This is a genomic window from Streptomyces sp. NPDC059743, from assembly GCF_042732975.1.
In the GTDB taxonomy this organism is placed as follows: domain Bacteria; phylum Actinomycetota; class Actinomycetes; order Streptomycetales; family Streptomycetaceae; genus Streptomyces.
On record NZ_JBHWGS010000003.1, the window covers coordinates 335,922 to 450,897 of the forward strand.

The 114,976-nt window shown below is 69.6% G+C and carries 94 protein-coding genes and 1 riboswitch (1 of these 95 running past the window's edge); of the genes, 40 read left to right on the forward strand and 54 right to left on the reverse strand.

Annotation, left to right across the window (positions count from 1 at the left end):
* The 3 genes from ACFV6H_RS07265 to ACFV6H_RS07275 all read right to left on the reverse strand — a co-directional run.
* Positions 1-311, reverse strand: the 5' portion of a protein-coding gene (locus ACFV6H_RS07265) for a roadblock/LC7 domain-containing protein (RefSeq protein ID WP_093596032.1). Its footprint begins 127 nt before the window's first position; 311 of the gene's 438 nt are visible here — the first part of the coding sequence; it begins with the start codon at positions 309-311; its stop codon lies off the left edge, out of view.
* Positions 312-318: 7 nt separating this feature from the next.
* Positions 319-2,193 carry an ATP-binding protein gene (locus tag ACFV6H_RS07270; protein WP_385539439.1) on the reverse strand — a complete coding sequence of 625 codons (1,875 nt, stop codon included), beginning with the start codon at positions 2,191-2,193 and terminating at the stop codon, positions 319-321.
* Positions 2,194-2,382: 189 nt separating this feature from the next.
* Positions 2,383-3,270: an SIS domain-containing protein gene (locus ACFV6H_RS07275; protein ID WP_385539441.1), complete on the reverse strand. Its 888-nt coding sequence runs from the start codon at positions 3,268-3,270 to the stop codon at positions 2,383-2,385.
* Between the two features lie 138 nt (positions 3,271-3,408).
* Between ACFV6H_RS07275 and ACFV6H_RS07280 the strand changes: the two genes are divergently transcribed.
* A complete protein-coding gene (locus ACFV6H_RS07280) occupies positions 3,409-4,191 on the forward strand; it encodes a DeoR/GlpR family DNA-binding transcription regulator (protein ID WP_385539443.1) in 783 nt (260 codons plus the stop codon).
* Positions 4,192-4,265: 74 nt separating this feature from the next.
* Here the strand turns inward: ACFV6H_RS07280 and ACFV6H_RS07285 are convergent, their stop codons facing one another.
* Positions 4,266-5,492, reverse strand: coding sequence for an MBL fold metallo-hydrolase (locus tag ACFV6H_RS07285; RefSeq protein ID WP_385539445.1), 1,227 nt, complete (start codon positions 5,490-5,492; stop codon positions 4,266-4,268).
* A gap of 327 nt (positions 5,493-5,819) precedes the next feature.
* Here ACFV6H_RS07285 and ACFV6H_RS07290 point away from each other — a divergent pair, with 327 nt between their 5' ends.
* Positions 5,820-6,458: a TetR/AcrR family transcriptional regulator gene (locus ACFV6H_RS07290; RefSeq protein ID WP_385539446.1), complete on the forward strand. Its 639-nt coding sequence runs from the start codon at positions 5,820-5,822 to the stop codon at positions 6,456-6,458.
* Between the two features lie 106 nt (positions 6,459-6,564).
* Entirely contained in the window at positions 6,565-7,458 is an 894-nt protein-coding gene (locus tag ACFV6H_RS07295) for a carbohydrate kinase family protein (RefSeq protein WP_385539797.1), read from the forward strand.
* Between the two features lie 106 nt (positions 7,459-7,564).
* Here ACFV6H_RS07295 and ACFV6H_RS07300 read toward each other — a convergent pair whose 3' ends face one another.
* Positions 7,565-8,566, reverse strand: a complete 1,002-nt coding sequence (locus tag ACFV6H_RS07300; RefSeq protein ID WP_385539448.1) for a DUF6745 domain-containing protein — start codon at positions 8,564-8,566, stop codon at positions 7,565-7,567.
* A 113-nt stretch (positions 8,567-8,679) separates the two neighbouring features.
* Positions 8,680-9,018, reverse strand: coding sequence for a hypothetical protein (locus ACFV6H_RS07305; RefSeq protein WP_385539450.1), 339 nt, complete (start codon positions 9,016-9,018; stop codon positions 8,680-8,682).
* Positions 9,019-9,196: 178 nt separating this feature from the next.
* Between ACFV6H_RS07305 and ACFV6H_RS07310 the strand changes: the two genes are divergently transcribed.
* The 5 genes from ACFV6H_RS07310 to ACFV6H_RS07330 are packed head-to-tail and all read left to right on the forward strand — an operon-like array spanning position 9,197 to position 14,527.
* Positions 9,197-10,144: an STM4015 family protein gene (locus tag ACFV6H_RS07310; RefSeq protein WP_385539452.1), complete on the forward strand. Its 948-nt coding sequence runs from the start codon at positions 9,197-9,199 to the stop codon at positions 10,142-10,144.
* Positions 10,145-10,148: 4 nt separating this feature from the next.
* Positions 10,149-11,303: an STM4014 family protein gene (locus tag ACFV6H_RS07315; RefSeq protein ID WP_385539454.1), complete on the forward strand. Its 1,155-nt coding sequence runs from the start codon at positions 10,149-10,151 to the stop codon at positions 11,301-11,303.
* Between the two features lie 31 nt (positions 11,304-11,334).
* A complete protein-coding gene (locus ACFV6H_RS07320; protein WP_385539799.1) occupies positions 11,335-12,147 on the forward strand; it encodes an STM4013/SEN3800 family hydrolase in 813 nt (270 codons plus the stop codon).
* Positions 12,144-13,544 carry an STM4012 family radical SAM protein gene (locus tag ACFV6H_RS07325; protein ID WP_385539456.1) on the forward strand — a complete coding sequence of 467 codons (1,401 nt, stop codon included), beginning with the start codon at positions 12,144-12,146 and terminating at the stop codon, positions 13,542-13,544. The genes ACFV6H_RS07320 and ACFV6H_RS07325 overlap by 4 nt, the downstream gene beginning before the upstream one ends.
* Positions 13,545-13,549: 5 nt before the next feature.
* Positions 13,550-14,527 carry an STM4011 family radical SAM protein gene (locus tag ACFV6H_RS07330; protein ID WP_385539458.1) on the forward strand — a complete coding sequence of 326 codons (978 nt, stop codon included), beginning with the start codon at positions 13,550-13,552 and terminating at the stop codon, positions 14,525-14,527.
* On the opposite strand, the gene ACFV6H_RS07335 is transcribed toward ACFV6H_RS07330, so the two are convergent.
* The 3 genes from ACFV6H_RS07335 to ACFV6H_RS07345 all read right to left on the reverse strand — a co-directional run bounded on the left by ACFV6H_RS07335 (position 14,411) and on the right by ACFV6H_RS07345 (position 17,033).
* Complete coding sequence (locus ACFV6H_RS07335) at positions 14,411-14,806, reverse strand: hypothetical protein (protein WP_384782212.1); 396 nt, start codon at positions 14,804-14,806, stop codon at positions 14,411-14,413. The genes ACFV6H_RS07330 and ACFV6H_RS07335 overlap by 117 nt on opposite strands.
* Before the next feature lie 207 nt (positions 14,807-15,013).
* Positions 15,014-15,871: an SGNH/GDSL hydrolase family protein gene (locus tag ACFV6H_RS07340; RefSeq protein ID WP_385539460.1), complete on the reverse strand. Its 858-nt coding sequence runs from the start codon at positions 15,869-15,871 to the stop codon at positions 15,014-15,016.
* Between the two features lie 205 nt (positions 15,872-16,076).
* Positions 16,077-17,033 (reverse strand): peptidoglycan DD-metalloendopeptidase family protein, encoded by a 957-nt coding sequence (locus ACFV6H_RS07345; protein ID WP_385539462.1) that lies wholly within the window; start codon positions 17,031-17,033, stop codon positions 16,077-16,079.
* A 4-nt stretch (positions 17,034-17,037) separates the two neighbouring features.
* Positions 17,038-17,230, reverse strand: a riboswitch (cyclic di-AMP (ydaO/yuaA leader).
* Positions 17,231-17,635: 405 nt separating this feature from the next.
* On the opposite strand from ACFV6H_RS07345, the gene ACFV6H_RS07350 reads away from it, so the two are divergent.
* The 3 genes from ACFV6H_RS07350 to ACFV6H_RS07360 all read left to right on the forward strand — a co-directional run bounded on the left by ACFV6H_RS07350 (position 17,636) and on the right by ACFV6H_RS07360 (position 23,930).
* Complete coding sequence (locus ACFV6H_RS07350) at positions 17,636-18,433, forward strand: tyrosine-protein phosphatase (RefSeq protein ID WP_384975174.1); 798 nt, start codon at positions 17,636-17,638, stop codon at positions 18,431-18,433.
* 192 nt (positions 18,434-18,625) lie between these two features.
* Positions 18,626-22,528, forward strand: a complete 3,903-nt coding sequence (locus tag ACFV6H_RS07355) for a S8 family serine peptidase (RefSeq protein WP_385539464.1) — start codon at positions 18,626-18,628, stop codon at positions 22,526-22,528.
* Positions 22,529-22,928: 400 nt separating this feature from the next.
* Positions 22,929-23,930, forward strand: coding sequence for a LuxR family transcriptional regulator (locus ACFV6H_RS07360; RefSeq protein ID WP_093593952.1), 1,002 nt, complete (start codon positions 22,929-22,931; stop codon positions 23,928-23,930).
* A gap of 24 nt (positions 23,931-23,954) precedes the next feature.
* Here the strand turns inward: ACFV6H_RS07360 and ACFV6H_RS07365 are convergent, their stop codons facing one another.
* From ACFV6H_RS07365 to ACFV6H_RS07450, 18 genes are all read right to left on the reverse strand, one after another.
* Positions 23,955-24,167: a DUF6126 family protein gene (locus ACFV6H_RS07365; protein WP_385539466.1), complete on the reverse strand. Its 213-nt coding sequence runs from the start codon at positions 24,165-24,167 to the stop codon at positions 23,955-23,957.
* A gap of 68 nt (positions 24,168-24,235) precedes the next feature.
* Entirely contained in the window at positions 24,236-24,859 is a 624-nt protein-coding gene (locus tag ACFV6H_RS07370; RefSeq protein ID WP_384782200.1) for a helix-turn-helix domain-containing protein, read from the reverse strand.
* A gap of 117 nt (positions 24,860-24,976) precedes the next feature.
* Positions 24,977-26,368, reverse strand: coding sequence for an aspartate aminotransferase family protein (locus ACFV6H_RS07375; RefSeq protein WP_384975178.1), 1,392 nt, complete (start codon positions 26,366-26,368; stop codon positions 24,977-24,979).
* Positions 26,365-28,311, reverse strand: coding sequence for a 1-deoxy-D-xylulose-5-phosphate synthase (gene dxs, locus ACFV6H_RS07380; protein ID WP_385539469.1), 1,947 nt, complete (start codon positions 28,309-28,311; stop codon positions 26,365-26,367). Before dxs ends, ACFV6H_RS07375 begins: the two co-directional genes overlap by 4 nt.
* Before the next feature lie 23 nt (positions 28,312-28,334).
* The gene (gene ispG / locus ACFV6H_RS07385) at positions 28,335-29,501 is read right to left on the reverse strand and encodes a flavodoxin-dependent (E)-4-hydroxy-3-methylbut-2-enyl-diphosphate synthase (RefSeq protein WP_385539471.1); all 1,167 of its coding nucleotides are present in this window, start codon (positions 29,499-29,501) and stop codon (positions 28,335-28,337) included.
* Between the two features lie 7 nt (positions 29,502-29,508).
* Positions 29,509-30,528 (reverse strand): adenosyl-hopene transferase HpnH, encoded by a 1,020-nt coding sequence (gene hpnH / locus ACFV6H_RS07390; protein WP_384782194.1) that lies wholly within the window; start codon positions 30,526-30,528, stop codon positions 29,509-29,511.
* A gap of 5 nt (positions 30,529-30,533) precedes the next feature.
* On the reverse strand, positions 30,534-31,184 hold the full coding sequence (locus ACFV6H_RS07395) for a 1-hydroxy-2-methyl-2-butenyl 4-diphosphate reductase (RefSeq protein WP_385539474.1): 651 nt from the start codon (positions 31,182-31,184) through the stop codon (positions 30,534-30,536).
* Positions 31,184-33,187, reverse strand: a complete 2,004-nt coding sequence (gene shc, locus ACFV6H_RS07400; protein WP_385539476.1) for a squalene--hopene cyclase — start codon at positions 33,185-33,187, stop codon at positions 31,184-31,186. The genes ACFV6H_RS07395 and shc overlap by 1 nt, the downstream gene beginning before the upstream one ends.
* A gap of 103 nt (positions 33,188-33,290) precedes the next feature.
* Positions 33,291-34,349 carry a polyprenyl synthetase family protein gene (locus ACFV6H_RS07405; RefSeq protein ID WP_384782527.1) on the reverse strand — a complete coding sequence of 353 codons (1,059 nt, stop codon included), beginning with the start codon at positions 34,347-34,349 and terminating at the stop codon, positions 33,291-33,293.
* A gap of 53 nt (positions 34,350-34,402) precedes the next feature.
* Positions 34,403-35,791 carry a hydroxysqualene dehydroxylase HpnE gene (gene hpnE / locus ACFV6H_RS07410; RefSeq protein WP_385539478.1) on the reverse strand — a complete coding sequence of 463 codons (1,389 nt, stop codon included), beginning with the start codon at positions 35,789-35,791 and terminating at the stop codon, positions 34,403-34,405.
* A gap of 109 nt (positions 35,792-35,900) precedes the next feature.
* Entirely contained in the window at positions 35,901-36,851 is a 951-nt protein-coding gene (gene hpnD, locus ACFV6H_RS07415; protein ID WP_385539480.1) for a presqualene diphosphate synthase HpnD, read from the reverse strand.
* The gene (gene hpnC, locus ACFV6H_RS07420) at positions 36,848-37,765 is read right to left on the reverse strand and encodes a squalene synthase HpnC (RefSeq protein WP_385539482.1); all 918 of its coding nucleotides are present in this window, start codon (positions 37,763-37,765) and stop codon (positions 36,848-36,850) included. The genes hpnD and hpnC overlap by 4 nt, the downstream gene beginning before the upstream one ends.
* A gap of 468 nt (positions 37,766-38,233) precedes the next feature.
* Complete coding sequence (locus ACFV6H_RS07425; RefSeq protein WP_066948520.1) at positions 38,234-39,019, reverse strand: ABC transporter ATP-binding protein; 786 nt, start codon at positions 39,017-39,019, stop codon at positions 38,234-38,236.
* Positions 39,012-39,941: an ABC transporter permease gene (locus tag ACFV6H_RS07430; protein ID WP_093592577.1), complete on the reverse strand. Its 930-nt coding sequence runs from the start codon at positions 39,939-39,941 to the stop codon at positions 39,012-39,014. Before ACFV6H_RS07430 ends, ACFV6H_RS07425 begins: the two co-directional genes overlap by 8 nt.
* Before the next feature lie 173 nt (positions 39,942-40,114).
* A complete protein-coding gene (locus ACFV6H_RS07435; RefSeq protein ID WP_384782180.1) occupies positions 40,115-40,900 on the reverse strand; it encodes a CDP-alcohol phosphatidyltransferase family protein in 786 nt (261 codons plus the stop codon).
* A complete protein-coding gene (locus tag ACFV6H_RS07440; RefSeq protein WP_384975185.1) occupies positions 40,878-41,939 on the reverse strand; it encodes an iron-containing alcohol dehydrogenase family protein in 1,062 nt (353 codons plus the stop codon). Before ACFV6H_RS07440 ends, ACFV6H_RS07435 begins: the two co-directional genes overlap by 23 nt.
* Positions 41,927-42,676: a sugar phosphate nucleotidyltransferase gene (locus ACFV6H_RS07445; protein WP_385539486.1), complete on the reverse strand. Its 750-nt coding sequence runs from the start codon at positions 42,674-42,676 to the stop codon at positions 41,927-41,929. The genes ACFV6H_RS07440 and ACFV6H_RS07445 overlap by 13 nt, the downstream gene beginning before the upstream one ends.
* Complete coding sequence (locus tag ACFV6H_RS07450) at positions 42,673-44,592, reverse strand: DUF5941 domain-containing protein (RefSeq protein WP_385539801.1); 1,920 nt, start codon at positions 44,590-44,592, stop codon at positions 42,673-42,675. The genes ACFV6H_RS07445 and ACFV6H_RS07450 overlap by 4 nt, the downstream gene beginning before the upstream one ends.
* 241 nt (positions 44,593-44,833) lie before the next feature.
* Here ACFV6H_RS07450 and galE point away from each other — a divergent pair, with 241 nt between their 5' ends.
* The 3 genes from galE to idi all read left to right on the forward strand — a co-directional run bounded on the left by galE (position 44,834) and on the right by idi (position 47,647).
* On the forward strand, positions 44,834-45,817 hold the full coding sequence (gene galE, locus ACFV6H_RS07455) for a UDP-glucose 4-epimerase GalE (RefSeq protein ID WP_385539488.1): 984 nt from the start codon (positions 44,834-44,836) through the stop codon (positions 45,815-45,817).
* Positions 45,818-45,959: 142 nt separating this feature from the next.
* Positions 45,960-46,898 (forward strand): cation diffusion facilitator family transporter, encoded by a 939-nt coding sequence (locus tag ACFV6H_RS07460; protein WP_384975187.1) that lies wholly within the window; start codon positions 45,960-45,962, stop codon positions 46,896-46,898.
* A 155-nt stretch (positions 46,899-47,053) separates the two neighbouring features.
* A complete protein-coding gene (gene idi, locus ACFV6H_RS07465) occupies positions 47,054-47,647 on the forward strand; it encodes an isopentenyl-diphosphate Delta-isomerase (protein ID WP_384975188.1) in 594 nt (197 codons plus the stop codon).
* Here idi and ACFV6H_RS07470 read toward each other — a convergent pair.
* A complete protein-coding gene (locus tag ACFV6H_RS07470) occupies positions 47,622-48,125 on the reverse strand; it encodes an ATP-binding protein (RefSeq protein WP_384782171.1) in 504 nt (167 codons plus the stop codon). The genes idi and ACFV6H_RS07470 overlap by 26 nt on opposite strands.
* Positions 48,126-48,422: 297 nt before the next feature.
* Between ACFV6H_RS07470 and ACFV6H_RS07475 the strand changes: the two genes are divergently transcribed.
* Positions 48,423-49,259: an enoyl-CoA hydratase/isomerase family protein gene (locus ACFV6H_RS07475; RefSeq protein ID WP_385539492.1), complete on the forward strand. Its 837-nt coding sequence runs from the start codon at positions 48,423-48,425 to the stop codon at positions 49,257-49,259.
* Between the two features lie 194 nt (positions 49,260-49,453).
* The gene (locus ACFV6H_RS07480) at positions 49,454-51,862 is read left to right on the forward strand and encodes a Tex family protein (RefSeq protein ID WP_385539494.1); all 2,409 of its coding nucleotides are present in this window, start codon (positions 49,454-49,456) and stop codon (positions 51,860-51,862) included.
* A gap of 448 nt (positions 51,863-52,310) precedes the next feature.
* On the opposite strand, the gene ACFV6H_RS07485 is transcribed toward ACFV6H_RS07480, so the two are convergent.
* On the reverse strand, positions 52,311-53,948 hold the full coding sequence (locus tag ACFV6H_RS07485; RefSeq protein WP_385539496.1) for an ABC-F family ATP-binding cassette domain-containing protein: 1,638 nt from the start codon (positions 53,946-53,948) through the stop codon (positions 52,311-52,313).
* A gap of 96 nt (positions 53,949-54,044) precedes the next feature.
* On the opposite strand from ACFV6H_RS07485, the gene ACFV6H_RS07490 reads away from it, so the two are divergent.
* Positions 54,045-55,007: an FAD-dependent oxidoreductase gene (locus ACFV6H_RS07490; RefSeq protein ID WP_385539498.1), complete on the forward strand. Its 963-nt coding sequence runs from the start codon at positions 54,045-54,047 to the stop codon at positions 55,005-55,007.
* 7 nt (positions 55,008-55,014) lie between these two features.
* Here ACFV6H_RS07490 and ACFV6H_RS07495 read toward each other — a convergent pair whose 3' ends face one another.
* Positions 55,015-56,319, reverse strand: a complete 1,305-nt coding sequence (locus ACFV6H_RS07495) for a M14 family metallocarboxypeptidase (protein ID WP_385539500.1) — start codon at positions 56,317-56,319, stop codon at positions 55,015-55,017.
* Positions 56,316-58,322 carry a Xaa-Pro dipeptidyl-peptidase gene (locus tag ACFV6H_RS07500; RefSeq protein ID WP_385539502.1) on the reverse strand — a complete coding sequence of 669 codons (2,007 nt, stop codon included), beginning with the start codon at positions 58,320-58,322 and terminating at the stop codon, positions 56,316-56,318. Before ACFV6H_RS07500 ends, ACFV6H_RS07495 begins: the two co-directional genes overlap by 4 nt.
* Before the next feature lie 398 nt (positions 58,323-58,720).
* Between ACFV6H_RS07500 and ACFV6H_RS07505 the strand changes: the two genes are divergently transcribed.
* Positions 58,721-59,761, forward strand: coding sequence for a LacI family DNA-binding transcriptional regulator (locus ACFV6H_RS07505; RefSeq protein WP_385539504.1), 1,041 nt, complete (start codon positions 58,721-58,723; stop codon positions 59,759-59,761).
* 101 nt (positions 59,762-59,862) lie between these two features.
* Here the strand turns inward: ACFV6H_RS07505 and ACFV6H_RS07510 are convergent, their stop codons facing one another.
* On the reverse strand, positions 59,863-62,118 hold the full coding sequence (locus tag ACFV6H_RS07510; protein WP_385539506.1) for a glycosyl hydrolase: 2,256 nt from the start codon (positions 62,116-62,118) through the stop codon (positions 59,863-59,865).
* Positions 62,119-62,546: 428 nt separating this feature from the next.
* Between ACFV6H_RS07510 and ACFV6H_RS07515 the strand changes: the two genes are divergently transcribed.
* Together ACFV6H_RS07515 and ACFV6H_RS07520 are read left to right on the forward strand one after the other, a co-directional pair.
* Complete coding sequence (locus ACFV6H_RS07515) at positions 62,547-63,728, forward strand: DUF3103 family protein (RefSeq protein ID WP_385539508.1); 1,182 nt, start codon at positions 62,547-62,549, stop codon at positions 63,726-63,728.
* Between the two features lie 206 nt (positions 63,729-63,934).
* Positions 63,935-64,684 (forward strand): MerR family transcriptional regulator, encoded by a 750-nt coding sequence (locus tag ACFV6H_RS07520; protein WP_385539510.1) that lies wholly within the window; start codon positions 63,935-63,937, stop codon positions 64,682-64,684.
* A gap of 86 nt (positions 64,685-64,770) precedes the next feature.
* Here the strand turns inward: ACFV6H_RS07520 and ACFV6H_RS07525 are convergent, their stop codons facing one another.
* From ACFV6H_RS07525 to ACFV6H_RS07550, 6 genes are all read right to left on the reverse strand, one after another.
* A complete protein-coding gene (locus ACFV6H_RS07525; RefSeq protein ID WP_385539512.1) occupies positions 64,771-66,960 on the reverse strand; it encodes a 3-hydroxyacyl-CoA dehydrogenase NAD-binding domain-containing protein in 2,190 nt (729 codons plus the stop codon).
* Between the two features lie 117 nt (positions 66,961-67,077).
* Positions 67,078-68,292, reverse strand: a complete 1,215-nt coding sequence (locus tag ACFV6H_RS07530) for an acetyl-CoA C-acetyltransferase (RefSeq protein WP_384975199.1) — start codon at positions 68,290-68,292, stop codon at positions 67,078-67,080.
* A gap of 64 nt (positions 68,293-68,356) precedes the next feature.
* A complete protein-coding gene (locus tag ACFV6H_RS07535) occupies positions 68,357-69,556 on the reverse strand; it encodes a CaiB/BaiF CoA transferase family protein (RefSeq protein WP_384975200.1) in 1,200 nt (399 codons plus the stop codon).
* A 172-nt stretch (positions 69,557-69,728) separates the two neighbouring features.
* Positions 69,729-70,409 (reverse strand): endonuclease V, encoded by a 681-nt coding sequence (locus ACFV6H_RS07540; protein WP_385539515.1) that lies wholly within the window; start codon positions 70,407-70,409, stop codon positions 69,729-69,731.
* A gap of 95 nt (positions 70,410-70,504) precedes the next feature.
* Positions 70,505-71,539 carry a DUF4331 family protein gene (locus tag ACFV6H_RS07545; protein WP_385539517.1) on the reverse strand — a complete coding sequence of 345 codons (1,035 nt, stop codon included), beginning with the start codon at positions 71,537-71,539 and terminating at the stop codon, positions 70,505-70,507.
* A 175-nt stretch (positions 71,540-71,714) separates the two neighbouring features.
* Complete coding sequence (locus ACFV6H_RS07550) at positions 71,715-72,494, reverse strand: SDR family NAD(P)-dependent oxidoreductase (RefSeq protein ID WP_385539519.1); 780 nt, start codon at positions 72,492-72,494, stop codon at positions 71,715-71,717.
* Positions 72,495-72,818: 324 nt separating this feature from the next.
* Here ACFV6H_RS07550 and ACFV6H_RS07555 point away from each other — a divergent pair, with 324 nt between their 5' ends.
* From ACFV6H_RS07555 to ACFV6H_RS07570, 4 genes are all read left to right on the forward strand, one after another.
* Entirely contained in the window at positions 72,819-73,235 is a 417-nt protein-coding gene (locus ACFV6H_RS07555; protein ID WP_385539521.1) for an SsgA family sporulation/cell division regulator, read from the forward strand.
* Positions 73,236-73,540: 305 nt separating this feature from the next.
* The gene (locus tag ACFV6H_RS07560; protein WP_385539523.1) at positions 73,541-75,184 is read left to right on the forward strand and encodes an ABC-F family ATP-binding cassette domain-containing protein; all 1,644 of its coding nucleotides are present in this window, start codon (positions 73,541-73,543) and stop codon (positions 75,182-75,184) included.
* Positions 75,185-75,449: 265 nt separating this feature from the next.
* The gene (locus ACFV6H_RS07565) at positions 75,450-76,424 is read left to right on the forward strand and encodes an acyl-ACP desaturase (RefSeq protein WP_093592638.1); all 975 of its coding nucleotides are present in this window, start codon (positions 75,450-75,452) and stop codon (positions 76,422-76,424) included.
* A 116-nt stretch (positions 76,425-76,540) separates the two neighbouring features.
* Entirely contained in the window at positions 76,541-77,461 is a 921-nt protein-coding gene (locus ACFV6H_RS07570) for a chitosanase (RefSeq protein ID WP_384975206.1), read from the forward strand.
* Positions 77,462-77,567: 106 nt separating this feature from the next.
* On the opposite strand, the gene ACFV6H_RS07575 is transcribed toward ACFV6H_RS07570, so the two are convergent.
* Together ACFV6H_RS07575 and ACFV6H_RS07580 are read right to left on the reverse strand one after the other, a co-directional pair.
* Positions 77,568-77,852: a WhiB family transcriptional regulator gene (locus ACFV6H_RS07575; RefSeq protein ID WP_384975207.1), complete on the reverse strand. Its 285-nt coding sequence runs from the start codon at positions 77,850-77,852 to the stop codon at positions 77,568-77,570.
* A gap of 104 nt (positions 77,853-77,956) precedes the next feature.
* Positions 77,957-78,754: a VOC family protein gene (locus tag ACFV6H_RS07580; RefSeq protein WP_384975208.1), complete on the reverse strand. Its 798-nt coding sequence runs from the start codon at positions 78,752-78,754 to the stop codon at positions 77,957-77,959.
* Positions 78,755-78,905: 151 nt separating this feature from the next.
* Between ACFV6H_RS07580 and ACFV6H_RS07585 the strand changes: the two genes are divergently transcribed.
* On the forward strand, positions 78,906-79,673 hold the full coding sequence (locus ACFV6H_RS07585) for a TetR/AcrR family transcriptional regulator (RefSeq protein ID WP_385539527.1): 768 nt from the start codon (positions 78,906-78,908) through the stop codon (positions 79,671-79,673).
* On the opposite strand, the gene ACFV6H_RS07590 is transcribed toward ACFV6H_RS07585, so the two are convergent.
* Positions 79,659-80,618, reverse strand: coding sequence for an alpha/beta fold hydrolase (locus tag ACFV6H_RS07590; RefSeq protein ID WP_385539529.1), 960 nt, complete (start codon positions 80,616-80,618; stop codon positions 79,659-79,661). The genes ACFV6H_RS07585 and ACFV6H_RS07590 overlap by 15 nt on opposite strands.
* Before the next feature lie 197 nt (positions 80,619-80,815).
* Here ACFV6H_RS07590 and ACFV6H_RS07595 point away from each other — a divergent pair, with 197 nt between their 5' ends.
* Positions 80,816-83,077: a DEAD/DEAH box helicase gene (locus tag ACFV6H_RS07595; RefSeq protein ID WP_385539531.1), complete on the forward strand. Its 2,262-nt coding sequence runs from the start codon at positions 80,816-80,818 to the stop codon at positions 83,075-83,077.
* 33 nt (positions 83,078-83,110) lie between these two features.
* Here ACFV6H_RS07595 and ACFV6H_RS07600 read toward each other — a convergent pair whose 3' ends face one another.
* Both ACFV6H_RS07600 and ACFV6H_RS07605 read right to left on the reverse strand, forming a co-directional pair.
* Entirely contained in the window at positions 83,111-83,893 is a 783-nt protein-coding gene (locus ACFV6H_RS07600; RefSeq protein ID WP_385539533.1) for an aminotransferase class IV family protein, read from the reverse strand.
* Positions 83,894-84,004: 111 nt separating this feature from the next.
* Entirely contained in the window at positions 84,005-85,072 is a 1,068-nt protein-coding gene (locus ACFV6H_RS07605; protein WP_385539803.1) for a multicopper oxidase domain-containing protein, read from the reverse strand.
* Positions 85,073-85,273: 201 nt separating this feature from the next.
* Here ACFV6H_RS07605 and ACFV6H_RS07610 point away from each other — a divergent pair, with 201 nt between their 5' ends.
* Both ACFV6H_RS07610 and ACFV6H_RS07615 read left to right on the forward strand, forming a co-directional pair.
* A complete protein-coding gene (locus tag ACFV6H_RS07610) occupies positions 85,274-87,754 on the forward strand; it encodes a ThuA domain-containing protein (RefSeq protein ID WP_385539535.1) in 2,481 nt (826 codons plus the stop codon).
* A 74-nt stretch (positions 87,755-87,828) separates the two neighbouring features.
* Positions 87,829-89,994 (forward strand): OmpL47-type beta-barrel domain-containing protein, encoded by a 2,166-nt coding sequence (locus tag ACFV6H_RS07615; RefSeq protein WP_385539805.1) that lies wholly within the window; start codon positions 87,829-87,831, stop codon positions 89,992-89,994.
* A 75-nt stretch (positions 89,995-90,069) separates the two neighbouring features.
* On the opposite strand, the gene ligD is transcribed toward ACFV6H_RS07615, so the two are convergent.
* A complete protein-coding gene (gene ligD, locus ACFV6H_RS07620) occupies positions 90,070-91,086 on the reverse strand; it encodes a non-homologous end-joining DNA ligase (protein WP_385539537.1) in 1,017 nt (338 codons plus the stop codon).
* Positions 91,087-91,208: 122 nt separating this feature from the next.
* Between ligD and ACFV6H_RS07625 the strand changes: the two genes are divergently transcribed.
* Complete coding sequence (locus ACFV6H_RS07625; RefSeq protein ID WP_384791466.1) at positions 91,209-92,273, forward strand: ATP-dependent DNA ligase; 1,065 nt, start codon at positions 91,209-91,211, stop codon at positions 92,271-92,273.
* 33 nt (positions 92,274-92,306) lie between these two features.
* Here the strand turns inward: ACFV6H_RS07625 and ACFV6H_RS07630 are convergent, their stop codons facing one another.
* From ACFV6H_RS07630 to ACFV6H_RS07640, 3 genes are read right to left on the reverse strand one after another with little or no spacing between them, the layout of a single operon-like run.
* A complete protein-coding gene (locus ACFV6H_RS07630; protein ID WP_385539539.1) occupies positions 92,307-92,762 on the reverse strand; it encodes a YchJ family protein in 456 nt (151 codons plus the stop codon).
* Between the two features lie 41 nt (positions 92,763-92,803).
* Positions 92,804-93,676 (reverse strand): SMP-30/gluconolactonase/LRE family protein, encoded by an 873-nt coding sequence (locus tag ACFV6H_RS07635; RefSeq protein ID WP_385539541.1) that lies wholly within the window; start codon positions 93,674-93,676, stop codon positions 92,804-92,806.
* Positions 93,673-94,443: an IclR family transcriptional regulator gene (locus tag ACFV6H_RS07640; RefSeq protein WP_384975216.1), complete on the reverse strand. Its 771-nt coding sequence runs from the start codon at positions 94,441-94,443 to the stop codon at positions 93,673-93,675. Before ACFV6H_RS07640 ends, ACFV6H_RS07635 begins: the two co-directional genes overlap by 4 nt.
* 187 nt (positions 94,444-94,630) lie before the next feature.
* Here ACFV6H_RS07640 and ACFV6H_RS07645 point away from each other — a divergent pair, with 187 nt between their 5' ends.
* From ACFV6H_RS07645 to mmsB, 6 genes are all read left to right on the forward strand, one after another.
* Entirely contained in the window at positions 94,631-95,794 is a 1,164-nt protein-coding gene (locus tag ACFV6H_RS07645) for a mandelate racemase/muconate lactonizing enzyme family protein (RefSeq protein WP_385539544.1), read from the forward strand.
* Positions 95,791-96,831: a zinc-binding dehydrogenase gene (locus ACFV6H_RS07650; protein WP_385539546.1), complete on the forward strand. Its 1,041-nt coding sequence runs from the start codon at positions 95,791-95,793 to the stop codon at positions 96,829-96,831. Before ACFV6H_RS07645 ends, ACFV6H_RS07650 begins: the two co-directional genes overlap by 4 nt.
* 173 nt (positions 96,832-97,004) lie before the next feature.
* Positions 97,005-97,982: a hypothetical protein gene (locus ACFV6H_RS07655; RefSeq protein WP_385539548.1), complete on the forward strand. Its 978-nt coding sequence runs from the start codon at positions 97,005-97,007 to the stop codon at positions 97,980-97,982.
* Between the two features lie 7 nt (positions 97,983-97,989).
* Positions 97,990-99,105 (forward strand): multiple monosaccharide ABC transporter substrate-binding protein, encoded by a 1,116-nt coding sequence (gene chvE, locus ACFV6H_RS07660; protein WP_384975220.1) that lies wholly within the window; start codon positions 97,990-97,992, stop codon positions 99,103-99,105.
* Entirely contained in the window at positions 99,102-100,667 is a 1,566-nt protein-coding gene (gene mmsA, locus ACFV6H_RS07665; RefSeq protein ID WP_385539551.1) for a multiple monosaccharide ABC transporter ATP-binding protein, read from the forward strand. The genes chvE and mmsA overlap by 4 nt, the downstream gene beginning before the upstream one ends.
* 5 nt (positions 100,668-100,672) lie before the next feature.
* Positions 100,673-101,854, forward strand: a complete 1,182-nt coding sequence (gene mmsB / locus ACFV6H_RS07670) for a multiple monosaccharide ABC transporter permease (RefSeq protein WP_384975222.1) — start codon at positions 100,673-100,675, stop codon at positions 101,852-101,854.
* Between the two features lie 80 nt (positions 101,855-101,934).
* Here the strand turns inward: mmsB and ACFV6H_RS07675 are convergent, their stop codons facing one another.
* The 3 genes from ACFV6H_RS07675 to ACFV6H_RS07685 form a co-directional block, all read right to left on the reverse strand.
* Entirely contained in the window at positions 101,935-102,735 is an 801-nt protein-coding gene (locus tag ACFV6H_RS07675) for an SAM-dependent methyltransferase (RefSeq protein ID WP_385539553.1), read from the reverse strand.
* A gap of 134 nt (positions 102,736-102,869) precedes the next feature.
* Positions 102,870-103,106: a DUF397 domain-containing protein gene (locus ACFV6H_RS07680; protein ID WP_066954884.1), complete on the reverse strand. Its 237-nt coding sequence runs from the start codon at positions 103,104-103,106 to the stop codon at positions 102,870-102,872.
* Entirely contained in the window at positions 103,107-103,970 is an 864-nt protein-coding gene (locus ACFV6H_RS07685) for a helix-turn-helix domain-containing protein (RefSeq protein WP_384975224.1), read from the reverse strand.
* Positions 103,971-104,176: 206 nt separating this feature from the next.
* Between ACFV6H_RS07685 and ACFV6H_RS07690 the strand changes: the two genes are divergently transcribed.
* The 3 genes from ACFV6H_RS07690 (at position 104,177) to ACFV6H_RS07700 (ending at position 106,595) form a co-directional block, all read left to right on the forward strand.
* Positions 104,177-104,713 (forward strand): ATP-binding protein, encoded by a 537-nt coding sequence (locus ACFV6H_RS07690; protein ID WP_385539556.1) that lies wholly within the window; start codon positions 104,177-104,179, stop codon positions 104,711-104,713.
* Positions 104,707-105,141 carry a hypothetical protein gene (locus ACFV6H_RS07695; protein WP_384975226.1) on the forward strand — a complete coding sequence of 145 codons (435 nt, stop codon included), beginning with the start codon at positions 104,707-104,709 and terminating at the stop codon, positions 105,139-105,141. Before ACFV6H_RS07690 ends, ACFV6H_RS07695 begins: the two co-directional genes overlap by 7 nt.
* Before the next feature lie 212 nt (positions 105,142-105,353).
* Positions 105,354-106,595 (forward strand): ROK family protein, encoded by a 1,242-nt coding sequence (locus ACFV6H_RS07700; RefSeq protein ID WP_385539559.1) that lies wholly within the window; start codon positions 105,354-105,356, stop codon positions 106,593-106,595.
* 360 nt (positions 106,596-106,955) lie between these two features.
* On the opposite strand, the gene xylA is transcribed toward ACFV6H_RS07700, so the two are convergent.
* Positions 106,956-108,125 carry a xylose isomerase gene (gene xylA / locus ACFV6H_RS07705; protein ID WP_384975228.1) on the reverse strand — a complete coding sequence of 390 codons (1,170 nt, stop codon included), beginning with the start codon at positions 108,123-108,125 and terminating at the stop codon, positions 106,956-106,958.
* 294 nt (positions 108,126-108,419) lie between these two features.
* Between xylA and xylB the strand changes: the two genes are divergently transcribed.
* Both xylB and ACFV6H_RS07715 read left to right on the forward strand, forming a co-directional pair.
* Positions 108,420-109,907: a xylulokinase gene (gene xylB / locus ACFV6H_RS07710; protein ID WP_385539561.1), complete on the forward strand. Its 1,488-nt coding sequence runs from the start codon at positions 108,420-108,422 to the stop codon at positions 109,905-109,907.
* 896 nt (positions 109,908-110,803) lie between these two features.
* On the forward strand, positions 110,804-111,316 hold the full coding sequence (locus ACFV6H_RS07715) for a hypothetical protein (RefSeq protein WP_385539563.1): 513 nt from the start codon (positions 110,804-110,806) through the stop codon (positions 111,314-111,316).
* 74 nt (positions 111,317-111,390) lie between these two features.
* On the opposite strand, the gene ACFV6H_RS07720 is transcribed toward ACFV6H_RS07715, so the two are convergent.
* From ACFV6H_RS07720 to tdh, 3 genes are all read right to left on the reverse strand, one after another.
* Positions 111,391-112,305 carry a LysR family transcriptional regulator gene (locus tag ACFV6H_RS07720; protein WP_385539565.1) on the reverse strand — a complete coding sequence of 305 codons (915 nt, stop codon included), beginning with the start codon at positions 112,303-112,305 and terminating at the stop codon, positions 111,391-111,393.
* 120 nt (positions 112,306-112,425) lie between these two features.
* A complete protein-coding gene (locus ACFV6H_RS07725) occupies positions 112,426-113,625 on the reverse strand; it encodes a glycine C-acetyltransferase (protein WP_384791416.1) in 1,200 nt (399 codons plus the stop codon).
* A 225-nt stretch (positions 113,626-113,850) separates the two neighbouring features.
* Positions 113,851-114,882: an L-threonine 3-dehydrogenase gene (tdh, locus tag ACFV6H_RS07730; RefSeq protein WP_385539568.1), complete on the reverse strand. Its 1,032-nt coding sequence runs from the start codon at positions 114,880-114,882 to the stop codon at positions 113,851-113,853.
* Positions 114,883-114,976: the final 94 nt, after the last annotated feature.

Genomic DNA, 114,976 nt, shown 5'->3' on the forward strand with positions numbered 1-114,976 from the left:
GCCAGTACGGCGAGACAGGTGCCCGAGCCCGCCGTGGAGACGAAGAGCAGAGTCGAGTCCAGTTCCACCACGACCTGACGGACCTCGCCGCCGTCCCCGAAACGCACTCCGGCGCTACGGCCCAGGGAGTACAGACCGGAGGCGAGGGCGGCCATGTGGTCGGCGCTGTCGGTGTCCATACCGTGCATGGATCTCACCAGGCCGTCGGCGGAGAGCAGCACCGCGCTGCGGGTGTACGGGACACGCTGGACCAGACCGCTCAACAGCCAGTCGAGGTCCGAGACATGGCCGGTCGGCACATCGCTCGCCATGGTGCATCTACTCCTTGGATGTGGTGTCGTGGCGCTGCGGTTCCGGCTGTTCGGACTGCTCCGGGGAGTGCGCCACGGGCTGGGACTCGGCGAGACCGATGCCTCGCCGGAAGGCGGCCATCAGCCCGGGATCATGGAGCGCGGGCTCGGCGGCGGGCGGTGGCGGAGGCCCGTCCCGCAGCTGTGGGACAAGGTGCTCCTGGCCACGGCGCTTGGGCAGTTGGGGCCTGCTCCTGGTGGCGCGGATCGTGCCGTCGTCGGCGGGCTCGGCCAGCGGGACGACGGGCGAGGTGGTCGGCTCCACCGGAGTGACAGGACGTCTGCGGTGGCCGTGGCGGGCGCCGGGACGCGCGGCGGCGGGCGTGGGCCGGTCGGTCTGCGCGCCGCGTACGGGCAGCGGGACCGGCCCTGTGGGCGCGGGAGGCACGGCTGGGGCGGCCGGGGCTGCTGGTACGGCGGCGGGCCCAGGTGCCTCGTACGCCTGCGGCCGAGGCGGCGCCGACGCGTGCTGCCTCGGTACGGGCACCACCGTGGGCGCGGGCGCAGGCGCGGGCATGGACGTGGGCGTGGTCATCGGCTCAGGCACGGGCGGGGACGCCGGCGGATGACCGTCCGGTTCCGTGTCCTCCGGGCCGAGGAGCGCCTGCGGCAGCACCAGCACCGCCTGGACACCACCGTAGATATTGGACTGGAGCCGCACCGCGATCCCATGTCTGCGCGCCAGCGCCGAGACCACGAAGAGCCCGATCCGCCCGTCCTGGAGCAGATGTGCCACATTCACCTGGTCGGGACGGGCGAGCAGGGCGTTCATCTTCTGCTGCTCGCCGGGCGGCATGCCGAGGCCGCGGTCCTCCACCTCGATGGCCAGCCCGGCCGTCACACGCTGAGCCCGCAGCAGCACTTGGGTGTGCGGGGACGAGAACAGCGTGGCGTTCTCGACCAGTTCGGCGAGCAGATGGATGACATCGGCGACGGCATGGCCGCGCAGAGCGCCGTCGATCGGCGGCACCAGCTTGATCCGCGGATACTGCTCCACCTCGGCGATGGCCGAGCGCAGCACCTCGGTCATGATGACCGGCTTGGTCCACTGGCGCCGGGAGACGGCTCCGCCGAGGACGGCGAGATTCTCGGCGTGGCGGCGGATCCGGGTGGCGAGATGGTCGACGTGGAAGATGCCTTTCAGCAGCTCCGGATCCTCGACCTGGTTCTCCAGCTCATCGATGATCTGGATCTCGCGATGGACCAGCGACTGGAGCCGACGGGCCAGATTGACGAAGACCTCGACCTTCTGTTCGTTGCCGACGCTGCTGGAGAGCCTGGACGCCTGGACGACGGCGGTGACGGCCGCTTCGTGCGAGCGGCCCAACTCCTCCGCCAGCAGATCGAGTTCGTCTCCGCCGGGCGCCTCGGCCGAGGACGGGGACGAGGCCTGGGACGAGGACGGCGTACGACGCGCGGGAAGGCGCTCGCCGCGTCTGAGCTGCTCGATGACCGTATGGAGATCGGCCTGTCCGCGCACGCTGGACCGGCGCAGCGCCTCGCAGCGGTCGACGATGGACTTGGCCGTACGCTCCGCTCCCAGCGCCGCCGCGCCGATGGCGGCGAAGGCGAGCAGCGCCGTGCCGACCAGGGCCGTCCAGATCTCGGCGGTCGGTTCGGCCGCTGCCGAGCGGAGGACGACCACCACGGCGGCGGCGCCGCTCAGCGCGGCGACTATCGCCGGAAGGACGGCGGTACGCAGAAGCTGAGGGCGCATACGGACATCGGGCGGCAGCGGCGGGTTGCGTCTGGCCGCAGCGGACAGCGAGCGGGCGCCCGGCCTGCCGTGCCGCCCGCCCTCGCGACGCTCCGGCCGCGCGATGGGTGCGCGAAGTTGAGACATCAGTGCCCTCCGTTGATCACCGAGCACACACGGTAGTCGCCGAACGTTCATCCACGGTGGACAGTTGACGAACTTGCCCACAGAGCATCCCGCTCCGGTATGAGCCCTCGTACATCAGCGCGAAATACAGCATTCGGCCCGGCGCGGAACGCCGGGCCGAACTCCCGATGAGGACAGATGGTCAGCGACTCACGACGCGGAGGGAAGGATCACGGAACGGGTGAGATGGCGCGGGCTGTCCGGGTCGAGGCCGCGCCGGTCCGCGAGGGCGAGGGCCAGCCGCTGGATCCGTACCAGTTCGGCCAGCGGATCGAGCCGGCCCGCCACCCACAGCCCACCGGTCGCCCGTACCTGTTCCGCCAGCCCTTCCGGAGCGGGACCGAGCGCCCAGGTCGCCGTTCCGGTGGTGGTGATGCTGATCGGACCGTGGCGGTACTCCATCGCCGGATACGCCTCGGTCCAGGCGAGGGACGCCTCCCGCATCTTGAGCGCGCCCTCCTCCGCGAGCCCGACCGACCAGCCGCGGCCGAGGAAGGTGAACTGTGTGCACTCGGTGATGCCTTCGGGAAGCGGATCCTTGAGGGCCGTCTCCGCGTCCGCGACCACGGCGTCGGAGTGCAGACCGAGATGGGCGCGGAGGAGGGTGAGGGCCGTGGTGGCGAACCGCGTCTGGACGACGGACCGTTCATCGGCGAAGTCCAGTACGACCAGATCGTCGGCCGCCGAGCGCACCGGAGTGGCGGCATCCGCCGTGATCGCGGTCGTACGGGCCGTACCGCGCACCTCCGCGAGCAGCCGCAGCACCTCGGTCGTGGTGCCGGAGCGCGTCAGCGCGACGATCCGGTCGTAACGACGGCGGGCCGGGAACTCGGAGGCGGCGAAGGCGTCGGTCTCGCCCAGTCCGGCGTCCTCGCGGAGCGAGGCGTAGGCACGGGCCATGAAGAGCGAGGTGCCGCAGCCGACCACGGCCGTACGTTCACCGGGCTCGGGCAGTCGCTCGCGCACCTCGTCCACCAGCGCCGCGGCCCGGCGCCAGCACTCGGGCTGGGTGGCCAGTTCCGTCTGCACATGCGTCATGCGCGTCTCCACTCCCTGCGTCGGATCACCGCGTCGGACACTCTGATCTATTCTGCATGCTAGGAGATACTTACGAGCAGTAACAAACATGCATCGCGCAAGATACGATCAGTACGATCCGGAATCGAAGGGAACGCGGTGAATCGCCACGAGCGGCACACGACCTTGCTGGAGCTGCTGACCGAACGGCATCAGCTGGAGGTCGACGCCATCGCCGCCGAGCTCGGCGTGTCCGTGGCCACCGTCCGCCGCGATTTCGACCGTCTCGCCGAGCAGCGGCTGCTGACGCGGACACGAGGCGGAGCGATCGCACACTCCGTCTCGTACGACCTGCCTCTGCGGTACAAGGCGGTACGGCACGCCTCGGAGAAGGAGCGCATCGCGCGTGCGGCGGCGGCGATGGCCGAGCGCGGCATGGTGATCGGGCTGAACGGCGGCACCACGACCTCGGAGGTGGCCAGGGCCATCGCCACCCGTGCGGATCTTCAGGGCACTCCGGACGATCCCGCGATCACGATCGTCACCAACGCGCTGAACATCGCCCATGAGCTGGCGGTACGCCCTCATATCAAGATCGTCACCACGGGCGGGGTCGCGATGCCCCAGTCGTATGAACTGGTCGGGCCGCTGGCTCGGCACATTCTGGGCGAGATCAGTCTGGATATCGCCTTCCTCGGAGTGGACGCCCTCGACGCGGAATCGGGCGCCGGCGCGCACAACGAGCACGAAGCGAGCATCAACGCGCTGCTCGCCGAGCGCGCGGAGCGGCTTGTCGTCGTGGCGGACAGCTCGAAGCTGGGCGCCCGAGCCTTCGCCCGGATCTGTCCGGTGGAGGACATCGGGACACTGATCACGGACACGGGCGCACCGGAGCTGACCGCACGCTTCGAGGAGCGCGGCGTGCCTGTGGTCCAGGTCTGACGATCCGGACCACAGGACGACCGGGCCGCAGGACGACCCGGACCACAGCACGCGATACGCGGCGGGAGACGGCGTTACGCGGAGGGCGCCTTCTCGGCCGTCCCGCCCGTCTTTCCCGTGCCTGCCACGGTGGTGGTGTCCTGTCCCGCGACTTCGGTGGAGAGCACGGGCCAGCCGTCCTCGGGAACCATCGCCACGGGCCGCCACCACGGCGCGGTGGGAATGTCCTCACCGGTGGGCTCGAAGGGCTCGCCGGGACGCGGCAGCGCGATTCCCGCGCCTGCCTCGGCAGCCGCCGCGATCGTGCCCTCACCGGGCTCGGCCCACGGGTGCGGCGCGAGATTGAACGTACCCCAGTGGATCGGGAGCATGACGCCGGTGGGCCGACCGCCCTGGAGATCGAGATGGGCGCGCATTCCCTCGGCCGGCGTCATATGGATGTCCGGCCAGTAGTCGCTGTAGGCACCGATCTGGATCATGGTGGCGTCGAACGGGCCGTGCTCGGCGCCGATGTCCTGGAAACCGGCGAAGTAGCCGGTGTCCCCGCTGTGGTAGACGCGGTGCTCCGGCCCGGCCACGGCCCAGGACGCCCAGAGCGTGTGCTGCTGATTACGCAGGCCACGACCGCAGAAGTGGCGCGCCGGAGTGGCGGTGAGCCGGATACCGGCCACCTCCGTGGACTCGTTCCAGTCGAGTTCGCGCAGCCGGGACGCGGGCACTCCCCAGCGCTCCAGATGGGCGCCGACACCGAGCGGTACGGCGAAGACCGTGTCCGTGCTCGCCAGGGCCCTGATCGTGGGCAGATCGAGATGGTCGTAGTGGTCGTGGGAGATCACGACGACATCGAGCGGACCGAGCGAGGAGAGCGGTACGGGGACCGGGTGCAGCCGCTTGGGGCCCACGAAATCGAACGGCGAACATCGCTCGCCCCACACGGGATCGAAGAGCACCCGTCGGCCGTCGATCTCGGCGAGCACGCTCGAATGGCCCATCCAGGTGAGCCGCAGCCCGGAGGCCGGGGGCAGGGCGAGGTCAGCGCGAGTCGTGGAGTGCACCGGAATGGTGCCGACCGGAGCCCGCCGCGCCCGCGCTTCCTTCTGGAAGTAGACCTTCGCGAACTCCAGACCCGAGCCCGAGGGTCTGGTCCTGGCACCCACCGGGTTCTGGAACACCCCGTCGGCGAAGTTGGGCGAGCGGTGGATCCGCTCGAGCCTCGCTCCTGCCGAGTCGGCCCCGAAGGCCGCGGGTCGCAGCGAGCGCAGCCGGGAGCGCAACGAAGGGGTGGAACCAGCGGCTGTCACAGCACCTCCTGGAGGTTCGGTGTCGTCCCATTATGTCTGGGCGCCTATCTCTGTGCGGGGCGAAGGATCGGACCACCGTCTGCCCCGCCGCACGGCCCTACAACGACGTCGGCGCCGTCAGGATTCCCGTATACGCCCTCGAAGTCGGCCCGTTCCGGGATGGTCCCGGGGCGATCCCGTGCGGCACCACGGGCCATACCACAGAGCGGGCGCTTTGGCAGGATGATCACCTTCCCCATACTGACTGGTAATTCAGTTGCGTGTTCGATCATCCTGGGTGGTACCGGCGCGCCGCATGACGGTCACTCAGCTCGATAGGGTGACGGTGTGGCGAGAGTACGGCTGAGTGTGTCGGAACGGCGCGAGGAGCTGCTCCGTGCCGCCGTCGGGCAGATCGAGGCCCGAGGCGTGGCGGCGTTGCGGATCTCCGATGTCGCCGCCGTGCTCGGCGTCAGCAGCGCGCTGGTGCTCTACCACTTCTCGACGAAGGAGAAGCTGGTCGCGGCGGCCTTCGCACATGCGGCGCGGGGCGATCTGGCCCGGCTGCGCGCGCTGCTCGGCCGACGCGCCACCGCGCTGGAGCGGCTGCACGACGCGGTCCGCTGGTATGCGCCGACGGGCGAGGCCAAGGGCTGGCGGCTGTGGATCGAGGGATGGGCGGCGGCGCTGCGCGAGCCCACGCTGCGTGAGCCGGCCCGCACGCTGGACCAGCAGTGGAAGGCGGCTCTCGCCGAGGTCGTCGCCGAGGGAACGGCGGCGGGCGAATTCGTCTGCGCGGACCCGGTGTCGGCGGCCGGGCGGCTGACCGCCATGCTGGACGGACTGGCGGTTCAGATGACGTCGTACGCGGGTTCACTGCCGCGCGCCACCATGCTGGAGTGGGCGGACGAGGCACTCGCCCGCGAACTGGGCATCGACCGCGCGGCGCTCGGCAGGCCCGGAGAGCTCGGCAAGGCCGGAGAGTAGAACGGCGGCCACACCGGAGCCGCCGGACATCCGGAACCGGACAGGGAGACGGAAAACTGTGGCACAGCAGCAGACCGATCCGACCGATCAGCTCGGTCACGATGTGCTGGTCGTCGGGGGCAGCGGGGTGGACACCGTCGTACGGGTCGACTCGCTGCCGGTTCCGCTCGCCGATTCGGTCGGGGTCGGGCCGATCCTCGAATGGCCCGGCCACACCGGCGGCAATGTGGCCCTCGGCTGCCGGGCGCTCGGTCTGGACGTCAAGTTCCTCGACTTCATCGGGGACGACTGGACGGGTGGTCAGATCCGCGCGCGGCTCGCGGAGGGCGGAGTCGATTTCGAGGCGCTGATCTCCCCGGCCGGCACCCGGCGCGCGGTCAATCTCGTGGAGCGCACGGGCCGCCGGATGTCGTTCTACGACGGCCGGGATCCCGCCGATCTCCGTATGCCGCGTGACTTCTATCTGCCTCACCTCCGGCGTGCCCGCCATGTCCATGTGGCCATCACCAACTTCGCCCGCTTCCTCTATGACGACATCGAGGCGCTCGGTGTGCCCGTCTCGACCGATCTGCACGACTGGGACGGACTCGCCGACCACCACAGGGAGTTCGCCTTCCGCTCCGACCTGGTGTTCCTGAGCGCGGCGGGAGCCGGGGAGCGGATCGCCTCAGTGATGCGGGAGATCCTGCGCGAGGGCCGGGCCGAGGCCGTGATCGCGACGGCGGGCGCGGGCGGCTCGTATCTGATGAGCCGTGAGGGCAGCCGTACCCCGAGGCCCGTCCCGGCGACTCTCCCGCCCGCTCCGGTGGTGGATTCCAACGGTGCGGGTGACGCGTACGTCTGCGGTTTCCTGTACGGCCGGCTGGCCGGGCTGGACCTCGAAGCCTGCGCCCGGCTCGGCGCGGTGGCGGGTGCCTACGCCTGTACGGGCGGAGGCAACGCGGCACTGATCGGCCCGGACGCGCTGAACACCGACCGGCTCCGCCCGGCCACGAACTGAGGAACGCCTGGGCACAGCGAGGAACATCGAGGGACACCGAGCCGAGCGGCCCAGGGCCGGTCCCTGCCCCGGGCGCTGCCTCAGCCGCTGCCGCTGCGCCTGCCGTTCAGGTCTGGCGCATCGGCTCGTACTCCTCCGGTTCGAGCCCGAAGGTCCAGGCGACTCCCTGCTTCGCGGTCCTGGTCGTGGGCGGTACCCGCAGCCAGTACGTACGGTGTGTGCCGTCGGGCTCCGGCGTGGAGTTGACCACCTCGACCATCGCTATGTCCTCGTCGTTCTCCAGCGAGATCCGCCAGAGCACACCGCTCTCGTCGCGGTGGACGGGCTGTGCTCCCGACTCGTTCAGATAGCGGTCGTAGCCGTAGTGCTCCAGCATCACGCGACGCAGCTCGGCGTTGGCCTCGTTCCGTATCCGTTCGGGAGTCAGGGACGCCAGCTCGCCGAGGAATTCGGCGGGAACCGGCATCCCGCGCCACGCGTACAGCGCGAAGCCGTCGGGGAAGGCGAGCGCGGGACCGTCGCCGCGGTCGAGCCGGCCCGCCTCGTCCCGGTGGAGTTCGGAGGGACGCTCGCATATCACCACGGCCCGTTCGTACGGCCACCACCAGCCGGCGTGCAGCGCCACCTCCGCCAGTCCCTCAAGGCGTTCGCTACGGCCGTCGAAGGCGGCGAGCCAGGCCGCGTCATGCTGGCCGAGCACCGCGTCGAGCAGCACCGTACGGATCTGGGCCGCCTCCACAGGCTTCTCCGCGAGCGCCTCCACCACTCCGGTCCTGATCCGGTCGGCGAGTGTCCGGCCGGTGTCCCAGAGCCGGGCGCCGGTGGCGCTCCAGTGCTCGGCCCAGCCGGCCGGTCCCAAGGTGTCATGCACCCTGCGCCGTTCCTCGGCCCAGGGATAGGTGCGCACCTCGTCGCGCACGGACCGGCCCGCGCCGTCCAGCGACCGCACCAGCTCCACACCGGCCAGCGGCGATCCGGCCCAGATGATCCGCTCCGGCTCCGCCAGTCCCGCCCTGCGGTACGCGAGCCGCACTCCGCGCTCGGCGGCCGGCCGGTCCGACTCGCCCGTCGCCGCCGCGACGGCCCGCCACTTGTCCATGTCGCTCATGTCTGAAGCCCCGTCCCTGTCATCCCTGTCCACTGTTCTCCGTGCCCGAGCCCGTGCGCCCGTCGCCGCCCCGGCGCCGGTCTCAGCTCGCTCACCTGCCCTGCTCGTCCCGCTCAGTCCGCGACGATGCGCACCGCGCCCGGCAGGTACTCGCGCTGGCGCACCACCCGGAACCATCCCTTGGGCAGCGGTATCGCCGCGTGCTCCTCGTGCACCACCCGCCCGCCGTCCGGGAGATGGAGATACATCGGCCCTGCCACATCGCCCGGCTCACGGATCAGCCGGCCGGGCCCGGTGACCGCGTGGGCATGGCCGGTGACCTCGCCGAGCGCCAGGACCAGCCGGCCCCGCGCGTCCCTCGGCTCACCGGACACCCGTGCCGCGTCCACGAGAAACGACGGCACCGTCTCCTGCGCGACGGGCACGATGAGCACGTCTCCCTGCCGGTACATGGCTCTCCCCTCCACCGGCGGCGCCGAGTGCGCCGAACCTGTGAAAGACGCTAGACGGGGGGTCTGACAATCGGCGGTGGCGACCGGCCGACCGGCCCCGGGAAGGGCGTTGTCAGTGGTGCTTGGTAGAACTGCTCCACATCAGCCGATCCGCGCCACCGCTGTCTGGAGCATCGCCATGACCATTTCGGGCCACTTGCAGGAGCTGTACGGCCTGCCCGCGTTCGACTTCCCGGCCGCCGACGCGAAGGCGGAGCTCCCGGCCCCGGCCTCCGTGGCCTGGCGGATCGCCGTCGAGGCGTACGAGGCCGAGGAGCGGTGGGAGGAGGCCTTCGCCCGCTTCACCGAGGCCGTGGACACCACCGAGGTCAGGGCGTTGATCGTCGGCTCCTGGAGCGATGCCTACGAGTCGGGCCCGGAGCCGGTGATCGAGGCCCTGGTGGCGGTGCGCGACCGGCTGCCCGCGCTGCGCGCGCTGTTCCTCGCCGACATCGTCGGCGAGGAGTGCGAGATCTCCTGGATCATTCAAGGGCTTGTGACTCCACTGCTCGACGCTTTTCCCGAACTGCTCGAATTCGGCGTCCGCGGCGGTCAGGAGCTGCGTTTCCCCGCCGTCCGGCACGAGCGGCTGCGCTCGCTCACCATCGAGACCGGAGGTCTGAACGCCGCCGTGGTGCGGGGAGTCGGCGCGAGCGAGCTGCCCGCGCTGGAGCATCTCGATCTCTGGCTCGGTGTCAGTGAGTACGGCGCGACGACCGAGGTGGCCGATCTGGCGCCGATCCTGGGCGGTTCGCGCTTCCCTGGGCTGCGCCATCTCGCCCTGCGCAACAGCGAGATCCAGGACGAGATAGCGATCGCGCTGGCGGGCGCGCCGGTGGTCGCCGGTCTGGAGGTCCTCGATCTCTCGATGGGCACCCTCGGTGACGAGGGAGCGGAGGCCCTGCTCGCCGGGCAGCCGCTCACCCATCTCAAGAAGCTCGATCTGCACCACAACTACATGAGCGAGGCATTGCGCGAGCGCGTTCTCGCCACGCTCGGCGCGGCCGGCGTGGAGGTGGACCTCGAAGAGAGCGAGGACGTGGATGACGACGACGAGGACTTCCGCTACACCGCGGTCTCGGAGTGATCCGATGCCGCCCTCGCCTCCGCGTCTGGCCGTCGTCGGGAATCCCGGCAACCGCCGTCTGAGCCTGTTCCAGGACGCCGTCCGGGCGGCCGGGCTGCCCGCCGCCCGGGTGGTGCCCTGGCTCGACGTGCTCCGCGGCGGCGCCCGGTTCGAGGCCGACGAGACCGTACGGATCGACTCACCGGGCGAGGATCCGGAGGTGGAGCGGCTGCTGCGCGGCACGGACGACCCGACAAGAGTCGAGGGAACGGCCCGCTGGTACGGGCGGTTCACGGCCGCCGCCGCGGAGCTGGGCCGGGCCGCGTCCGCCGCCGGGGCCGAGCGGCTCGACGATCCGGACGAGCTGGCGGTCCTCTTCGACAAGCGCCTCTGCCATGGAGTGCTGGACGCGGCGGGGATACCGGTACCGGCGTCGCCGACCTCGGGGCCCAGCGCGCCGGCCGTCTCCGGCTGGGACGACGTACGGTCCCTGATGGCGACGGCCGGGCTGCGCCGGGCGTTCGTCAAGCTCGCCCACGGATCGTCGGCGTCGGGAGTGCTCGCCGTCGAGACGGCGGGCCCGGGACGGGTGCGCGCCACTACCTCCGTCGAGCGCGACAGTGCGGGCCGGCTGTTCAACTCGCTGCGGGTGCGCCGGTATACGACCGAGCGCGAGGTGGCGGCGATCGTGGACACGCTCGCGCCCGACGGGCTGCATATCGAGCAGTGGGTGCCCAAGGCGGTGCAGGACGGCCGGTCGGCCGATCTGCGGGTGGTGGTCGTCGCGGGCCGCGCCACCCACGCCGTCCTGCGTACGAGTACCTCCCCGATGACCAATCTCCATCTCGGCGGGCGCAGAGGAGATCTCGGCGCGGCCCGTGCCGCGATCGAGGCGGCGGGCGGAAGCTGGGCCACGGCTCTCACGGTCTGCGAACAGGCCGCCGACCGTTTCCCGGGCACCCACTGTGTGGGCGTCGATCTGCTGCCCGCCCGGAGCTGGCGCCGGTTCGCGATCTGCGAGGTCAACGCCTTCGGCGATCTGCTGCCCAGTCTCATGGGCCTGCCCGGCCGGGACGCCGAAGGTCTGAACACCTACGCGGCCCAGCTCGCCGCCCTGCCGAGGCGCCCGCCACGCCGGACGACCGAGGAAAGACCATGCCGACATATAAGACGCGTCTGAGATGACCGAAACGACCGTAGCGACACCCGATATGAACGAGGTGGTCGGGCGGGACGATCTGCTGCTCGTCACCCTCGACACCCTGCGCTTCGATGTGGCCGAGGAGCTCGCCGCGGCGGGCCGTATCCCTCGTCTCGCCCGCCATCTCCCGGGCGGACGCTGGGAGAAGCGGCACGCACCCGGCAGCTTCACCTATGCCTCGCACCAGGCGATCTTCGCCGGGTTTCTGCCCACGCCCGCCGTGCCCGGCACTCATCCACGGCTGTTCGCCGCCCGCTTCGGCGGCAGTGAGACCACGGCCGGACGGACCTTCGTCTTCGACACGCCCGATCTGGTCTCGGGCCTCGCGGCGGCCGGCTATCACACGGTGTGTATCGGCGGCGTCGGCTTCTTCAACCAGCAAGGCGCGCTCGGCTCCGTACTGCCCGGACTCTTCCAGGAGAGCCACTGGGAGCCGGAGTTCGGCGTGACGTCGTCGGCCTCCTTCGAGGCCCAGATCGCCCGCGCGGAGAAGACCGTCGCCGGTCTCGACCGCGAGCAGCGGCTCTTTCTCTTCGTCAATGTGTCGGCGCTGCACCAGCCCAACTGGTTCCATCTGCCCGGCGCCACCCGGGAGTCGGGCGACTCACGGGCCACGCACGCCGCCGCTCTCGAATATGTCGACCGGCACATCGGCCGGCTCTTCGCCGCCGCGAGCAGTCGCCGTCGCTGTTTCACGATCGTCTGTTCCGACCACGGCACCACCTATGGCGACGACGGCTGGACCGGACACCGGCTGGGCCACGAGGCCGTCTGGACCGTGCCGTACGCCCACTTCTTCCTGGAACACGGGGACCTTCAATGAGCACCACCAGCGCCACGGGCGCCACCACCGGCGCCGCCGCACCACGCCCGTATGAGAGTTATGTCTATGCATATCCACATAAAACGGCCTACCGCCGTCTACCCGACCGCCCATCGCTGCGCGAACTGTGGGCCGGTGAACGCAAGGACGCCCTCTCCCTCTATCTGCACATACCGTTCTGCGAGGTCCGCTGCGGCTTCTGCAATCTCTTCACCCGTATCGGCGCGCCCGACGAGCTGACGACGCGCTATCTCGACGCGCTCGACCGGCAGGCGACCGCCGTACGCGACGCACTCTCCGGGCCGGACCAGGACGGCACCGACGCGATACGGTTCGCCGCCGCGGCCTTCGGCGGCGGTACGCCCACCTTCCTGGACGCCGCCGAGCTGGAGCGGCTGTGCGATATCGCCGAGAAGCGGATGGGCGCCGATCTGCGGGCCGTCCCGCTCTCCGTGGAGACCTCGCCGGCCACGGCGACCGCCGACCGGCTGGCCGTGCTCGCCGAGCGCGGCGCCACCCGGCTGAGCATCGGTGTCCAGAGCTTTGTCGACGCGGAGGCGAGGGCCGCCGTACGCCCGCAGCGCCGCGCCGATGTCGAGGCCGCGCTCGGCCGTATCCGTGACGCCCGGATCCCGGTCCTCAATATCGATCTGATCTACGGCATCGACGGCCAGACGGAGCACACCTGGCGTCACTCCCTGGATGCCGCGCTCGCCTGGCGGCCCGAGGAGCTGTATCTCTATCCGCTCTACATACGGCCGCTCACCGGGCTCGGCAGGCTGGGCGCGGGAAGCGACGCCGTCTGGGACGCCCAGCGGCTGCGGCTCTACCGGCAGGGCCGGGACCTGCTTCTCGCCGAGGGATACGAGCAGGTGTCCATGCGGATGTTCCGCCTCCCGGACAGCGGCACGGACAGCGGCACGGGCGCTCCGCCGCGAGGCGCGGACGACTACGCGTGCCAGACCGACGGCATGATCGGTCTCGGCTGCGGAGCCCGCTCGTACACCTCACGGCTCCACTACTCCTTCGACTACGCGGTCGACATGCGCGAGATACGGACCATCATCGACACCTATACGGCCACGGAGGACTTCTCCCGCGCGGAGGTCGGCCGCCCGGTCGACGAGGACGAGGCACGCCGCCGCCATCTGCTCCAGTCGCTTCTCCAGGCCCAGGGCATGGAGGTGGCCGGCTACCGCGAGCGGTTCGGCTCGGTGCCGGCCAAGGACTTCCCGGCCGAGCTGGACCGGTTCGAGGACCTCGGCTGGCTGGACACCGGCACGGATCCCGGGCTGCTGCGTCTCTCACCCGAGGGACTCTCGTACTCGGACGCGCTGGGCCCGGCGCTCTTCTCTCCCGCCGTACGGGCCGCGATGGCCGCGTACGAGGTGAAGTGAGCCCCGTGGACCTGACGATCCTCTACCGAGGCCCGCTCGCCTCCTGCGACTACGACTGTCCGTACTGTCCGTTCGCCAAGCGGCGGGACAGCCGCGAGCAGCTCCGCGCCGACAGGGAGGCGCTGGAGCGGTTCGCCTCCTGGGTGTCGGAGCAGCGGGACGACCGACTGTCGGTGCTCTTCACGCCCTGGGGCGAAGGGCTGGTCCGCTCCTGGTACCGGCGGACGCTCAGCGAGCTGTCGCATCTGCCGCATGTCGGGCGCGTGGCCATCCAGACCAATCTGAGCTGCCGTACCGACTGGCTGGCCGACGCCGATCCGGCGAAGCTGGCGCTGTGGTGCACCTACCACCCCGGGCAGACGCCGTACGACCGGTTCCTCGCCAAGTGCCACGACCTCGCGGACCGCTCCATCCGCTTCAGTGTGGGCGTCGTCGGCCTCGCCGAGCATCTTGAGCACGCCCGCCGGCTGCGCGCCGAACTGCCCGCGCACATCTATCTCTGGATCAACGCGGCCGAGGGCCACAGCTATACGGACGAGGAGGCCGCCCGCTGGACGGAGCTCGATCCTCTCTTCCCGTACAGCCGCAGGCCGCACAGCTCTGCCGGGCTGCCCTGCCGGACCGGTGAGTCGGTGATCTCGGTGGACGGCGAAGGGACCGTACGGCGCTGCCACTTCGTCCGTGCCGAGCTGGGCAATCTCTACGACGGCTCGTACCGGAAGGCGCTCGCGCCCCGGGCATGCCCGCTGGCGGTGTGCGACTGCCATATCGGCTATGTGCATCTGGAGACGCTGCCGCTGTACGACATCTTCGCGGGCGGAGTGCTGGAGCGGATCCCTCAGCTGCGGAATCCGCTCCGGGACGGATCAGTTCGGCGGGCCGCCCAGGGAGACCTGGGTGGTGTTCCGGTCCTCGTTCAGCTCGATGTTCTCGGCGCTGACCGACAGATGCGTCGCATCGGAGAACCGCAGCCGGAGCCGTAGATCGAACCGCCAGGTGTCGTCGCCGTTCGGATGGATGGTGACCGTCGCGGTCCCGTTGGACAGTCCCTCCTTCGTGGTCTCCGTCAGCACATCGAGAGGGTACGGACCGGCCGTCGTCCCGTCCTTGAACTGACCGAACGGCACGGAGATGGAGGCGGCCTCCACACCGTCCGGTGTCTTGACCGAGATATTGATCCCGGTGTCGTGGTCACGATCCTCATTGGCCGTGACAAAGGTGACCGCTCCCGCCGAGAGAGTCGCACTGCCGTTGTCCGCCATCGGAACCCCCTGAACCCACAGCGCCGTGGTACGGGCCTTCCTCTGGCCGGCGCCACACCGGAGGACCCCTTCGGCTCGGTTATCGCCGCGCTCGGCACAGCCCATGCGCAGGCGTTCCGTGGTCCATTCGGATGAGTGAAAATCCGCTGCGCAGCACCGGGACAGCCGGACCGGGATGCCCGTCGGCACCCCGGTCCGGCACCGCCGTCACTGGTTCAAGGGCAGAAGGTCCGGGCGCTTCGCCTCGACATGGTCCCCGGAGGACTCTCCGCGCAGCCGGCGCCCGATCCACGGCACCAGATACTCGCGCGCCCAGTTGATGTCGTCGCGCCGTACCTCGAAGGTGCCGCGCGGCGGCTGCGGCGGCCATGCCTGGTCCGGGTCGGCGGGCACATCGAGCCCGAGCACCTGCGCGGCGCGCAGAGCGACACGGGTGTGGCCCTCGGGTGAGAGATGCAGCCGGTCGCCGTCCCAGGCCCGCCTGTCCTGGACGGACTTGAGGGACCAGAGATCGAGCACCGGACAGTCGTAGCGGTCGGCGATGGCCCGTACATGGGCGGTGTACGTCGCGATCTTGCCGCGCAGATGACGGAGTACGGGAACGCCTCGGGTGTCGAAGCCGGTCGTCACCATGACCGTGCCGACCGCTCCGGCCAGATCGGCGACGGCCCGCTCGAAGCGCTCGGCGACATCGTCGGGATCGGTGCCGGGCCGGATGATGTCATTGCCGCCTCCGCAGAAGGTCACCAGATCGGGGGCGAGTTCCTTGGCCCGGGGAATCTGCTCGGTGACGATCTGGTCGAGGAGCCGGCCGCGTACGGCGAGATTCGCGTACCGGAAATCACCGTGCACGGTGTCCGCAGGACCGGCCGGGACGGCACCGTCGGTCACCAGGTCGGTGAGTTGGTCAGCCAGTCGATCGGCGAGCAGAACCGCGAGCCGGTCCGCCCAGCCGACATACCGTCCATCGGGTCCGGGATCGCCCACGCCCTCCGTGAAGCTGTCACCGATCGCCGTGTACGACCCGAATACGCCTCTTCTTCTTGATCTCGAATCGTCTGCCACAACACCACATCTTTCACCCGCAGATGTGACCTACGCGACCGTAAGGAAGGGTTGACCAGGCGTGAGATACACCATCGGTCAATTTTCGGCCAAGCGGGAATATGCCCAACGCTCTCCGCCCGACACGGAAGTACCGGTGCCGGGCGGAGAGCAGAGAACGGAGAACGCAGCAAGAACGACGCCATGCCTCAGTCGGTGCCGTACCTCAGATATTGACACCCTGATCGCGGAGATACGCCAGCGGGTCGATGTCCGAGCCGTACTCCGGTCCGGTACGGATCTCGAAGTGCAGATGCGGTCCCGTGACATTGCCGGTGGCGCCGGAGAGACCGATCTGCTGGCCCTCGCTGACGGTGTCGCCCTCGGAGACGGATATCGAGGACAGATGGGCGTACTGCGAGTAGTGGCCGTCGCTGTGCTCGATGACGACCTGATTACCGTACGAGCCGCCCCAGCCCGCCGTCACGACCGTGCCCGCGCCGACCGCCTTCACCTCGGTGCCCGTGTCCACCAGGAAGTCCACACCGGTGTGGTAGCCGCTGGCCCAACTGCTGCCCGAGGCACGGTACGGAGTGCCGATCTGCGGATCGTCGACGGGCGTGGTGAAGCCGGAGCCGCTGCTCTGCTCCGGCGTGTCGGCCGGCGTGGTGGTGGACGGATCCGAGGCACCGGTGTCGTCCGAGGCGCTGTCGGAAGACTTGGACGGCTCTGTCGGCTCGGCCGGCTTCGCGGGACGCGTATGGTCTGCGCCGCGCGCCTTGATGGTCAGCTTCAGCCCGGGGTGGATCAGCGACGGGTTCGGCCCGACGGCCTCGCGGTTGTCCGCGTACAGCTTGTGCCAGCCACCGTGGACATGCTGCTTCTTGGCGATCTTCGACAGGGAGTCGCCCGCGACCACGGTGTAGACCCGGGTCTTGGTGGCGCCCTTCTTGGCGCCGGCCTTCTTCGCGCCGACGTGCTCCACGACGGTCTGCTCCACGCCGAGCTGTTGCTGGGTGACGGCCTCGGGCGCGGTGGCCGGTGCGGCCTTCACGGCGGCGTGCGCGCCGGTGGCGCCGATGAGCGGAAGTGCGATGGCGGCTCCGCCGGTACCGGCGGCTATGAATCCGCGCGATACCGGGTTGTTGGCCTTGGGACGGCGGTGCTTACCCTTCGCGGGCATGGCGAATTCCTCTCCGGCGCCTGCGAGGTGAGCTGTCGGGTTCGGACGGGAGATGCCCGGTCGCGATTGTCGCGCGACTTCACCCCAAGCCGTTCCGGAGTTTCCGGACCGGCGTACTACCTGGGTCCCCCGCTCCTGCCACGCGTTGCTTGACGATACGAATTCCGGGCGGCGGCAGGATTCGGCGGTCCGTCCGGATTGAGGGTGAACGTAGGCGAGTGGGGCGAGCGGAACAAGCGATCCTTTTCCACCGACAAGACGCACTCGCATTTAACCCGGCTTTACCGGTCACCCTGAGTGGACGACGGCCTCCGAACTCCGCTCCAGACAAGGAATTCGAATACATGTCATCACCACGGAACGTCACGGATATGATCCTGGTCACGGACCGGAACCCATCTCATCCGCGACCGGGGCAGGACATAAGGAATCACCCAATACGGACAGATGCACATTTGGGCGATATCTATCAGCGAATAATGTCCGAATGCTCCCATCGGATTCCCGACAGCCGAACTGATTGCCACACGAACAGATGTCGTAGTGTCAGAGGTCGACAGCGTCGGCGAGCCGCGCCGACGGCAGACACGGAGGAGCAGGCCGTGACGCAGCAGGTCCCGTCGACAGAGCCCGAGCTGGCCGGCGTGCGCAACTTCCGTGATGTCGGAGGACTGCCCACCACGGACGGCAGGCAGGTGCGGCCGGGCAGGCTCTTCCGCAGCGGTCATCTCGCCAATGCCACCGCGGCCGACGCGGCCTTTCTCTCGTCCCTCGGGCTTCACACGATCTTCGACTTCCGCAATGCCGCCGATCTGAAGCTCGACGGAGCGGACGTGGAGCTGCCCGGCGTACGCAATGTGAACATTCCGCTCACCGACCCGGCCGACGGCGCCGAGTTCTGGCGGATGGTCAGGGACGGCGATCTGGACCAGCTCCGCTCGCTCCTCGCGGACGGCAAGGCCGCGGCCCGGATGACCGACTCGTACCGCTCGATCATCAAGGACCGCACCGCCGAGCACAGCCGTGTCCTGCACGCCCTCGCCGAGGACAGCATGCCGGCGCTCATGCACTGCGCGGCGGGCAAGGACCGGGCCGGTCTCTCGGTCGCCGTGGCCCTGCTCGCGGTCGGGGTGGAGCCCGAGGCGATCGAGGCGGACTATCTCAAGTCGAACGATCCGCACCGCCGCTATCCGGTCCGGCGCAGCGACAATTCGCCCGCCGGAATGTCCACCGAGGTGATGGACCTGCTCAGCCCGCTCTTCGACGCGCGCGCCGAGTATCTCGCGGCGGCCTTCGAGACCATCGAGAAGGCCTGGGGCACCACCGACACCTATCTCACCGAGGGACTGGGGCTCGCGCCCGAGACACGTGAGCGGCTGCGCGCCCGCCTCCTCGATTAGGTCCTGTCCGGTGAGTCCTGTCCGGTAGGTCCCGTCCCGCCGACTTCCCGTGCCCGATCCGGTGTTCGTGGCCGTGGCGTGGTTGGGACATGTCTCAACCACGCCACCCATGAACCAGTGACAGCCGCTCCAGCCCTACCAGATTCTGTCCAACAGCGCGTGACAGCGGAGTTGAACGAAAGGGCTGGACAAATGAGACGTATCCGCCTGACGGCGGCGGTATCCATGGCCTTGCTGATGACCGTGGGTGCCGTGGCGCCGGTCGCGGCCCGGCCCTCCGCCCGGGACACGGTGACCGACGGGCCCGTCGGCACCGCCGACTCGACCGGCGCCACCTCGGTGGGCACGCCCACGACGGTACGGCTGATCACCGGTGACCGGGTGACGCTCACCACGGGCCCGGACGGAAAGCGCTCGGCCTCGGTCCAGCCCGGTCCTGGCCGCGACGGCATCCTCTTCCGGACCGCCGAGCAGGACGGCCGGCTGTCCGTACTGCCGTCCGACGCTGCGGACCTGGTGTCGGCGGGAACACTCGACCGGGAACTGTTCGATGTGACCGCGCTCGTCTCGCAGGGATACGACGAGGCCCACACCGACTCGCTCCCGCTGATCGTCGCCCAGCCCTCCGAAGCACAAGCCGCAGGAACACAGGCCTCCGGAGCACAGGCCGCCGAGACCCTGCGTTCCCTGTCCGGGTTCCAGGACGACTCCGTACCCTCGCGCCTGCTGGAGAGCATCGGCGCCCGCTCGCTGCGGATACCCGGCGGCGATCTCGGTACGTTCTGGCACACGCTCGCGCCGGCCGGGGACACCATGACCGCCCGCGATCTGCGAGCGACTCCCAGGATCTGGCTGGACGGCAAGGTGAACGCCGTCCTGGACCGCAGTACGGCGCAGATCAACGCGCCCGCCGCCTGGGACGCCGGCTACCGGGGCCAGGGAGTCAAGGTCGCCGTCCTCGACACCGGCGCGGATACGACACATCCCGATCTGACGGGCCGGATCGTCGAGGCCAAGGACTTCTCCGGCAGCGGCGGCACCGAGGACGTCTTCGGCCATGGCACACATGTCGCCTCCACGGTCGGCGGCAGCGGCGCCGCGTCCGGCGGCAGCCGCAAGGGCGTCGCTCCGCAGGCCGGGCTGCTGATCGGCAAGGTCCTCGGCAACGACGGTTACGGCACCGAGTCCCAGGTCATCGCGGGCATGGAGTGGGCCGCGGCCGAGGGCGCCAAGGTCGTCAATATGAGCCTGGGCTCCGACACACCGACCGACGGCACCGATCCGATGAGCCGCGCGGTGGACGAACTCACCGCGAGCAGCGGCGCCCTGTTCGTCGTGGCGACGGGCAACAACGGCGAGATGGGCGACCGGACGGTCGGCTCACCGGGCGCGGCCGACACCGCGCTCACGGTCGGCGCCGTGGACCGTGACGACTCGCTCGCCCCGTTCTCCAGCCGCGGGCCCCGTCTCGGCGACGGTGCGGTGAAGCCCGATGTCACCGCGCCCGGTGTCGGTATCGTGGCCGCCCGTGCCACGGGCACGACCATGGGCGATCCCGTCGACCCGTACTACGTCGCGGCGTCCGGCACCTCGATGGCCACACCGCATGTCACCGGTGCCGCGGCCCTGCTCGCCCAGCAGCACCCGGACTGGCGCGCCGACCGGCTCAAGGACGCTCTGGTCAGTACCGCCCGTACAGTGCCCGGTCAGCAGCCCTCGCAGCAGGGCGGCGGCCGGATCGACTTGGCGGCAGCCGCGCTCGGCCCGCTCACCGCCACGGGCACCGTCGCGCTGGGCCCGTTCCAGACGGGCACGACCGCCGCGAAGACCCAGGCCGACGGCTCCGCGACCGCCACCGTCCGGACCGCCACCGTCCGCTACACCAACACCTCCGCCGCCAAGCTCTCGCTCCGGCTGACGTCCCAACTCGCCACCACCGGCGGGCGCGCGCTCGCGAGCGGCGCGCTCCGGCTCGGTACGGACACGGTGGACATCGCGCCCGGCGCCACCGTCGAGGTTCCGCTGAGCGCCGATCCGTCGCGGGCCGAGCGCGGTGACTACTACGGCTATGTCACCGCCACCTCCTCGGACGGCAGGACGGCCGTGCACACCACGGTCAGTTTTGTCGTCAACGGCCCGGTGCACCGGCTCACGGTCGACACGATCGACCTCCACGGCAAGCACATCGAGGCGCTGCCCACGATCTGGGGCCCGGACGGCTTCGTCGACTACACCAGCTTCTCGCCGGCTGTCGCCGAGGTGGAGGAGGGCACGTACCAGCTCAGCCACGCGTCGATCGGCGAGGCCGAGGACGGACAGGAGCTGCGCCAGGTCGTCCTGCCCGAGGTGAAGGTCACCAAGGACATCTCCGTCACTCTGGACGAGCGCCGGACGACGCCCGTGGAGATCCGCACTCCTCGCCCGGCCGAACAGCGCGGCATCGTCAGCTACCAGACCTACCGCCAGATCGACGGACACAGCCTGATCCAGGGCGTGATGTACTTCGACATCGCCAAGCGCGTCCATGTCAGCCCTACCGCGCCCGTGACCGAGGGAACCTTCGAATTCGCCTCGCGCTGGCAGCTCGTGGCTCCGCTGATCGAGACCGAGGTGTCCGGTACGAAGACCGATCTCGATCCCTACTACATGCCGAACTCACCGCTGTTCAGCGCCAAGGGCGTACGGCTCGCGGCGGTCGACGCCGGTACGGCCACGGCGCCCGACCTCCGTCCCGCCCGGGTGCGCGGCAAGCTCGCCGTCGTCCGTGACGACGGAGGAGACCAGTGGGACCTGGCACAGGCGGCGGCGAAGGCCGGTGCCAAGGGCCTGCTCGTGATCTTCCCGTACCGGTATCCGTGGACCCGGTGGAGTCCGGTGGGCGACCGCTACGCCGTGCCGGTGGTCCGGATCAGCGAGGCCGGAGGCACCGCGCTGCTGGCCGCCGCCGAACGGCACACCACCACGGTCGGGATCTCCGGCACCGCCGAGAGCCCGTATCTCTACGAGGTGATGCAGGTGTCGTCGGGACGGATCCCTCAGCAGGTGGTGCACACCGTCTCGGACCGCAACAGCGCCCAGGTACGCACCACTTACGCCGACAACGGCGGAACGTCATGGGCGAGCGAGCAGCGATTCGGCTGGCGCCCGTACCAGTCCACCGCCTGGAACCAATACACGCGCCATGTACCGACGGGCCATGAACGCACCGAGTACATCAGCTCCGGAGACACTCTCTGGCAGCATGTCGTCAACCACGCGACCACCTTCGATGTCGACGCGCCGTTGCAGTCCGGTATGAAGGACGCGCCGCGCACCTACCGGGCGGGCGAGCGTACCGACGAGCGCTGGTTCGGTGCCGTGGTACGGCCCGCCGTCCCGGAGGGCGCCGGACTGGTCTCCACCCGCTCCGGCGATGTACTGGCGCTGCGGATCCCGGAGTTCACCGACTCCACGGCGGGCCACTGGTCGCGCACGGTCACCAGCGGCGGTGGCATCGGCACCTCAGGTGCGGGCACCTCAGGCGTGGGCACGAAGGCCGAAGAGCCCGAGGGCGACACGAGTTCGGCCACGCTGTACCGCGACGGTACGAAGGTGAGCGAGACCGAGGGCGCCTGGGGCGATATCGAAGTCGCACCGGGGAAGGGAGACTTCCGGCTCGATCTGTCGACCGCGCGCGTCTCCGACGAGTGGGCGTTCGGCACCCGGACCACCACCTCGTGGTCCTTCCGCTCGGACACCACCACCGGGCGGAAGCCACTGCCGCTGCTCCAACTCGACTACGACGTGCGCGCCGACGCGCGGAACGCGGTCGACGGCGGGCGCTCCCACGACATCGGTCTCACGGTGCGCGCCCAGGACTGTCTGCCCGCGCCGAGCGGACTCACCGTACGGGTCGACGCCTCCTACGACGACGGAAGGACCTGGCAGCAAGCGGCGCGAGTCGGCAAGCGCGGGCAGAACGGCTTCACCGTCACGCTCGACCGGCCGGCCCGGCAGCGCGGCGACGCCTATATGACTCTGCGCGTCACCGCCACCGACCGGGTCGGCAGCAGCATCCGGCAGACCGTCGAACGCGCCTATCTGGTACGCGGATAGAGGGCATACACCGGTCCTGACGGCCGGTACGCCGATCCTGGCGGGCCGGTACGGAGATGAGGGCGGCGGATGCGTGGGTGTACGACAAGCCCGCGCATCCGCCGCCCCATACCCGTATCCGCCGCCCTCCACCCGTATCCGCCGTCCCGTACCCCGTACCCGTACCTCCTCGGCCGTTCGACCAGGGCGTATAGTGCGCTCTCGCATCGGCCCCGGATTCCGGCGAGTTCCGGTGCGCGGATCCTCCGGTACGCCCGCCCGTCGCCCCGCACGCCGACGGCAGGCGGCGGACACCCGTGCGACGGCGCACGGGCACACCGTCCGGAGGCCCGGACCGTACGGACGCGGCGGCGGCGCGGACACCTGGAAGACGAGGTGGTCCGTGGAGAAGGGAAGCACCATGCTGGAGCCGGCGGGCCTCACTCCGGCGGAGGAGACCGTCTACCGACTGCTCGTGACCGTGACCGCGGCCTCGGCGGACGAGATCGCCGACCACTGCGGTCTGGCTCCGGGAGACACCGAGCGCGTTCTGGCGGCGCTCACCGCCAAGGGCCTGGCCAGCGCGACGGACCGGGCGCCGCGGAGCTTCGCCGCCACTCCCCCGGATGTCGCCCTGCTGCCGCATCTCCAGCGGAACTCCGACGCCCTGGACAAGGCGCGCACCGCCGTGACCGATCTGCTGGAGACCTATCGGCGCACCAGACGCCGCCAGGACCCGGACCAGCTCATCGAAGTGATCACCGGCGCCGAGGCGTTGCGCCAGCATCTTCGCCAGATCCAGGACAACACCCGCCACGAGATGCTGTGGTTCTGCAAGGCGCAGTATGTGGCGATGCCGTCGGGCAGCAATCGCGCGGAGTTCGACGCGCTCGCCCGTGGTGTGCGCTACCGGGTCCTGTACGAGCGGGCGTTCTTCGACGATCCCGGGGCCGTCGACAATGTGGTGGAGGGCGTGCGCGCGGGTGAGATCGCCCGGGCCGTGCCGCATCTGCCGCTGCGGCTGGCCGTCGCCGACCGCGCCATCGCCATCTGCCCGCTGGTTCCGGGCGGCCCTTCGGGCAGTTCCGAGGAGCCCACCACGGCGCTGGTGCGCGGCAGCAGTCTGCTGGAGGCGCTGGTCGCGCTCTTCGAGCGGTACTGGGAGGACGCGGTACCGCTGGATGTCAGCGCATCGGGAACGGTCAGCGGTACGGACGGGACCGCGCCCGGCCATGTGCTCTCGGCGACGGACCGGCAGTTGCTCTCGCTGATGGTGGCGGGCGTCGCGGACAAGGCCATAGCCAGCCAGATGGGGCTGAGCAGACGTACCGTACAGCGGCATATCCAGGGGATGATGACGCTCGCCGGAGCGACGACACGGATGCAGTTGGCGTGGCAGGCGGCCCGCCGCGGCTGGATGTAGCCCAGGTCCGTCCACCGGCCGCTGCTACTGCTGTGCTCCGATGTGGAAGAGCAGATAGAGGAAGCCCGCGAAGAGATGCCCGGCCACCAGATAGGCGAAGAGCCGGATGACCAGCCCGCGAGGGAACGATGTCTCGTGGTCGGCGGTGCGCTCCGGCGGCCGGTCCTCCGGTCCTGCCGGGACCTGTATCCGGTTCTCCGACTCCGAGGGCTCCAACGACTCCGACGACTCCGACATGGTGACGGTCCTCTCTGCGTGGCTACGGGCTACGGGGCTCAGCGGTCTTACGTGTCAGCTCTTACGGCTCAGTCGCGATGAGCCCCGCCACCGAGGCACAGCTCGGTCGCGGGGCTCTGGAGCAGGGTGTGGACGAAGAGCAGCTCGGTCCCCTCAGGTCCGGCCGCCGCGATCCGGTGCGGAGTGAGCGAGTCGAAGTGCGCGCTGTCGCCCGGGTCGAGCACATGCACGGCGTCCCCGAGACTCAGTCGCAGTCGGCCTTCCAGGACATAGAGCCACTCCTCGCCGGCGTGCACACGGACAAGGTCGCCCTGCGCTCCGTACGGCACCCGGACGCGCAGCGGCTGCATGGCCCGGCCCGAGCCGCCCGCCTGGTGATATGTCCAGCCGCCGGCCTCGACCGGCTCCGCCCGGCCGGCCCGGACGATGGGATCGCGCTCCGGCGGCACCTCGCCGAGCAGATCGGAGACGGTCGTACCGTAGATCCGGGCCAGACCGAGCAGCATCGGCAGGGACGGCTGCCGCTGTCCGGTCTCCAGCCGGGAGAGATGGGCGGGTGAGAGCCCGGCCCGCTGGGCCGCGGCCTCCAGCGTGAGGCGCCGGCCACGCCGCAGCTCACGCAGGCGCGGCGCCACATCGGGGAAGCCGTCGGGCAGCTCGTCGGCCGCCTCTCCGGCGGGAGGTGTGCTCATACCTCCATTGCGCCAGGAACTTTCCTCTGGGGCAAATTTCTTGCCCCAGAGGCAAAGTCCTGGCTAGGGCCGCGGGACCCGGCGAGGCCCGGCGAGACCGGGCGGGACCCGGAGAACTCAGCGATTGGCGACGGCCTGCTTCACCAGCGTTCTGCCGAAGTCCCACATCAGTCCGCCGCCGCCATGGGCATCGTCCATGACCGCCGTGAAGGCCTCCACGAACCGCTCGACCTCCCGCTCACCGATGGTCAGCGGCGGAATCAGCTTGATCACTTCCAGATGGTCACCGGAGACCTGAGTGAGAATGCGGTGCTTCTGGAGCAGCGGTACGACCACCATCTGCGCGAACAGTCCCTTGCGGGCCGCCTGGAGCATCGTCCACCGGCCGCGCAGCTTGATGGAGTTGGGCCTGCCGAACTCGATGCCGATCATCAAGCCTCGGCCCCGCACCTCGTACAGCAGCTCATAGCGGTCGACCAGCGCGGCCAGCCGTGATCTGAGCAGATCCCCGGTCGCCCGCGCGTTGGCGACGATCCCTTCGTCCTCCATCACCGACAGCACGGCCAGACCGGCCGCCATGGCCTGGGCGTTGGAGCCGAAGCTCGCCGAGTGGACCAGCACACGGTCCATCGAGGAGTAGACCTTCTTGAAGATCCAGTCCTTCCCGAGCGTGGCGCCGACGGGCACATAGCCGCCGGAGAGCGCCTTCGCCACACAGACGAGATCCGGCTCGACGCCCTCCTCGTGCTGGTACGCGTAGAAGTCGCCGGTCCTGCCGAGTCCGGTCTGCACCTCGTCGGCGATGAGCAGCGCCTTGTGCCGGCGCAGCAACTCCTGTGCGGCGCGCAGAAATCCGGGCGGTGCCGCGTGCACGCCCTTGCCCTGGATCGGCTCGACCACAAAGCCGGCCACATCGCCGCGCCTCAACTCCCTCTCCAGCGCGTCGAGATCGCCGAGCGCGATCGCGGTGTCGGGCAGCAGCGGCGCGAATCCGTCGCGGAAGCCGTCCTCGCCGTTGACCGACAGCGAACCGGTGGTCAGTCCGTGGAAGGCGTGCGAGCAGTAGAGGATCCTGGGCTTGCCGGTCGCGTACCGGGCGAACTTCAGGGCCGTCTCGACCGCTTCCGTACCGCTGTTGCCGAAGAACACCCGGTCCAGATGCGGGCTGTGGGCGAGCAGCTTCTCGGCGAGCAGTCCGGGCAGCGGCTGGCAGTCGAACCGGGTGAGATCGGCGAGCGAGGCGTCGAGCACATCGTGCAGCGCCTTGCGTACGACGGGATGGTGCCGGCCGAGCCCCATCACTCCGAAGCCCGCGAGCATGTCCAGATAGTCGTTGCCGTCCGCGTCCCAGAAGTAGGCGCCCTCGGCCCGCTCGTACACCCGGTCGAAACCGATCGTGTGCAGCATGCGCGGGAGCTGGTGGTTGAGGTGCTTGGTGTGCAGCTCATAGCGCTCGGCGCCGCGCTCCGCGAGCAGCCGCGGCAGGTCGAAGCCCTTGGGCTCGGTCATTCCTTGCTCTCCTTGCGCACTCGGACGGATCCCGCGCCCTCCCGCGCGGCTCCCACGCCCTGTCGCGGCAGTGCGGGGGCGAGTGCGGCGCTGATCCGTCCCGCGATCTCCACCGGTGTCAGGCCGATATCGGCGAGCACCTCACTCCGTTTGGCATGGGCCAGGAACTGTTCGGGGATGCCGTAGGTCCGCAGAGGTACGTCCACGCCCGCGTCCCGCAGGGCCTGGCCGACCGCCGAACCCACGCCGCCACTGCGGCTGTTGTCCTCGACGACCGCGACGAGCCGGTGCCGCTCCGCCAGCGGCGCGAGCTGCTCGTCCACGGGTTTGACCCAGCGCGGATCGACCACCGTGCAGCCGATACCGCGCCCGGCGAGCAGCTCCGCCGTCCGCAGACAAACGGACGCGAGCGCGCCCACGGACACCAGCAGTACGTCGGTGTCCTCGTCCTCCGCGCGGCGCAGTACGTCCATCCCGCCGAGGCGTCCGACGGCCGGGACGGTCGTGCCCGCGGACTCCTTGGGAAAGCGCACCACGGTCGGCGCGTCGTCCACGGCGACGGCCTCGCGGAGCTGTGCGCGGAGTTGCTCGGCGTCACGCGGCGCGGCGATCCGCAGTCCGGGCACGCACTGGAGGATGGACATGTCCCACATCCCGTTGTGGGAAGGTCCGTCGGCTCCGGTGACACCGGCCCGGTCGAGTACGAAGGTGACTCCGCACCGGTGCAGTGCGACATCCATCAGCAACTGGTCGAAGGCGCGGTTGAGGAAGGTGGCGTAGACGGCGACGACCGGATGGAGCCCGCCGGTGGCGAGCCCGGCGGCGGAGACCGCCGCGTGCTGTTCGGCGATGCCCACGTCCCAGACCCGGTCGGGGAAGCGTTCGGCGAACTTCGTGAGCCCGACCGGGTGCAGCATGGCCGCGGTGACGGCGACGATATCCGGCCGTTCCTCCCCGATCGCGGCGATCTCGTCGCAGAACACCGAGGTCCAGGACGGTCCGCCGGACGGTACGAGCGGCTCGCAGGTGCGCGGATCCATCGCGCCGACCGTGTGGAAGCGGTCGGCCTCGTCCTCCAGCGCGGGCGGATAGCCGCGGCCCTTCTCCGTCAGACAGTGCACCAGTACGGGCCCGTGGAAGCGCTTCGCCCGGGTGAGGGCCGACTCCACGGCGGCGATGTCATGTCCGTCTATCGGTCCGACGTACTTCAGTCCGAGATCCTCGAACATGCCCTGCGGTGCGAAGGCGTCCTTGAATCCCTTCTTCGCGCCGTGCAGCGAGTCGTAGAGCGGCCGGCCCACGACGGGCGTGTTCTGGAGCACCTCCTTGCCCCAGGCCAGGAACTTCTCATAGCCGTCGGTGGTGCGGAGCGTGGCGAGATGGTTGGCAAGACCGCCGATGGTCGGGCCGTAGGAGCGTTCGTTGTCGTTGACCACGATGATCAGCGGACGGCCCTTGGCCGCGGCGATGTTGTTGAGCGCCTCCCAGGCCATTCCACCGGTGAGAGCGCCGTCGCCGATGACCGCGACGACATGTTCGTCCCGGCCCAGTACGTCACGGGCCTTGGCCAGTCCGTCGGCCCAGCCGAGCACGGTCGAGGCATGGGAATTCTCGATGACGTCGTGCTCGGACTCCTCACGGGAGGGATAGCCGGAAAGGCCGCCTTTTCCCCGCAGTTTGGAGAAATCCTTTCTGCCGGTGAGGAGTTTATGGACATAACTCTGGTGTCCGGTGTCCCACAGAATACGGTCGGCGGGTGAGTCGAAGGCCCGGTGCAGGGCGATGGTCAGCTCCACCACCCCGAGATTGGGCCCGAGATGACCACCGGTTCTGGCCACCGCCTCGACCAGGAATTCCCTGATGTCCTGGGCGAGTTCGTCGAGTTCGCTTGTCGTCAACGCCTTGAGATCGCGCGGCCCCCGGATACTGTCCAGGACGGACATCTCGGGCCCCCTCTCGGATTGGTTCAGCTCACAGTGACGGCGGGAGCCCCCGAGGGCACCCCAGCATCCTCCATCTGCTCGGCGATCTTCATCGCCTCTTCGATCAGCGTCTCCACGATCTTCGACTCCGGGACAGTCTTGATGACCTCGCCCTTCACAAAGATCTGGCCCTTGCCATTGCCCGACGCCACACCGAGATCCGCCTCACGCGCCTCGCCCGGACCGTTCACCACACAGCCCATGACGGCCACGCGCAGCGGAACCTCCATGCCCTCCAGGCCCGCCGTCACCTCGTCCGCCAGCCTGTACACATCCACCTGAGCACGACCGCACGACGGACACGACACGATCTCCAGCCGGCGCTGCTTCAGATTCAGCGCCTCCAGGATCTGCAGGCCGACCTTGACCTCCTCGACCGGCGGAGCCGACAGCGAGACCCGGATCGTGTCCCCGATCCCCTCGCTCAGCAACGCCCCGAACGCCACCGCCGACTTGATCGTCCCCTGGAACGCCGGACCGGCCTCCGTGACACCCAGGTGCAGCGGATAGTCGCACTGCGCGGCCAGCTGACGGTACGCGTTGACCATCACGACCGGGTCGTTGTGCTTCACCGAGATCTTGATGTCCCGGAAGCCGTGCTCCTCGAACAGCGACGCCTCCCACAGCGCCGACTCCACCAGAGCCTCCGGCGTCGCCTTCCCGTACTTCCGCAGCAACCGCGCATCCAGCGAACCCGCGTTCACACCGATACGAATCGGCGTCCCCGCATCCCCCGCGGCCTTCGCGATCTCCCGCACCTTGTCGTCGAACTGCTTGATGTTCCCCGGATTCACCCGCACCGCCGCACACCCCGCGTCAATCGCCGCGAACACATACTTCGGCTGGAAATGAATATCCGCGATCACCGGAATCTGCGACTTCCGCGCGATCACCGCCAACGCATCCGCGTCATCCTGCGTCGGACAGGCGACCCGCACGATCTGGCACCCCGACGCCGTCAGCTCAGCAATCTGCTGCAACGTCGCACCCACATCCGACGTACGCGTCGTCGTCATCGACTGCACCGACACCGGCGCATCCCCACCGACCGCCACCGACCCGACCTGGATACGCCGCGAAACACGACGTACCGCGACAGGCCGGGCCGGCAGCTCGGGGAGCCCCAGTGAGACCGGCTCTCCAGTGGTCATGGCGTCGTCACCGTGTCCCGACGACCGTCTCGCGGGCCGCGCGCAGGGACTCCTTGAGGGAGCCCATCGTGGCGAGTACGGCGGTCGGCTCATAGCCGCAGTGCGCCATGCAGTTGGCGCAGCGCGGATCCTTGCCACGGCCGTACTTGTCCCAGTCGGTGTCCTCGATGAGCTGACGGTACGTCGGCACATATCCGTCGCTCATCAGATAGCAGGGGCGCTGCCAGCCGAAGAGGGAGTAGTTGGGAATGGCCCAGGCGGTGCAGGGAAAGTCGGCCTTGCCTTCGAGGAAGTCCAGGAAGAGCGGCGAGTGGTTGAGGCGCCAGCGGGCCCGGTTACCGCCGGAGAACGCCTTCTTGAACAGCTCACGGGTCTGCTCGACACCGAGGAAGTGCTCCTGGTCGGGAGCCTTCTCATAGGCGTAGGCGGGCGAGATCATCATCTCGTCCACCTTCAGCTCGTCATTGAGATAGTTCAGTACCTCGATGATGGTCTGCGGAGTGTCGGTGTTGAAGAAGGTGGAATTGGTCGTCACCCGGAAGCCGCGCCGCTTCGCCTCCTTGATGGCCTCCACCGCCTCGTCGAAGACGCCTTCCTTCGCGACGGACTCGTCGTGCCGCTCCCGCAGCCCGTCGATATGCACGGCGAAGGCGAAGTACGGCGAGGGAGTGAATTTCTCGATCTTCTTGCGCAGCAGCATCGCGTTGGTGCAGAGGAAGACATACTTCCTCTTGGCCACGAGCTGCCGCACGATCTCATCGATCTGCGGATGCATCAGCGGCTCGCCGCCGGCGATGGAGACCATGGGCGCCCCGGACTCCAGCACCGCCCCGACGGCCTGGGCAACGGGCATACGCTGCTTCAGGACACCCGCCGGATGCTGGATCTTGCCGCAGCCCTCACATTTCAGATTGCAGGCGAAGAGAGGTTCCAGCTCAACAATGAGCGGAAACTTCTCACGCCTGCGGAGCTTCTGTTCGAAGAGGTACGTCCCGACCCTGATGGTCTGACGGAGCGGCATGGCCATCTAGCTCACCTCCTGGGGAGCAGCAAAGAACGGTGCCATTCATGAAAAGCAGGCAGGACGGCACGGAGAACACGGAAAGCCGATATTCCTCCGCGCACTGTGCCGATACGGACGAGCTCGTGCTCCGGAGCGTCCACGACCACTCGCACGGCCGCGACCGGACGAGTGCCGGCGTCCAGAGCACTACGGAGCGTCGCGGCGGACTCCATGTCCACCGCGATCGCTCCCGTACCGCGCAAAGCGGCCCGTTCCTGTCCGCGGACCACATGGTCGGAGCCGGTCAGCGGACCGGTGTGGACCGTACGGCCGGGCAGGATCCGGGCCAGCGCGTCGACAAGCAGCCCGGTGCCCGTACAGGGCGTGGAGCCGTCCGGGCTCCGGGTCTCGTCGGCGACAATGAGATCCCCGGGATGCATCCCGGGGATGAGTCCGGCACAGAATCCGGACGCCATGACGACCGCGTCCCTGTTGCCGGTCTCTCCGAGCGCGCGCGCCACTGCGCGCTCGGCGTTCTTGGGCCCCATGCCCGTACGCAGGACGGCCACCGGTCCCACCGTGTCACCGCGACCGCTGCCGCGCAGCGCGAAGCGCTCGATACCGAGCGCGCAGGCGATCAGCAGCGGTGGCGGGCCGGCCGGCCCGGAGGACCGTTCCATCAGCTCCCCTTGCGGTTTCCCGCACGGGCGGCGAGTGGCTCCCCGTGGAGATACCGGCCGAGCGCCGTCAGCGGGAAGACCTGACGGTAGAGGTGGTAGTTGATCGAGAAGTCCCACGGGAAGCCGGTGCCGGTGAAGTACGGCTCGTCCCAGGAGCCGTCCTCGCGCTGGGTCTCGGCCAGATAGGCGATGCCCCGCTCGACGGCCTTGCTCTCCCGCTCCCCGGCCGCGAGCAGCGCGAGCAGCGCCCACGCGGTCTGGGAGGCGGTGGTGGCACCGCGTCCGATCCACTCCGTGTCGTGGTACGAGCGCAGATCCTCGCCCCAGCCGCCGTCCGCGTTCTGCACGGATTCGAGCCAGCGCACGGCCCTGCGGATCGCGGGATGGGAGGCGGGCAGTCCGGCCGCGGTCAGGGCGGGCACCACCGAGCCGGTACCATATACATAGTTGACGCCCCAGCGCCCGAACCAGGCGCCGTTCGTCTCCTGTTCGGCGAGGAGCCACTCGATTCCGCGCCGGGTGCCCGGATGGTGGCTCTTGCCCTCGTACGCGAGCATCTCGACAACATGCGCGGTGACATCCGCGGACGGCGGGTCGATCACCTCGCCGAAGTCGCAGAACGGCAGCCGGTTGGGGAACGGACTGGTGTTGTCGGCGTCGAAGGCGCCCCAGGCCCCGTTTCTCGACTGCATGCCCAGATTCCACCGGGCGCCGCGCTCGATGGCCGCGTCGATCCGCTCGGGCTCCGGATGCTCGACCCGGCGCAGCGCGAGGATGACCTCGGCGGTGTCGTCAATATCAGGGTAGTTGTCGTTGTGGAACTCGAACGCCCAGCCGCCCGGCGCGAGTCCGGGTCTGCGCGCGGTCCAGTCGCCCGGGCGCAGGATCTGCTCGCCGACCATCCAGTCCGCTGCCTTGACCAGGGCCGGATCGTCCGGACTCACGCCCGCGTCGGCGAGGGCGATGATGGTCAGACAGGTGTCCCAGACCGGTGACTGACAGGCCTCGATCATCCGGGCGCCGTCCTCGCGCCAGACGGCGAACCGGTCCAGCGATTCGAGCCCTGCGCGCATGACGGGATGGTCGAGGTCGTATCCGAGCAGATGCAGGGCGATGATGGAGTAGACGGCGGGCGGCTGGATCCCGCCCCAGCAGCCGTCGTTCTCCTGGCGCTCGATGATCCAGCGGGCCGCCGCGTTCATCGCGCCGCGGCGCAGCCGGCGCGGGGCGATCCGGTGGTAGACGTGCAGGGCCTTGTCGAGGCGCTGGAAGACACCGTCCCAACTGGCCGCCGGCGCGGTCGCCTTGGGAGGATTGGGCCGGGCCGGATCGGTGTGCAGTTCGTCCAGGCCGAAAGGAGCGGGCCGTACGGGCCGCTCCGCCGAGACGACGGTCAGCGGCACGATGGTCTGCCGGGCCCAGCAGCCGAAGTCGTAGATGTTGAGCGGGAACCACTTGGGCAGATAGATCATTTCGGGCGGCAGCTCGGGCAGATCGTCCCACTTCCACCAGCCGAACAGGGCCAGCCAGATACGGGTGAAGACCCGGCTCTCGGCGATCCCGCCCTGCTCACGCACCCATTGGGAGGCGCGCGCCATATGCGGGTCTTCCGGGCTGTCCCCGGCCAGCCGCAGCGCCACATAGGCCTCGATGGTGGCGGAGAGTTCGCCGGGACCACCGTGGAAGGTGGCCCATGTACCGTCCGCCCGCTGTTCACCGCGGATGAAGAGCGCCGCGGCCTCGGTGGTACGGGCGTCCTGGACGCCGAGGAACTGCCGCAGCAGCAGATCCTCCGCGTCCATGGTCACATTGGTCTCCAGGTCGCCCTTCCACCAGCCTTGGGCGTCCTGCTTGCCGAGCAGATACTCGACGGATCGTGCGGTGGCCCGCTCGGCGGCGGCCAGGAGGTCACCGGCCACGGCGGGGGTGGTCTTGGTCGGTCCGCTGGCCGAGGCCGCGCGGGGTCCCATGGCCCCGGTGCTTCCGTCGGTCGTCGCTGTCATGGCTTCCCCTTCGTGCAGTGGTGAGCTTCTGCTGTGCTGGGGTCTCCGTCGTCCGGCGCCCTACGGGCTGTGGACGGCGACTGCGGTCATATGGGAATAGTGATCATCTCTTTCGTACGACAACGAAGTCCGCGAGCGCGGTGAGCTGCGCCCTGACACTGGCCGGCATATCGACGCCGTCGAGTGCTTCGACGGCGACGGCGTGCTGCCTGCGGGCCTCTTGCGAGGTCCACTCCCGGCCGCCCGCCTCCTCGATCAACGCCGCCCTGGTCGCGAACTCTTCCTCCGAGAAGGTCTCGAAATCATTGCTTTTCGCGTCGGCGGCGAGCAGTTGGCCGAGCCGGGCCGAGGCGGGACCGCCCGCGGCGAGCGCGGCGACGACCGGCAGGGACTTCTTGCGCTGGCGCAGATCGCTCCAGGTCTGCTTGCCGGTGGCCTCGGGATCGCCCCAGATGCCGAGCAGATCGTCCACCGCCTGGAAGGCCAGGCCGAGATGGTGGCCGTACGCCTCCAGCGTGTCGGCCGTACGGTCGTCGGCGCCGCCGAGGACCGCGCCGATGGAGACGGCGCAGGCGAGCAGGGCGCCGGTCTTGTTGCCCTCCATCTCCAGGCATTCCTCGACGGTGACCCGCTCGCGGTGCTCGTAGGAGATGTCCTGGGCCTGACCGTCGATAAGCTTGCGGGTGGCGGCGGTCAGCCTGCGGGTGGCCCGGCCCGCCTCCGCGGTGCCGATCTCCAGCAGCACCTCGTTGGCGAGCGCGAAGAGGGCGTCGCCGACGAGGATCGCCTGCGCGGGCCCGTGCACCTTCCAGACGGTGTCGCGGTGGCGGCGCTGCTCGTCACCGTCCATCAGATCGTCGTGCAGCAGCGAGAAGTTGTGGACCAGCTCGACGGCGACCGCGCCGGGAATGCCCTTCTCGGGCGCGGCGCCCGCCGCCTCGGCGGAGAGCAGGGCGAGTGCCGGGCGCACCGCCTTGCCGCCGTCGCCGTCGGCGGGCCGGCCCTCGGCGTCGATCCAGCCGAAGTGGTAGGCGGCGACGGTGTCCATCGGCGTGGCAAGCCGGCCGACAGCGGCGCGCAGCACCGGGGCGGACAGGCTCCGTCCCCGCTCCAGCAGCGCGTAGACGTCCGCGGTGTCGACAGCCGGATTCGCCGGGGGCACGGTCGGCACGGTCTCTCCTCTTGTTCCAGTACTCGTAGGTGCAGTACTCGGGCTCATGCCGCCTCCTGCAAGGGGTGTTCATAGGGGCGGCCGAGCTGGGCGAGAGCGGCTCCCGCGGCGCTGAAGCCGCTCCGTACGGCACCCTCCATCGTCGCGGGCCAGCCGGTGGCGGTCCAGGCACCGGCCAGGTAGAGGCCGGGCGCGCCGGTACGGGCGCCGGGACGGAGTCTGCCCACACCGGGCGTGGGCGCGAACGTCGCCGTCCGTTCCCGGGTGACGAAGAAGTCCCGTACCTCCGCGCCGCGCGCGGCGGGCAGCAGACGTTCCAGCTCGGGGAGATAGCGTGCGCGCAGCTCCGCCACGGGCGTGTCGATCTCGTCCTGGGCGGCCGACTGGGAGAGCGCCAGATACTGGCCGTCGGTGAGCCCGGAGGCGTCGGTGCGGTCGAAGACCCACTGGACGGGACTGCCCAGCGCGGCGAAGAACGGGCGGCGCAGCACCTTGCGGTCGTACACGACATGGACGTTGAGGATCGGCGCGGTGCCGATGTCGAGCAGCCGGTCGGGATCCTCCAGCGCACCCTGGGGCAGCAGGCCATGGGCCTCGCGCTGCGGTACGGCGAGGACGACCGCGTCCGCGTCGAGCCGTTCGCCGTCCGCGTCGACATGCCAGCCGCCGTCCGCCGCGCGGGTGACCGCGCCGACGCGGGTGCGCAGTTCGGTCCGTACGCCCGCGGAGTCCAGAGCCTTGCGTGCCAGCGTGTCGTGGATGTCGCCCAGCGGGACACTCGCCCAGCCGATGTCGGCGGCGCCCGGCTCGGAGAGCAGCCCGGTCTTGAAGACCATCGCGGCCAGTCCCATGGAGGCGTGCGGCGCGGTGGCGTTGAGCGTCGCCACGCCGACCAGGTCCCAGAGGGCCTCGATGGTCCTGGCCGACTGTCCGTGCCGGCCCAGCCAGGTGGCGAAGTCGATGCCGTCCAGGGCGGGATCTGCGGGATCGAGCCGCTTGAGGGCGAGCGCGGCACGCCCGACGGAGGCGCGCTCGGCGAGCGAGAGATGCGGATAGGTCGCGAGTCCCGCGGCGAGATGCAGCGGTACGGGCAGCGCGTTGCGCCGCAGCCGTCCGAGCCGGGGCCCGCGCGGGCCGCCGACATCGAGGACGGGTACGTCCAGCCGGTGCTGGAGCGGTGCGAGCGCGGCGCCGTCCACCCGGTCGAGGAACCACTGATAGGCCGTGCAGCAGCGCAGATACACATGCTGGCCGTTGTCCACGGTGAGATCGCCGCGCCGGAAGGAGAAGGCGAGACCGCCGAGCCGTGGGCGCCCTTCGACAAGCGTGACTTGCACTCCGGCGTCGGCGAGCTGGAGCGCGGCGGTGGTGCCGGCGAGCCCCGCGCCCACCACCACGGCGTGGCGTGGCCGCATGTCATCCGCTGTGGTCATGCGTGTCCCCCTCCGGCTGTCGCAGTCAGGGACGCGCCATCCCGACCTGGGGTTGCGAGAACCTGGCGCGGATGTGCGGTGAAGCGGCCGAGCCGTGCGATCCGCCGCATCAGCCGCGCCTCCTGACGGTCTGCCGTGAGATGTGCCGGGCGTCCAGGCCCGAGAGTCCGCGCACGGCGACATACGCCTTCTCGTGTCCGGGCAGCGAGACCCGGCCGCGCAGCACGGCCTCCGGGTCGCGTTCGATCCGGTCGAGCAGCCGGCGGTAGATGCCCGCCATGGCCGCGACACAGGCGCCGCTGCGCCGGTCGAGCATCGGCAGCAGCCGGTAGCCCTCGGCGAACAGGGCGCGGGCGCGGCGGACCTCGAAGTGCACCAGCCCGGTGAAGTCGGAGCCCGCGGGCGGTGTCGCGCTGTGGAAACCGGCGGAGCAGCCGAACTTGGCGAGATCGTCGGAGGGCAGATACGTACGGCCGTTGGCCGCGTCCTCGCGTACGTCCCGGAGGATGTTCGTGAGCTGGAGGGCGAGTCCCAGGGTGTCGGCGTACTCGGCGGCGCGCTCCGCTCCCGGCGCGTCGGGGCCGGGGCCGAACACGCCGAGCGACACCCGGCCGATGGCGCCCGCGACACACCGGCAGTAGACCTTGAGGTCGTCCCAGGTCTCATAGGTGTCGCCCCGTACGTCCATCAGGACGCCGTCGATCAGCTCGTCCAGCCCGCCGAGCGGTACCGGAAAGCGGCGGCTCGCGTCCGCGACGGCGACCGCGACCGGATCCGTGTCGTCCTCGGCCACCTCGCCGGCTCTGACTCTGCCGAGCAGCGCACGGGTCTCTTCGAGTCGTCTCTGCTTGGCCTCGGGCGCGAGTGTGCCGTCGCCGATGTCGTCCACCCGCCGGGCGAACGCGTACATCGCGGACATGGCCTGCCGCTTCTCGGTCGGCAGCAGTCTGATGCCGTAGGCGAAGTTGCGGGCCTGCTGCCCGGTGATGGCCTCGCAGTAGCTGTAGGCCGCCAGTACCGGCGCGGACATGGGTGTCTGTCCCTCCACGTTCCGGCTCACCCCTCTCTGTGCGCTCTTCGCAAGACAGCTCCCACTTCGCGCAGCAGACGTGGCTTGGTGGGTTTGGGCGGTCCGGGGAGCACATCGTGCCCGGCGGCCGCGATCGAAGCGAGGGCGGCGCGCCCTCCGGCCACAAATCCGGCGAGCAGCAGCCGGAGCCTGCCGTGGACGCTACCCACCAGCGGGGTGCCTTCATTCAGAAGCTGCCGCGCGCGTTCCGCCTCGTACGCGACCAGGGTGCGCACCGAGGCGTTCCCGGTGGAGGCGGCCAGATCGGCCTCGGTGACATGGAAGCGCTTCATGTCCTCGGCGGGCAGATAGATCCGGTCGCGGCCGAGGTCCTCGGTCACGTCCTGGAGATGTTCGATGATCTGGAGCGCCGTGCAGATGGCGTCGGAGCGGCGGACACGCTCGGGACTGGCCGTCCCGGTGATCTGGAGGACGAGCCGGCCGACAGGATTGGCGGACAGCTCGCAGTAGGCGAGGAGGTCGTCATAGGTCTCGTACCGCCGCACCAACTGGTCCTGGCGGTTCGCCGCGACAAGCCCGAGGAACGGTTCGGGAGTGAGCGCGCGGCTCCGTACGGTGGGGATCAGTCCGCGCAGCAGAGGGTGGCCCGGAGCCGGGCCCGCGGGATCGAAGACCTTGCGCAGATCGGTCTCGAACGCGTCCAGGACGGCCAGCCGGTCGTCGGCACGCTCAGGGCCGACTCCGAGATGGCGGAGGTCGGCGCCGCCGGGAGCGAGATCGCCGTCGCCGATGTCGTCGACGAGCCGGGCGAAGCCGTAGACGGCCATCAGATCGTCACGCCAGGCGCGCGGCAGGAAGAAGGGCGCCACCGGAAAGTTCTCGTCGGCGGCTTTGTCGAGTGTGGAGCGTGCGGTGGCGTCGGAGCGCGCCTGGGGAGTACCCATCACTGCCGGCTGCCCGGCACGGGGACGGCGGAACCCTCACAGAGCTGGAGATTTCCCGTCATTGCCGTCACATCTCCCGTTCTACACTGCCGACCCAATACATCCTATTTCGGACACGCCGCCCGTCCTTCCGAGTAAAGAAGGCCGCCGTCTCGCAGGCGAGGTGCCCAGCGGCTATCGCCTCGGTTGCCGCGAATCAGCACCAGCACAGCTTACGTTGTACAACTAAGAGGACCACTTCGGGGTGTTGCGCGCATTACAAGAACGCTGCAATGCGGACCAACCTTCCCCACGGGCACGCGACTTGACCGTCCTTTGACGATCAGCGGCCGGTCGCCGCCCGTCGTGAGGGCCTGTCGTGAGCCGCCCGTCGCGAGTGGCCGTGCCACGCGACAGGGCCTCCGCCGGAGCGGTCCGGCGGAGGCCCAGGGCCCTGTCGTGCGGATCTCGTGTTCGGATCTCGCCGGGCTACTTGCCCGTCTCCTTCTCGTACGCCTTGATGACCTCGTCGGTCGGGCCGTCCATCAGCAGCTCACCCTTCTCCAGCCAGAGCACACGGTCACAGGTGTCCTTGATCGACTTGTTGCTGTGGCTGACGAGGAAGACCGTGCCGGCCTCCTTGCGCAGTTCACGGATGCGCTCCTCGGAGCGGATCTGGAACTTGCGGTCGCCGGTGGCCAGCGCCTCGTCGATCATCAGGACGTCATGGTCCTTGGCGGCGGCGATGGAGAAGCGGAGCCTGGCGGCCATGCCGGAGGAGTACGTCCGCATCGGGAGCGTGATGAAGTCGCCCTTCTCGTTGATGCCGGAGAAGTCCACGATGCCCTGGTACCGGTCCCGGATCTGCTCGCGCGTCATGCCCATGGCCAGCCCGCCGAGGATGATGTTGCGCTCGCCGGTCAGATCGTTCATCAGCGCCGCGTTCACACCCAGCAGCGAGGGCTGGCCGTCGGTGTAGACCTTGCCGCTCTCCGTGGGCAGCAGCCCGGCGATGGCACGCAGCAGCGTCGACTTGCCGGATCCGTTGGTGCCGATCAGCCCGATCGCCTCGCCGCGGTAGGCAGTGAAGGAGACTCCCCGTACGGCATGGACCTTGCGGACTCCGCGCGCCTCTCCCTTGCCGCGGCGGAGCATACGGCTGAGTGCGGCGGTGGCGCTGCCCTTCCCACCGCCTCCGCCGTTGACGCGGTACACGATGTGCACCTCGTCGGCGATGACCGTGGGAATACGTCCCTGCTTGTTGTCGTCAGCCACGCCCGTACCGTTCCTCGGCCTTCCAGAAGTACACGAAGCCGACGACTCCGAGCAGCACGGCCCACACCAGTGCGGCGAACCAGACGTGCGCCGGGAGGTTGGACGAGCCGTACCCGTCGATCAGCGCGTGCCTGACAAGGTCCATATAGATGGCTGCCGGGTTGTACTGGAGGATGTCCGCGATCCAGGCCGGCTTGTCCTTGAGCATCACCGGGATGGAGAACATCACGCCCGAGGCGTACATCCAGGTACGCATCACGAACGGCATGAGCTGCGCGAGGTCCGGGGTCTTGCTGCCCAGCCTCGCCATGATCAGTGCGAGACCGGTGTTGAAGAAGAACTGGAGCACCAGCGCCGGGATCACCAGGACCCAGCTCAGCTTGGGATAGCTGCCGAAGGCAACCGCCACCGCGATCAGAACGATCATCGAGTACAGAAGCTGCTGGAGCTGCTGGAGCGAGAAGGAGATCGGCAGCGAGGCCCGGGGGAAGTGCAGGGCCCGTACGAGCCCCAGATTGCCGGAGATCGCGCGGACGCCCGCCATCACCGAGCTCTGGGTGAAGGTGAAGACAAAGACGCCGGTGACCAGGAAGGGAATGAAGACTTCCTGCGGGATGCCCTTCCTGGTGCCCAGGATCAGCCCGAAGATCAAGTAGTAGACCAGGGCGTTCAGCAGTGGCGTCGCCACCTGCCAGAGCTGGCCGAGCTTGGCCTGGCTGTACTGGGCCGTGAGCTTCGCCTGGGAGAAGGCCAGGATGAAGTGGCGCCGGCCCCAGAGCTGCCGGACATAGTCCCGCAGACCGGGCCGGGCGCCGCTCACCGCCAGGCCGTACTTGGCGGCGAGCTCCGCCGAGGTCAGACCGTCGTCGGACGACGGCGGGGCGCTCACGGCGATCGCGCCCTCTTGGGTTGTGTCACTCACAAGTTGAAACTTTCGTCTTCAAGATGCGCAGCCGGACGGGCACAAGCACGGAAGGCCAGGCCCCGGAGTTGGGAGTAGCCCCGATGCTCTCAGATCCGAAGCTTGTCAGATGACGGGCGGTCGGCCCAGCCGGGCCTTCTGCGTGATGATCACCGCACCGAGCCGCATGCCGCTCACCTCAGTCTGCTCGACGCCAGGATGGAGACCAGGTGCAGCAGCGTCTGGACGACGGCGATACCGGCGAGGACCGCGATACCGAGCCGGGTGAAGAACAGATCTCCTCGCACCGTGTCGAGTACGGCCACGACCAGGATGAAGAGGCTGGCCTCGATGCCGCCGACGAGCCGGTGGAACTTGAGCATGGCCGCGGCCCTGCGGGCCAGCGCCAGACCGGAGGAGCGCGGCACGGAGGCCTCGTCCTTGACGGCGGGCAGACCGCTGCGCTGCCGGGCCACATCGACAAGGTCGGTCTCTGCCTTGATCAGGATCGCACCGAGCGCGGCGAGCGTGCCGAGGAAGGCCCACTGCCAGTTCGTGGCCGTGCCGTTCCGGTGGAAGACGTCCGCGCCGCGCACACCGAAGCCGATCAGCAGAGCGGCCTCGCAGAGATAGTGGCCTATCCGGTCCAGATAGACGCCGGTGATGGAGGTCTGTTTGCGCCAGCGGGCCACCTCGCCGTCGACGCAGTCGAGCAGCAGATAGATCTGGAACAGGACCGCCGCGAGAATCGCGCCGGTCAGTCCCGGTACGAGCAGTACGGCACCGCCCACGACGCCCACCACCACCATGAGATAGGTGAGCTGGTTGGGCGTGATCCGGGTGTTCACCAGGTACGGGTCGATGTGCAGCGAGATCTCCCGCATGTACAGTCGCCCGGCCCAGTGCTCTCCGCTGCGCCGGTCCTTCACTCCCTCCGGGTGAACGACCGGACGGAGTTCAGCTACTGATGGTCTTGGCATAGTCGGCGTACGCGTCCCTGATCTGGTCGGTGGACAGGTCGAGGTGTTCGAGGATGGTGAAGCGGCCGGGACGGGTCTGCGGCGCGTAGGCGACGGCCCGTACGAACTCCTCCGGGGAGAAGCCGATCTCCTCCGGCAGTACGGGCAGCCCGTGCCGGTGCAGTACCTCGGTGAAGAGCTGTGACTCCTCGTGGGCGCCGCGCAGATGCATGGCGAAGGCGGCGCCGAGGCCGACCTGCTCGCCGTGGAGCGCGCGGCGCGTCGGGTGGAGCAGGTCGAAGGCGTGGCTGATCTCGTGACAGGCGCCCGACGAGGGACGGGTGTCGCCGCTGATCGACATGGCGATACCGGTGAGGACCAGCGCCTCGGCGAGGACGGTGAGGAACTCGTCGTCACCGGCGCCGCCCGGGTGGCGCAGCACGGCCTCGCCCGCGGTACGGGCCATGGCGGCGGCCAGTCCGTCGACCGGCTCGCCGTTGATCCCGTGCGAGAGCTCCCAGTCCGCGATGGCGGAGATGTTGGAGACCGCGTCGCCGATGCCGGAGCGGATGAACCGGACCGGCGCGTCGCGGATGACATCGAGGTCGACGACGATCGCGATGGGTGTGGGGACACCGTAGGAGCCGCGGCCGTTGTCGTTGTCCAGGGTGGACACCGGGGAGCAGAGCCCGTCGTGCGCGAGATTGGTGGCGACGGCGACCAGCGGCAGGCCCACCCGGGCCGCCGCGTACTTCGCCACGTCGATGATCTTGCCGCCGCCGAGGCCGACCACCGCGTCGTACCGCTTGCCCTTGATGCCGTCGGCGAGCCGGACCGCGGAGTCGATGGTGCCGTCGGCCACCAGATACCAGTCCGCGGCGGTGAGCACCGGCTCCAGCCGGGTGCGCAGCGACTGTCCCGAGCCGCCGCTGACCGCGATGGCGACCCGGCCCGAGCTGGAGATCCGCTGGTCGGCGAGGAGACCGGCGAGATCCTCCAGGGCGCCGGGCCTGATGTCGACCACGACCGGGGACGGGATGAGCCTGGTCAGTACTGGCACGCGATCTCACGGCCCTTCGCGAGGTCGTCGTGGTTGTCGATCTCGACCCATGGGATGTCGCCGATGGGCGCCACATCGAGGGTGAAGCCGCGGTTCACCAGCTCCTGATAGCCGTCCTCGTAGTAGAGGTCCGGATCCCGCTCGAAGGTGGTCCGCAGGGCGTCGGCGAGATCCGCGGCGGCCTCCGGCTCGATCAGTGTGACTCCGATGTACTCGCCGGTGGCGGTCGCCGGATCCATCAGCTTGGTGATCCGGCGTACGCCCTTTGCGCCGTCCGTGATGACCTTCATCTCCTCGTCGGCGAGGTGCTTGACCGTGTCGAGGGCGAGGATGATCCGGCGCTCCTCACCGCGGGCGGCGAGCAGCGTCTTCTCGACGGAGACCGGATGGACGGTGTCGCCGTTGGCGAGGATCACACCGCTGGTCAGGACGTCACGGGCGCACCAGAGCGAGTAGGCGTTGTTCCACTCCTCGGCCTTGTCGTTGTCGACCAGGGTGAGCCGGAGACCGTACTTGCTCTCCAGCTCGGCCCGGCGTTCGTAGACGGCCTCCTTGCGGTAGCCGACGACGATCGCGGCCTCGGTCAGCCCGACCTCGGCGAAGTTGCCCAGCGTCAGATCGAGGACCGTGGTGGTCCCCTCGCCCGCCGGGTCCACGGGCACGAGGGCCTTCGGAAGCGTGTCGGTGTAGGGACGCAGACGCCGTCCGGCACCGGCGGCCAGTACGAGGCCGATCATGCGGGTTCTCCTTCGTCATGTACGGCGGGGGCTCCGGAGGACACCCAGAACCGGATGGACTCCAGGAGCACGACCAGCGCCACGGCGGCAGCGAGCACCGTCAGGGCCAGTGGGAAGGCGGTGTGCCCGGTCACGAGAACGGCGGCGAGCACGGTCACCACGAGCGTGCGGCCCTCGTGCCCGCCGACCGACCGGACGAGCCATCCGGGCGGCGCGCCGGAGCCGCCGCGGATGCGGTACACCGTGTCGTAGTGATGGTAGGCGACGGCCGCCACCAGCCCGAAAGCCGCCGGCAACGCTCCGTTCACCTCGGAGCGGGCGGCGAGCACCAGGACCGTGCCGTACTCCGCCGCCCGGAACACCGGCGGTACGAGCCAGTCCAGCGCGCCACCGAGCGGGCGGGCCACGGCGAGGCCCGAGGTCAGCACGTACAGCAGGGCCGCGAGGACCGGCCATGGGCCGTCGAGAGGTGCGAAGGAGGCGGTGGCGACGACCGCGGCTCCGCCGAGGAGTGCTGTCAGGAACGGCAGGGCGCCGGGAAGCCGACGGGCCGGGCGCCGCAGCAGCCGGGCGGTCCCTTCGGCGAGCGGGCCCGAGTCGGCGAGATCGGCGAGGGCCCGCGCGGCGCGTTCGGTACGGATGGCCTTGCGGGTCACCGAGCGCAGCACACGGCCGGCGGTGGTGTAGCAGGCGGCGAAGGCACAGCCGATGAGCAGCGCGTAGAAGACGGTCCGAGGTGTGGTCAGGGCGGTGAGCACGGCGATCATCGCCCAGCGCTCGCCGATCGGCAGCACGATCATCCGGCGTACCCACACCGTCCAGCCGACGCTGTCGAGCCTGCTGGAGAGCGCGGCGGTGGGCGTGCCCACCACGGCCTTGCCGGTGGCGTTCGCGGTGGTCGCGTCGGCATTCGCCTCGTTGAAGGAGAAGTCCACGACATGCCGGCAGGTCTGGAGGACCATGGCGCCCAGCGCGAGCGCCCATACGTCGTCGCCGCCTCGGGCGGCGCCGAGCGCGAGGCCCGCGTAGTAGGCGTACTCCTTGGCGCGGTCGAATGTGGCGTCCAGCCAGGCGCCCATCGTGGAGTACTGGAGCGAGTAGCGCGCGAGCTGCCCGTCGGTGCAGTCCAGCACGAAGGAGAAGAGCAGCAGCGCGCCGGCCGCGACATAGCCGCCGCGGGTGCCGGTGGCCGCGCAGGCCGCGGCGATCAGTGCGGTGATCAGGGACGCGGTGGTGACCTGGTTGGGAGTCAGGCCTCGGCGGGCGCACCAGCGGGCCAGATAGCGGGAGTACGGGCTGACGCAGAAGGTGGTGAAGAAGCCGTCGCGCGCCTTCACGGCGGAGCGTAGCCGTACGGCCTCGTCGTCGACGGCCGCGACAGCGGCCCCGGCCCGCTCCCGGGCGTCCGCGTCGGCCGGTACGGCGGCGACGAGCGAACCCAGCTCTGGGCGGTGGACGGCGGTGCCCCGGGCGTCGAGCGCGGCGGCGACCTGATCGGCGAAGGGCTCGCTCGGGGCGGTGACGGTGGCTCGGGCCTCAGCGGCTCCGACGTGAGGCGCTCCGGTCCGAGCGTGCGGGGCCGTGGGCGCGCTGCTCAGTGGCGGTCGCGGGTCGCCGTTGACCACCGCCGTGATGGCGGTAAGCAGCGCCGCCCGGGCCTCGGGCTGGGCGGTGAGCGCACCGGGCACGGCAGCGGCGGGGAAGCGCGGATCGGTGAGGGCCAGGCGCAGTGCGTGGATGTGGCCGACGAAACGGGAGTCGACCAGGGCGACGCGCTCGGCCGCGGGGGCCGAGGCGAGCAGACTCCGCGCCTCCTCGGCGCCCGGCGCGGTCCGTACGTCATAACCCAGCGACCGCAGATGGCCTTCGAGCGGCGATCCGGGGACCGGGGGACCGGTGAGGATGGCGGTCGGCAGACGAACTCACTCCTTGGCGCTGACAGGGCTGGGTGCACGGCGTCGGGACCCGGGATCCGGGTGGCGGCACATCGGCAGAGAGGCTATCGGATGAACTGAAGGCCGAGTTCACCGGCCGTTTACTCTCCGGATGCCAAGGTCTGATTCAGGAAGGGTTCGCGCGGTGATCATCATCGGTCACCGGCGCTCTCCCGGACAAACGACGACCGGTGCCCGGAGGGCACCCTCTAGGGTTGCCGCCATGACATGGCTGATCACAGGTGGAGCGGGTTATATCGGGGCACATGTGGCGCGGGCGATGACCGCGGCGGGAGAGCGGGTCGTCGTGCTCGACGATCTCTCGACCGGTGTCGCCGAGCGGCTGCCCGCCACGATTCCGCTGGTCCGGGGCTCCCTGCTGGACCGGGAGGTCGTGGACCGTACGCTCGTCGCGCACAAGGTCACCGGTGTGGTGCATCTCGCGGCGAAGAAGCAGGTCGGAGAGTCTGTCGAGCAGCCGCTGCGGTACTACCGGGAGAATCTGCACGGGCTCACGGTGCTGCTCGACGGCGTGGTCGCCGCGGGCGTACGGCGCTTTCTCTTCTCCTCCTCCGCGGCCGTGTACGGAGTGCCGGATGTGGAGTTGATCACGGAGCGGACACCGGCCGTGCCGATCAATCCGTACGGTGAGACCAAGCTCGCGGGCGAGTGGTTGGTCCGGGCGACCGGACAGGCGTACGGGATCGCCACCGGCTGTCTCCGGTACTTCAATGTGGCGGGCGCGGCGACGCCCGAGCTGGCGGACACCGGAGTGTTCAACATCATCCCGATGTTCTTCGACCGGATCAGCCGTGGCGAGGCGCCGAGGATCTTCGGTGACGACTATCCGACACCGGACGGCACCTGTATCCGTGACTACATCCATGTGGCCGATCTCGCCGAGGCCCATCTCGCCGCCGCGCGCCGGCTGGCAGTACAGGAGGGCGCCGGCGACCTCACGGTCAATATCGGCCGTGGCGAGGGCGTCTCGGTCCGTGAACTGGCCGAGCTGGTGGCCGAGGTCACCGGCCACCGGGCCGGGACGGTGGTGGAGGCGCGCCGTCCCGGCGATGCCGCGAGGGCCGTCGCCTCGGTCGGGCTGATCGCCGAGAAGCTGGGCTGGACGGCGAGCCACGGGGTACGCGAGATGGTCGAATCGGCTTGGGAGGGCTGGCGGCTGCACCACCCGGCGACCGTGGCCGGGTGATCTCGTCACTGCTCTGACCTGCGATCATTTCCGCAGGTCAGAGCATATGACAACGGTGTTCAGTGCCGTGTTGCCGCATACCCCCCACCCGTAGTTCACTGGCGTGGTCGACAGATCGCACAGACGACCGGAAGGCGGTCTCATGGGGGCAGGGCACGACCACGGGCACAGCCACGGCGGGCCGCCGGCGGGCACCGCGACCGCGGCCTACCGGGGCCGGCTGCGTATCGCGCTGTCCATCACGCTCTCCGTGATGGTGGTGGAGATCATCGGTGGTATCGCCGCCGACTCCCTCGCCCTGTTCGCCGACGCGGCCCATATGGCGACGGACGGTGTGGGGCTCGGGATGGCGCTGCTGGCGATCCACTTCGCGAGCCGGCCCGCGGACAAGAACCGCACCTTCGGCTATGCGCGGGCCGAGATCCTCGCCGCGCTGGCCAACTGTCTGCTGCTGCTCGGTGTCGGCGGATTCCTGCTGTACGAGGCCGTCGAGCGCTTCATCGTGCCGCCCGAGACCAGAGGCGGACTGACGATCGTCTTCGCCCTGATCGGTATGTTCGCCAATCTGGTCTCCCTCTCCCTGCTGATGCGCGGGAGGAAGGAGAGCCTCAATGTGCGCGGTGCGTATCTGGAGGTGCTCGCGGACACTCTGGGCTCGCTCGCGGTGCTGGTCTCGGCCGGTGTCATTCTGCTCACGGGATGGCAGACGGCCGACCCGATCGCGGGTCTGGTGATCGGGCTCATGATTGTTCCGCGTACGGTGAAGCTGCTGCGGGAGACACTGAACGTACTGCTGGAGGCCGCGCCCAAGGACGTGGATATGGCCGAGGTACGCGCACATATGCTCGGACTGCCCGGTGTGGCCGACGTACATGATCTCCATGTCTGGACCATCACGTCCGGTATGCCTGTGCTCTCGGCACATGTGGTGGTGGACCAGGACGCGCTGGACGCGGTGGGCCACGAGAAGATGCTGCATGACCTCCAGGGCTGCCTCGGCCATCACTTCGATGTCGAGCACTGCACCTTCCAGCTCGAACCGCGAGGGCATGCCGAGCACGAGGCGAAACTCTGCCACTGACCTCCTGCCACCGGCCTCTTGCCGCTGACACCCTCGGGGGTGCCGCTGACACCCTCGGGGGCCTGGGAGAACGGACATGCCCACGCTCCCGAAGTGCTGGCACGGGGCCTTTGTGCGGCAGACTTGGGGGCTGAGGCCCGAAGCGAAGGATGGTTATGCCGACCACACCAGTCACTACGGCGAACAGCTCGTCGAACGGCGTTCAGGAAACGATCATGCTGGAGCTGGTCGACGAGAACGGCAATACCATCGGCACCGCCGAGAAGCTCTCGGCCCATGAGGCGCCCGGCCTGCTGCACCGGGCGTTCTCCGTCTTCCTCTTCGACGAACAGGGACGGCTGCTGATCCAGCGGCGCGCGCTGGGCAAGTACCACTCCCCCGGTGTCTGGTCGAACACCTGCTGCGGACATCCGTACCCGGGCGAGGCACCGTTCGCCGCCGCGGCCCGCCGTACCCACGAGGAGCTGGGCATCTCGCCCTCACTGCTCGCCGAGGCCGGCACGGTCCGCTACAACCACCCGGACCCGGCGTCGGGACTGGTCGAGCAGGAGTACAACCATCTCTTCGTCGGAATGGCGCAGTCCTCGCTGCGGCCCGACCCGGAAGAGGTCGACGAGACGGTCTATGTGACTCCGGCGGAGCTGACCGGACGGCATGACCGGGACCCGTTCTCGGCGTGGTTCATGACCGTGCTGGACGCGGCGCGGCCTGCGATCAGAGAGCTCACAGGGCCTGCCGGGGGCTGGTGACGTCCTCGCGCGCCGGCGCGCCGCCGAGCGGGGCCAGGAACGGCAGCGTCGCCCAGATGATCTTCCCGCCGCCGGCGGTGTGCTCGACGGCGCAGCTACCGCCGGCCTCGCGGGTGATCTCCCGTACGAGCAGCAGTCCGCGCCCGCCCGTCCGGGCGTGATCGGTCTCCAGGGCCTTGGGCCGGTACGGGTGGTTGTCCTCGACCGCGACACGGATCCACTCCGCGCCGATGGTGACCTCGACACCGATCTCCGGCGAGAGCAGGGCCGCGTGCCGTACGGAGTTGGTGACCAGCTCGGAGACGATGAGCAGCAGACTCTGGACGACCGTGTCCCTGACCGGTACGCGCTGGCGTTTGAGCAGATCGCGTACGGCGTGCCTGGCCTGCGGTACGGAGACGTCGACGGCCGGAGCGGTGAACCGCCAGACTCCCTCGTACGACACCGGCCGGGCCGGAACACTCCCGCGGCTCTCCATCCTTGCGGCACCCACCCTTGTTTCGACCTGCGGCTTTGTTTCGGCCTGTGGCTCGGCCGGCTCGACCGGTGTCGGCCAGCGGATACCGAGTGTTGGGAACGGGCCTGTCCACACCGGGCAACTGAACAGAAGTCAGCCGTAATTGGCGGAGAATGACCGTATTCGATCGAGTGGACCACCAGGGCGATCGCACGCGATCATTCACTGGCGCTTCAGGAGCGGTCGAGTGGGCATGACGGGCGCGGGCAACAGCGGGCAGCGGCGGGCGATCGCCGGGCCGGGAATAGCATCCGGCGCATGGAGCCGCAGCTGCTGCACACCGTCTCCGACGGCATCGCGACCGTCGTGATCCACCATCCCGCCAAGCGCAACGCGATGACGGCGTCGATGTGGCGGGAGCTGCCGCCGCTGCTCGGGCGGCTGGCGGCGGATCCGGCCGTACGGGCGCTGGTGCTGACCGGCGAGGGAACGACATTCTGCGCGGGCGCCGACATCTCCTCGCTGCGTGATCCGCAGGAAGCGCAGGAGGCGCGCGACAAGCAGGACGTGCGCGGCGAGGTGGGCCGGGAGGTGCTGATGGAGGCCGGTGACGATCCCCGGTCGGACGATCCTCGGTCGCTGGCCGTACGGGCCGAGGAGGCGCTGGCCGCCTTTCCCAAGCCGACTCTCGCGGCCGTACGCGGTCACTGTGTGGGCGGTGGCTGCCAGCTCGCCGCGGCCTGCGATCTGCGGTTCGCCGAGGAGGGCGCCCTGTTCGGCGTGACTCCGGCGCGGCTCGGGATCGTCTATCCGGCGTCGTCCACCCGGCGGCTGGTCTCGCTGGTGGGGCCCTCGACCGCCAAGTATCTGCTGTTCTCCGCCGAGTTGATCGGCACGGAGCGCGCGCTGCGCACCGGACTGGTGGACGAGGTGCTGCCGGCCGGAGAGTTGGGCGGGCGTGTGGCGGAGTTCGGCCGGGTGCTGGTCTCGCGCTCACGGCTGACGCAGGCGGCGGCCAAGGAGTTCGCCTCGGGAAGCGCCGACCGTACCGCGTACTGGACGGAGCAGGCGCGCTCCAGCGGAGAGACCGCGGAGGGCGTCGCCGCGTTCCTGGAGCGCCGGGAGCCGCGTTTCGGCTGGACCGTACACGCGTGAGACGGCGCGGCCGGCGTCGGTGGGCCGGAGTGGTCCGGCTCATCGGGCCGGCGGGCGGATTCGCCGGTGCGGCGCCGGCGGCGGGTGCGTTTTTCGCGGATCTCATCGGCGGGAGCTGAGCCGGTCGTGCCCGCCGATGTCACTGCCACCTGCCACAATGCAGTCGCCGGACCACAGAACAGCGGAGCGTGATCGTGACGACGTCCATCGAAGGCAGGATCGCCGGGGAACTCGGCGTACGGGAGCGGCAGGTGAAGGCGGCCGTCGAGCTGCTCGACGGCGGATCGACCGTGCCGTTCATCGCGCGCTACCGCAAGGAAGCGACCGAGATGCTCGACGACGCGCAGCTGCGCACCCTTGAGGAGCGGCTGCGCTATCTGCGGGAGCTGGAGGAGCGGCGGAGCGCGATCCTGGACTCCGTACGCGAGCAGGGCAAGCTGGACGAGGCGCTGGAGGCGCAGATCAGGGCCGCCGACACCAAGGCGCGCCTTGAGGACATCTATCTGCCGTTCAAGCCGAAGCGGCGTACGAAGGCGCAGATCGCCCGGGAGGCGGGCCTCGAACCGCTCGCCGAGGGCCTGTTGAAGGATCCGTCGGTGGAGCCGCTGGCAGCCGCCGCGGCGTTCGTGGACGCGGACAAGGGTGTGGCGGATCCCGCCGCCGCGCTGGACGGCGCGCGCTCCATCCTCACCGAGCGGTTCTCCGAGGACGCCGATCTCATCGGCGAGCTGCGGGAGCGGATGTGGACACGGGGCCGGCTGGTCTCGAAGGTCCGGGAGGGCAAGGACGACAGCAAGGAGGGACCGGGCGCCAAGTTCGCCGACTACTTCGACTTCGCCGAGCCGTTCCCGGAGCTGCCCTCGCACCGGGTGCTGGCCATGTTCCGCGGCGAGAAGGAGGATGTCCTCGATCTGGTGCTGGAGCCGGAGGATCCGTCCGAGTCCTCGGAGCTGCCGGGCCCGACGATGTACGAGAACATGATCGCGCGGCGCTTCGAGGTCGCCGACCGCGGCAGGCCCGGTGACAAGTGGCTGGCGGACACGGTGCGGTGGGCGTGGCGCACCCGGATTCTGGTGCATCTCGGGATGGATCTGCGGCTGCGGCTGCGGACGGCCGCCGAGGACGAGGCGGTGCGGGTGTTCGCCGCGAATCTGCGCGATCTGCTGCTGGCCGCGCCGGCCGGCACCCGCACGACGCTCGGGCTCGATCCCGGGTTCCGTACGGGCGTGAAGGTGGCCGTGGTCGACGCGACGGGCAAGGTCGTCGCCACCGACACGATCTATCCGCATGTGCCCGCCAACCGGTGGGACGAGTCGCTCGCGACACTGGCACGGCTGGCCAAGGCGCACTCGGTCGATCTGATCGCCATCGGCAATGGCACGGCGTCCCGGGAGACCGACAAGCTCGCCGGCGAGCTGTGCGCGAAGCATCCGGAGCTGAAGCTCACCAAGGTCATGGTGTCCGAGGCAGGCGCCTCGGTGTACTCGGCCTCGGCGTTCGCCTCGCAGGAGCTGCCCGGTCTCGATGTGTCGATCCGCGGCGCCGTGTCCATCGCGCGCCGGCTTCAGGATCCGCTCGCGGAGCTGGTGAAGATCGATCCCAAGTCGATCGGCGTCGGCCAGTATCAGCACGATCTGTCCGAGGTGAAGCTCTCCCGCTCGCTGGACGCGGTCGTCGAGGACTGTGTGAACGGCGTGGGTGTCGATGTGAACACCGCGTCGACGCCGCTGCTCTCACGGGTGTCGGGCATCGGGACGGGACTCGCCGAGAACATCGTCGCCCATCGTGACGCCCATGGGCCGTTCCGGTCGCGGCGGGCGCTCAAGGATGTGCCGCGGCTCGGCCCGAAGGCGTACGAACAGTGCGCGGGCTTCCTCCGTATCCGTGACGGTGACGACCCGCTGGACGCGTCGAGCGTCCACCCGGAGGCGTATCCGGTGGTGCGGTCCATGGTGAAGACGACCGGCAGCGAGGTCGCGTCCCTCATCGGGAACGCGTCGGTGCTGCGCTCGCTGAAGCCGGCCGACTTCGTGAACGAGTCCTTCGGGCTGCCGACCGTGACGGACATCCTGCGTGAGCTGGAGAAGCCGGGCCGGGACCCGCGTCCGGCCTTCAAGACCGCGACGTTCAAGGACGGCGTGGAGAAGATCGGAGATCTGGCCTCCGGGATGGTGCTGGAGGGAGTCGTGACGAATGTCGCGGCGTTCGGCGCGTTCGTGGACATCGGCGTGCATCAGGACGGGCTGGTCCATGTCTCCGCCATGTCGAGGAACTTTGTGAAGGATCCCCGGGAGGTCGTGAAGCCGGGCGATGTGGTGAAGGTGAAGGTCATGGAGGTCGACGTTCCGCGTAAGCGGATCTCCCTGACGCTGCGGCTGGACGACGAGGTGGGCGCGAAGCCGGAGCGCGACCGGTCGGGTGGGTCTGGTGGCTCGGGTGGTGGACGGCCGCCGCAGCAGCGGCGGGGTGCGGGCGGTGGCGGCGGCCGGGGCGGCGGTCGCCAGGCGTCGGCGCCGCCGCCACCGCCTCCGGCGAACAGTGCGATGGCGGATGCGTTGCGGCGGGCGGGGTTGACGGATCCGAAGGGGGGCGGGCGCGCCTAACGGCGGGGCCGCCGTGCGGCGGGGGCTTTACGCGCCTGCGGCGCGGGGGCCGGTGGTGGGTGCGGGTGCCGGGGCACTCCGGAGGTACATGTCCGGACGGCATGATTTACGCCGCGTGCGGACCGGTTGTCTGGTGCGGGTTTCGTGTGCGGCACAAATCACGCTTTAGTGTCCGGACACGCACCTCCTACGACCCCGACCCCCTCCCGCCCGGCCCCCGGCTTCCCGCCCGGTGCCGGGCACCCACCAAGCCCGTCCGGCGTTTGAGGACGGAACGGCCAACCCCGGTGCGGGTTCCCAGACGGTGGGGCAAAATCCAGCCCGTCCGGCGTTTGAGGACGGAACCGGCAGCCCCGGTGCCGGGTTTCCGGACGGTGGGGCCAGCCCCGTGGCGCGCCCGGCCGCAGGCCGGAAAAACCAGCCCGTCCGGCGATTGAGGACAAAACGGTCAGGTCTCGGTTACTTGGCCCGCCGCCACGTCCAGGCGGCGGGTTGTGTGGATCGCGTTCAGCATGCGGCGGTCGTGGGTGACCAGGAGCAGGGTGCCGTCGTAGGAGTCCAGCGCGGATTCGAGTTGTTCGATCGCCGGCAGGTCGAGATGGTTCGTCGGCTCGTCCAGGACGAGGAGGTTGACGCCTCGGCCCTGGAGGAGCGCGAGTGCGGCGCGGGTCCGTTCGCCCGGGGAGAGGGTGGTCGCCGGGCGCAGGAGATGGTCCGACTTCAGGCCGAATTTGGCGAGCAGGGTGCGGATCTCGACCGGTTCGGTGTCGGGGACGGCCGGGCGGAACGCGTCCAGCAGGGTCTCCGGGCCGTGGAAGAGGGCGCGTGCCTGGTCGACCTCGCCCACGACCACACCCGAGCCGAGTGACGCGTGGCCCGCGTCCAGTGGGAGGCGGCCCAGCAGGGCGGCCAGCAGAGTGGACTTGCCCGAGCCGTTGGGTCCGGTGATGGCGACGCGGTCGGCCCGGTCGATCTGGAGCGTGACCGGGCCGAACTGGAAGTCGCCGCGCTTGACCTCGGCCGCGCGCAGCACCGCGACGACCGCGCCGGAGCGGTCCGCGGAGGCGATCTCCATCCGCAGTTCCCACTCCTTGCGCGGCTCCTCGACCGCGTCGAGGCGTTCAATCAGCCGCTGTGTCTGGCGTACCTTGGCCGCCTGCTGCTCGCTGGACTCGGCGCGGAGCTTACGGCCGATCTTGTCGTTGTCGGTCGCCTTGCGCCGGGCGTTCCTGACGCCCTTCTCCATCCAGGCGCGCTGGGTGTGTGCCCGTGTCTCCAGGGACGCCTTCTTCTCCGCGAACTCCTCGAACTCCTCACGGGCGTGGCGCCGCGCGGTCTCCCGCTCCTCCAGATAGGCCTCGTAGCCGCCGCCGAAGAGCGTGATCTTCTGCTGGGCCAGGTCGAGTTCCAGGACCTTGGTCACGGTGCGTACGAGGAACTCACGGTCGTGGCTCACGACGACCGTGCCGGCGCGCAGACCGGTCACGAACCTCTCCAGTCGTTCGAGGCCGTCGAGATCGAGGTCGTTGGTCGGCTCGTCCAGCAGGAAGACGTCGTACCGCGAGAGCAGCAGCGAGGCGAGACTCGCGCGGGCCGCTTGGCCGCCGGAGAGCGTGGTCATGGGCTGGTCGAGTCCGACGGTGAGGCCGAGCGAGGCGGCGGTCTCCTCGGCCCGTTCGTCCAGGTCCGCGCCGCCGAGGCTCAGCCAGCGCTCCAGCCCGATGGCATAGGCGTCGTCGGCGCCGGGAGCGCCGTCGACAAGCGCCTGGGTGGCCTCGTCCAGCGCGGTCTGCGCGGCGGTGACTCCGGTACGGCGGCCCAGAAAGGCCCGTACGGTCTCGCCCTCGCGCCGCTCGGGCTCCTGAGGGAGATGGCCGACGGCGGCGGTGGGCGGCGAGAGTCTGATCGCGCCGTCCTCGGGCGTGTCGAGTCCGGCGAGCAGCCGGAGCAGAGTGGATTTTCCGGCGCCGTTGGCACCCACGAGTCCGATCACATCGCCGGGTGCGACAACGAGGTCGAGCCCGGAGAAGAGCGAGCGGTCGCCGTGTCCTGCGGCGAGATCCTTGGCTACGAGCGTGGCAGTCATCAGACCGTAGATCCTAACGAGGTGCTGGGCCTCCCCGGCGAAAAGGATCGTGCAGGAGAGACTTGTCCGTCCACCGGATTCCGCTACGGTCCGGACATGAACGGCGGCAAGAGCGATGTGATAGTGGTCGGCGGCGGAGTCATCGGTCTGACGACGGCGGTGGTGCTCGCGGAGAGCGGACAACGAGTCGGGCTGTGGACGCGTGATCCGCTGGGACGCACCACATCGGCGGTGGCGGGAGCCCTGTTCTGGCCCTATCGCATCGAGCCCGCGGCCGAGGTCGGCACCTGGCTGGAGACGTCGCTGAGCCAGTACGAACAGCTCGCGCTGCGGCCGGACGAGACCGGCGTGCGTATCGTGCCGGGACTGATGGCGGACATCCCGATGGAGGGCCTGGGAAGCTGGGCCGCGCGGGTCCCCGGACTGCGTGAGGCCCGTGCGGACGAGTTGCCGGCCGGCTTCGGCCAGGCGCTGCGGGCCGCCGTTCCGCTGATCGACATGCCCGTCCATCTGCGGTATCTGAAGGAGCGGCTGCGGGCGGCGGGCGGCACGGTGGAGCGGCGTTCGGTGACGGGCTTCGAGGAGCCGGCGGAGCTGGCGCCCGTGGTGGTGGACTGCACCGGGATCGGTGCCCGGATGCTGGTGGCGGACGCGTCGCTGTATCCGGTGCGCGGGCAGGTGGTGGTCGTGGAGAATCCGGGCATCGACGAGTGGTTCGTGGCGTCCGTTCCCGGCTCCGCCGCCATGACCTATGTGATGCCTCAGCCGTACGGAGTGCTGCTCGGCGGCACGGCGACGGAGCACTCCTGGGATCTGCGTCCCGATCCGGCCGAGGCCGAGGCGATCGTCGTGCGCTGCGCCCGGATCCGTCCCGCGCTGGCCGGGGCGCGGGTGCTGGAGCACCGGGTGGGACTACGGCCCGCGCGCCCCCGGGTCCGGCTGGAGGCCGTGACACTGCCCGGAGGCGCGCGGCTGGTGCACAACTACGGACACGGCGGCGCGGGCGTCACCGTGGCCTGGGGCTGCGCGCAGGACGCGGCCCGGCTGGCGCTGGACTGACTCGTGATCAGCAGTCGGCGGGCGTCGCTGCGGTCAGGTGGTAGGTGGCGCGTTCGTCCAGGAGCAGCGGGACCAGATTCCGCTGCGACTGGCGGAGCGGTACGAAGGCGCCCTTGCCGAGCGGCAGTGACAGCACTCCGTGGAGGGCCAGTTCGTCCTTGACGTCGGCGTACTGTGCCGCGTCGAGACGGTAGCCGCACGGCGGGTTCTGGATGATCTGCTCGGGCGCCGCCGGTTCGTTGTCGGCGCCGCCGAGATAGACCGGGCCGCGGTCCTTCAGTCCGGCCAGCCTCGCGGTGGCCGTGGCGCTCACGATCGCTCCTCTGCGCTCGTCGGTGAAGGTGAACAGCCCTTTCAACGAGTCGAGTTGGCTGGCCACCCGGCGCCGGTGGTTCAGCGCGGGATCGGCCTTCTCGGCGTCGGTCAGCGCGTTGACCCGGCTCTCGATGAGCAGGCCGAGCGAGTGTTTGACACCGGCCGCGTTGCGCAGGATGCGCTCCTGGCCGTCACCGGCGGTCTGCCGGATGGGCTCGTCGGTCACCGGATCGGTCCAGATCCCGTAGGTGCCGATGGTGTGGCCGGCCGCGCGCGCGGCGGGCCGTACATAGCGCTCCGAGAGCGCTTTCGACTCGTCGTGGACGCCGGTCGCGGTGTTGAGGTTGCGCGGCCAGAGATCGAACAGGTCCTTGTCGTAGTACGGCGGAGTGGCGCCGTACTCGTGCAGGTCGTAGATGACATCCGGGCGCTGGTCACGGATGAGGGCGGCAAAGGCGCGGCCCTCGGCCGTCTTGAGCGCGATGTGGTCGCGGTTGATGTCGACGCCGTCGGAGTTGCCCCGGGTGTCGGCGGCCCGGCCGTCCGGGTTGGCGGTGGGGACGACGAGCACGCTCGTACGGGCCAGGAAGCGCAGGGTGTCGCGGTCCTTGGTGTAGGCGAGATCGCGGACCGTGGTCAGACACGCCTCGCGGCCCGACGGTTCGTCACCGTGCTGGCTGCACACGAGCAGCACGGTGGTGGCCGCGTGCCGGGCGCCGATCCGGACGAGCTGGAGCGGACGGCCCTGTTCGGTCGTACCGATGGTGCTGAGCGTGGCACGCTCGCTCCCCCGGTCGACGGTGGTCAGGAACTCCTGCTCCTGTGGCTGGCTGGTCCAGTCGGCGCCACCGTTCGTCTCGAATCCGGTACGCGGCGGCGCGGGCGAGGTGGTGGTGGCCTGGGCGGGGACGGCGGCCAGCGAGGTGACGAGGGCGGTGGCGGTGATCGCCAGAACGAGCCCTCGTATACGAGGAGTTGTGGCGCGTGGTCGGGTCATCGGCTGCTGTCTCCCGGGATCGGCGGAATCCGGCGCGGCTCGGCCACGCCGTGGTGACGGGACTCACGGGGTGCGCTGTGCGGCGGGACGGCGCCGGTGGTGGCGCGGGCGAAGGCCGCCGCGCCGCCGACGAGCGGCAGTCCGGCGGAGGTCCTGGCCAGATCGAGGGTGAGAGTGGGAGTGGTGGACGGCGGGTCGATGAGGCCCTGGTCGGTACCGGCGATGATCAGGGCGAGCCGGTGTCCGGCCGGGACGACATGGTCGGTCGCGGCGAGCTCGATGGTGAGGGTGTACGGCTTGCCGGGCGTGAGCGGGCGGCCGTGGCCGGCCGAGGCGTAGGTGCCGAGATCGGCCCAGCCGCGGCTGAAGACGGTGTGGTCGACATCAGCGGTCCTGGCCATGGTCTCCCGGTAGCAGGAGCTGTCGCCGGTGGTGCTCGGGCCCCAGCAGGTGCGTTCGGTCAGTGTGGTGATGCCTTCGCCCGATGCGGCGTAGTCCCGGATGGTGTCGGGCCCGAGGTCGACAAGGACCGCCGAGAGATGGGCCGTCGAGGTGGACGGTGTGGCGGTGACGGTGACCGTACCGGAGCCGGACAGCCGCAGCTCACGGCTGAGCGGCCGGGTGATGAAGCCGGACTTGGCCGCGGTCGGCAGATCGATCTCGGCGGCCCAGTCGCTCTCGCTCTGCCGCGGATCGTCGGTGAAGGTCTCGGTGGTGCCGGGCCTCGCGGGCGTACGGCCCAGGGTGCCGACTCCGGCGACGGCGCCCGCGCCGGGACGCAGGGCGGTGGTCGCGGTGGTACGCGGCGGCCAGACGCGGTCGGTGGACCACTGGTCGGGAGCGCGCTCGACGTCCGCCATGGGCTCGCGGTCGATGCCGTTCTCGTAGCCGAGGAGATAGTGGTCGAACCAGCGGTGCAGCGTGGTGACCCAGGTGGCGCGGCGGAAGTCGAACGGATCGACATGGCCGGTCTGGGAGAGCCAGATCTTGCGCTCCACGCCCGCGTCGGCGAGCGCGTCCCACCATTGGCCGAGGTGTTTGGCGCGCACATTGAGGTCCTGTGCGCCATGGATGGCGAAAACACTGGCCCGGACCTTGTGTGCGTTGCGCACATAGTCGCGCTCGTTCCACAGCCCGGTCCAGTCGCCGGTGCGCGGTGCCTCGTCGATCAGCCGTTGCTGCACCGCCTGGCAGCGGGCCCGGGCCTCGGGGCTCTCGACATAGTCGGAGAGCCACTCGGGTCCGGAGTCGTAGAGAGGAGCGCCCTGCTGGAAGTAGTAGTCGTACCAGGAGGAGATCGCGCTGATCGGGACGATGGTCTCCAGTCCCTCGACGCCGGTGGCGGCGACTCCGTTGGCGATCGTGCCGTCGTAGCTCTTGCCGATCATGCCGGTGGCGCCGGTGGTCCAGTCGGCCCGTACGCGCTCGGTGCCGGTGCGGCTGCCGTAGCCGCGGGCGCGGCCGTTCAGCCAGTCGACCACGGCCTTGGCCGACTGGATGTCGGAGCGTCCGCCGACATCGACACAGCCGTCGGAGCGGCTGGTGCCCGTGAGATCGACGGCGACGAAGGCATAGCCGCGCGGTACGAAGTAGTTGTCGTAGTACAGCGGGAAGCCGACCGGCCTGCCGTCCGCGTCATAGGTCTTGCGCTGGCTCTCGTTGCCGCGTCCGCAGCAGGAGTAGTACGGGCTCGCGTCCATGATCACGGGAACCTTGCGGCCCCGCTCGGCGGGCTCGCTCGGCCGGATGACATCGACGGCGACCCGGTCGTTCTTGCCGTCCTCGTCACCGTCGATCCCGGTGTCCACCCAGATGGACTCCCGGATCGCGTCGTCGTACGAGTAGACGGGCCGGCTCTCCTTCACCTGCGGTCCGCCCGGCCCTGCGGCGGGCTGTGCGCCCAGTGCCCCTGTCGGAGTGAGCAGCACCCCGAGGAGAGCGGCGGAGGCCGCCGCGACCAAGGTTCTGTATGACCAGCGGGCTCCCCGCGCACGGATCTCCATGGGGCGGAAGGTACCCCGGTCAACTCCCGTGCAAAAGAGGGCAGTCGACGGGCCGAAGGGACATGGGCGCGGCTGGGCATGCCGACCGTATACATGTACAGGGCGCCGGCCGCGCGGGAGTCGCACGGCGGGCGTACGGCATCAGGGACCGTGGGCATGCCCTCCGAGCGGACAGGTCTGCCGGGACATCGCTGATGGGACGCCTTGGAAGCGCTCTCATCCAAGCGCCCGCAGCGGTTAGGCTGTAGCTGTCCGGCAGCCCGTCTCGCCCCCGTATGCGGCGCTGCCGTACGGTACCGCCGTATCGGTCCCGTCCGGGCCGTACCGGCGGCCATCAGGTCCTGTACGCCCGTACCGGCACCGTCAGCCGTATCCGTCCCCGACGAGGAGCGCACGCCTTGCCCGAGCCGTCCCCTGGGTTCCGTCCCACTCTGGAAGCTGTCGCCGCGCGCGCCGGCGTCTCCCGGGCCACGGCCTCGCGGGTCGTCAACGGCGGTGCGGGCGTCCGGCAGCCGCTGGTCGACAAGGTGCGCCGGGCGGTCGACGAGCTGGGATACGTACCGAACCACGCGGCCCGCACCCTGGTCACCCGGCGCACCGGCGCGGTCGCCGTGATCATCGCGGAGCCGGAGATCCGGATCTTCTCCGATCCGTTCTTCTCCCAGCAGATCCGCGGTATCAGCAAGGAACTGACCGCGCACGACACCCAGTTGGTGCTGCTCCTGCTCGAAGGTCCCGGTGACTACGACCGGATCGCCCGCTATCTGGCAGGCGGCCATGTCGACGGCGCGCTCGCCTTCTCGCTGCACACCGACGATCCGATCCCCGAGATCACCCGGCGGGCCGGGATGCCGACGGTCTACGGAGGCCGGCCGAGCTGGACTGCGGCCCAGGACCGTCAGGCCGTGCCGTATGTGGACGCCGACAACCGCGGCGGCGCCCGGGCGGCCGTCCAGTATCTGCGGGACCTCGGCCGGCGGCGGATCGCGCATATCGCGGGCCCGCGCGACCAGACCTCGGCCACCGACCGGCTGGACGGCTATCACGATGTGCTGCTGGACGCGGATCCCGGGCTGATCGCCGAGGGCGCGTTCACGGCGGAGAGCGGAGCGCGCGCGATGGCGGAGCTGCTGGAGCGGAACCCCGATCTGGACGCGGTGTTCGCCGCCAACGATCTGATGGCCTCGGGCGCGCTGCGGGTGCTCAAGGAGCATGGCCGCGCGGTGCCCGACGATGTGGCACTGGTCGGTTTCGACGACATGGACTCGGTCGCGGAGGCCACCGATCCGCCGCTGACCACCGTCCGGCAGGACATAGAGGGACAGGGCCGGCTGATGGCGCGGCTGCTGCTGCGCGGTCTGGACCGGGACCGCGAGGGCGCCTCGGCGCCGGCTTCGGTGATCACTCCGACCACACTGGTACGGCGGGCCTCGGCCTGAGCCGGGACCCGCCGTCCGTCGTGGGCCGTGCCTCGCGGGTTGGCCGCGCTCGCGGGTCGTACGCGTGCCGCGGGAGAGGTCCCGCTGTCGAGAGAGGTCCGCTATCCGGTCGCTGTCGAGCGCGCCGGTACGGTGAGCGTCTTACCGTCCGAGAAGGTGACCGTGCGCGCCACCGGCTCGAAGTTGTGCGCCGCGTACGTCCGTACTCCGCCCTTGGTGAAGACGGCGGAGGTCGGGATCGAGCCGGTGACCGTCGCGTCGGGAGCGCCCAGCGCGTCCAGTGTGGTGATCCAGTGGTACGTATGGGCCCTGGACTCGCCAGCCTCGGGTGTGTAGCCCGCGTTGCCCGCGTCCCACTTGGCCTTGGCCGCCGCCGGATCGGCGAGGGCCTCGAACTCCCAGAGGATGTCCCGCCATTCGACGGCCGGACCGCCGTTCTCCCGCACCATCTCCGCGAGATTGCGCCTGATCGCGTCCTTCTCACGGCTGAGATGGAGTGAACCACCGGTCAGCGGAAGGGCGTTGATGCCGTGGATCTCCTCCGGATTGGCGGTCCACCAGGTGGAGTACGCGCCGCCGCTGCCCCACACCATGCCGACCGTGTCATGCCCGAAGGAGGACGGGAAGACCTCCTGGTCGGCGTCGAACCAGTACTGGCCGATCGCCTCGGACTCGGTGGTCAGCAAGTAGCTGCCCAGGTCGTGCAGTTGGGCGTTACCGGTCGCGGAGCCCCACAGGATCAGTGCGGCGCTGAGGTTGGTGGACTCGGACGACGACTCCTGGTTGTTGCCCGCGGCGAAGCCCTGGTGTCCCGAGGCCCAGCTGTGTCCCGCGTATATGTCGAAGCCGCGCAGGAAAGGGAATGCGGTGTCATCGCGGCTGGGGTTGGCCGCGTCGCGTACGAGCGTCTTCACCATGCCGCCCCAAGCGGAGTCGGCGGCCCACGCCTGGTCGTACTGGGCGACGATCGCCGCCGCATAGACGTAGTAACTGTAGTGGAAGTGGTGGTCGTTGAGCTCCGTGTCACTGCCGTAGGACGCGGGATAGCCGGTCAGCGTCTTCCAGTTCCTGTCGTACGAGAACTCATTGGCGCCGCCCGCCGTGAACCACTGTTCCAGCCGGCCCTTGAGCAGTCCGACCAGCTTGTCGCGAGTGGCGGTCTCACCGATCTGGTCGGCCATGGGCACCAGTTGGGCGAGCTTGCCCAGCGCCTTGCCGGTCCAGTAGGTGTCGACCGCGCCGGAGAACGGATCGGCCGCGTTCGCCACCTCGTTCAGATAGCCCCGGAGCCGCGCCTGGTCGACGCCGCCGGACCTCGGCAGCGCGGGCAGCACTCCGGCCGACTGCTGGCTGGTGGTGAAGGACGTGCCCTCGCGGACCTTCATCGTGCCGCGTGACGAGACATAGGTGTACGGCGTGAGCGCGTCGGTCGTGTGGAGCCACTGGTGGCGGTAGAGGGCCTGGAGCGTACCGGTCTCGGTGCCCTCCTGCGGCGCGGTGGTGAGGCTGTAGGTCGCCCTGACCGTGCCGCCGGCGGCGCTCCAGCTCACCTTCGAGCCGGTGACGAAGCTGTACGCGTACTTCCGGTAGGCGGCCAGCGCGTCCGTGGAGGGCAGGACCGCGAGGGAGAAGTAGTCACGGCCGCCGAGCCCGGCCGTGAGCGTGGATCCCGCTACGGTCCAGTCGCTGCCGGTCGGCGCGAACAGGGCGTAGTGGTGTCCCGCGACGGTGATGCCGAGGACATTGCCCTGGTCGGCGAAGACCTGGGGCGCGGCGGCGGTGGTGACACGCGCGTCGCCGCCGGTGCCCTTGGCGTAGACGAAGGGCAGACCGTGGCCGATGGTGGTCCGCAGGGTGCGGGCGCCGTCCGACCAGTACGGCGTGACGGTCCAGTCCGACCAGCTGTCGGCCTTGGTGTCGGGCGAGTTGAGCCCGGTCAGTCCCAGCGTGAGATCGGCCTTGTGCGCGTACTCGTACTGACGGCCGTCGCCGCTGACCGTCGGAGCGGTCGGATAGCCGACCTGGAGACCGCCCGCGGTCGCCTGATAGGTGAGCGGATGGCCGTACATCGGCGTGGAGTACGGATTGTCGCCGTACCGCTGGAAGGCCAGCGAGGACCACCAGTCGTTCGTGGGCACGGGCCTGTTCCTGGCGGCGTCGGTCACCTTGGGAGTGACCGGCGTGCCGGTGTTGGTCGTGGGGCCCGCTGTACCGGCGGGCCGGGTGTCCGAGTAACTCCCCGCACCCACGGGGACGTTGGCGGCCATCGCCGGACCGGCGGCGGGACCCAGGCCGACGGCGGCCAGGGCGGTGACCAGGACCAGCGCGGAGACGGGTCTGGCACGGGAGACGGACATGGACGGCACCTCGAAGACATGGGGGGAAAGGGCGTCCGAGAGCGCTCTCAGATGTAATGAAACGTAAAACTCCTGAAACAGAAGTGTCAATACATCTGACACGGACGGCAGTTCACGGGTGATCGGCAGCCGTTATGCGTTCGAGTCTTGACGAAGCACAGCACTCCGGGCCACGCTCCCCCGCCAACTCGTGAGAGCGCTCATGAACGGCTCTCGCGTAGGTACCCCCGAAGCCAAGCGATCCGCCGCCATGAGCCAAGTGATCCGCCGTCACAACGCAGGAGGCGGGGAGTCCTTGCGTTATTGGCATGCTACGGACATGCTTTTCCCAGCGGAATCTACCCGCATAGATCCGGCTCCGTCCTGAACGCTTCCCCCCAACCGCCGCCCCGCCGCAGGCGGACGCGGCACGCCTCCAGGAGGAACCCTTGAGCACGCGTTTCACACGCCGCCATGCCACCGCTCTCGCTCTCACCGCCGTCACCGTCGCCGCCCTCCAGGGCGTGGCGTCCCCGATCGCGGGAGCCTCGCAGCCGAGTCCGTCCGACGCCGCGCCGGTCTCGGCGGTCGGACAGGTCGAGGACCAGACCGCCCGTGCCGTCGCCGCCTCGCTCGGCGACCAGAGATGGCGGGCGCAGATACGCTCGGCGGCCCTCGCCTCGGACCAGGTCGATCTGAGCGCGCTGACCGGCCGGGCCACGGCGAAGGCCGGACAGGCTCTCAAGTCCACGGTCGCCAAGGGCGACCAGCGCATCGCCGCCGCCAAGGGGCTGGGCGCCGACACCGGTTCACTGCTGCGGCTGCGGCTGGCCGCCGACCCCATGCGTGGCGCGCTGACGGCGGGTACGGTCCCGCTGGTCGCCGCCGCCGGCACCGATGACAACGCCGAGACGATCACCGCGTACGACAGCCGTGGCCGGGCGCACACGCTGGACGCGCGGACGACGCCGGACCGGCCCGTCTACGTCGTCGACATCGACGTCACCAAGGCCATGGCCGCGGGCCTGGGCGTCGTGGACAAGGAACTCGCCAAGCACGGTCTGTCCTCCGCCGAGGTCACCGAGGCCTCCAAGGCCACCGCCGAAACCACCGAGGGCTCACGGAACCGCGCCGCCGCGGCCGGCTTCTGGACCTCCCGAGTCGACGCCGTCCATCTGTCCAACGACGAGGAGCCCTGGATCTCGGGCGACGCCGAGATCTTCTCGATCGTCAGCGGCTTCGGATTCGACGGCAAGGTCCGTGTCGACACGGTGACCATGCCGTATCTGGACAACGACGGCACCACCTACTACCCGAACCAGATCCTCGTCAACTGGTCGTCCTACAAGTACAACCTCGCCGATGTCGTGATGATGGAGGACGACGGCGACACCAACTACCAGGCCCTCGCCAAGGCCATCGCGGACATCCTGCTCACCATCACCGACCAGGGCGCCTATATCCCCCTGGTCAACGCCATCCTCGACGCCATCCCGACGTCCTGGTGGACCAACGATCCCGACTACGTGGACTCCTGGTACACCCTGGGCCAGAACTCCTCCGGCCGCCTCAACGGCGCCCGGGGCAACGGCTGGATGACGATCAGCCCGTACTTCGTCGAACAGTTCTGACACCCGAGAGCCCCGTCCGGCCGTTCCCTGGCCGGACGGGGCTCTTGTCACTCACGTCGCTCACGCACCTTGTCGCCTCGCGTATACGGCGCCACTTTCACAACGGTGGTGGCACAGCAATACTGTTTCACTGAGTCCCACCGAGTCGATTCGGTCCCACCGAGTCGATCTGTCGACCCATGGCAGCCGGAAGCGAGGTGCGGTCCATGGCCACCGAGACCGGAAGGCCGACGCTCACGGTCGACGAACTCGCCGCGCGGGCCGGCGTCACTGTGCGTACCGTACGGTTCTACAGCAGCCGCGGGCTGCTTCCGCCGCCGGTCATCGGCGCGCGCAGGGTCGGGCACTACGGGCCCGAGCATCTGTCCCGGCTGGCGCTGATCGAGGAGCTTCAGCGCCAGGGCATGACGCTCGCCGCGATCGAACGCTATCTGGAGCAGTTGCCGCCCGATCTCAGCGCCCGCGATCTGGCGATCCACCGGGCGCTGGTCGCCTCCTGGGCGCCGGACTCGCCCGAGGACGCGACTCGGGCGGAGCTGGAGAGCAGGGCGGGACGGGCGTTGACAGAGGACGACATCGACCGGCTCGCCGCGATGGGCGCCCTGGCCCGCGCCGACCACACGGACAGCTACCGCCCCGATACCTACCGGCTGGATCCGGCGCTGCTGCGGCTCTGCGTCGAGCTGCTCGACGTACCCATCGCACAGGAGACGATCCTCGCGGCCCGCACCGTCCTGCTGGAGCACACCCGTGAGGCGGCACGGAAGCTGACCCGGATGTTCCGGGACGAGGTGTCGCCCTCGTACGGACGGGACGCGTCCGGTCCGGAGCAGATCGCGGCGGTGAAGTCGCTCTCCGCGCATATGGAGCCGCTGGTGGTACAGGCGCTGGTCACGGCGTTCCAGCGGTCGCTGAAAGAGGAGCTGCGGGCCGCGTTCCAGGCGGCGGCGGAGTGAGTGCGCGGTAGTACGTGCGGTCCACGCGGCCCGCACGTACACCTACCTGTCTGAACGGCACCCGCTCTCCCCGTCCTCACCCGCTCTCACCCGTCGCCGAACGTCTCGCCCTTCTCCGCCTTCTCCACCAGCAGCACGGGCGGCTCGAAGCGCTCTCCGTACCGTTCCGCGAGCTCGCGGGCGCGCGCGACGAAACCGGGCAGCCCGCCCTCGTAGCCGTTGATGTACTGGAGCACTCCGCCCGTCCAGGCCGGGAAGCCGATGCCCATGATCGAGCCGATATTGGCGTCGGCGACCGACGTGAGAACGTTCTCCTCCAGACAGCGCACCGAGTCCAGCGCCTCGGAGAAGAGCATCCGCTCCCGCATGTCCGCGAACAGATCCCGCGCGTCCGCCTTTCCGAAGTGCTCCCGCAGTCCCGGCCAGAGCCCGGCACGCTTGCCGTCCGCGTCGTACTCGTAGAAGCCCGCGCCGCCCGCGCGTCCCGTACGGCCGAACTCGTCCACCATCCGGTCGATCACCGCGTCCGCCGGATGACCGGTCCAGATGCCTCCCGACTCCTCCACCGCGCGCCTGCTCTCGTCGCGGATCTTCCGAGGCAGGGTGAGTGTCAGCTCGTCCATCAGGGAGAGCACCTTGGCGGGATAACCGGCCTGTGCGGCGGCCTGCTCGACCGACGCGGGCTCGATGCCCTCGCCGATCATCGCGACGCCCTCGTTGATGAACTGCCCGATCACCCGTGAGGTGAAGAAGCCGCGCGAGTCATTGACGACGATCGGCGTCTTCTTGATCGCACGCACCAGATCGAAGGCACGGGCGAGAGCCTCGTCGCCCGTCCGCTCGCCCTTGATGATCTCGACCAGCGGCATCTTGTCGACCGGTGAGAAGAAGTGCAGTCCGATGAAGTCGGCGGGCCGGGAGACGCCTTCGGCGAGCAGAGTGATGGGCAGGGTGGAGGTGTTGGAGCAGAGCAGCGCGTCGGGCTCCACGATCTCCTGGATCTCCTGGAAGACCTTGTGCTTGAGCGCCGGATCCTCGAAGACCGCCTCGATCACGGCGTCACAGCCCGCGAGATCGGCGGGATCGGCGGTCGGTGTGATACGGGCGAGCAGCGCGTCGCGCCGGTCCTCGGTCGTACGGCCGCGGGAGAGCGCCTTGGCGAGCAGCTTCTCGGAGTACGCCTTGCCCCGCTCGGCGGCGTCCTGCGAGACATCCTTCAGGACGACGTCCAGGCCGGCGCGGGCGCAGGAGTAGGCGATGCCCGCGCCCATCATGCCGGCGCCGAGGACCGCGACCTTGCGGACCTCGCGCGGTGGAATGCCCTGCGGGCGGCTCGCGCCCGAGTTGACGGCCTGGAGGTCGAAGAAGAACGCCTGGATCATGTTCTTGGCGGTCTGCCCGGTGACCAGCTCGGTGAAGTAGCGGGCCTCGACGGTCTGCGCGGTCTCGAAGTCGACCTGCGAGCCCTCCACGGCCGCCGCGAGGATATTGCGCGGCGCCGGGAAGGGCGCGCCCGCGAGCTGCTTCTTCAGATTGGCCGGGAACGCGGGCAGATTGGCGGCAAGGCGCGGGCTGGACGGCGTACCGCCGGGAATGCGGTAGCCCTTGACGTCCCAGGGCTGTACGGACTCGGGATGGGCGTCGATGAAGGCATGGGCCGCCGCGAGCATCTCGTCGGCGGTGGCGGCGACTTCATGGACGAGCCCGGCCTCCAGCGCGCGCCGCGGCGAGTACTGGGTGCCCTGGAGCAGCACCTTGAGCAGCGCGTCCGCGATGCCCAGCAGCCGTACCGTACGGGTGACTCCGCCGGCCGCGGGCAGCAGTCCGAGCGTGACCTCGGGCAGACCGATCTTCGATCCCGGCGCGTCGAGGGCGATCCGGTGGTGGCAGGCGAGGGCGATCTCGTAACCGCCGCCCAGCGCCGCCCCGTTGATGGCGGCGACGAGGGGCTTGCCCAGGGTTTCCAGGCGCCGCAGGGCGTGTTTGACGGCCATGCCGCTCTCGAAGACGCGCTGGGCGTCGGCCGGGCCGACCTTGATCATGTCCTTGAGGTCGCCGCCCGCGAAGAAGGTCTTCTTGGCGGAGGTGACGATGATGCCGCGGATGCCGTCCCGCTCGGCCTCCGCGCGCTCGGCGATCGCCGCGAGCGAGTGCCGGAAGGTCTCGTTCATGGTGTTGGCGGACTGGCGTGGATCGTCCAGGACGAGGGTGACGACGCCCGATCCGTCCTGCTCCCAGCGGATGGCCGAGGACGCCTGGGTGGTGGACTCGCTCATGCTGCTGCTCCGTAATCCATGACGGGGACGAAGGGAGGACGGGGACGAAGGAAGAGAGGGCAGGGACGGACGGGTCGGCCGGTCGGAACGATCGGACGGAGCGGTCGGACGGAGCGGTCAGACGCGCTCGACCACGGTGGCGACTCCCATACCGCCGCCGACACAGAGCGTCACCAGTCCGTACCGCTGGTCCCGCCGCTCCAGTTCATCGATGACCGTGCCGAGGATCATGGCGCCGGTGGCCCCCAGCGGATGGCCGAGCGCGATGGCCCCGCCGTTCACATTGACCTTCTCCAGCGGCAGTCCCATCTCCTCCACGAAGCGCAGTACGACCGCGGCGAACGCCTCGTTGATCTCGACCAGGTCGATGTCGTCGATCGTCAGTCCGGCCTTGGCGAGGGCCTTGCGGCTCGCGGGCGCGGGCCCGGTCAGCATGATCGTCGGCTCGGAGCCGGAGACCGCGGCGGAGACGATCCTGGCGCGCGGAGTGAGCCCGTAGCGCTCGCCGGTCTCCCGGGAGCCGATGGCGACGAGGGCCGCGCCGTCCACGATGCCGGAGGAGTTGCCCGCGTGGTGGACATGGTCGATCTTCTCGACCCAGTGGTACTTCTGGAGGACGACCGCGTCGAAGCCGCCGACGTCGCCGATCGTGGCAAACGACGGCTTCAGCGCGGCGAGCGAGTCGGCGGTGGTGCCGGGACGCAGATGCTCGTCGCGGTCCAGGACGGTGAGTCCGTTGCGGTCGAGGACCGGTACGACCGAGCGGTCGAAACGGCCCTCCTTCCACGCGGCGGCGGCCCGCTCCTGGGAGAGCGCCGCGAACTCGTCCACGTCGCGCCTGCTGAATCCGCCCAAAGTGGCGATCAGATCGGCGCCGATGCCCTGCGGTGCGAAGCCGGTCGCGAAGCTGGTCATCGGGTCCATGGCCCAGGCACCGCCGTCGGAGCCCATCGGTACGCGCGACATCGACTCGACGCCGCCCGCGAGGACCAGATCCTCCCAGCCGGAGCGGATCTTGGCCGCGGCCAGATTGACGGCTTCGAGCCCGGAGGCGCAGAAGCGGTTCTCCTGTACGCCGGCGACGGAGTCGGGCAGTCCGGCGGCGATGGCCGCGATACGGGCGATGTCCGAGCCCTGGTCGCCGAGCGGGCTCACCACGCCGAGGACGATGTCGTCGATCGCCTCCGGGTCGAGTCCGGGCAGCCGTCGGCGCATCTCATGGATCAGTCCGACGACGAGATCGATGGGCTTGGTGCCGTGCAGGGCGCCATTGGCCTTGCCGCGACCGCGCGGAGTGCGGATCGCGTCGTAGACGAACGCTTCGGTACTCACGGCGACTGCCTTTCGCTGAGATGAGAGACGGGACGCGCGACGGTTCAGTAGTTCAACGCTTGACTCAACTGTCCTCCTTCGCGGGCACGGGCGGCGAGAGCTCGGCGAGCGAAGGCGCGGCTGCGGAAGGCGCGGCTACGGAAGGCTCGGCGAGCGAGGGCAGCTCCCAGTCGCGGGCGATCTCAGCGGTGTCCGCGCCCGGTCTGGCGGGCCCACGGCGCACCGAGCCCGGCGTGACGGAGAAACGCGGCGCGGGCGCGGGCTGGACGAGCCCTCCATGGTCGGTGAAGGTGCCACGGGCCACGAGATGCGGATGGGCGGGAGCCTCGCGCAGCGAGAGCACCGGAGCGACACAGGCGTCGGTCCCTTCGAAGACCGCCGTCCACTCCGCGCGTGTCCTCGTCCGGAACCGGGCCGCGACTGCGTCCCGCAGCTCGTCCCAGCGGGCGAAGTCCTTACGGCTCGGGACCTCGTCCGCGATCCCGAGCCGCTCGATGAACTCGTTGTAGAACCGCTGCTCCAGCGGCCCGACCGCCATGTACTCACCGTCGGCGGTCTCGTACGAGCCGTAGAAAGGGCTGCCGCCGTCGAGCAGATTCGCTCCTCGCCGGTCCTGCCAGCCGCCCGCGCCCATCATGGCGTGGATCATGGTCGTGAGGTGGGCCGTCCCGTCGACGATCGCCGCGTCCACCACCTGGCCCGTACCGTCCGGCGTACGGGCGTGCTGGAGCGCCGCGAGCACTCCGATGACGAGATAGAGGGCGCCGCCCGCGTAGTCACCGAGCAGATTCGCCGGAAGGGCGGGCGGCTCGTCGGCCTTCCCGATCATGGAGAGGGTGCCGCTGACGGCGATATAGCCGATGTCGTGCCCTGCGCGCTCGGCGAGCGGGCCCTCCTGGCCCCAGCCGGTCATCCGTCCGTACACCAGGCGCGGATTACGGGCGAGACACTCCTTGGGACCGATACCGAGGCGCTCGGCGACTCCGGGACGGTAGCCCTCGATCAGCACATCGGCGCGCTCGGCCAGATCGAGTACACGCGCGGCGCCGTCCTCGGCCTTGAGGTCGATCAGCACGGAGCGCTTGTTGCGATTGGTCAGATCATGGGCCGGATCGATACCGAGGCCGGCCCCGCCGGGGCGGTCGATCCGTACGACATCGGCGCCGAGGTCCGCGAGAGTCATGGCGGCGAACGGCCCCGGCCCGATTCCGGCCAGCTCGACCACGCGTACGCCGGTCAGCGGGCCGTTCTCCGTCGTTGCCATCCTGCCCCCAGCACTGTGACACAACTGATGTAACAGCAGTGATGCTAAGAAGGTTGCCGCACTCCGCACAACCCCTGTGGAGAGCAAGCGCTTGGTTTCCTGCCGCGTCCTGAAGATCCCTCCCGTTCTACCGCCCGGCGGCCGACTCGGCACGCCGAGCAGCGCCAGGCGGCTACGCCGTGGCCTCGCGCAGCGCGCGGCGGCAGAGGGCGTCGGCTCTGCGGGTGGACTCGGGAAGGCGGTAGTCGGGCGTCAGCCGCAGAGTGTGGGCACAGGCTGTGGCGAGGTCGACACGGTGGCCGACCGAGACGAACACCGGCTTGACGTCCGGCTGGGTGCGCAGCGCCCGGCCGACCTCCTCGCCGTCGTCGGTCAGCAGCGGCGAGGAGTCACCGCGCCGGGCGCCCGGCTGTTCGTACGAGAAGGCGAAGGGATTCTTCGCCACACCGAACACCGGGAGTCCGGTGAGTACGCCGAGATGCGCGGCAAGGCCGAAGCGGCGCGGATGGGCCAGACCGTAGCCGTCGCAGACGACAAGGCCCGGGTCGGAGGTGAGGGCGTCGAGAGCGGCGAGGACCGTGGGAATCTCCCGGAACGCCAGCAGTCCGGGGACATACGGGAAGGTGACCCGGCCGACGGCCGTCGCCTCGTCCACCACGGCGAGCGTGGCGGCGTCGAGCACGACGGCCGCCGCGGCGACGACGTCGCGGGCGTCGTCGTACGCCACGTCCACACCGGTCACCAGTCCCGTACCGGGCGGCGGCCCGGCCTCGTCCAGCACGACGCGCCCGCGCAGCTCGTCCTGTACGGCGCGTGCCTCGGCCTCGTCCTGGGGCGTCCTGATCTCCGTCATGGTGATCACACCCTAGGCCGTGTCTGCCCGCGTCACAGGGCGGGCGGAGAGCCGGAAGGCTCAGGCCGCCGCGAAACGCTCAGGCCGCCTGTACGTCAGGCCGCCGCCGGTACGTAGGGATAGGTCGGCGAAGGTTTGGTGGTGATCGAGTCCTTGCCGATGGCGAGGCCGAGCGGAGTGTTGAGCGCCGTGGAGAACATGACGTCGGGAGCGTTGTCGGTCAGGGCGCGGCCGTTCCACTGGAGGAAGCTGTAGCAGGCGGGCGTTCCGACGGTGTACGACAGCAGGTTGGGCAGCACGCGGGCGGCGAAGCAGCGGCCGTAGGCGTCAGGATCCTCGGCGGTACCGTACGCGCGGACCGCACCGGCGATCATGCCCGCCACCGTCGCGCCATAGGTCCGTACGTCGTCGGCGGGCCTGCCCAGGTTGAGGCGGTCGCCCAGATCCTCGTCGAGCTGGGCGAACAGCGGATGGATCATGGGATGACCGACCCGGTTGATCTGCCGCCAGCCGCCCACGTCGGTGGCCAGGCTGGCCAGTGCCCAGGCGCCGATACGGCGGTCGGGACCGGCCAGGGCGAGCAGCTCGCTGTCGGACACTTCGAGGACGATCGAGTAGACGGTGTGACCGGCGAAGAGATTCATGGCCTTGACCGGTTCCCAGCCCGTCAGATCCACCCGGGTGCCGTACTTGACCGCCTTGCCGACCGCTTGCAGCACATCCGGCTCGATCCAGAACGGATCTCCGGCCTTGCCCGCCCACACCCGGGCGCCTCCGCCGAGCTCCTGAACACGGTCCGTACCGCCTTCGACGACCAGCGTGCCCTCGGCGTGGTTGTCCTGCGCCTCCACGCCGGTGAGACGGTGCAGCCGGTAGCTCTGGCCGCCGTCGGGACCGCGCTCGCCGAAGGTGAAGCGGTAGGTCAGCTCCTCCACCGCGTCGCCGTCGCCGTCGATCTTGAACTCGTAGCGGCCCTCCGGGTGGAAGCCGCGCGGGATGTCCTCACCGGCCAGCGAGTGGGACGCGTCCATGACGAACACCGTGCCGCGCTCGCCGCGGAAGAGGAAGAAGTCGGTGAGGTCCAGGCGCGGGTCCTGGCGGGCGATCGGGGAGTCGAGATGGTGCGACATGAGGCACTCGCATTCTGGAAAGGCACCCGAGTACCGCCCGGGTGCCGGGAACGGATCGGTCTTGAGATAGGTCGGTAAGCAGACGTCGGTAAGCGGGCATCCGGAGGCGGACATCCGGAGGGACCTCTGCGAGTGGACGGGTGCCGCACACCGTCGGCCATCAGCCGCGCAACCATCAGCCGCGCTCGTCGGGGATCCGGGCGCCGGTCAGCTGCGCACACCGTTCGAGCAGCCCGTCCTGGAAGGTGTACGACCTGGCGGCCGGGTGGGTCTCCGTCTCCTGCTGGTGGTAGAAATACCGGCCGGTCACCTGCGCGGATTCGTCGTCGCTGACGGCCAGCCAGGCCTGGGTGACGGGAGCGAGGCGTATGTCGTCGGGCGCTCCGGGGCCACCCATCCGCGTCGGCACCCACCCGGGCGTCAGCGCGTTGGAAAGCACTTCCGGCCAGCGGCGCGCCACGGCGAACGCCAGGGCGACATCGCAGAGTTTGCTGTCGGAGTACGCCTGCGACGGATTCCACTCCCGCTGGGTCCATCCCAGGTCGAACAGGTCCGGTTCGCCGCCGCGGTGCATGGCGGAACTGAGATAGACCAGCCGGTCCGGGCGATCGATCAGCGCGGTGAGCAGATACGGCGCCACCACATTGATGGCGAAGATGTGGACAAGTCCCTCGGTGGTCAGCCGGTACGGCTCGCGGAAGCCGACACCCGCGTTGTGGATGACCGCGTCATACCGTCCCCGTTCGTTCGCCTGTTCGGCGACCTGGCGCGTATCGGCGATGCTCGACAGATCTCCCACGACGACGCCCTCCGCCTCGGGCAGAGCGTGTGCGGCGTCATGGGCCCGCTCGGTGTTACGGGCGTGCAGCGTGACCTTGTGGCCCTGACTCACCAGCAGCTTCGCGGCCATCAGGCCGAGCCCGTCACTGGAACCGGTGATCAGTACGCGTGCCATCGGCTTCCTCCTTCGGCCGGCCCTCCGGGCCGAGCAGGGAGGCGATCAGCCCAGGGCGTGCGTGGCCCGCAGGGCGGTTCCTTCGGGGCATCTGCCCACGCCGCGGCCAGGGAGCGAAAAGGCCGAGCGCCACCTCGTACCGCCTTCCCAGCGGCCAGAGTAGCACAAACATGATCATATAGTCGCTTTTCGACCGGTACGGCGCGCCGCCAGGTGACGTAGGTCACCCACCTTCCCGAGCACTGATCGGGCCGCCCAGCCGTCCTTCCAGTAGGAGAGAGAACCGCGCCGATCCACCAGCGGTCCGACGAAGGGGATCAGGTCATGTCACCCGTCATCGAGCAGGCTGTACAGGCCCGACTGGTCGCGTCCGTCCCCAGGACCGAGACCGTCGCCGCGACACTCCGTTACGACCGGACCGATCCCTTCGCCGTCCGCATGGCGTTCCCGCCGCTCGCGACGCTGGAGGGCACCGAGGTGACCTGGGAGTTCTCCCGCGAGCTGCTGGCCTCGGGCATCCACGAGCCGGTCGGTCTCGGTGATGTACGGGTGCGGCCGTTCGGCTACGGCCGTACGGTCCTGGAGTTCCACGCGCCCGAGGGCACCGCGATGGTCCATCTGCGCACCTCCGAACTGCGCCGCTTCCTGGAGCGCTCCGAGGACCTCGTCCCGGCCGGCCACGAGCATCTCCATCTGAACCTGGACCACGATCTGACCGAGCTGCTGCGCGACGCCTGCTGACGCTCCCGGCCGCCGACACCTCTGCCTCCACCTCCGCCGGCGGCTCCGCCGCCAGTAATTGCTTTGACGCCCGCCCGGCCGCTGCCTACGGTGGCTGACGTCCTGTTGTCGTCGATTGGAGTAGGACGTTGCTCGTCTGAGGTCCTGAGACACCGTGCCGCATGGATTCGTCCGTGTGTTCTCGTGTGTGACCTCGGCCGTCGAGCCGTCCTCCCCGACCAGGACTTCTCCTGTTCCGCGGTGTCTCCATCCGTTGCCCTGCCCCTCTCGCAGTACTTCGTACTTCGCAGCGACCGGAGACCCGTATGTCCTCATCTCCCGCCCATATCACCTGCACCGCCCTCTCCTTCGGCTGGCCCGACGGGACGAGTGTCCTCGACGGATTCCAGCTCTCCGTCGGTCCCGGCAGAACCGGTCTGATCGGCCGCAACGGATCAGGGAAATCAACACTGTTGAGGCTGATCGCGGGCGAACTGACACCGTCCGAAGGAAAGATCAAGGTCGCCGGTGACATCGGCCACCTGCCGCAGACCGTGGTGCTCGACACCGGGCTACGGGTGGACGAGGCACTCGGTATCGCCTCGGCCCGTGCCGCACTGCACGCCATCGAGGCGGGCGACGCGAGCGAGGAGCACTTCACCGCCGTCGGCGACGACTGGGATGTCGAGGAGCGCGCCCGCGCCACGCTCGACCAGCTCGGCCTCGGACGGATCGGACTCGACCGCACCATCGGCGAGATGTCGGGAGGCGAGTGCGTGCTGCTGCGACTGGCCTCGCTGCTGCTGGCCAGGCCCGGTGTGCTGCTGCTGGACGAGCCGACGAACAATCTCGATCTGCACGCGCGACGGCGGCTGTACGCGGCGGTCGCGTCCTGGTCCGGTGTGCTGATCGTGGTCAGCCATGACCGTGAACTGCTGGAGCGCGTCGACCAGATCGCCGATCTGCACGACGGCGAGGTGCGGTGGTACGGCGGCAACTACTCCGCGTACGAGGAGGCACTGGCCCAGGAACAGGAGGCGGCCGAGCGCACGGTGCGGGCCGCCGAGGCCGACGTACAGCGGCAGAAGCGTGAACTGACCGACGCTCAGGTCAAGTTGGCCAAGCGGGCACGCTTCGGCCGGAAGATGTACGACAGCAAGCGGGAGCCGCGCATTGTGATGAACCTGCGCAAGCAGGCCGCCCAGGAGTCCGCGGGCAAACACCGCACCCTGCACGCCGAGAAGCTCGCCGAGGCGAAGGAGCGTCTGGACGACGCGATGGAGGCGGTACGGGACGACGACGAGGTCCGTATCGAGCTGCCGTACACCAAGGTCCATCCGGGCAGGAGCGTGCTGAGCCTGCGCGAGCTGCGGCTGCGCCACGGAGCCGAGGCCTTGGGCTGGTTCGAGATCCACGGCCCGGAGCGGATCGCGCTCGTGGGACGCAACGGCGCGGGCAAGACCACGCTGCTGCGTACGGTCGCCGGAGAGCTGGAGCCGGTCTCCGGTGAGGCGCTCGCCCATGTGCCGGTGCGTTTTCTGCCGCAGCGGCTCGATGTGCTGGACGACTCGCTGAGCGTGGTGGAGAACGTGGTACACCTCGCGCCCGCCGCGACGAACAACCTGATCAGGGCGCGGCTGGCGCGCTTTCTGTTCCGTGGCGCGCGGGCCGACCAGCCGGCCGGGACGCTCTCCGGCGGAGAGCGGTTCCGTGCCTCGCTCGCCGCCCTGCTGCTCGCCGAGCCCGCCCCGCAATTGCTCATGCTGGACGAGCCGACGAACAATCTGGACATGGCGAGCGTGCGCCGGCTCACCGCCGCGCTGGAGTCGTACGAGGGCGCGCTGATCGTGGCGAGCCATGATCTGCCGTTCCTGGAGTCGATCGGCATCACGCGCTGGCTGGTGCTCGACGGTGAGCTGCGGGACACCAGCGCCGAGGAGGTAAGGGAGGCGGAACTGCCGTACGCCTAGGCGCTGTTCGGGGCCAGGATCGGGGCCGGATCGGGCCGGGGCCGGGCCGGCTCAGGTCCGGCCCGGCCCCGGCGCGGCTCCCGGCGCGGCTCCCGGCGCGGCTCCCGGCGCGGCTCCCGGCGCGGCCGGAAAACTCGACGGCCGTCGCTGTGCGTGAAGAGACTCGAGTGCCGCGGGCTTGGCGTCCGGCTTACCACGGCTTTAACCTACGGTGTCGTAACCTACGAACCCGTAGGTAAACACTCTCCCGTCCCCAGGAGCACCCGTGACACTCGTCTCTCCCCACCTCGGCAGTTCGGACGCGTGGACCGACGCCCGACTGCTGTACGCGCTGGAAGAGGTGGTGGAGAAGGAACTCAACCGTCATCTCAAGGTCGCCAAGGACTGGATGCCGCACGAGTACGTTCCCTTCACGGACGGCCGCAACTTCCCGGGGATATTCGATGACGGCGAGGCCTGGGAGCCTCAGCAGTCGAAGGTCACCGACATCGGCAAGATCGCGCTCGTGGTGAATCTGCTCACCGAGGACAACCTCCCCAGCTACCACCACGAGATCGCCAGCCTCTTCGGCCGCGACGGAGCCTGGGGCACCTGGGTGCACCGGTGGACGGCGGAAGAGGGCCGGCACGGCATCGTGATGCGCGACTATCTGCTCACCTCACGTGCCGTCGATCCGGACAAGCTGGAGCAGTTCCGGATGGCTCATATGGCGGAGGGCTTCGAGTCCGACAACCGTCACTCGATGCTGCACTCTGTCGCGTATGTGGCCTTCCAGGAGCTGGCCACCCGGGTCTCGCACCGCAACACCGGACATCAGTCGGGCGACCCGGTCTGCGACCGGATGCTGGCGCGGATCGCCACCGACGAGAATCTGCACATGGTCTTCTACCGCAATCTGCTGGGCGCGGCCTTCGAGATCGCACCTGATCCGACCATGCAGGCCGTGCGTGATGTGGTCGTGAACTTCCGGATGCCGGGACACGGTATGCCGGGCTTCGAGCGCGCCGCCGCGCAGATGGCCATCGGCGAGATCTACAACATGCGGATCCACCACGACGATGTACTCCAGCCGGTGCTGCGCTTCCTGAAGGTGCTGGACATCGACGGACTGGGCCCGGAGGGACTCAAGGCGCAGGAGGAACTCGGTCTGTACATGGGCGGGTTGAACAGCGAGGCGAGCAAGTTCGACGAGAAGCTCGCCGCCCGCAAGGCACGGATGGCCGCACGCGCCGCAGGCTGATCCTGGCCCTGCCCGCCGCGCTCCCGGCCCAGGCTTTATCCGGCGCTGTCGTACGTGTTGTCGGTTTTCGGGGAAGTGTTCGCCCATCCTCGTGGATGCCTCGTACGCTGTGCCGGATGAAGCCTGTCACGCGCCTCTTCCTCATAGGCGCGCCCATCGTCGTGGCCACTGCCGTGATCTTCGGAGCCGGCGACGGCACCGGGGCGCTCGCCGACCATCCGCCGTCCTACCCGGGGCAGAGCGGCGCGCCCAATCCGCTGGCGCCCGGTGCCCTGGAGAACGAGGACGAGGTACGGGAGCGGATCGACAAGATGCCGCCCGGCCTCGCCGCTCCGGAGAAGAAGGAGATCGCCGCCCGGCTCGTGGCCAGCGCGGAGAGCTCCACGCTCGACTGGCGGAGCCTGTACGGCACCATCGAGGACCTCGGTGACGGCAACGGCTACACGGCCGGGATCATCGGCTTCTGCTCGGGCACCAATGACATGCTGCAACTGGTCGAGTCGTACACGAAGAGCCATCCGGACAATCCGCTCGCGCCGTATCTCCCGGCGCTGCGCGCCGTGGACGGCACCGACTCGCACGAGGGACTCGATCCCGGCTTCCGGGACGCCTGGGCGCAGGCCGCGGAATCCGCGGACTTCCGCACGGCGCAGGACACGATCCGTGACCGGATCTACTTCGAACCGGCCGTCCGGCTGGCCAAGCTGGACGGACTCGGCACGCTCGGGCAGTTCATCTACTACGACGCGATGGTGCTGCACGGCCCCGGAGTCGACGCCCACGGCTTCTACGGCATCCGTGACGCGGCGATGAAGCGGGCGAAGTCCCCGGACCGTGGCGGCGACGAGAAGGCGTATCTGAACGCCTTCCTGGACGGCAGCCGGTCCGTGATCAAGACCGGACTCATCACGGCGCAGCGGGACACGTCCCGTATCGACACCGCTCAGCGCGTCTTCCTGCGGGACGGCAATATGGCCCTCGACCCGCCGCTGAGCTGGCAGATGTACGGCGAGACCTTCCGGATCGCGGCACACTGACGGATCGCGGCGCCCTGAGGCCCGTCGGCCACAGGGCCCGGCCCGCCCGCCCGGTGCGCCCGGCCGCCGCGCGACCGGGCTGCGCAGTCCGGGTTCCGCGACCGGCTCAGCTTCCCGAGGTGCGCCGGAGTTTCTGGCGCTCCTTCTCGGAGAGCCCGCCCCAGACGCCGAACCGCTCGTCGTTGGCGAGGGCGTACTGAAGGCAGGCCTCCCGGCCCTCGCACGCGCCGCACAGCCGCTTCGCCTCACGGGTGGAGGAGCCTGGGGCCGGGAAGAAGAAATCGGGACCGGTCTGGGCGCACAACGCGCTCTCCTGCCAGGAGAGTTCGTGCTCGGTGCTCTGGGACGTTGCGGTCGCGCGGGTGGTGATGTCGGTGATGTTGATCGGCATACCCGACAGGCTGCCCGGCCGCGATAAACGGTTGCTTGACGAAGCGTCAATGCCTTTGCGACACCGGCGTGTCGGCGTCGGCGGAGGGACGCGCGTACGGGCCGTCAGGCGTCCTGCTCCACTCCCTGCATCAGCGCGAAGCGCGCGCCGCAGGGATCCGTGAGCTTGGCGAACCGTCCCACGCCCTCGATGTCGGTCGGCGCGACCCTGACCGTACCGCCCAGCTTCCTGGCCGCCGACACCGAGGCATCGCAGTCCGTCACCGCGAAGTAGATCTGCCAGTGCGGTCCGCTGCCGGCCTCCGCCGGATCGGAGCCGAGCGTGACGAAGCCGCCGAACATGGCCTCCGGGCCACAGCCCGCCGGATGCGTCATCCGGTACGTACCGCTCCCGTCGGGCATCGGCATATCGGTGGTCTCCCAGCCGAAGACCGCGTGGTAGAAGGCGTACGCGGCGCCCTCGTCCGGTGTGTACAGCTCGCACCAGCAGAGGCTGCCCGGCTCGTCGACAACGTCCAGGCCCTTGGTCGAGCCCGGCTGCCAGACCGCGAACCGGGCGCCGACGGAGTCGCTGAAGACGGCCATCCTGCCGAACTCCATGACGTCCGTGGGCCCGAGCAGCACGGAGCCGCCCGCCTGGTGCACGGCCTTGGCCGTCGCGTCCGCGTCGGTCGTACGGAAGAACAGGAACCAGGCGGTCGGTCCCTCGTCGGTCGGCATGGGCATGGCGGCGGCTGCCGTCCTGCCGCCGAGCCGGAGCAGCCCGTAGCCGCCGGTGTCGGGGCCCGCGGAGACGAAGGTCCAGCCGAACAGTCCGTTGTAGAAGGCGGTGGCGCCCTCGATGTCGGGAGTGCTGAGCTCGACCCAGATCGGGGATCCTGGGGCATAAGGACTGGTGAGCATGGTGCGCTCCTTCATGGGATCCCGCCGCTCTCCCTCCCGAGTCTGCCCCGGCCGGCCGCGCGCCGCATGCAGTGTCCCGCCGGTCGGCGGCAGGAGACGGGCAGGAGAGCGGCGGGACAGTGCACGACCGTGCGTTCAGTACAGTGGAGAGATGAGCACATCCATGGGCGGAGGGACTGCCGAGCGTACGGCGGGACGCGTGGACGGGCGAGTGGACGGACGTGTCGAGCGCGGCAATCAGACCCGGCGGCTGGTGCTCGACCGGACGATGGACATCGCGTCGGTGGAAGGGCTGGAAGGGCTCTCCCTCGGCCGTATCGCCACCGAGCTGAAGCTCAGCAAGAGCGGTGTCTTCGCGCTCTTCGGCTCCAAGGAAGAGCTCCAGCTCGCGACGGTCCGCGCAGCCGTCGACGTCTACAGCGAGCGTGTCGTCCGGCCTACGCGCGAGCTGCCTCCCGGCACCGCCCGGGTATGGGCGCTGTGCAGCAACTGGCTGGCGTACTCGGCGGACCGTGTCTTCGCCGGCGGCTGCTTCTTCTACGCCGTCTCCGCGGAGTTCGACGCGCGCGGCGGGCCGGTGCACGACGCGATCGCCGCGGCCCGCGACGACTGGGTCGGCTATATGGAACGTACGGTCGACAAGGCGCGGCAGGCGGGCGGGTTCGTCGCGGAACTGGACGTACCGCAGCTCGCCTTCGAGATCATCGCGCTGATGGAGTCGGCCAACGCGCAGTCGGTGCTGCATGGCGACGAGGTCGCGTACGAGCGGGCCGGCCGGGGCATTCTGTACCGTCTGCGCGCCGCGGCGACCGATCCGGACAGTCTGCCGGAGCTCCCTGAACTCACCGGCGCACGAACTGTACGGGCCGTACGAGCCGTACGGGCCCAGATGCCGGTGCGGGCCTCAGAGAACGGCTGAGCCGGAGCGCGGACCGGTGACGGGCCCATCGGACACGGACCGTGGCTGGGGCTGCGGCTCCGGCTGTAGCCGCGTCCGTTCCGAGCGTACGAAGTCCACGGCGGCGGCGACCACTTCGGGATCGGCGAGGATCCGCCGGTGGCCCAGCCCTCGGGTGACCACCAGCCGGACACCGGTGCCCTCCTCGTCCGAACGCGACTCGTACGCCCGGACGAGAGCCCGGGACTGGCTCAGCGGCACCATGTCGTCGTTCTCGTCGTGGAAGAGCAGTACGTCGGCGTCGATCTCCTCCGGGCGGTAGGTGGCGTCCAAGCGCCGCCAGATGTCCGGCTCGCCCGGGAACAGAGTCCGTTCCACATGGCCGCGCAGCTCTCCGATGATCCGCTCGCGCAGACCGAGCATGGCACGGAAGCCCTCCAGGACATGGCCGAACTCGGCCACTCCGCCGATCCCGACCACCCGGCGCGCCTCGACACCGTCGCGCAGCGCGAAGAAGGTCGCGAGCACACCGAAGGAGTGCGCGACAACGGCTTCGAACCGGCCGTACTGCGCGTGCAACTGCCCTATGGCCTCACGGAGTTCACGGATCGTCACGCCTCGTCCCGACGAGTCGCCATGTCCCGGAGCGTCGAAGGAGACCGGGCTGTAGCCCAGTTCGCACAGCGCGGTGACGAAGTACGAGAACCGCGAGGCGCGCGAGGACCAGCCGTGCACGAGCAGCACCGGCCGTATGCCGTCGCCCCAGCGGTAGGTGACAACGGACGTGCCGTGCACGGTGATCCGTCCGGTGCGGGCGGCGGCGAGCACCTCGCGCTCGTCCGGGCGCGGTCTGCTGCGGCCCGCCGGGCGGCGGAAGACGGCGAAGGCGGCACGTCCGGCCAGTCTCGGAGCGAGATACGAGGTGGTGTTGAGGGCGGTGCGAAGGAGCGCAGCCATGGGTGCCATTGCCCGGATCTCCTTGGTCGGCCGGTGGAGTCGGAAAATGCTAGCACGACCGTTCGTTTAGTTTTGAACGGTTTCCGTCGCGCTCTCCGCCGGCCGACGGCCCGTGCCGGGCGTGGGAGCATATGACCCGGTCCGGACGCGGCCGTTCGGGCCGGTCGAGTGGGGCAGATGTCGAGCGGGGCAGATGGAGAGGCGCCATGAAAGGTGCGGGTGGCGCGCCGGGACATGATCCGGTGCCCGCGGGCAGAAGAGCGAGGGCCGCGCTCGGCGCGGCGGAGCGGCTGCTGGACACCGCACGTCGGCTGCTCGACGATCACACCCGCGCCGTCACCGCCATACGGGAGGCCTTCACTCCGCTCCAACAGGAGCTAGTGGAAACCGAGTTGAAGGCGATCCCGGTCTCCCGGCTACGGGATGTCACCGCGGGCAGGCTACGGCTCGGCGCCCTCGAACAGGCGGGATTCACCTCCGTGCACGAGGTGTACGAGGCGGGCCGGCACGCCCTGCGCCAGGTGCCGGGAGTCGGGGCCCATACCGCCGACCAGGCGGTGGCGGCGGCCACGCGGATCGCCGAGGCCGTCGGCGAGACCGTGTCCGTACGGATCGATGTGGACCGCCCGGAGCCGCGCACCACCGCGCTGGTCGTCGCCCTGCACCGGCTGGTCGAGGCCGGTCCAGGGCTGCGGCGCGCCCATGACACCGCGGAGCGGCTCGCCACCGAGCTGCGCGCGCTGCTGCCGGAGGCGGCTCCCGCGCGCGGCCGACTGCGGATGGTCCTGTCGGGACGGGACGGCAGAGCGCGGGCGCTCGGCGCGGTGGGCCGGATCCGGCGGCTGCTGGACGAGACGGCGGAGGCGGAAGTACCGTTGCTGCTCGCGCAGATGTCGGTGGATCTGCTGCGGGAACCGGCCTCGGAGATCGAGGCCTGGATCGACTTCGAGCTGCGCTCGGCCGAGTACTACAGCGTGCTGGCGCAGACGGCGGGCGGGACTCCCGATGTCGCCGCCGCCGAGGGCTTCCTGCCGTCCGAGATCGCCGGGCGGGTACGGGCCCAGCCGCTGGACGACACCCGGCTGCGGGTGTCGCTGCGCGGCTATCAGTCGTTCGGCGCGCGGTTCGCGCTGGCCCAGCGGCGCGTGATCATCGGTGATGAGATGGGACTCGGCAAGACCGTGCAGGCCATCGCGGCGCTCGCGCATCTCGCGGCCCGTGGCGGTACACACTTCATGGTGGTCTGCCCGAGCAGTGTGCTGATCAACTGGACCCGGGAGATCGGCTCCCGGAGCACACTGCGGGCGATTCCGGTGCACGGCCCGGAGCGGCAGGAGGCGTTCACGGAGTGGCGCGAGCGCGGCGGAGTCGCGGTCACCACCTTCGACTCGCTGCATACGCTGCCGCCGCTGGGAGCCGGTGAGGGGCCCGGGAACAAGGAGCCCGGGAACAAGGGCAGGGACGAGGCCGGAGGGCGGCGGGACGAGCCGCATATGCTCGTCGTCGACGAGGCCCACTATGTGAAGAATCCGGACACCCGCAGATCCCGTGCCATGTCCGGCTGGGCCGAACAGGCCGGTCATGTGCTGTTTCTGACGGGTACGCCGATGGAGAACCGCGTATCGGAGTTCCGCAGTCTGATCCGGCGTCTCCAGCCCGAACTGGCCCCGGCCGTCCAGGGCATCGACGCGGTCGCGGGCGCGCACGCCTTCCGCCGCGCGGTCGCGCCGGCCTATCTGCGCCGTAATCAGCAGGACGTCCTCGCCGAGCTGCCCGCGCTGGTGCGGGTGGACGAGTGGGAGGAGCTGAGCGCCGAGGATCTGGCGGCCTATCGCGCGGCGGTGGCCGACGCGCACTTCATGCGGATGCGCCGGGCGGCGTACGCGCGGCCGGAGACCTCGGCCAAGCTGGGACGGCTGCGGGAGCTGGTGGCCGAGGCAGCCGGGAACGAGCTGAAGGTGGTGGTCTTCTCGTACTTCCGCGAGGTGCTGACAGCGGTTCACGAGGCCCTGGGCAAGGGCGTGTTCGGGCCGCTCTCCGGCGATGTCCCGGCGGACCGCCGGCAGCGGATCGTGGACCGCTTCGGCGCGGTCCCGGGCCACGCCGTGCTGCTGAGCCAGATCCAGGCGGGCGGTGTAGGGCTGAATATGCAGGCCGCGTCGGTCGTCATCCTCTGCGAGCCACAGATCAAACCGACACTGGAACACCAGGCGGTGGCCCGCGCGCACCGGATGGGCCAGGTCCGTCCGGTCCAGGTGCACCGGCTGCTCGCGGTCGACAGTGTGGACCAGCGCCTGCTGGACATCCTCGCCGACAAAAACCGTCTCTTCGACGCCTATGCCCGGCGCAGCGAGATGGCCGACGCCACGCCGGACGCGATCGATGTCGCGGACCGGGACATCGCACGCCGGATCGTGGAGGAGGAGCACCTACGGCTGGCAGGCGGTCAGGTCGGCTCCGACACGTAACGTGCGTTACGCGTTACGCCGCCGGGCGTCGCGCTACAAAAGCTCGCCCGGCTGCTCCAGATAGGTCTCGCGCAGCAGGTCCACGGCAGGATGGCGGTCCGGGAACTCGATACCGTCGATCGCCGTGATGGCGCGCACTCCGATGGCGGCATTGGTCGCGAACGCCGCGTCCAACGATCCGACCTCCGCGAGCGCGACCGGCGCGACACGGTGCTTGTGGGCCTCCTGGAGGAGCCGCATCGTCACTCCGGCGAGCTGGACGGCCTCCGGCCAGACGACCGTGTCGCCCTCGAAGAAGCCGATGTTCCAGGTCACGCCCTCGGAGACCAGCGCGTCACCGTCCACGAAGAGCGCGTCGTCGTATCCGTCGAGCCGGGCCGTACGGCGATGGCGCAGCGACGCGAAGAGTCCGACGCTCTTCACCTCGGGCGCGTCCCGGGTGTACGCGACGGAGCGCACCCGCAGTGGCGGCAGAGGCAGCATGGACGCGGACGACGTCTGACGGTGTGTGACCAGGATGTGCGGGTCGCCGGTACGGTCGGGATGCCCGATGTCGAGGGCCGGATCGAACACCGTGACCCGTACCGTGGCCGCGCCCTGGGCCGGCGCTACCCGGCGCAGCAGCGTCCGTACCCGGTCGAGGTCCAGCTCGGCCCCGAACAGCGCCGGACAGTCCCGGCCGAGCCGGTCGAGATGCAGGGCCAGTCCGCGTACGCGCCCGTCCTCCACGCGGAGCGTGGTGAAGTGCCCGTAGTTGGTGAGCGCGAGCGCCGTGATCTCGTCGAGGCCGACGGGCCGGCCGTTGAGTTCCGCCATGCGCCCAGGATGGCATCCGGCCGGGCCGCTCGGCCGCTCGGCCGCCCGGACGTCCCGTACGGCAGGCCGCCGCCCGTCCCGAGGCGACGACCTGCCCGAACAGCCACGGACCTAATGACCTGTGTGGTCCGCCGCGCCCTTGGTGCTCTTCTCGCCCTTGGCGTCCTGTGTGTCCTTGGCGGTCTTCTCGTCCTTGGCGCCGTCCGCGGTCATCGGGTGGTCCGGGTGGTGCGGCTCGTAGCCAGGGATCGTGCCGTCCGGCTTCTTGACCAGCAGCAGGCCCGCCATGCCCATGTCCGAGTGGCTCTGGACATGACAGTGGTACATCCAGGCCCCGGCGCCCACATGTTCGCCCGCGAGGATCTGGAAGCCGAAGGAGTCCGCCGGACCGGTGATCTTGTTGTCGACCACCCGGCTGGGATCGTCGGGCCCGGTCAGCAGGCCCGTCCTGTTGTCCGCCCAGCGGTGACCGTGGATATGGAACGTGTGGTAGAACTCGCCGTGCGTGATCATGATGATCTCGACGCGGTCCCCGACGGTCGCCTCGAAGTTGGGCGCCTCCGTGCCGGACTTGTTGTTGATCGTCATGTCGTTGAAGACGATCGTGAACTGCTTGTCCGGCAGGATGTCACCCTTCCTGCGGACGACCACGGGACCGTAGAGCCCCTTGCGGATACCGCCGGTGCCATGGTCCGTGCCGACCACATGGTCGTGGTAGTGCCAGTAGCCCGCGCTGCCCGGCCGCCAGGTGCCGTCCGGGCGCTTGCCGGGCGTGTGGGTACGCCAGGTGTACGTACGGGTGCCGCCCGGCTCGACATGACTCCGGTTCATCCGGGTGCCGTCGCTGGCTATGTCGTAGTCCACGCCGTGGACATGGAGGCTGGCCGCCACATCCGTGGTGTTCTCGAACTCGATATGGAGGGTGTCTCCCTCGATCAGTTCGATCAGCGGGCCCGGGACGGTCGCCTTGCCCTTCTCGAAGCCGTATCCCATCTGACCGTTCGGCAGAGTCTCCGCGTACAGCTTGAGATGGCGCACCTGGCCCCCGGCGGGAGCGGTCCTGGGCGGCGGTTCCGCCGAGGTCGCCGCCGGCGCCGAGGCGACCGACAACGATGTCACCCCTGTGGCGGCCACCGCACCTCCCGCAATCAGCCGCCGGTTGAAGCTCCGTCTGTCCATGGCCATACCGACTCCCCAGTGCCGTACGAGATTTACGGGGCACACGAGACCCCGGGGACGGGCACACCGTAGACCAGCGGCCCATGTTTATCCACAGCCAGGACAAAGTTCGGTCGATTGCGGTTATACCTATTGGCGAGTCACGGAAAGGGGTCTAGCTTCGTTCGCTGTTGCTATGACCACAGAGGGGTGGGTGAACACATGCAGCGCGCACCACATCACCGGTCTAGATCCAGGCGCGGAATGGCCGCGGCCCTGGTGGCCGGCGCGATGGCGGCGTCACTGCTGGGCGGCACCGCCGCATCGGCCAAGCCGTACCCGGAGCCGCCTTCGACAACGTTGTCCCTTCCGTCACCTCCGGGCGGAAAGACCGTCAAAGTCCTTGTCTTCCATGCCTCGGCCACCGAGGAGTCACCGATCGTCAACGCCGGGATCGAGGCCATCGAGGCCATCGGTCTGTCGGGCCCCACGGCCGGCCGGTTCAAGACAGAAGCGACGGACGACGGTTCCGTCTTCACCAATGCGACCAAGCTGGGCAAATATAACGCGGTCGTCTTCCTCACCGGCGGCGGCGATGTGCTCGATCCCGAGCAGGAGGCCGGGCTGGAGGCGTATGTGGAGGCCGGTGGCGGCTTCCTCGGTATCCATGACGCGGCCCGTACGGAGCCGTACTCGGACTGGTTCACCGGGCTGATCGGCGCCCGGCCCACCGGAGCTCCCACCACGGTGCAGCGCGCGACCGTCGAGGTCGGTGACCGTATCAATCCGGCCACGAAGAACCTTCCGCTCGAATGGAAGCGGCCGGACAAGTGGTTCAACTGGTCGGCCAACCCGAGCGGCAAGGTGCACACCGTCGCCCGCGTCAGGGAGGCCAGCTACCAGCCGGGCACCGGAGCCAACGGCGCGGACCACCCCATCTCCTGGTGCCGTGACTACGACGGCGGCCGGTCCTTCTACACCGGCATGGGCGGTACGCCCGAGTCGTACGCGGAGACCGACTTCCGCGACCATCTGCGCGGCGCCCTCCAGTGGACGACACGGCTCTCACAGGCCGACTGCAAGGCGACGATCGACAGCAACTACCGGGCCGAGCGCGTCACCCAGGCGAACCAGCCCGGTCAGCAGGACCAGATCGGCGAGCCGCACGGACTGGTCGTGGCGCCCGACGGACGCGTGCTGTACATCGGCCGCGGCGGTGGCGACAACGCCGCTCCCGTGGTGACCGACTGGAACAATCCGGAGATCGGCAAGGGCCTGGGCCAGATCCATGTCTACGATCCCGCGACGAAGAAGGTGACGCTCGCGGGCGCGCTGACGGTCTTCGGCAACAAGGGCGGCGGCGACGAGCTGGTCAAGGTCGAGGAAGGGCTGCTCGGTATCGAGCTGGACCCGAAGTTCGAGACCAACGGCTGGGTGTATCTGCACTACACACCGCACTCCCAGCTCAACCGTGACACGCAGATGGCCGAGCGCCGTGTCTCCCGCTTCACGCTGGACCTGGCGACCAACAAGCTGGATCTCGCCTCCGAGAAGGTCCTGCTGAAGTGGCCGGTACAGGTCCACAGCTGCTGCCACGCGGGCGGCGGTATGGCCTGGGACTCCAAGGGCAACCTCTACATCGCGACCGGCGACAACAACTCGTCCGGCTTCAGCGACGGTTACTCGGGCAACAACCCGCAGCCCAACTACAAGGGCGTCTCCTTCGCCGACGCGCGCCGCACGGCGGGCAACACCAACAATCTGAACGGAAAGATCCTCCGTATCCACCCGGAGCCCGACGGCACGTACACCCTGCCCGCGGGGAATCTGTTCACGGGCGAGGAGATGGACGAGGGCGGCGGCAAGACGCGCGGCGAGATCTATGTGATGGGCGTGCGCAACACGGCACGTATCTCCATCGACAAAAAGACCGACATCCTCTACGCGGGCTGGGTCGGTCCCGACGCGGGCTCGCCAAGCACCGTCTGGGGCCCGGCGAAGTACGACACGTTCTCCGCGATCACCAAGGCGGGCAATCACGGCTGGCCGTTCTGCATGGGCAACAACCAGCCCTACCGGGACCGCAATCTGCCCGACCCGTCCAAGCCGCTGGGCTGGTACAACTGCAACGCGCCCAAGAACGAGTCGCCCAACAACGACGGTCTGGTGAATCTGCCGCCCATCACGCCGAACACCATCTGGTACTCACCGCAGGGCGGCGCTCCGGACTATCCGCGTGACGCCAACGGCATCCCGAGCTACAAGCCCGCCGAGGCAAAATACCTCCTGCCATGGCTCAAGGGCGGCGGCCAGGCGACCATGGACGGCCCGGTCTACCGGTACGACGCACAGAGCACCAGCGCGGTCAAGTGGCCGGAGTACTGGGACGGCAAGTGGTTCGTCGGTGACTTCTACGACGCGACGGACAGCCCGCGCCACGCGGTGCTGACCGATCCCAAGACCGTCGGCAAGGGCGGTCTGCCGGTGCACGCCGAGACCCTGAAGAAGATCATCCCGGTCGGTCAGGGCGGTATCCGCAACCTCATGGACTGGAAGTTCGCGCCGGACGGCTCGCTCTATGTCCTCGACTACGGGCGCGGCTTCTTCACCTCCGACTCCCAGTCCGCGCTGTGGCATGTGACCTACAAGGGCGGCGAGCCGACTCCGGCCGCCTCCGACCTGGCCAGGAAGGCGACGCAGTGAGACATCGATCCCATCGTTCCCTCCTCAGGTATCGCCCGCTACGAGTGTGGACGGCCCTGGTGGGCGCGTTCCTGATGGTGCTGGGCCTGACGTCGACGGCGGCGTACGGCCGGCCCGTCGATCTGACGGGCGGCGGGAAGGCGGCAGCCGCGGCCCAGGTGCTGACCTGGACGGCCGGCGACCCGATCGACCGTTATCTCAGCTTCCCGACCACCGCGCTGGCCGGGCCGACCACGATCGTCTTCGAGAACAGCGAGGCCACCGGCAACACCACGGGAATGCCGCACACACTGACCTTCGATGTGTCGGATCCCGAGTACAATAACGATGTCTCGCTGAACATCCTGGCCAATCCCAGTGACGCCAACGGCGGGAAGTACACCGCCGAGGTCAATCTGACACCGGGCAAGTACCGCTTCCGCTGCTCCATCCCTGGGCACGGCCAGATGACCGGTGTGCTCACCGTGACCGAGGTCGGCCCGGGAGACACCACCGCTCCGACGACCAACGCCACGGTGGCGGGCCAGCAGAACGCCGACGGCGCGTACGTCGGCTCGGCGACGGTGTCGGTGACGGCGACCGACGAGGGCTCCGGTGTGGCCACGACCGAGTACGCGGTCGGGGCCGACGGACCGTGGCAGCCGTACACCGCTCCGGTGGTGGTCGACCAGGTCGGCAGCCATACGATCCGGTACCGGGCCACCGACCAGTCGGGGAATGTGGCGGCCGAGAAGTCCGTCGCCTTCACCGTCGTGGCCCCGCCGACCGATGACACGACCCCGCCGGAGACCTCGGCGACCGTGAGCGGCGAGCGGAACGACGCGGGCAACTATCTGTCGATGGCCACGGTCACCGTCACCGCCTCGGACACCGGCTCGGGCGTCAACACCATCGAGTACGCGCTCGGCGCCGGCGGCGCCTGGCAGCCGTACACCGCGCCGGTGATGGTGCATCAGGTGGGCACGCACACGGTCCGCTACCGCGCGACCGACAAGGCGGGCAACGCGGCGGCCGAGAAGTCCGTCGCCTTCACCGTCGTGGAGCCACCGGCTCAGGACACCACCGCGCCGGTGACCTCGGCGGCCGTGACCGGTGAGAAGAACGCCAACGGCGCGTTCATCACCAGCGCCAAGGTGACGCTCACCGCGACCGACGCCGAGTCCGGTGTCGACAAGGTCGAGTACTCCCTCGACGGCGGTCCGTACCTCGCGTACACGGTTCCCGTCATCGTCGACCGGGTCGGATATCACACGTTCGCGCACCGCGCGACCGACAAGGCGGGCAACACCTCGCAGGCCAAGCAGGTGTCGTTCACCATCGCGCAGGGCGGCGGCGTTCCCGCGCCCAACTGCCCGGAGTACGACGAGCGGCTGACGGTCATCGTCGGCACGGTCGACTCGGGTGTGCCGAACCGGCTGACCCGTAGCCGGTGCACCATCAACGAGCTGATCGAGGACGAGCGGGAGTGGACCTCGCAGGCCCTCTTCCTCAAGCATGTCGACACCGTGCTCGACAAGCTGCTCGCCGACAATGTCATCGACCAGCGCGAGTTCAACAAGATAACCAAGGCCGCGAAGCAGTCCAAGATCGGCAAGCCCGGCCAGACCGAGGGCTATCGCGATCTCTTCGACGGCACGGCGGAATCGCTCGCCAAGTGGGAGCAGGTGGGAGGCGGCCGGTTCGCGCTCTCCGGCGACGGTGCGATCACCAGCAGCACCACCGTCGAGGGCATGGGCATGCTGTGGTTCCCGGAGCGCAAGTACGGCGACTTCTCGCTGAAGCTCCAGTTCCGTGACGACGCTCCGGGCAACGGCAACGCCAACGGCGGTGTCTTCGTCCGCTTCCCGTATGTCCACAACCACCCGGAGGAGTCCCGGCCCGAGTGGGTCGCCATCAACTACGGGCACGAGGTCCAGATCCTCGACCGCCCGGACGGCGACATGTACAAGACCGGCTCGATCTACGGCTTCGACCGTGTGGGTCTGGGCAACGCGGGCGTCACTCCGAAGGGCACCTGGAACGACTACGAGATCCGGGTGGTCGACCAGCACTACACGATCCTGCGCAACGGTGTGGTGATCAACGAGTTCGACAATCTGGGCGGGCAGACGTTCACTCCGCCGCGCGCCGGTGACCCGGGCACGGACGGCCGGCGGTACGCCACCGGCTATGTCGGGCTCCAGGTCCACGGCACGACGGATGTGATCTCGTACCGCAGCATCCGGATCAAGGAGCTGTAGCCCCCGGCTGACGGCTCATGCGCGTACGCCGTGCCCCCTTCTCCGGCGGAGAGGGGGGCACGGTGCCGTCCCGCGCTACTTCTCGTCCTGCCGCTTGGCCCGGCTCGGCTGGACGCGCTTGGGCTCTCCCGGCATCTTCGGATAGTCCGGCGGATACGGCATGTCGCCGAGCCCATGGTCCTGTTCCTGCCGCTCGGCCAGCTCCAGCAGGCCCTCCAGACCGAACGCCCGCTCCGCCATGTCCGCGTGCACATCGCCCATCTCGCCGAAGCGCACCGGCATGGTCGCCACATCGAAGTCGTCCGGTGCGACCTCGTCCAGCTCCGCCCAGCGCAGCGGCGCGGAGACCGGAGCGCGCGGCCGGGGACGTACGGAGTAGGCGGAGGCGATGGTGCGGTCGCGGGCGGTCTGGTTGTAGTCGACGAAGATGCGCTCGCCGCGCTCCTCCTTCCACCACGCGGTGGTCACCCGGCCCGGCATCCGCCGCTCCAGCTCACGGCCGATGGTGATGGCGCAGCGGCGGACCTCGGTGAAGGTCCAGCGCGGTTCGATGGGGATGAACACATGCAGACCACGGCCGCCGGAGGTCTTGGGCCAGCCGTGCAGTCCCTGTTCCTCCAGAAAGCCGTGCAGCTCATGGGCGGCTCTGACCGCGTCCTTGAAGTCCGTGCCCGGCTGCGGATCCAGATCGATACGCAGTTCGTCGGGATGGTCGGTGCGGCCTCTGCGTACCGGCCAGGGATGGAAGGTGAGACAGCCGAGATTCGCCGCCCAGAGCACGGCGGCGACCTCCGTGGGACAGATCTCGTCGGCCGAACGGCCGCTGGGGAACTCGATCCGGGCCGTGGGAATCCAGTCGGGCAGATTCTTCGGCGCCCGTTTCTGGAAGAAGGACTCGCCCTCGGCTCCCTCCGGATAGCGCTCCAGGGTGGTCGGCCGGTCCCGCAGCGCCCGCAGGATTCCCGGTCCCACGGCCAGGTAGTAGCGCGCGACATCGAGCTTGGTGAAGCCGCGCTCGGGAAAGTACACCTTGTCCGGGCTGGACAGCCGTACGGTCCTGCCGTCCGCCTCCAGCTCCACCGCTGCGCCCATGGGGGCCAGGCTAGGCCGGGCACGGGCGGACCGCACATCGGGCGGAGGGCACATCGGCCGGCCCGTGTACCAGGCGGAGCGCACATCGGGCGGCGCGCCATGTTCCCGAGCAGAATCGGGGCATGGATCTGCCGGTGATGCCTCCTGTGAAGCCCATGCTCGCCAAGTCCGTGGCCCGTATCCCGCCCGGGATGCAGTACGAGGCCAAGTGGGACGGCTTCCGGGCGATCGTCCACCGTGACGGCGACGAGGTGGTGATCGGCAGCAGAACGGGCAAGCCGCTCACCCGCTACTTTCCCGAGCTGGTCACGGTCCTGCGCGCGGAGCTGCCCGAGCGCTGTGTGGTGGACGGCGAGATCGTCATCGTCCATGGGAACCGGCTCGACTTCGACCGGCTCACCGAGCGCATCCATCCGGCGAAGTCCCGGGTGGACATGCTCGCCGAGCGTACGCCGGCCAGCTTCGTCGCCTTCGATCTGCTGGCCCTCGGCGACGCCTCGCTGCTCGACACACCGCTGGCGCGGCGCAGAGAGGCGCTGGAGGCCGCGCTGACCGCAGTCCGTCCTCCGGTCCATCTCGCGCCCGCCACCACCGATGTCGAACTGGCCGGGCAGTGGTTCGACCAGTACGAGGGCGCCGGGCTCGACGGCGTGATCGCCAAGCCGCTGGATCTGCTCTACCGGCCGGACGCCCGGCTGATGTACAAGATCAAGCACGAGCGGACCGCGGATGCCGTCGTCGCCGGATACCGCCTCCACAAGAGCGGTCCCGTGGTCGGTTCGCTGCTCCTCGGGCTGTACGACTCCGAGGGCGCCCTCCAGCATGTCGGCGTCAGTGCGGCCTTCCCGATGAAGCGCCGCGCGGAGCTGATCGAGGAGCTGGCGCCGCTGCGGATGGAGTCGGCGGAGGGCCATCCCTGGGCTGCCTGGACCGATGAGTCCGCCCATGAGAGCGCGCGGATGCCGGGCGCGCCGAGCCGCTGGTCCGGTACGAAGGATCTGTCCTGGCTGCCGCTGCGGCCCGAGCGGGTGTGCGAGGTCGCGTACGACCATATGGAGGGCAACCGGTTCCGGCATACGGCACGGTTCCGCAGATGGCGGCCGGACCGTACGCCGGAGAGCTGTACGTACGCGCAGCTGGAGGAACCGGTGCGGTACGACCTGGCGGAGGTGCTGGCGCCGCGGTGATCCTGCGGAGCCGCATGCCGTCGGCGAGCCGGCTCACTCCACGAAGGTGCCGTCCACATACACCCAGGCGCCGTCGTGCCGGGCGAAGCGGCTCCGCTCGTGCAGCACGCCCGGTGTGCCACGGTGGCTGAAGCGGGCGCGGAAGGTGACGGTGCCGGTGGTGTGGAACGGGCTGCCGTCCGTGGTCTCCAGGATCTCCAGCCCGGTCCAGCGCACCGTGGGATCGAGACCGACACCGGCGGGCCGGGTCGCGGGATCCCAGCTCTTCAGCAGATACGGCTCGTCGTGCACGGCGAAGGCGCTGTAGCGGGAGCGCATCAGCAGTTCCGCCGTGGGCGCGGTGGCGGATCCGGAGTGGAAGCGCCCGCAGCACGCGCCGTACGCGGCGGGCAGCCCGCAGGGACAGGGCGAGGCGCCGGTGACGGCGTCGGATCGGTCAGGTCGGGCGGTACGGTCAGGACGGGCGGATCGAGTGGGACGTCGGGCCATGCCTCCATTCTCGCGGACCGGGCGCCCGCCTCTCACACCGCTCAGCCCGCGAAAGGCGTTCCGGGCACTCCCTGGCCCGCGTCCGGCAGTACCAGCAGCGAGCCGGCGAGCGGATGCGGGCGCACGAGGCCCGTACGGGCCGAGGTGATGTAGAGATCCCGTAGCCCGGGACCGCCGAAGGCACAGGCGGTGGGACGCCGTACGGGCAGTTCGACGGTACGGTCCAGCTCGCCGCGCGGCGTGTACCGCCGGAGCTGGGCGCCGTCCCAGAGGGCCACCCAGACACAGCCGTCCGCGTCGACGGTGAGCCCGTCCGGAAGGCCGGCTCCGCGCTCGATCGTGGCCACGGTACTTCTGTCCGCGATCCGTTCACCGTCGACGCGGAACCGGTCGATACGGCGCGTGGGCGAATCGACGTAGTACATCGTCCGCCCGTCGGGGCTCCAGCCGGTCCCATTGCCGACCGTCACGGTGAGCGCCTCGGTGACCGTGCCGCCGGGTGCCACCCGGATCAGCGCGCCGCCGCCGTCCCTCTCGTCGTACCGCATGCTCCCGGCCCAGAGCGAGCCGTCGGGAGCGACCGCCGCGTCATTGCCGCGGCGGCCCGGGACCGGATCGTGGATCAGCCAGGAGAAGGCTCCGTCGGGTCCGTAGAGCCCGATGCCGTCCCGGAGGTTGACCACCAGACCGCCGCCGGCGCGCGGTTTCGCCGCGCCGACGTGCTGTTCGGCGAGCATGACCGTACGGCGGCCGTCGGCCGGATCGTAGGTGTGGACACGCGAGGAGAGGATGTCCACCCAGATCAGCCGGCCGGACGCGGGATCCCAGGTGGGTCCCTCACCGAGCAGGGCCGACTCCCGTACCGCCACGGCGAGTCGGGATCGCGCGCCTCCGGCCTTCGTACCCGCCCTCATGCCCGTCCCCGATGGCCGAGCCGTACGGAGAGTGTGCTCGCGCCCTTGGCAGCGAGCAGCGCCAGCTCCTCCTCGCGCTCGTCGCTCCAGCGGATCATCGGTACGGAGATGGACAGGGCGGCGACGACCCGGCCCGTACTGTCCCGTACCGGCGCGGCCACACAGCTCACATCGGGATTGGACTCCCGGTGCTCGACCGCGACACCGCGCTCCCTGATCTCCGCCAGTTCCGCGCGCAGTTCATCGGGATCGGTCACGCTGGCCGGTGTCATGGCGATGAACTCGCGCCCGGCGATGCGCAGTTCGAGCTCGGTCTCGGACAGCGAGGCGAGCAGCATCTTGCCGACCGAGGTGCAGTGGGCCGGCAGCCGACGGCCCGCGGCCGAGACCATACGGACCGCGTGGGTGGAGTCCACCTTCGCGATATAGATCACGTCGGTGTCCTCAAGGATCGCCACATGGACGGTCTCGTCGCAGGTCTCGGCGATCTCGCGGGCGACCTGTCCGCCCTCGGCGGCCAGATCGAGCTGTTCCGCGTATCGGCTGCCGAGCTGATAGGTGCGCACATCGAGGCGGTAGCGGCCCGGTTCGCCGGGGACGGGCGCCAGATACGAGCGGGCCGCGAGCGTGGTGAGCAGCTCATGCACGGTCGTACGCGGCAGTTGGAGCCGGCGGATCACCTCGGGAGCGGAGAGCGTGCCGTCTCCCTCCAGGAAGAGTTCCAGTATGTCCAGGGCCCGTGTCACCGCGGGGACCAGCCGTCCCATGGCCGACCACCCATCTCTCTCGTTCGGTACGTCGGCCACCGGCCGGAATGACGAACACAGGCTAACCGGCGCGCGACCCATTGACACCTCTCGGAGTGCCTGAATACCGTCACGCCACGATTTCGAACGTGTGACGAAATACCGAACAAGCACAAGGGGCCCACCGCGGACACGAGAGGCAACCGCCTTGCGTATTACGGGAATCAGCACACATGTCGTCGGTACACCGTGGCGCAATCTCACCTATGTCCTGGTCCATACGGACGAGGGACTCACCGGTGTCGGTGAGACCCGGATGCTCGGCAGGACCGACGCGTTGACGGGATATCTCCGCGAGGCGGAGACCAACCACCTGCGGGGATCGGACCCGTTCGCGGTCGAGGATCTCGTCCGGCGGATGAAGTACGGCGACTACGGACGGGCCGGCGAGATCGTGATGTCGGGCATCGCGGTCGTCGAGATGGCCTGCTGGGACATCAAGGGCAAGGCGCTGGGCGTGCCGGTGTGGCAGCTGCTCGGCGGAAAGGTCACCGACCGCGTCAAGGCGTACGCCAACGGCTGGTACACCACCGAGCGCACTCCGGACGCCTATCACAAGGCGGCGCGGGCGGTGGTGGAGCGCGGCTACCGGGCCCTGAAGATCGATCCGTTCGGCACCGGGCACTACGAGCTGGACCGGGCGGCGAGCAACGAGGCGGTGGCGCTGATCGAGGCGGTACGGGACGCGATCGGGCCGGACACCGAGCTGATGCTGGAGATGCACGGCCGGTTCAGCCCGTCGACGGCGATACGGCTCGCGCACGAGCTGGCCCCGTACGCTCCGGCCTGGCTGGAGGAGCCGGTGCCGCCGGAGAATCTCAAGGCGCTGGACAAGGTCGCGCGGAAGGTGGACCTGCCGATCGCGACCGGCGAACGCATCCATGACCGGATCGAGTTCAGGGAGCTGTTCGAGTCGCAGGCGGCCGACATCATCCAGCCGGACGTCGGGCACATCGGCGGCATCCTGGAGACCAGAAAGCTGGCGGCGACCGCCGAGACGCATTACGTGCTGGTCGCGCCGCACAATGTCGGCGGTTCGGTGCTGACCGCCGCGAGCCTCCAACTGGCCGCCTGCACACCGAACTTCAAGATCCTCGAACACTTCAACGACTTCGCGGACGCGGAGATCAAGAAGCTGGTCACCGGAGCTCCGCAGGTCGATCCGGCCACGGGCTGTTTCGAGGTGTCGGACGCGCCCGGTCTCGGTGTCGGATTCGACGCGGAGGCGGCGGCCGAATTCCCGCAGCGGCAGGCGCGGTTCGACCTCTGGGCCGAGGGCTGGGAGAAGCGCGAGCCGAAGGCGCCCAGGTGAGCGCGCCGGCGCGGACACCGGCGGGCGGCAGCCGGTCGGTCGTCGTCGACCGTCCCGGAGTCCATCGGCTGGTGCGCGGCGCCGAGCCCGTACCTGGGCCCGGTGAGGTACGGGTACGGGTCGCCGCCGCCGGGATCTGTATGAGCGACCGCGAGCTGTACGACGGCCGGCGCGACGCGGACCATGTGCGCTATCCGGTGGTGCCGGGACACGAGTGGGCGGGCACCGTCGATCTGGTGGGCGAGGGAGTGGATCCGGGACTGACGGACCGCGGGACGGTCGCCGAGGGCTTCCGCGCCTGTGGGACCTGCGCGCGGTGCCGTACGGGCGAGACCTCGCTCTGCGACCGCGGATACGACGAGACCGGCTTCACCAGGCCCGGCGCGTTCGCCGACCATGTCGTCGTCCCCGTACGGCTGTTGCATCCGCTGCCCGACGGCGCGGATCTGCGTGCCGCCGCCCTGCTGGAGCCGGCCGCGGTGGTCGCGGCTGCCGTACGGTCGGGCCGGCCGGAGCCGGGCGAGCGGATCGCGGTGGTGGGAGCGGGCACGCTGGGGCTGCTGGCCGTACAGCTTCTGGCCGCCTTCTCCCCCGGCGAGCTGACGGTGATCGATCCGCGCACCGAACGGACCGTACTGGCAAGGAAGTTCGGCGCGACCGAAGCGGCCACGGCGGCGGAGGCCGAGGAGCTGCGCGGGCGGTACGACCTGGTGGTGGAGACGGCGGGCGCTCCGAGCACGGCCGCCTCCTCCTGTCTGCTGGCACGGCGCGGCGGCCGGGTGGTGCTCACCGGAATGTTCACGCCCGGCGCGCGCGGTATCGATCCGGTGCATCTGTCGCTGAACCAGCTCACGATACGGAGCGTGTTCGGAGCGCCGTCCGCCGCCTGGTCCTTCGCCGTACGGGCCTTCACCACCGGCGTGCTCACTCCGGGACCGCTGGTGACGCATGAATTCCCGCTGGAGCGGTACGGCGAGGCCGTGGCGCTGGTCGGCGGAGGCGGACCGGGCACCGGAAAGGTGCTGCTCGTCCCCTGACCCGCCGCCGCTCCGGCTCCGGCCCGCCCCGGCTCCGGACAGGCCCGGACCAGCCCGGACCGAACCGGCCCGGCAGCACACCGTATCCCCATACGCCCGCCATCCCGAACCACGTTCGACATATCGAACATTCACCAACACCCGACGTGCCCACCGAACCGAAGGACTCGTCCGTGACCGAAGCATCAGCCCCCGCCCACCGCCGTCCCGGCGAGCAGGCGCTCGCCACGCTCGGCCTCGCCGCGCCCGACGACAATCCGGCGGACGCCTCGCCGCACACCTTCCCCGACGGCGGGCTCTGGCGCACCGAGATCCCTTCCGTCGAAGGACCCGAGAGCCTCTCCGTCGTCCTCCAGGAGTCCGACCGCCTCGGTGTGCCGATCCACCGGGTCAGCCAGGGCAGCGGCGTCTGGATGCTCTCCGACGCCGAGATCACCGAGATGGCCGACGCCTGCGCGGCCCGCGCGGTGGAGCTGTGTCTGTTCACCGGACCGCGCGGCACCTGGGACACCGGCGGCTCGACCCGTACGGACTCCGGCGGCGCGGGACTGCGCGCCCGTGGCCACGGCGCCATGGCCGGCTGTGTCGAGGACGCCCTGCGCGCGGCGGAACTCGGTGTGAGATGCCTGCTCGTCGCCGACGAGGGCGTGCTCTGGACTCTGCACCGGCTGCGGGCCCGAGGAGTGCTGCCCGCCGACACCACCTTCAAGGTCTCGGCGCTGGTCGGCCCGGTCAATCCGGCGTCCTACGCGGTGTTCGAGCGCCTCGGTGCCGACTCGATCAATGTGCCCTCGGATCTCACGCTCGCCCATCTCACCGAGATCCGCCGCGGCAGCCGCGCCCCGATGGACCTCTATGTGGAGGCGCCCGACGACCTCGGCGGCTATGTCCGGATGTACGAGACGGCGGAGCTGATCCGGCGTGGCGCGCCTCTCTATCTCAAGTTCGGGCTCTCGAAGTCGCCCGCCATCTATCCGTACGGCGCACAGCTCCGCGACGCCGCGCTGGGCAGTGCCCGTGAACGGGTCCGGCGCGGCCGGCTGGTGCTCGATCTGCTCGTCCGGCACGGCGCCGACGGCGGGATGTCACCGCTCGGCTCCCGGCTGCCGGGACCGCTCAGCCGCTTTCCTCTCACCCAAGACAAGGACTGATGCCCCCATGCGTATCCGCCGTGCCCGCCGGGCCGCACTCGCCGTCACCGCCCTGTCCCTGGCGCTCTCCCTCGCCGCCTGCGGGCAGAACAGCGAGGGCGGCAGCAAGGACGAGTCGAAGGGCGAGGAGAAATCCACCGTCGGTATCGCGATGCCGACCAAGTCGTCCGAGCGCTGGATCGCCGACGGCGCCAATATGGTCGCCCAGTTCGAGAAGCTCGGCTACCGGACCGATCTCCAGTACGGCGAGGACGATGTCGCCCAGCAGGTCTCCCAGATCGAGAACATGATCACCAAAGGTGTGGACGTCCTGGTGATCGCGGCGATCGACGGCCGGGCCCTCACCGATGTCCTGCGGCAGGCCGCCGACCGGGACATCAAGGTGATCTCGTACGACCGGCTGATCCTGGGCACCGAGAACGTCGACTACTACGCGTCCTTCGACAACGAGCGCGTCGGCGTCCTCCAGGCCACGTATCTCATCGACAAGCTGGGTCTGAAGGACGGCGGCGGCAAAGGCCCGTTCAGTATCGAACTCTTCGCCGGCTCGCCCGACGACAACAACACGCGGTACTTCTTCGACGGCGCCTGGAAGACGCTCAAGCCGTACATCGACGCGAAGCGGCTCGTCGTCAGGAGCGGCCAGACCAGGCTGGAGCAGATCACCACACTGCGCTGGGACGGCGGTACCGCGCAGCGGCGGATGGACGATCTGCTGACCAAGTCGTACGGCTCACGGCGCGTGGACGCGGTGCTCTCGCCGTACGACGGGATCTCCATCGGCATCCTGTCGGCGCTCAAGTCCGACGGCTACGGGACGACCGCGAAGCCGTATCCGCTGGTGACCGGGCAGGACGCGGAGGTCGCCTCGGTCAAGTCGATCATCGCGGGACAGCAGACGCAGACGGTCTACAAGGACACCAGGGCGCTGGCCAAACAAGCCGTGCAAATGGCGGACGCCGTGCTCAACGACAGGAAGCCCGAGGTCAACGACGAGAAGACCTATGACAACGAGGTCAAGGTCGTTCCGGCCTATCTGCTGGATCCGGTCAGCGTCGACAAGTCCAACTACAAGTCGGTGCTCGTGGATTCCGGCTATCTCAAGGCGAGTGATCTGACATGACCACCGCGCCTGTCTCCGACAGGAGCGCTCCCGTCCTGGAGATGCGCTCCATCGTGAAGACCTTTCCCGGCGTCAGGGCGCTCTCCGATGTCAGCCTCACGGTCGCTCCCGGAGAGGTGCACGCGGTCTGCGGCGAGAACGGCGCGGGCAAGTCCACCCTGATGAAGGTGCTCAGCGGTGTTCATCCGTACGGGAGTTACCAGGGCGAGATCCTCTTCGAGGGCGCTCCGTGCGCCTTCAGGGACATCAGGGCCAGTGAGGCCCGGGGCATTGTGATCATCCATCAGGAACTGGCCCTGGTGCCCTACTTGTCGATCGCCGAGAACATCTTTCTCGGCAATGAGCACGCCACCCGTGGGATCATCAGCTGGAACGAGACGCTGAAACACGCGGCGGCGCTGCTGGAGCGCGTCGGGCTGCGTGAGCACCCGCAGACCCGGATCGCCGACATCGGTGTGGGCAAACAGCAGCTCGTGGAGATCGCGAAGGCGCTCGCCAAGCGGGTGAAACTGCTGATCCTGGATGAGCCGACCGCCGCGCTCAACGACCGGGACAGCGCGCAACTCCTGCGGCTGATCCTGGAGTTGAAGGACCAGGGCATCGCCTCGATCATCATCTCGCACAAGCTGAACGAGATCGCCGAAGTGGCCGACTCCGTCACGGTCCTCAGGGACGGCCGGACCGTCGAGACCCTGGATGTACGGGCGGGATCGGCCACCGAGGACCGGATCATCCGGGGCATGGTCGGCCGCGATCTCGACCACCGCTTTCCCGAGCGGACACCGTACGCGGGCGATCCGGCGGCGGAGCCCGCGCTCGACATACGCGACTGGACCGTCCACCATCCCATCGACCGGCAGCGCAAGGTCGTCGACGGAGTCTCGGTCCAGGTCCGCAGAGGCGAGATCGTCGGGATCGCCGGGCTGATGGGCGCGGGCCGCACCGAACTGGCCATGAGTCTCTTCGGGCGCTCGTACGGCCATGACATCAGCGGAACGGTCTACAAGGACGGCCGGGAGATCCGTACCCGGACCGTGCCGGAGGCCGTCGCGCACGGCATCGCGTATGTCACCGAGGACCGCAAGCGGTACGGGCTCAATCTCATCGACACCATCGGCAGGAACATCACGATGAGCGCCCTGGCCAAGGTGGCCAGACATGGCGTGGTGGACGAGCACGAGGAGACCCGGGTCGCCGAGTCGTACCGCGCGAGCATGAACATCAAGGCGCCGACCGTCTTCGAACAGGTCGGCCGGCTGTCCGGCGGCAATCAGCAGAAGGTCGTCCTCAGCAAATGGATCTTCGCGGGTCCCGAGGTGCTGATCCTCGACGAGCCCACCCGCGGGATCGACGTCGGCGCGAAGTACGAGATCTACACCGTCATCGACCGGCTCGCCGCGCAGGGCAAGGCGGTTCTCCTCATCTCCTCCGAACTCCCCGAGCTGCTCGGTATGTGCGACCGCGTCTACACGATGGCGGCGGGCCGGCTCACCGGCGAAGTCCCACGGGCGGAGGCGACACAGGAAGTCCTGATGCGCCATATGACCAGGAACACGAGGTAGTCGACATGACTCCGGTCACCACCACACCGCTGCTGGAGGCCGCGCGCCGCAATATGCGGCAGTACGGCATGCTCATCGCGCTCGGTCTGATCGTCGTGCTCTTCCAGATCTGGACCGACGGTGTGCTGCTCAAGCCGAACAACGTCACCAATCTGGTGCTCCAGAACAGCTATATCCTCGTTCTCGCCATCGGCATGATGATCGTCATCGTCGCCGGCCATATCGATCTGTCGGTGGGCTCGCTGGCGGCGTTCGTCTCCGCCGCGAGCGCGGTGATGATGGTCAAGCACGATCTGCCCTGGGTGCCCGCGCTGGTCGTCGGACTGCTCATCGGCGCGCTCGCCGGAGCCTGGCAGGGCTTCTGGATCGCGTATGTCGGCATTCCGTCGTTCATCGTCACGCTCGCCGGGATGCTGCTCTTCCGCGGCGGTACGCAGATCCTCCTCGGCTCACGCTCGCTCGGCCCGTTCCCCGAGGGCTTCCAGAAGATCGCGACCGGCTATCTGCCCGAGTTCGGCCCGGTCACCAACTACCACAATCCGACGCTGCTGCTGGGGCTCGCGCTGCTGGCCGTGGCGGTGTTCCAGGAGATCAGGGACCGGCGCCGGCAGCGGGCGTACGAGCTGGAGGTCCTTCCGCGCGGACTCTTCCTGCTCAAGTGCGCGGGACTGGCGGCGGCCGTGCTCGCCTTCACCCTGACACTGGCCAGCTACCGAGGCGTCCCGGTGGTCCTGCTGCTGCTCGCCGCGCTGCTCATCGGCTTCGGTTATGTCATGCGCAACGCGGTCGTCGGCCGTCATGTGTACGCGCTCGGCGGCAACCGCGCGGCGGCGAAGCTGTCCGGCGTCAAGGACCGCCGGGTCACCTTCCTGGTCTTCGTCAATATGGGAGTGCTCGCCGCGCTGGCCGGAATGGTCTACGCGGCCCGGCTCAACGCGGGTGTGCCGCAGGCGGGCATCAACTTCGAACTGGAGGCCATCGCGGCCTCGTTCATCGGCGGCGCGTCGATGAGCGGCGGTGTCGGCACGGTGTTCGGCGCGATCATCGGCGGACTGGTGCTGGGCGTGCTCAACAACGGGATGTCGCTGGTCGGGATAGGCCCGGACTATCAGCAGGTCATCAAGGGACTGGTGCTGCTGGCGGCGGTGGGCTTCGACGTCTGGAACAAGCGCAGGGTGGGCGCCTAGGCGCGACACCTCAGGGATGAATACGCGCGGCGCCGCAGCGCACCTGAAAAGTGCTGCGGCGCCGCGCCCCCGTATTCCACTTACAGCTTGCGTGCCACGCCTGCGTATCCCGGGATGGGCTCGTCACCGGGGACCGGTACGACCTCTCCCAGCTCGGGACGCCAGTCCGTGGCCAGTGCGACGCCCGGTTCGACCAGCTCCAGGCCCGTGAAGAACGCGGCGAACTCCTCCCGTGACCGCAGGGCCAGGGTGAGCGCCCGCTTCTGGTACAGCTCACGTGCCTGGCCGGCGCTCTCCCGGTCGAAATCGCCCGTGGCATGGGAGAGCACAAGATAGCTGCCGGACGGCAGCGGGTCGAGCAGCCTGCGCACCAGTTCGTACGCGCCGTCCTCGTCCGGGATGAAGTGCAGCAGCGCGACGAGGGAGAGCGCGACCGGACGGTCCAGATCGAGGATCCTTCCCGCCGCCTCGATGATGGCCTCCGGCTCGCGCACATCGGCCTGGACGTACTCCGTGGCACCGCCCGGAGTGCTGCGGAGCAGCGCCTCGGCGTGCCGGAGGACGATCGGGTCGTTGTCCGTGTAGACGATCCGGGAGTCGGGCGCGACCTCCTGGGCTATCTGGTGAAGATTGGGCTCGGTGGGAATGCCCGTGCCGATGTCCAGGAACTGGCGCACGCCGCCGGTGGTGCCGAGCCAGCGGGTGGCGCGGTGCATGAACGCCCGGTTGACCCGTGCCATGTCGGGCCCCCGGGAGTCCAGTGCCAGTAACTGCTTCGCCATCTCCTCGTCCACCGGATAGTTGTCCTTGCCGCCGAGGAACCAGTCGTACACCCGGGCCGGATGCGGCCTGCTGGTGTCGATGGAATCGTTCCCGGTCATGTGCGCTCCATGAGTCTCAAGGTCGATGAGCAGGATCTGTGGAACACAGTGTCTGCGGAAGAACGGAGGACGGACGAGTCAGTGGACGAATCAGCGGACGTGGACGATGAGAAGTGAGAGCGGTGAGCGGTCGGTCAGGTGAGCAGGAAGTCGGCCTGACCCGCCTTCGCGCCCTGGATGAATGCGGCGATCTCGCTGGTGGTGTAGATCAGTGCGGGGCCGTCAGGGTCGGCGGACTGGCGCACCGCGACTCTGCCGTCGGCCAGCTTCATGGCCTCGATGCAGTTGCCGCCATTGCCACCACTCCACGGCTTGCGCCAGCCTTCGGCACCGAGGTCGGCGGCCGGCATGCCGTTGTATATGGGATCCATTCACAGCTCCTTGCGGAGATCCCTGAGGATCTCCTTCGTGCGTTGTGCAGTTGCGGCCTGAGCCGCCATCCGGTCCATGACCTCCAGGTGGGTGGCCACTTCGGGACGTGCGTCGAGATAGACGGCGCCGGTCAGGTACTCGCTGTAGACCATGTCCGGCAGTTCCGGTTCGGCGAACCGGAAGATCACGAACGGCCCGTAGGTACCGGGATGGTGTCCGCTCGAGAATTCCGCGATCTGCAGGGTGACATTCGACAGGGCCGAGGCATCGAGCAGCCTGTCGATCTGCTCCCGCATGACGTCCGGACTGTCACCGACCGGGCGGCGCAGTACGGTCTCGTCCATGATCACCCAGAATCTGGGTGCGTTGGTACGGGTCAGCAGCGACTGGCGTTCCATACGGAGCGCCACATGGCGTTCTATGTCCTCGGGCTGTGCCTGTCCCACCGCCCCCGCGTGCATGACCGACCGGGCGTACTCCTCGGTCTGGAGCAGCCCGGGAACGAAGTGCGGTTCATAGGCACGCAGCAGGGACGCTGAGCCCTCCAGGCTGACGTACATGCTGAACCAGTCCGGCAGGATGTCGTGGAACCTCTGCCACCAGCCGGGCTTGTTCGCTTCCTCGGTGAGCTCGACGAAGGCCTCGGTCTCGTCCTCGGGGATCCCGTATGCCCGCAGCAGGAGCTGTACATAGGGGATCTTGAGGGCGACCTCGGCGGTCTCCATCCGGCGGATCGTCGCGGGCGCCACCCGGAGAAGCTTGGCGGCCTCCTCGCGCTTCAGTCCGGAGCGCTCACGAAGATCTTGCAGACGTCTGCCGAGTACGACCTGACCCACGGTCGGGGCGGACCGCGGTTCACTCACTTTGGGTCCTCCCCACGCACGGTTACCAGCAGTCTGCCATGTCTAGGCCACGAAGAACACGGCACTCTGAAAAATTCAGAGTGCCCCTTGCCAAGTGTCGCCGACGGGTGGAGAGTGGATCGGTGAACCAGCTCACGCGGTTGTCGGGCTCTGCCATGGGAGAGCTTCACGCTCGGCCGCTGCTCCCCCACCGTTAGGAATCGGTCGTGGCACCTGGTAAAGCGCTCACCCCCCCGCTCATAGCCGTGTGCCCCCCTGGCAACGTTGTCCGGCGTTACGGATTCCAGTTGCCCGCTCACGCAGAGTCAGTGGCCCGGGCGAGACAACTGACCCGCGACCGGCTCGCCCGATGGGAGATGGAGGAGGAGGCCCGCGACACCGCGGTGCTCGTCGTCTCGGAACTGGTCACCAACGCGATCGTGCACGCGGCCGGCGACCGTGTCGTCTGCGAGATTCGTGAGGACGACGGCCGGCTGCGGATATCCGTGGAGGACCAGGGCTACGGACCGACAGGGCCGCAGCTCCACGACGCCGCCCAGGACGAGACCGAGGGCGAGGGAGGCCGTGGGCTGTTTCTCGTCGATTCCCTGTGCAGCGGCTGGGGAGCCCATGACACATCGGGATACGGCCCCGGGCGTGTGGTCTGGGCCGAACTCCCGCACGGAGAGCTGTCACACGCAGAGCTCTCGCACGGAGAACCGCTACACGGAGAACTGCCACACGGAACGGAGCAACCGTGCTGAGGACCGCACTGGACCGGCTCGCACGTGGCCTGCGCGACGGCCGCGATCTCGCGCCTCGTCGCGTCAAGCTGCCTCTGCCGCCCACGCTGCCGGCCTCGCTGGGCTGTGACGCGGTGGGCGTCCCGGCGGAGCACGGCTTCCGGCTGATGGCGCGGCTGCCCAAGAAGGGCTGTGTCTTCGCCGACGCCGAGTGGTGGTGGTGGATCGTGCCGGCGGGCTCCGATCTCGATCTCACCTGGCCGTCACCGGCCCGCTATGTATCGGGTACGACCGTCCCGGCGGCGCATCCGCGGTTGATCCACTGGCCCGAGGCGCCGACTCCGTACACTCCGCCGATCCCCTTCTACCTCATGGTCTGCCAGCTGACCGGCACGGCTCCGTCCTGGGGCCCTCGGACGGAGCCGGGAACGGTCCCGGCGCGGCACTGACCTGACGGCGACCCGGACGAACGGGCGCCCTGCGATGAGCAGACGACAGCGGGCCCGGGTGAGCGGGCGGGAACAGCGGGCCCGGGTGAGGACCTGGGCCCGGACCAGAGCCCGGGTGAGGGCTCGGCCGCATGCCCGGCAGCAGGCGGCCGGGCCCTCACCCGACCGCCCTGTCCCTCGCGCGACGCGCATCACATAGGCTCGGCCGCGAGATGAACACCAACCACACATCCCTCGGCCCCAAGGCCGACAAAGAGACGGTGCGCCGGCACAATCTGAGTCTTGTGCTGCGGGCAGTGCGGGACGAGGGAGAGGCGACCAGGGCCGGGGTGGCCGCGCGGGTGGGACTGACCAGGGCAGCGGTGTCGTCGCTGGTGGAGCAGTTGCTGGAGAGCGGATTCCTCTCCGAGTCGGGCAAGACGTTCAGCGGACAGGCCGGGCGCCCCGGCACCGTGCTGAAGGTCACACGCTCCGGGCCCGCGGGCATCGGTGTCGAGATCAATATCGACTATGTGTCGGTGTGCGTGGTCGATCTGTCCGGCACCGACCGGGTCCGGCTCACCGAACACATCGACAACCGCGGCGCTCTCCCGGCCGAGGTGCTGGCGCGTGGCGCCCGGATCGCGGCCCGTACGCTGGAGTCCGCCGCGGAGCAGGAGTTGATCCCTGTCGGGGTCCAACTCGCCCTGCCGGGGCTGGTGTCGGGAGGTACGGTCCGTCAGGCGCCGAATCTCGGCTGGAACCGGGTCCCGGCGGAGGAGCTGTTCGCGCAGGCACTGGCGGAGCTGCGGCCCGATGTGCCCGCGCTGCCGGTGAGTTCGGAGAACGAGGCCAATCTCGCGGCGCTGGCCGAGCTGTGGTTCGGCGGGCTCGGACCCCTCCGTACGTTCCTCTATCTCACCGGCGAGATCGGCGTCGGCGGCGCGCTGGTGCTGGACGGTGAACTGCTGCGCGGCGCGCACGGGTTCGCCGGAGAGATCGGCCATGTGGTGGTCGACGCGAAGGGACCGCTGTGCCGGTGCGGTTCGCGGGGCTGTCTGGAGCAGTACGCGGGTCAGTCCGCGCTGCTGCGCGCGGCCGGCATCGACGAGAACTCGGGCGTGCCGGGCGTCGCCGAGCTGGAACGCCGGGCACGCGGCGGCGACGCACAGGCCGTGGCGGCCGTCGAACAGGCCGGAGTGATGCTGGGCCGTGTGCTGTCGGGCTCGGTGAACCTCTTCGATCCGGACGCGGTCGTGCTGGGCGGGATCTACCGCGAACTGATGCCCTGGCTCTCCCCGTCGGCCGACCGCGAACTGACGGCCCGCGTGGTCTCCGGCCTCTGGCCCCGCGACAGCGGACGCCTACGCGCGTCCTCCTCGGCAGGAGACGCAGCCCGAGGCGCGGCGGCCCTGGTGGTACGAGCGGTCCTGGCGGACCCGGTGGCCTACGTCCAACGAACCACGGACCGATAACGCGGGAGTTGGCGGCGCCGGGCGCTACGGGCACGCAGGACGCGCCTGGCGGCGGTCCGGCGCATCGGACAACTCCGTCGCGAGGCGTCGCCGTATGTGACGAGGGACACGCCTGAAGGCGGTGTGGGACACCCCACAGTTCCGCGCAGGACGCCACCGACAGCGGCACGAAACGCCGCACACGGCAAAGCGAGGAGCAGCCGAATCAGGCGCGGCGCGGGCGGCGCCCGTCCGGCGCAGGGCACCGTTCACGGCGGAGCGGTACCCGTCCCGTGTCCGGCACCGGTCACGGCCCGCGCCGACGCGCGTGACCGCCGCCCGCGGGGGCGCGGGTGGCGGTCATGGCGGCCGGGGTTCGGGTCAGCGGACGCCGAGCAGGTGGTCCATCGCCAGCTGGTCGAGCTGCTCGAAGGCCATGCCGCGCGACGCCGCCGCCTCCGCGTCGAAGTCCTCGTACGCGCTGCGGTCCGCCAGCAGCGCGGCCACTCCGTCCGCGGCCGTGGGCAGCGCCAGCTCGTCCAGCCGCGAGGCGCGCAGCGCTTCCTGGACCACCGGGTCGGCCCGGAACGCGGCGGCGCGCTCCTTGAGGATCAGATAGTTGCGCATACAGCCCGCCGCCGACGCCCACACACCGTTGAAGTCCTCGGTCCGCGGCGGCTTGAAGTCGAAGTGCCGCGAGCCGTCCCAGCCCGCGGTCTCCAGCAGATCGACCAGCCAGAAGGCCGCCCGCAGATCGCCCGCGCCGAAGCGCAGGTCCTGGTCGTACTTGATGCCGTTCTGGCCGTTGAGGTCGATGTGGAAGAGCTTGCCCGACCACAGCGCCTGGGCGATGGAGTGCGGGAAGTTCAGCCCGGCCATCTGCTCATGGCCGACCTCCGGGTTCACGCCGTACAGCTCCGGCCGCTCCAGACGCTCGATGAACGCCAGGGCGTGGCCGACCGTGGGCAGCAGGATGTCGCCGCGCGGCTCGTTCGGCTTGGGCTCGATGGCGAACCGGAGGTCGTATCCCTGCTCGGTGACATACGCGCCGAACAGGTCGAAGGCCTCCTTCATCCGCTCCAGCGCGAGCCGTACGTCCTTCGCCGCGCCCGACTCCGCGCCTTCCCGGCCGCCCCAGGCCACAAAGGTCTTCGCGCCCAGCTCGGCCGCGAGATCGATGTTCCGGAGCGTCTTGCGCAGCGCGAAACGGCGCACGTCCCGGTCGTTCGCGGTGAACGCGCCGTCCTTGAAGACCGGGTGCGTGAAGAGATTGGTGGTGACCATCGGCACCACCAGACCGGTCGAGTCCAGCGCCTGCCGGAACCGCTTGATGTGCGCCTCGCGCTCCGCGTCGGACGAACCGAAGGGGATGAGGTCGTCGTCGTGGAAGGTCACGCCGTACGCGCCCAGCTCGGCCAGGCGCTGTACGGATTCGACGGGATCCAGGGCCCTGCGGGTCGCGTCCCCGAACGGGTCCCTGCCCTGCCAGCCCACGGTCCAGAGACCGAAGCTGAACTTGTCCGCCGGGGTGGGAGTGAAGCGTTCCGTCATTCTCTGGCCGCCTTCGATACCTCAGGTCCGGCACGTGCCGACCTTTTTGTTTCCTGACATGACTAATAATGCACGTCGGCGCGGATGCGCAAAACCCCCGGGGCCCGCTCATCGCCGTACACCCGGCGTACCCCGGGCACACCCGGCGAACACGGTCGCGCACGTTCGGCCACCGGCGAGGATCCGCCACCCCCGTTCCGGTGAGCCGCGTCATCGCGTAATTTGTTTCTCCCACGTCAAAAAGTGCTCCAGCCAGCGAACTCCACGAACTCCAGCAAGGGAAGAGGTACGTCCATGTCGCAGAGCCCGGTGGTCGGCCCGGTCGTCGTCGGCGTGGACAGTTCCACCCAATCCACCAAGGCCGCCTTCACCGATGCCGCCACCGGCCGGCTGCTCGCCGTAGGGCGCGCGCCGCACCGGGTGACCGGTGAGGGCGGTGCGCGCGAGACGGATCCCGAGGTGTGGTGGAACGCGCTGCGGGAGGCGGTGGCCGCCGGTCTCAAGGAGTCCGGCGTCGATGCCTCGGCCGTCGTCGGGATCGCCGTCGCCGGGCAGCAGCACGGACTGGTGGTGCTGGACCGTACGGGCCGCCCGCTGCGCCCGGCGCTGCTGTGGAACGACACCCGGTCCGCCCCGCAGGCCGCCGCGCTCACGGAGGCGCTCGGCGGGCCCGCCGCCTGGACGGCGCGGACCGGCTCCGTACCGGTCGCGTCGATGACGGCCTCGAAGTGGCAGTGGCTGCGCGAGCACGACCCGGCCATCGCGGGCGCCACGGCGGCCGTCAGGCTTCCGCACGACTTCCTCACCGAGCGTCTCTCGGGCGTCGCCGCCACCGATCCAGGCGATGCCTCGGGCACCTGCTGGTATTCGACGGCCACCGGTGAGTACGACCCGGAGCTGCTGGCCCTGCTCGGCCTCGACGCCGAGCTGCTGCCCGCCGTCGCCTCGACCGGCGCCGTCCGGATCGGCTCGCTCACCGCCGGCTCCGCGGCGGAGCTCGGGCTGCCCGCGGGCATCGCCGTCGCGGCGGGCACCGGCGACAATATGAGCGCGGCGATCGGGCTGGGCTTCGGCGGCGGCGGGCTGCTGGACCATCCGGTGCTGAGCCTCGGCACCTCGGGCACGGTGTTCGCCGCCACCCGTACCCGTCCCGACTCGCCCGCGCTCGCGGGATTCGCCGCGGCGGACGGTACGTATCTGCCGCTGGCCTGCACGCTCAACTGCACGCTCGCCGTGGACAAGGTGGCGGCGCTGCTCCGGCTGGACCGCGAGGACGCGGTGCCGGGCGGCGAGGCCGTCCTGCTGCCGTATCTGGACGGCGAGCGCACGCCCGATCTGCCCGCCGCCTCGGGTCTGCTCACCGGGCTGCGCCATGACACCACACCGCAGCAGCTGCTGGGCGCCGCCTACGAGGGCGCGATCGTGACGGTCCTGCGCGCGCTGGACGAAGTGCTGCGCGCCTGCGGCCTCGATCCGGCCGATCCGGAGGTCGCGGCCCGCCCGCTGCGGCTGGTCGGCGGCGGCGCGCAGGGCCGTATGTGGGTGGACACGGTACGAAGGCTCTCCGGCCGCCAGCTGATCGTCCCGGCCAGCGGCGAACTGGTCGCCCTGGGAGCGGCGGCGCTGGCCGCGGGCGCGGCGACGGACGAGGACGCGGTGGCGATCGCGGCGTCCTGGCAGACCGGCGAGGGCGAGGAACTGCCGCCGGTGGAGCGGGACATGGAGACCTGGGAGCGCGTGGGATCGGTCCTGGACCGGGCGGCGCCGAGCCTGCTGTCGTAGGAGCGGATGCGCGGGGCGAGGGCGTACGAACCGTTGGGGCGGAGGCGTAGGAAAGCGCGTGGCGGGGGCGAGGGAGGGACGCGCCAAGGTGTCTTGTTCGTACGGTAGTTGGCCTCTGGTCACCTGCCGGGCCGCAGCTCTACGCTTCGGTCTGCGCGGCGCATGGCCGCCCGCGCCGGAGAGGGAGACGCAAGGCCCATGGCCGACGCACTGTCCGACGGACCGTCCGATGAAGAGATACATGAGGCGATAGCCCGGCGGCGCGGCTGGGCCCATGCGTTCCGTACGGTCCGTACGGCTCTCGGGACCCGTACGGCGGTGCCTCCGCCCGCCAAGGCACCCGCCAAGGGCCACGCGCGGATCGAGCGACATCAGGTCGTGCGCTTCGAGATCGTCCGCTCCGTCGAGACCCGTACGGAGGACTCCAAGGATTCGGAGAGGAACGGATCGTTCGATCTGTCGGATCGCCCCAGGTACAAGAACCTCACGGAGTACGCCGTGGAGCCGCCGGAGGATCCCCGGGACCGATTAGATCTGTCTCTGGTGCGTCTGGGCTCCGAGCGGGAGATCATCTGCGGCTGCGACGGCGGCAGGATCATCTGTCCCGAGTGCTCGGGAGAGAAGCGGCGGCCCTGCCCGCCGGCGGTGGTCTGTCCCGACTGCGCGGGCGTCGTCCCGTGCACCCACTGCGAGGAAACCGGAAAACGCAGGCGCCGCGCCGGCGCCAAGCAGCCGCCCGTACGGCGTACGTCGGGACAGCGGACCACCGCTCAGCAGGGCAGCACCGCACAGCAGCGGCCGGTCGGTCCCGACGCCGCCGGTACGAGGACCGTCTGCGCGTTCTGTAAGCAGCCTGATGTGGCCTGCGCGGGATGCGAGGGCTGGGGCGAGATCAGATGCGACCTCTGCGGAGGAAAGGGAAGAACCGACTGCAAGGAGTGCAGGCGTCCGGGCGGATCACCCACGAGCAGTGCGGCGGAGAGGGCAGCGTCACACGGTGGCGTGCGGCCCGTATCCAGCAGACTCCGCACCGCGACTCCCTGGAACTGCCCGAACGCGACTGGCCCGCCCGTGTCCGCGCGCGGCTGAACCGCGACGCCGTCTGGGAGCCGCTCGACACGGGACAGGGCGAGAAGGTGCCGGACGGAGTGGACCGTGTCCACCGGGCCCGGATCACCCAGCGCCTCGCGCACCAGCCACATGAGATCAAGCGGGACGTGTCGGTCCGGACTCTGCGGCTCGCGCGCGTGGAGCTGGTGAACGACCCGCACCGGGTCTTCTATGTCTTCCCGGGAAAGACGGAGCCGCAGGTAGTGCGACTCCCGTCACGGCAGTGGGTCCAGCGGGCGTCCGGGATCGCGGCGGGAGTGGTGGCGCTGCTGGTCCTGGTGCTGGTGCTGCTGAACTGAGCGGCGCCGGGGGCCGGGCGCGGTGGGCCGGTACGTGTTCAGCCGATACGTGTCTGTCAGCCGGTAGGGGCCGGTCAGCCGGTGGGGCGGGCGGCTGCGGCCTGGGCCAGGGCGTCCAGGACCGGGCGGATCAGCGGATGGTCCTCCGCGCCACGGCGTACGGCGGCGAAGACTCTGCGGGTCGCGGCCGGGCCGGACACCGGGCGTACGACCGTGCCCTTCAGCTCCATCCCGCGCAGCGCCGAACGCGGGACGAGGGCCACCCCGGCGCCCGCTCCAGCGAGTGCGACGACCGCGCGGAAGTCGTCCGAGGAGTGCGCGAGGCGCGGCTCGAAGCCGGCCAGTTCACAGGCGAGCTGTATGACGTCATGGCAAGGGTTGCCCGGGTAGGGACCGATCCATTCGCTGTCGGCGAGCGAGGCGAGCGAGACCTCGGCGCTCAGGGCGAGAGGATGCGCGGCGGGCAGGACCGCGTCGAACGGCTCGGCGTACAGCGGCACCCGGGAGAGCCGCAGATCGTCCTCGCGCGGCGCGCCGCGGTACTCGACCGCGACCGCCAGATCCGCCTGTCCGTCCAGCACCATGGGCAGGCTCTCGTCGCCCTCGGCGTCCCGTACGCGCACCCGGATGTCCGGATACGGTCCGGCCAGGAGCTGAAGGGCAGGAGCCAGTACCTCCGCGATACCGGTGGCGAACGCCACGACCGTCACCTCGCCGGCCGAGCCGCCCGCGTACGCCGCGAGTTCCGCCTCGGCCCGTTCGAGCTGAGCGAGCACCGCGTGCGCATGACCGAGCAGAATCTCACCGGCCGCCGTCAGCCGTACGCCTCTGCCGCTGCGGGTCAGCAGCGCGTGCCCGGTCTCCTGCTCCAGCACGGCGAGCTGCTGGGAGACGGCCGAGGGAGTCAGATACAGCGCGGCAGCCGCGGCGGTAACCGTACGGTGGTCCGCCACGGCCCGCAGTATCCGCAGCCGCCGTGCATCAATCACCGTGCCATCCTGCCAGGTGGGACCGGCCCCGGGCACCTGTCGGCCGGGCCGCGGTACGGCGCCGGCCGAGCAGTGCCTCGCATACGGCGTCGGCCGTAGGAACGCCCGGCGCGCGCTGCGTCAACTCGTCCCGCGCATCGCCTCCCGCGCATCGATGAACGCCGCCACCGCGCGCTCCACGTCCGCCGTGGAGTGCGCCGCCGAGAGCTGGACCCTGATCCGGGCCCGGTCCATCGGTACAACCGGGTACGAGAAACCGATCACATAGACGCCGCGCTCCAGCAGCAGTTCCGCCATCCGGCCCGCCTCCGCCGCGTCGCCGATCATGACCGGAGCGATGGCGTGGTCACCGGGCAGGATCTCGAAGCCCGCCTCGGTCATCTTCGTACGGAAGAGCGCGGTGTTGGCGTTCAGCCGGTCCCGCAGTTCGCCCGCGCTCTCCAGCAGGTCCAGGACCTTGACCGACGCGGCGGCGATGACCGGAGCGAGCGAGTTGGAGAAGAGATACGGACGTGAGCGCTGCCGCAGCAGGGCGACGATCTCGGCGCGCGCCGCGACATAGCCACCGGAGGCGCCGCCCAGGGCCTTGCCCAGCGTGCCGGTGAGAATGTCGACACGGTCCATCACGCCGTGCAGTTCCGGGGTGCCGCGACCGCCAGGACCGACAAAGCCGACCGCGTGCGAGTCATCGACCATGACCATCGCGTCGTACCGGTCGGCCAGATCGCAGATCTCGGCGAGCGGCGCGACATACCCGTCCATCGAGAACACGCCGTCCGTGACGATCAGCCGCCGACGCGCGTCCTGCGACTCCTTGAGCCTGGTCTCCAGCTCGCCGAGGTCACGGTTGGCATAGCGGAGGCGACGGGCCTTGGAGAGCCGGATGCCGTCGATGATGCTGGCGTGGTTGAGGGCGTCGGAGATGACCGCGTCCTCCGCGCCGAGCAGAGTCTCGAAGACACCGCCGTTGGCGTCGAAGCAGGAGGAGTAGAGGATCGTGTCCTCCTGGCCGAGGAACGCGGAGAGGCGCTGCTCCAGCTCCTTGTGGATCTCCTGCGTACCGCAGATGAAGCGTACGGAGGCCATTCCGTACCCCCATCGGTCGAGCGCGTCCTTGGCGGCGGCGACGACCTCGGGATGATCGGCGAGGCCGAGGTAGTTGTTGGCGCAGAAGTTGAGGACCTCACCGTCGCCGCCGCCCGCGGTGACGGCGACCGAGGCGCTCTGCGGGGTGGAGATCACGCGCTCGGGCTTGAAGAGACCGGCGTCGCGGATCTCACCGAGGGTGGCGGACAGTTCGTCCCGTACGGACGCGTACATAGAGAAGGCTCCTTCTGCTTTCTTCTTTGGGGGCACCGAACGTCTCTTTTGGGGGCACCGAACGTCCCGGCTGCGCACGGCCGCCGGCGAGTGAGCCGAAGGGCGCGCCGCTGTCGAAAGGGAGACCGCGCGGAGGCCCCGAGGTACGAGGGGTCGAGCACGGTCGACCGTCGACAGTGGCATAAAGCGCCCGGAGGCGAACCGAGCCCTCAAAAAAAGGGGGGGTCAGGTCCAGTCGAGGATGATTTTGCCGCTGCGTGCGGTGGACGCCTCGTCGAACGCGGCGTCGAAGTCCTGGTAGCGGTAGCTGCCCGTGATGACCGGCGTCAGATCCAGCCCGCCTTCGAGCAGGACCGTCATCGCGTACCACGTCTCGAACATCTCACGGCCGTAGATGCCCTTGATCGTGATCATGGATGTGACGATCTTCGACCAGTCGACGGCGAACTCCTGCGCGGGCAGGCCCAGCATGGCGATCCGGCCGCCGTGCGTCATGTTGTCGATCATGTCGCGCAGGGCCTCCGCGCGGCCGGACATCTCCAGGCCGATGTCGAAGCCCTCCTTGAGGCCGAGCTGTCGCTGCGCGTCCGCGATTCCGGTGCCGGGAGCGGAGACATCGAGGGCGAGCGTGGCGCCGGCCTTGCGGGCCAGGGCGAGGCGGTGCGGGCTGACGTCGGTGATCACGACATTGCGCGCGCCCGCGTGCCGGGCGACGGCCGCGGCCATGATGCCGATCGGGCCCGCGCCGGTGATCAGTACGTCCTCGCCGACGAGCGGGAAGGAGAGCGCGGTGTGCACGGCGTTGCCGAAGGGATCGAAGATCGCGGCGACATCGAGAGGCACCTCCGCGCGGTGCACCCAGACATTGGCGGCGGGAAGGGCGACATACTCGGCGAACGCGCCGTCGCGGCCGACGCCGAGTCCGACCGTACTGCGGCAGAGATGTCTGCGGCCCGCGAGACAGTTGCGGCACTTGCCGCAGACGAGATGGCCCTCGCCGCTGACGAGATCGCCCACGGCGATGTCCTGTACGTCCGCGCCGACGGCGGCGACCTCGCCGACGAACTCGTGGCCGAGGACCCTGGGCGTGGTGACGGCCTGTCTGGCCCAGCCGTCCCAGGACCGGATGTGCAGATCGGTACCGCAGATACCGGTACGGAGCACCTTGATCAGTACGTCACCGGGCCCGGTCTCCGGTTCCGGCACATCCATGAGCCAGAGCCCCGGCTCGGCCTTCTGTTTCACAAGTGCCTTCATGGGCGGCGGCTCCCGGCGTGATGGTGCTGTTCGGTGACCAGTGATCCGTATCGGCGACAGGCGACCCGACCGGTCGTCGATGATCACTGTTCGG

What these genes read in the sequence shown, in the direction of transcription:
- chvE (WP_384975220.1), top strand. Translation starts at nt 97,990, where the DNA reads ATGCGTATCCGCCGTGCCCGCCGGGCCGCACTCGCCGTCACCGCCCTG.
- ispG (WP_385539471.1), bottom strand. Translation starts at nt 29,501, where the DNA reads ATGACCACTGGAGAGCCGGTCTCACTGGGGCTCCCCGAGCTGCCGGCC.
- hpnH (WP_384782194.1), bottom strand. Translation starts at nt 30,528, where the DNA reads ATGGCCATGCCGCTCCGTCAGACCATCAGGGTCGGGACGTACCTCTTC.
- tdh (WP_385539568.1), bottom strand. Translation starts at nt 114,882, where the DNA reads ATGAAGGCACTTGTGAAACAGAAGGCCGAGCCGGGGCTCTGGCTCATG.
- idi (WP_384975188.1), top strand. Translation starts at nt 47,054, where the DNA reads ATGCCGACCACACCAGTCACTACGGCGAACAGCTCGTCGAACGGCGTT.
- ACFV6H_RS07315 (WP_385539454.1), top strand. Translation starts at nt 10,149, where the DNA reads ATGCCGCCCTCGCCTCCGCGTCTGGCCGTCGTCGGGAATCCCGGCAAC.
- ACFV6H_RS07725 (WP_384791416.1), bottom strand. Translation starts at nt 113,625, where the DNA reads ATGTACGCGTCCGTACGGGACGAACTGTCCGCCACCCTCGGTGAGATC.
- ACFV6H_RS07560 (WP_385539523.1), top strand. Translation starts at nt 73,541, where the DNA reads ATGTCCTCATCTCCCGCCCATATCACCTGCACCGCCCTCTCCTTCGGC.
- ACFV6H_RS07360 (WP_093593952.1), top strand. Translation starts at nt 22,929, where the DNA reads ATGCTGGAGCCGGCGGGCCTCACTCCGGCGGAGGAGACCGTCTACCGA.
- ACFV6H_RS07445 (WP_385539486.1), bottom strand. Translation starts at nt 42,676, where the DNA reads ATGATCGGCCTCGTACTGGCCGCCGGTGCCGGACGGCGTCTGCGTCCC.
- ACFV6H_RS07520 (WP_385539510.1), top strand. Translation starts at nt 63,935, where the DNA reads ATGGCCACCGAGACCGGAAGGCCGACGCTCACGGTCGACGAACTCGCC.
- ACFV6H_RS07435 (WP_384782180.1), bottom strand. Translation starts at nt 40,900, where the DNA reads ATGCCAAGACCATCAGTAGCTGAACTCCGTCCGGTCGTTCACCCGGAG.
- ACFV6H_RS07555 (WP_385539521.1), top strand. Translation starts at nt 72,819, where the DNA reads ATGTCACCCGTCATCGAGCAGGCTGTACAGGCCCGACTGGTCGCGTCC.
- ACFV6H_RS07270 (WP_385539439.1), bottom strand. Translation starts at nt 2,193, where the DNA reads ATGTCTCAACTTCGCGCACCCATCGCGCGGCCGGAGCGTCGCGAGGGC.
- ACFV6H_RS07680 (WP_066954884.1), bottom strand. Translation starts at nt 103,106, where the DNA reads ATGGATCCCATATACAACGGCATGCCGGCCGCCGACCTCGGTGCCGAA.
- ACFV6H_RS07570 (WP_384975206.1), top strand. Translation starts at nt 76,541, where the DNA reads ATGAAGCCTGTCACGCGCCTCTTCCTCATAGGCGCGCCCATCGTCGTG.
- ACFV6H_RS07625 (WP_384791466.1), top strand. Translation starts at nt 91,209, where the DNA reads ATGGATCTGCCGGTGATGCCTCCTGTGAAGCCCATGCTCGCCAAGTCC.
- ACFV6H_RS07345 (WP_385539462.1), bottom strand. Translation starts at nt 17,033, where the DNA reads ATGCCCGCGAAGGGTAAGCACCGCCGTCCCAAGGCCAACAACCCGGTA.
- ACFV6H_RS07375 (WP_384975178.1), bottom strand. Translation starts at nt 26,368, where the DNA reads ATGACCGAGCCCAAGGGCTTCGACCTGCCGCGGCTGCTCGCGGAGCGC.
- ACFV6H_RS07370 (WP_384782200.1), bottom strand. Translation starts at nt 24,859, where the DNA reads ATGAGCACACCTCCCGCCGGAGAGGCGGCCGACGAGCTGCCCGACGGC.
- ACFV6H_RS07545 (WP_385539517.1), bottom strand. Translation starts at nt 71,539, where the DNA reads ATGTCGCACCATCTCGACTCCCCGATCGCCCGCCAGGACCCGCGCCTG.
- ACFV6H_RS07615 (WP_385539805.1), top strand. Translation starts at nt 87,829, where the DNA reads ATGGTGCTGGGCCTGACGTCGACGGCGGCGTACGGCCGGCCCGTCGAT.
- mmsB (WP_384975222.1), top strand. Translation starts at nt 100,673, where the DNA reads ATGACTCCGGTCACCACCACACCGCTGCTGGAGGCCGCGCGCCGCAAT.
- ACFV6H_RS07535 (WP_384975200.1), bottom strand. Translation starts at nt 69,556, where the DNA reads ATGGCAACGACGGAGAACGGCCCGCTGACCGGCGTACGCGTGGTCGAG.
- hpnC (WP_385539482.1), bottom strand. Translation starts at nt 37,765, where the DNA reads ATGGGTACTCCCCAGGCGCGCTCCGACGCCACCGCACGCTCCACACTC.
- ACFV6H_RS07715 (WP_385539563.1), top strand. Translation starts at nt 110,804, where the DNA reads ATGCGACCTCTGCGGAGGAAAGGGAAGAACCGACTGCAAGGAGTGCAG.
- ACFV6H_RS07700 (WP_385539559.1), top strand. Translation starts at nt 105,354, where the DNA reads ATGAACACCAACCACACATCCCTCGGCCCCAAGGCCGACAAAGAGACG.
- ACFV6H_RS07585 (WP_385539527.1), top strand. Translation starts at nt 78,906, where the DNA reads ATGAGCACATCCATGGGCGGAGGGACTGCCGAGCGTACGGCGGGACGC.
- ACFV6H_RS07475 (WP_385539492.1), top strand. Translation starts at nt 48,423, where the DNA reads ATGGAGCCGCAGCTGCTGCACACCGTCTCCGACGGCATCGCGACCGTC.
- ACFV6H_RS07590 (WP_385539529.1), bottom strand. Translation starts at nt 80,618, where the DNA reads ATGGCACCCATGGCTGCGCTCCTTCGCACCGCCCTCAACACCACCTCG.
- ACFV6H_RS07675 (WP_385539553.1), bottom strand. Translation starts at nt 102,735, where the DNA reads ATGACCGGGAACGATTCCATCGACACCAGCAGGCCGCATCCGGCCCGG.
- ACFV6H_RS07610 (WP_385539535.1), top strand. Translation starts at nt 85,274, where the DNA reads ATGCAGCGCGCACCACATCACCGGTCTAGATCCAGGCGCGGAATGGCC.
- ACFV6H_RS07320 (WP_385539799.1), top strand. Translation starts at nt 11,335, where the DNA reads ATGAACGAGGTGGTCGGGCGGGACGATCTGCTGCTCGTCACCCTCGAC.
- ACFV6H_RS07300 (WP_385539448.1), bottom strand. Translation starts at nt 8,566, where the DNA reads ATGAGCGACATGGACAAGTGGCGGGCCGTCGCGGCGGCGACGGGCGAG.
- shc (WP_385539476.1), bottom strand. Translation starts at nt 33,187, where the DNA reads ATGACAGCGACGACCGACGGAAGCACCGGGGCCATGGGACCCCGCGCG.
- ACFV6H_RS07355 (WP_385539464.1), top strand. Translation starts at nt 18,626, where the DNA reads ATGAGACGTATCCGCCTGACGGCGGCGGTATCCATGGCCTTGCTGATG.
- dxs (WP_385539469.1), bottom strand. Translation starts at nt 28,311, where the DNA reads ATGTCCGTCCTGGACAGTATCCGGGGGCCGCGCGATCTCAAGGCGTTG.
- ACFV6H_RS07335 (WP_384782212.1), bottom strand. Translation starts at nt 14,806, where the DNA reads ATGGCGGACAACGGCAGTGCGACTCTCTCGGCGGGAGCGGTCACCTTT.
- ACFV6H_RS07630 (WP_385539539.1), bottom strand. Translation starts at nt 92,762, where the DNA reads ATGGCCCGACGTCCCACTCGATCCGCCCGTCCTGACCGTACCGCCCGA.
- ACFV6H_RS07600 (WP_385539533.1), bottom strand. Translation starts at nt 83,893, where the DNA reads ATGGCGGAACTCAACGGCCGGCCCGTCGGCCTCGACGAGATCACGGCG.
- ACFV6H_RS07525 (WP_385539512.1), bottom strand. Translation starts at nt 66,960, where the DNA reads ATGAGCGAGTCCACCACCCAGGCGTCCTCGGCCATCCGCTGGGAGCAG.
- hpnE (WP_385539478.1), bottom strand. Translation starts at nt 35,791, where the DNA reads ATGACCACAGCGGATGACATGCGGCCACGCCACGCCGTGGTGGTGGGC.
- ACFV6H_RS07640 (WP_384975216.1), bottom strand. Translation starts at nt 94,443, where the DNA reads ATGGGACGGCTGGTCCCCGCGGTGACACGGGCCCTGGACATACTGGAA.
- xylB (WP_385539561.1), top strand. Translation starts at nt 108,420, where the DNA reads ATGTCGCAGAGCCCGGTGGTCGGCCCGGTCGTCGTCGGCGTGGACAGT.
- ACFV6H_RS07470 (WP_384782171.1), bottom strand. Translation starts at nt 48,125, where the DNA reads ATGGAGAGCCGCGGGAGTGTTCCGGCCCGGCCGGTGTCGTACGAGGGA.
- ACFV6H_RS07365 (WP_385539466.1), bottom strand. Translation starts at nt 24,167, where the DNA reads ATGTCGGAGTCGTCGGAGTCGTTGGAGCCCTCGGAGTCGGAGAACCGG.
- ACFV6H_RS07500 (WP_385539502.1), bottom strand. Translation starts at nt 58,322, where the DNA reads ATGGAGATCCGTGCGCGGGGAGCCCGCTGGTCATACAGAACCTTGGTC.
- ACFV6H_RS07580 (WP_384975208.1), bottom strand. Translation starts at nt 78,754, where the DNA reads ATGCTCACCAGTCCTTATGCCCCAGGATCCCCGATCTGGGTCGAGCTC.
- ligD (WP_385539537.1), bottom strand. Translation starts at nt 91,086, where the DNA reads ATGGGCGCAGCGGTGGAGCTGGAGGCGGACGGCAGGACCGTACGGCTG.
- ACFV6H_RS07605 (WP_385539803.1), bottom strand. Translation starts at nt 85,072, where the DNA reads ATGGACAGACGGAGCTTCAACCGGCGGCTGATTGCGGGAGGTGCGGTG.
- ACFV6H_RS07635 (WP_385539541.1), bottom strand. Translation starts at nt 93,676, where the DNA reads ATGAGGGCGGGTACGAAGGCCGGAGGCGCGCGATCCCGACTCGCCGTG.
- ACFV6H_RS07460 (WP_384975187.1), top strand. Translation starts at nt 45,960, where the DNA reads ATGGGGGCAGGGCACGACCACGGGCACAGCCACGGCGGGCCGCCGGCG.
- ACFV6H_RS07550 (WP_385539519.1), bottom strand. Translation starts at nt 72,494, where the DNA reads ATGGCACGCGTACTGATCACCGGTTCCAGTGACGGGCTCGGCCTGATG.
- ACFV6H_RS07485 (WP_385539496.1), bottom strand. Translation starts at nt 53,948, where the DNA reads ATGACTGCCACGCTCGTAGCCAAGGATCTCGCCGCAGGACACGGCGAC.
- ACFV6H_RS07495 (WP_385539500.1), bottom strand. Translation starts at nt 56,319, where the DNA reads ATGACCCGACCACGCGCCACAACTCCTCGTATACGAGGGCTCGTTCTG.
- mmsA (WP_385539551.1), top strand. Translation starts at nt 99,102, where the DNA reads ATGACCACCGCGCCTGTCTCCGACAGGAGCGCTCCCGTCCTGGAGATG.
- ACFV6H_RS07305 (WP_385539450.1), bottom strand. Translation starts at nt 9,018, where the DNA reads ATGTACCGGCAGGGAGACGTGCTCATCGTGCCCGTCGCGCAGGAGACG.
- ACFV6H_RS07325 (WP_385539456.1), top strand. Translation starts at nt 12,144, where the DNA reads ATGAGCACCACCAGCGCCACGGGCGCCACCACCGGCGCCGCCGCACCA.
- ACFV6H_RS07595 (WP_385539531.1), top strand. Translation starts at nt 80,816, where the DNA reads ATGAAAGGTGCGGGTGGCGCGCCGGGACATGATCCGGTGCCCGCGGGC.
- xylA (WP_384975228.1), bottom strand. Translation starts at nt 108,125, where the DNA reads ATGACGGAACGCTTCACTCCCACCCCGGCGGACAAGTTCAGCTTCGGT.
- ACFV6H_RS07395 (WP_385539474.1), bottom strand. Translation starts at nt 31,184, where the DNA reads ATGGAACGGTCCTCCGGGCCGGCCGGCCCGCCACCGCTGCTGATCGCC.
- ACFV6H_RS07490 (WP_385539498.1), top strand. Translation starts at nt 54,045, where the DNA reads ATGAACGGCGGCAAGAGCGATGTGATAGTGGTCGGCGGCGGAGTCATC.
- galE (WP_385539488.1), top strand. Translation starts at nt 44,834, where the DNA reads ATGACATGGCTGATCACAGGTGGAGCGGGTTATATCGGGGCACATGTG.
- ACFV6H_RS07540 (WP_385539515.1), bottom strand. Translation starts at nt 70,409, where the DNA reads ATGACGGAGATCAGGACGCCCCAGGACGAGGCCGAGGCACGCGCCGTA.
- ACFV6H_RS07575 (WP_384975207.1), bottom strand. Translation starts at nt 77,852, where the DNA reads ATGCCGATCAACATCACCGACATCACCACCCGCGCGACCGCAACGTCC.
- ACFV6H_RS07275 (WP_385539441.1), bottom strand. Translation starts at nt 3,270, where the DNA reads ATGACGCATGTGCAGACGGAACTGGCCACCCAGCCCGAGTGCTGGCGC.
- ACFV6H_RS07310 (WP_385539452.1), top strand. Translation starts at nt 9,197, where the DNA reads ATGACCATTTCGGGCCACTTGCAGGAGCTGTACGGCCTGCCCGCGTTC.
- ACFV6H_RS07510 (WP_385539506.1), bottom strand. Translation starts at nt 62,118, where the DNA reads ATGTCCGTCTCCCGTGCCAGACCCGTCTCCGCGCTGGTCCTGGTCACC.